Here is a 111,654-nt window from a genome sequence, read left to right on the forward strand (position 1 = left end):
CCGCGCGGGCGGCGGCGTCGTCGCGCCCGGCGGCTACCAGGGCGAGGACCTGGACGTCCTGGCCAAGGCGGTGCTGACCCGGCGGGACCCCGAGGTCTGCCAGAAGATCATCGACGGGATCGAGGCGGCGCAGGACCGCGAGACCGGCGACTACTCCGCGGTGTGGGCGGAGCGCGACTACGTGCGGCAGGCGCGGAAGGTGCGCGCCGCCGTGATGGTCGTGCACGGGCTCAACGACTGGAACGTCAAGATCAAGAACTCGGTGCAGTGGTGGAACGCCCTCAAGAAGACGGGCGTCCCGCTGAAGCTGTGGCTGCACCAGGGCAACCACTCGACGCCGTTCCGCTGGCGGGTCGAGGAGTGGCTGCGGCAGACGCTGCACTGGTTCGACCGGTACCTCTACGGCGTCCGCAACGGGATCGAGCACGAGCCGCGCGTCGACGTCCAGCACGCCGACGGGACGTGGGAGACCGCACGCGACTGGCCCGTCCCCGGCACCCGCACCGTCCCGGTCAGCCTGAACGCCGGGCCGTCCGGGCAGCCGGGCACCCTCGGCCTCCGGCCCCGGCCCGGTGCGCCGCAGTCGTTCACGGACGAGGGCAAGACCCGCACCGCCGAGCAGCTCCTCGCCGGCGAGGACCGGGCCGACCCGAACCGGCTCGCCTACCTGACCGGGCCGCTGCCCGGCGCGGTACGGATCGACGGCGTCCCGTCGGTGTCGCTGCGGGCCTCGCTCGACGGCCGTTCGCCGTACCTGACGGCGCTGCTCGTCGACTACGGCACCGACACCCGTCCCACGGGCGCCCGCGTGAACACGGCCGAGCAGGTCTGCTACGGGGAGAGCGTGCCGGGCGACTCCGGCTGCACGATCCGGCAGGAACTGCGCACCGAGACCGCCCCCTACAAGATCATCACGCGCGGGTGGCTGGACGTGCGGAACCGGCACAGTTTCAGCCGCACCGAGCCGATCAGGGCCGGGAAGGCCTACACGTTCCGGTGGGAGCTCGAACCCGCCGACTACACCGTGAAGGCCGGCCACCGGCTCGGCGTGATCCTGCTGTCGACCGACTACGACTACACGCTGCGCTACCCGGCCGGGACCGAGGTCGCGGTGCGGCCCGGCGTCAGCAGGGTGCTGCTGCCGCTGGCGCGCGGCGGCGGGGAGAACCTGAAGTAGCCCTCCGGGGGGCGGGCCTGAGCGGGCCCGCCCCCCGCGGGTCACTTGCCGAACATCTCGCGGAGGCGGCCGATCTGCTCGCGGCGCTCTGCGGCGCACTGCTGCTCCAGGGTGTTCTCGGCGGCCTCCCACAGCAGCCGCTTCGTCGCGACCGCGGCGCCGGGGTTCACCGCCAGCAGCGACGCCACCAGCTCCCGGACGGCGCCGTCCAGGCCGTCGCGGGGCACGACGATCTCGGCGAGGCCGAGCCGGGCCGCCTCGTCGGCGAGCACGGTCCGCGCCGTCAGGCACAGCTCCAGCGCGCGCCCGATGCCGACGATCTCCACCAGCGGCTTGGTGCCGGTCAGGTCGGGGACGAGCCCGAGCGCGGGCTCCTTCATGCAGAACCGGGCGTCGTCGGCCGCCACCCGGATGTCGCAGGCCAGCGCCAGCTGGAAGCCGCCGCCGATCGCGTGCCCGTGCACGGCGGCGACCGTGACGATGTCGGGGCGCCGCAGCCAGGTGTAGCCCTCCTGCAGCTCCGCGATGAAGCGGTCGGTGGCCTCGGCGTCCGAGCCGTCGGCGAAGCCCTCGCCCTCCCCGGAGAACATGCCGAGGTCGATGCCGGCGGAGAAGCACGGGCCCTCGCCGCGCAGGACGACGACGCGCACGTCCGCGGGCAGGGAGCGCCCGATGGCGGCGAGCCCGCGCCATGTGTCGAACGTCATGGCGTTGCGCCGCTCGGGCCGGTTCAGGGTGACGGTCGCGACCGCGCCGTCCACCGCCAGGCGCAGCCCGGCCTTCTCCAACTCGGGCATGGCCGCATCCGGCCGTCCCGTCGTCGTCGCGTCCCCCACTGGTCTTCCTCTCGATGAGCGTGGCGGGCCCGCCCCGCCGTCCACGGGGCGGGACCCGCTCGCCCGGTCCGCCGCCGCGACCGAACCCTACTCGGCCGGCCGCGGCGCCGGATCAGGCGGTGCGCTCATCCGGGGGCAGGGGTCCGGTCAGGACTTCTTGCCCCGGGTCGCGCCACCGCGACCGCGCAGGTTGACGCCGGACTCGGTCAGAATCCGGTGGATGAAACCGTACGAGCGGCCGGTGGCGGCTGCCAGGGCGCGGATGCTCTCGCCGGAGTCGTACCTCTTCTTCAGGTCCGCCGCCAGCTTGTCGCGCTCGGCACCGGTCACGCGGGTGCCCTTCTTAAGGGTCTCGGCCACGAGTACCTCCCGTAGTGATGTGGTGACCGCTGCGTTATCCCCCGCCATGATCAGTCATTCCCGGCTGTTCGGCTACCCACTCGGCCAGAAAAGATCTGCGGAAGTCACCTCGCAGGTCACGCGAGCGCCACCAGATCGGCAAACTCGTCACTCCAGATGTCTTCCACACCATCGGGCAGCAAAATCACTCTTTCCGGCGCGAGCGCGTCGACGGCGCCCTCGTCGTGGGTCACCAGGACGATGGCTCCGGCGAACGTCCGGAGGGCGCCGAGGATCTCCTCGCGGCTGGCCGGGTCGAGGTTGTTGGTGGGCTCGTCCAGCAGCAGCACGTTCGCGCTCGACACCACCAGCATCGCCAGCGCCAGCCGCGTCTTCTCGCCGCCGGACAGGACGCCGGCGGGCTTGTCGACGTCGTCGCCGGAGAACAGGAACGAGCCGAGGATCTTGCGGACCTCGACGGGCGCCATGCCGGGCGCGGCCGACTGCATGTTCTCCAGGACGGACCGCTCGACGTCGAGCATCTCGTGCTCCTGCGCGTAGTAGCCGAGCCGCAGCCCGTGGCCGGGCACCACCGACCCGGTGTCGGGCGCGTCGACGCCCGCCAGCAGGCGCAGCAGCGTGGTCTTGCCGGCGCCGTTCAGGCCGAGGACGACGACGCGGCTGCCCCGGTCGACGGCCAGGTCCACGTCGGTGAAAATCTCCAAAGATCCGTACGATTTCGACAAACCCTCCGCGGTGAGCGGGGTCTTGCCGCACGGCGCCGGCTCCGGGAAGCGGATCTTGGCGACCTTGTCGGCCTGCCGCTCGCCCTCCACACCCGCGAGCAGCTGCCGGGCGCGCCGGTCCATCTGCTGGGCCGCCTTGGCCTTGGTCGCCTTCGCGCGCATCTTGTCGGCCTGCGACAGCAGCGCCGACGCCTGCCGGTGCGCGTTGGCCGACTCGCGCTTGCGGCGCCGCTCGTCGGTCTCGCGCTGGTCGAGGTACTTCTTCCAGCCGACGTTGTAGACGTCGATCACGCAGCGGTTGGCGTCCAGGTGGAACACCCGGTTGACGACCGCGTCCAGCAGCTCCACGTCGTGGCTGATCACGACCAGGCCGCCCTGGTGGCCCTTGAGGAAGTCGCGGAGCCAGACGATCGAGTCGGCGTCCAGGTGGTTGGTCGGCTCGTCCAGCAGCAGGGTGTCGGCGCCGGAGAACAGGATGCGGGCCAGCTCGACGCGGCGCCGCTGGCCGCCCGACAGCGTCCCGAGCGGCTGGGTCATCACCCGGTCGGGCAGGCCGAGGCTGGAGGCGATCGACGCCGCCTCCGCCTCCGCGGAGTAGCCGCCGAGCACGTGCAGGCGCTCCTCCAGCCGCCCGTAGCGGCGGACGGCCTTGTCGCGCTCGGCGCCGGTCGCGGTCGCCATGGCGTCCTCGGCGGCGCGCAGCTTGCGGATCACCTCGTCCAGCCCGCGGGCCGACAGGATCCGGTCGCGGGCCAGCTCGTCCAGGTCGACGCCGCGCGGGTCCTGCGGCAGGTAGCCGATCGTGCCGGAGGACGTCACGGCGCCCTGCGCGGGCACCGCCTCCCCGGCCAGCACCTTGGTGAGGGTGGTCTTGCCGGCGCCGTTGCGCCCGACGAAGCCGACCCGGTCGCCGGGGTTGACCCGGAACGTGGCGGCCTCGATCAGCAGCCGGGACCCGGCGCGCAGCTCGATGTCTTTCGCGATGATCACAGTGACAGGGCTCCCCTGACGGACGGCTCGGTGGACAGGCGGCACGAAACGGCGCGCCGCGCGGCCTCGCAGACCGCCGGCGCGCCCTTGGCGCTCTGTCAGTTCGGGAGCTGAACCATCTGGCCATTGTACGTGAAGCGCCGTCCAGTCCCGGCCAGGCGGATTCGGTGCGGAAGGCATGTGTGAACGGCGCGCGGCGGGCCAGTATGAGGATGGCGGCGTGCGGCGGGGCGGCACCGGGACCGGCGTTCCCGGCGTGAAGGAGGGTGAGTCGGATGACCCGGGTCACGGGCAACGTGCCGGAGGGGACCCCGAACTGGCTCGACATCGGCGTCCCCGACCTGGAGCGGGCGAAGACGTTCTACGGGACGCTCCTCGGCTGGCAGTTCCAGGACACCGGCCCCGAAGGGGGCCACTACAACATGTGCATGCTGGGCGGTGAGCCCGTCGCCGGGATGATGCGCAATCCCGACGAGGCCCCCGACGAGTACTGGTGGACGGTCTACTTCGCCGCCGACGACTGCGACGGGCTGGCCAAGCGCGCCACCGACGCGGGCGGCGAGGTCGTCGTCCCGCCGATGGACGTGATGGACCAGGGCCGCCTGGCGGTCGTCAGGGACCCGCAGGGCGGCCAGTTCGGGCTGTGGCAGGGGCGGGCGCACCCCGGCTCCCGGATCGTCAACGACCCGGGATCGTTCACCTGGAACGACCTGTTCGCGCCCGACGCCGGGCCGGCCCGCGAGTTCTACACGGCGGTGTTCGGGTTCGAGCTGGAGGAGATGCCCGGCATGGACTACACGGTCGTGCGCCGCGCGGGCGACGGCCGCTACATCGGCGGGATCCTGGGCCGCGAGGGCCTCGTCCTCGGCGGCGGGTCGGCCCCGGTCGCGTCGTGGCTCACCTACTTCGCGGTGGACGACCCCGACGCGGCGGTCCGCAAGGTCCGCGCCGGCGGCGGCGCGGTCGACGAGGAGCCCGTCGACACCCCGTACGGCCGCATGGCCACCGTCCGCGACCCGTTCGGGGTGCCGTTCCGGGTCATGCGGCCGGCGCCCCAGCCCGAATCGTGACCGGTCTTCGCGGGCCCGGCCCTGCGCCGGGCCCACGGAGACCGGCCCCCGGGTCAGCCCTGCCGCTCGGCGGCCAGCCGCTGACCGATCGTCTGGTGCAGCCGCTGCAGACCGGACGTGCCGACCAGCCCGATCTGCCCTTCGAGGTCGCGGAGCAGGACGTCCTCGTTCATCACGACCTCCGACGACTGCATCAGCACGGTGCCCTCGCCGGTGAAGTCGAACTGGTGCTCCTCGCCGGACTGCCCGCCGATGCCGAACACCATCCGGGCGGCGCCGAACGCGCCGCGCATGTAGGAGTGGTCGTAGTGGTGGCAGGGCGAGGGGCAGTCGGCCCAGCCGAGCAGCGCCTGCGGGTCGACCCGGATCGGCGGCTCGACGAAGTGGACGGGCCCGTTGGAGGCCGCCACGAAGCGCCCGGTGCCGATCAGCGTCAGGAACCCGGGGATGATCGACTGCTTCAGCTCCAGGCCCGGCTCGAACGCCAGCAGGTTCCCGGCCCGGACGGTGAGGTTCCCGTTCTCCAGGTCGAAGGAGTTGACGTCGAACCCGCGGTCGGCGAGGACGAGCTTGCCCTGCCCCTGCGCGACGATCCAGTCCTGCGCGTAGAGCGGGGAGTTGAAGGTGTGCGCGACGAGGGAGTCCAGCGGCCCCGACGACAGCGCCTCGAACCTGATCTGCCCGTAGTAGGCGATCATCTTGCCCTTCTGCGCGAACCACTGGCCGTTGAGGTCGACGCTGAAGGCGTAGGGGTTGACGTTGTCGTTGGACGGGAGCGTGTGCGGGTTCCAGGTCCGCGTGCCGAACGTGCTCACGGGTCAGATCTTCCTCTCGCTGGCCTGGACGTAGACGACGCCGGAGCCGCTCAGCTCCAGCTGGAAGCCCTCGCCGGAGCCGCGTCCGATGATGTCGCGCAGCCCGACCGCCGTGGTGAGCTTGTTCTGCACCTGGCCGCGGTGGGCCACGTACGCCTGGGGGTCGACGTGGACGGGGCGCTGCGGGGTGATCGGCAGCTCCATCACGCCGCCGTGCGACAGCAGCGCGCACGAGCCGTGCCCGGTGAGCGTCGTGGTGAACAGGCCCTGCCCGGTGACCGCGCCGCGCACGATGCCGCGCACGCCGCCCTGCTCGCCCATGAACATCGTCCCGACCTGGAGCGTCGTGTCGTGGACGAGGAGCCGGTCGGCCTCGGCGTACAGGGTGTCGGCGCCGTTCAGGTCGATGACGGTGACCTCCAGCCCGCCGTGCCCGAACAGCACGCTGCCCTGGCCGGTCACGTGCATCATCGCGCTGCGCTCGCCGGCGACGGCGCGCCCGATCGTGCCGCCGATGCCCTGCCCTGCGGTGGCGGTCGGGGCGAACGACACGGGGCCGGTGTAGCCGAGCATCGCGCCGCGCTTGCTGTAGACCTCCTGCCCCGGCCCGATCGGCACCTGGAGCATCTTGGAGTTGATCGACTGGTATCCGGGCATCAGATCTCCAAGATTCCGCCGCGCTCGGCCGGCTGGACGTACACCAGCCCGTGCCCCTGGTACCGGAACTGCACGCTCTCCCCCGATCCCTGGCCGATCACCGTGCGCCAGTTGACGTCGGTGACCACGTCCTGCTGGAGCTGCCCGTGATGGCACACGTACGCGTGGGGGTCGACGCACAGCGGTGTCTGCGGCGTCACCTCCAGCGCGATGGCCGGCCCCTCGGAGAGGATCGCGACCGTGCCGTGCCCGTCCACCTTCGTGGTGGCGAGGCCCTGGCCGGTGCCCATGCCCCGCAGCCCGACGAACTGGACGCCGGTCTGCAGGTTCCCGTCGAGGGCCAGCAGGCTCTCCGACTCCACGAAGAGGGTGTCCCCGGTGAGCTGGACGAGCGTGACCTCCGTCGCCTCGCTCGCCAGGTACACCGTGCCCTGCCCGGTGACCTCCATGAGCGTCATGCCCTCGCCGGCGATGCGCCGCTTGAGGGCGCCGCGGAGCCCCTCGCCGCCCGTCATGCCCTGCCGCTTGAACGCCATCTGGCCCTCGTAGGCGACCATGGAGCCGTTCAGCGCCCTGATGGTCTCGCCGGCGAGGTCGACGGCGAGCATCTTCGAGCCGTTCATTCGAAATTGCGCCACGAAGCGAGAAGATACAGCCCGGCGCGTTGCCGGTCCCGCTCGCGCGCACATCGGGAAGGATGAGCACCATGTGGATCGCTCCCGAACGCCGCAGTCTCAGCCGGTGGGCCGTGCCAGGGCTCGTCCTGGCCGCCGGTGTGGTGGTCGGGGCCGTGCTGGCCGCCGACGGGCGGTCCGGGACGGCCCTCGTCGCGCTCTGCGCGCTCGCCGGGTACGCCCTGTACCTGGGCTACCGGCGCAACGAGCCGGCCCTGCCGATCAGCGACGGGTTCGGGTCCGGCACCCGGGCCCGCGCGCACCTGCGCGCCGCCGCGACGACGGGCGACGTGCTGACGGTCGCGGTGGTCGGCGGCCTCGTCGTCCAGGCGCTGCGCGGCTCCGACATCACCGCCTACGCCTGGCTCGCGGCGGTCGCGGGGGTCACCTACCTGCTCGCCGCCCTGGCCGGCACCCGCAGCCTCTGACCGCCGCCGAACGGCCCGCGGGACGGGCGCCGCGCCGCCGACCTGGGCGAACTCTGGGTTAACTTCTCCTGACACGGGTCGTTTCGGGGGCGGACGGACGGCATGATGCGGGGTGTGTCCGCCGTCGACGCACTCGATGCCCTCCCGGCCCGCGCGGTGTTCCACCCCGTGGTCGACCTCGGCACGGGCGCCGTCGTCGCCGTGGAGGCGCACGCCGGGCCGTCCGGCGCCCCGGCGCGGATCGACCCGGCCGCCGAGGACGTGCGGCGCGCCGTCGAGGCGGCCCGCGCGGCCCATGCCCTCGGAACCCGGCTGCCCCTGCAGCTCTCCCTGCGCGCGGAGACGCTCGCGAGCGGGGACGACCTGCTCCACGAGCTGCACGGCGGCCTCGGCGAGGCGGGGCGGCGGCCGCAGGAGGTCATCCTCTGCGTCACCGGCGGGTTCCCGCCGGCCCGGCGGCCGCCGCTCACCGCCGCGCTGGCGGCGCTGCGGCACGCCGGCTACCTCGTCGGCCTCGCCGGGCTCGGCTCCGCGCACGCGCCGCTGGACCTGCTGGTGGACGGCGCGCCCTACCTGCTGAGACTCGATCCGGAGCTGGCGCGCGCGGCGCACGCCGAGCCGCGGCGGTCGGCGCTGGTCGCGAGCCTGGTGGAGCTGGCGCACCGGCTGGAGACGCACGTCCAGGCGCCCGGCATGACCGGCCGCGAGCAGATCCTGCACCTGCGGGAGGCGGGGGTGCGGCTGGTCCAGGGGCCGGCGCTCGCGCCGCGGGAATGGGTCCCCGGCATGCCGGTCAGCATCCCGGTCGCGGCGGAGCGCCCGAAGCCGGCCCGGCCGGGCCCCGGGCTCGGGCCGCGGGTGTCGGAGTTCACGATCCCCGCGGTCACGCTGCCGCACACCGCCACCGCCGACGAGGTGCTCACCGTGCTGAACGCCGAGGCCGGCGTCACCAGCGTCATCCTGGTCGACGACCGGCAGCGGCCGCTGTGCACGGTGGACCGGACGCGGTTCCTGCTCCAGCTGTCGGGCGCCTACGGGCACGCGCTGCACGCGCGCAGGCCCGCCGCCCGGCTCGCCGATCCGCCGCGCCCGGTCCCGCGCACCGTCCCGGCGATCGCGGCGCTGCGCGCGGCCGGGGCGGAGGACGACCGCGTCTACGACGACCTGGTCGTGGTGGACGAGGTGGGGCGCTGCCTCGGCATCGTCCGCGTCGCCGACCTGATCCGCGCCATGTCGCGCTGAGAGCGCCGCGGCGCGATCAGCGCGCCTCCGGCGGCCCTTCGGCGGGATCGTGCCGGGAGAGTCCGGTGGCGACCGTTTCCCGGGCGAGGATGGCGGCCTGCACGCGGCTGGCCAGCCCCAGCTTGCCGAGGATGCGGCTGACGTGCGTCTTCGTCGTCGTCTCCGCCATGTCGAGCCGCACCGCGATCTGCCCGTTCGACAGGCCCTCGCCCAGGCAGGCGAACACCTCCCGCTCCCTCGGCGTCAGCTCGTCCAGGCCCGGGACGTCCGGCGCGGCCGCGGGCCGGGCCGCGAACGCGCCGATCAGCCGCCGGGTCACCCGCGGGGCGATGACGCCGTCGCCGGCGGCGACCGTCCGGACGGCCTCCACGAGCCGGTCGGCGTCCACGTCCTTGAGCAGGAAGCCGGCGGCGCCCGCGCGGAGCGCGCCGAACACGTACTCGTCCATGTCGAACGTGGTCAGCACCAGGACGTCGGTGAACCCGGCGATCTCCCGGGTCGCGCTGATGCCGTCCAGGCGGGGCATGCGGACGTCCATGAGCACCACGTCGGGGCGCAGCTCCCGGGCCAGCTCCACCGCGCGCAGCCCGTCCTCGGCCTCGCCGACCACCCGCACGTCGGGCGCGCCGCGCAGGATCAGCACCAGGCCGGCCCGCACCGCCGCCTGGTCGTCGGCGACCAGCACCTCGATCATGGCGTCCTCTCCAGCTCCACGGGCAGCTCGGCGTGCACCCGCCACCGGCCGCCGTCCGGCCCCGCGTCGAACTCCCCGGCCAGCATCACCGCGCGCTCGCGCATCCCGACCAGGCCGCTGCCGCTGCCCGGCAGCTGGGAGCCGTCCCGGCCGAGCGGGCTGGACACGTCGATCACGAGCCGCCGGCCGTACTCGACCCGGACCTCGGCGCGGCCCGGCCCGGCGTGCTTGAGCGCGTTCGTCAGGGACTCCTGGACGATCCGGTACGCGGCCAGCTCGACCGCCGCGGGCAGCTCCGCCGGCTCCCCCGCGACCTCCAGGCGCGCCGACAGATCGGATCGCGCGGTGTGCCGGACGAGCCGGTCCAGCTCGGCGAGCCGCGGCCGGGCGGCCGGATCGGCGTCGCCGCCGTCCCGCAGCAGCCCGATCATCCGGCGCATCTCGGCGAGCCCCTGCACGCTGTTCTCCCGGATGACCCGCAGGGACCGCTCGATCTCCTCGCGGTCCAGGTCGGGCACCCGCAGCACCGCCGAGGAGTGCAGCGCCACCGCGCTCAGATGGTTGGCGATCACGTCGTGCAGCTCGCGGGCCATCCGGGCCCGCTCGGCGGTCACCGCCGCGCGCCGGTCCAGCTCGGCCAGCCGCGCCACCTGCTCGGCCCGTTCGCGCTCGGCCTCCGCCCGCCGGCGCTCGGCCTCGGCCCGCCGCCGCTCCGCCTCCGCCCGGAACCGGTGCTCGCGGACCGCCATCGCGGTCAGCACCGGCGCCACCCACACCAGCCCGGCGACCGCGCCCGCCACCACGCCGACCGCGACGCCCCGCAGCGCGATCCCGACGCCGGCCGTCACCGCCAGCGACGCGGCCACGGTCGACCCGAGCAGCCACTCCGCCGTCCTCCGCCGCCCGTACAGGCTCGCCGCGTACAGCGCGTCCCCGTAGATCATCGCGGTGGCGATGCTCGGCCCGAACGCCACGTCGGCGACGTTGAACGGGGTCGCGAGGGCCAGCCCCGTCAGCGGCGCGGTCCGCCGCAGCAGCATCGCCGCGCACAGCCCGAGCAGCGGGATCAGGCGCACCCGGTGCGAGGGGTCCCAGCCCGGCGCCCACGTCGAGTAGCCGTGGGCCGCGAGCATCAGCAGCCCGCCCGCGAGCGCGGCCGCCGCGATCAGCGCGTCCTGGCGCGTGGTCAGCCGTCGGATCAGGTGCACGGGTACATCTCAGCATCCCGGCCGCCGTGCCTCGTCCGCCCGGGTGAGGAGCGGGCGTACATCCTTCGGACCACCCGGAGAACCTCACCGCGGACGACGATCCGGCGCCGCCCGGCGACGACGATGGAACCCGTGCTCATCGCCGTCATCGCCGCATGCGAGATCGGATTCTGGATCGTCCTCGCGGCCGGCCTCCTCGCCCGCTACCCGCTGCGGCTGCGCCGCACCGGCGCGGTGCTGCTGCTCTGCGTCCCGCTGCTGGACCTGGTCCTGCTGGCCGCCACCGCGATCGACCTGCGCAACGGGGCGACCGCCGGCACCGGCCACGGCCTCGCCGCCGCCTACCTCGGCTACTCGGTCGCCTTCGGGCACAGCATGGTCCGCTGGGCGGACGAGCGCTTCGCCCACCGCTTCGCCGGCGGTCCGCCGCCGCGCGGCAGGCCGAAGTACGGCGGCGCCCGCACCCGCTACGAGTGGCGCGAGTTCGGCAAGGCGGCCCTCGCGACCGCCATCGCCTGCGCCCTCCTCCTGGCCATGACCGCCCTCGTGGACGACCCCGACCGCACGGGGGCCCTCACGGCCTGGCTGGGCCGCCTGGGCACCGTCCTCGCGATCTGGGCCATCTGGCCGGTCAGCTACACGCTCTGGCCCGCTAAGCCGAAGGAGCGCGCCGACCGCGCACCGCGAGGGTGACGATCGGCAGCTCGAACGCGCCCCCGCTCGTCTCCGGCGCGCTCCTCAGGTAGTCCAGGACCCGCGCCATGACCTGCTCGCGCTCGGCCTCGCCGAGGACCAGCATGTGCGAGTGCGTCCCGATGGTCGCCGCCATCGACTCCGCCGTCCGCCGCTGGCCGTGCGGGAACTCCGCCCGCTCGAACGCCGGGAACCACGCCGTCTCCGGCAGCGACTTCGGCCGCCAGTTCGTGAACGACACGCTGCTCCGCGAGAGCCGCTTCATCTCCGCGACCCACGGCACCCGGTCGTCATCGGTGTTCCACAGGCCCGCGAGGACACCGCCCGCGGCCAGCACCCGGTGGATCTCCGGCAGCGCCCGGTCCAGGTCGAACCAGTGCATCGCCTGCCCGACCACGACGGCGTCGACGGCCCCGTCGTCCAGCGGGATGCGCTCGGCGCTCCCCTCGACCGCCCGCACCCCCGGCACCCGCCGCCGCAGTTCCGCCAGCATCGCCCCGTCGGGTTCGACGGCGACGAGCCGCTCCGCGTCCGCCCCGGCCCGCAGCAGCACCTGCGTCAGCTTGCCGGTCCCGGCCGCGAGATCCAGCACCCGCAGGCGCCCGCGCCCCGCGACCGGCGCCAGCGCCCACCGCACCGCCGCGTCCGGATAGTCGGGCCGCTCCTCCGCGTACGCCGCCGCGCGCGCCCCGAACGAGGCCGCCCGCCGCGCCACCAGCCCCGGCTCGCTCCCGGGAAACGCGTCCATCACACCCGCCACTGTAAGCAGCCGCCCGGAGCACCGACCCGGGGCGGCGCCGCGCGTTCGGAGGATCCGGGCACATGCGTGAAGGCCGCGGTCCCGGGCGGGGCGCGGCCTTCGTGCGGCGCGGTGCGGTCAGACGTTGAATCCGAGGGCGCGGAGCTGGTCGCGGCCGTCGTCGGTGATCTTGTCGGGACCCCACGGCGGGAGCCAGACCCAGTTGATCTTGACGTCCTTGACCAGGCCCTCCAGGGCGCTGTGGGCCTGGTCCTCGATCACGTCGGTGAGCGGGCAGGCGGCGCTGGTCAGCGTCATGTCGATGGTGGCCACCTCGTCGTCGAGGTTGATGCCGTAGATCAGGCCGAGGTCGACGACGTTGATGCCGAGCTCGGGGTCGACGACGTCCTTGAGCGCCTCCAGGACCTCTTCCTCCTGAGGGGCCGTGCCGGTCGCGGGCGTGTCGGTCATGATGCCTCTCCGAGTGCGCGTGCGGTCGCGTCCTTCCACGCCATCCAGGCGAGCAGGGCGCATTTGATCCTGGCGGGGTACCTGGAGACCCCGGCGAAGGCGATGGCGTCCTCCAGGACGTCCTCGTCGGGCTCGATGTCCCGGCCGCGGGACTGCATCAGGGCCAGGAACTCCTCCCCGACGGCCATCGCCTCCTTCACGGACTTTCCGATGATCAGGTCGGACATCACCGAGGCGCTGGCCTGGCTGATCGAGCAGCCCATGGCGTCGTAGGACACATCGGCGACCGTGGCGTCCTGGCCCTCGCCGTCCAGGTGGACGCGCAGCGTCACCTCGTCACCGCAGGTCGGATTGACGTGGTGCGCCTCGCCCTCGAACGGCTCCCGCAGCCCTTTGTGGTGGGGGTTGCGGTAGTGGTCCAGGATGACCTCCTGGTACATCGCCTCCAGCTGCATGTCGTCCCTTCCAAGCCTTTTTCGCTACAACCGGCCCGCGCGTCAGTGTGTTCCGAAGAACTTCTGAGCGTGCCGTACCCCGTCGGCGAGCGCGTCCACGTCGGCGAGGGTGTTGTAGAGGTAGAACGTCGCGCGGGTCGTCGCCGGGATGCCGAAGCGCCGGCAGATCGGCCACGCGCAGTGGTGGCCGACGCGGACCTCGACGCCCAGGTCGTCCAGGACCTGGCCGACGTCGTGGGGGTGGATGTCCTCCACGGTGAACGACACCGCGCCCCCGCGCGCCTCGGTGGTGCCGGGCCCGATGATGCGGACGCCGGGGATCTCGCCGAGCCGCTCGAGGGAGTACCCGACGAGCGCCTCCTCGTGGGCGTGGACGCGGTCCATGCCGAGGTCGGCGAGGTAGTCGCAGGCGACGCCGAGGCCGATGGCCTGCGCGGTCATCGGGACGCCGGCCTCGAACCGCTGCGGCGGCGGCATGAACGTGGTCTGCTCCATGTGGACGACCTCGATCATGGACCCGCCGGTGATGAACGGCGGCATCGCCTCCAGCAGCTCACCGCGGCCCCACAGCACGCCGATGCCGGTCGGGCCCAGCATCTTGTGGCCGGAGAACGCCAGGAAGTCGGCGCCGAGCCCGGTGACGTCGACCGGCTGGTGCGGGACGGACTGCGCGGCGTCCAGCAGGACGAGCGCGCCGACGGCGTGCGCCCGCTCGATGATCCGCTCCACCGGCGGGACGGTCCCGAGCACGTTCGACTGGTGCGTCAGCGCGACGATCTTGGTGCGCTCGTTGACCAGGCCGTCGAGGTCCTCCAGGTCCAGGCGGCCCTCGTCGGTGATGCCGAACCAGCGCAGCGTCGCCCCGGTGCGCCGGCACAGCTGCTGCCACGGCACGAGGTTCGCGTGGTGCTCCATCTCCGACACCACGACCTCGTCGCCGGGGCCGACCGCGAACCGCTCGGCCTCCGGGCCGGCGGTCGCGGCGTTGCTCATCGCGTACGCGACGAGGTTGATGCCCTCGGTGGCGTTCTTGGTGAACACGATCTCCGCGGGCGACGCGCCGATGAACCGGGCGATGGACGCGCGGGCGTTCTCGTACGCCTCCGTCGCCTCCTCGGCGAGCAGGTGCGCGCCCCGGTGCGGGGCCGCGTTGTGCCGCTCGTAGAACTCCCGCTCCGCGTCCAGCACCCGGACGGGCTTCTGCGAGGTCGCCCCCGAGTCGAGGTACACCAGAGGACGCCCGCCGCGGACCGTGCGCCCCAGCAGCGGGAAGTCCTTCTTCAGCTCCTCGGGCAGAAGGCTCATAGGGACGCGCCCGCCTTCACGTACTTCTCGTAGCCCTGCTCCTCCAGCTCGTCGGCCAGCTCCGGGCCGCCCTCGGCGACGACGCGGCCGGCCGCGAACACGTGCACGAAGTCGGGCTTCACGTACCGCAGGATGCGCGTGTAGTGCGTGATGAGCAGGACGCCGGTGTCGCCGGTGGCGAACCGGTTCACGCCCTCGGAGACGACCTTGAGGGCGTCGACGTCGAGGCCGGAGTCGGTCTCGTCCAGGATCGCGAACTTCGGCTTGAGCATCTCCAGCTGCAGGATCTCGTGCCGCTTCTTCTCACCGCCGGAGAAGCCCTCGTTGAGGCTGCGCTGCGCGAACGCCGGGTCGATGGACAGGTTGTCCATCGCCGTCTTCATCTCCTTGGAGAAGTCGCGGAGCTTCGGGGCCTCGCCGCGGACGGCGGTCACCGCCGAGCGCAGGAAGTTGGAGACGGACACGCCCGGCACCTCGACCGGGTACTGCATCGCCAGGAACAGCCCGGCGCGGGCGCGCTCGTCGACCGACATCGCGAGGACGTCCTCGCCGTCCAGCGTGACCGTCCCGGACGTCACCGTGTACTTGGGGTGCCCGGCGACGGCGTAGGCCAGGGTGGACTTGCCGGAGCCGTTCGGCCCCATGATCGCGTGGGTCTCGCCGGCCTGCACGGTCAGGTCGACCCCGCGGAGGATCTCCTTCGCCCCGTCGGAGCCGTCGCCGACGGAGACGTGGAGGTCGCGGATCTCTAGCGTGGCCATAGTGCGTGTGGTTCCTTCGTCGTGGGGTCAGTCGTCGCCGAGCGAGACGTAGACGTCCCCGCTCTCGACCTTGACCTTGTAGGTGGCGACCGGCTGCGTGGCCGGCGGATTGGTGGGCTTGCCGCTGCGCAGGTCGAAGCACGACCCGTGCAGCCAGCACTCGATGGTGCCGTTGTAGATCTCGCCCTCCGACAGCGAGACCTCGGCGTGCGAGCAGATGTCGTTCAGGGCGTACACCTCGTCGCCGCTGCGCGCGATGACGACGGGCGTGTCGTCGACCTCGACGCCGAGGGCCCCGTCGGCGGGGACCTCGTCCAGCGCGCACACCTTCACGTACGTCATCGCGCGGCCCCCAGGTCCAGCTCCTCTTCGATGGCCTCGCGCACCTTGTCGCGGACCTCGGCGACCTCGATGCGCTCGACCAGCTGGCCGAGGAAGCCCCGGACCACCATGCGGCGCGCCTCGTCGAAGGTGATGCCGCGCGCCTGCAGGTAGAACAGGTGCTCGTCGTCCAGGCGCCCCGACGCGGACGCGTGCCCCGCGCCGGCGACCTCGCCGGTGAGGATCTCCAGGTTCGGCACCGAGTCGACCCGCGTCCCGTCGGTGAGGACGAGGTTGCGGTTCAGCTCGTAGGTGTCGGTGCCCTCCGCCTCCGCGCGGATGATCACGTCGCCGATCCACACCGCGTGCGCGTCCCGGTCCTGCAGGGCGCCGCGGTAGTCGACGCGGCTGCGGCAGTGCGGGACGGTGTGGTCGACCAGGAGGCGGTGCTCCAGGTGCTGGCCGCCGTCGACGAAGTACACCCCGTACAGCTCGGCGTCGCCGCCCGGCGCCGCGTAGGCGATGGACGGCGAGATCCGCACGACGTCGCCGCCGAGCGAGATGTTGTGCGAGACGAACCGGGCGTCGCGGCCGAGCCGCGCGTGCTGGTGGGCGACGTGGACGGCGTCGTCCGCCCAGTCCTGCAGGCTGATGACCGACAGGCGGGCGCCGTCGCCGACGACGAACTCGATGTTCTCGGCGTAGGTCGCCGACCCGCGGTGGGTGAGCACCACGGTGGCCTCGGCGAACGGCTCCACCACGACGGTGGTGTGGCCGTAGGCGGCGGCCGAGGCGTCCTCGCCGCGCCGCCGCAGGACGGTCGGCGAGGAGGCGACGGCCTCCTTCGGTACGGTCACGACGGTCGCGTCGGTGAAGGAGTTCCACGCCTGCGCGCTGACCCGCTCGACGGGCACGTAGGCCTTGCCGAGGCGCGGGTCGTCGCGGCCGACGGTCTCGACGGTGACCTCGGGGGCCGCCTCGACCTCCAGCAGGACCTTGCCGCCCTCCTGCGCGGTGCCCTTGTGCAGGCCGCGGAGGCGGCGCAGCGGGGTGAACCGCCACTCCTCCTCGCGGCCCGTCGGGACCTCGAAGTCGGCGACGTCGTAGGACGCCTTCTCGTGCAGCGTCGAGAGAGGCTTGGTGTCGAGCCCCATCAGCCGACGGCTCCTTCCATCTGCAGCTCGATGAGCCGGTTCAGCTCAAGGGCGTACTCCATCGGCAGCTCCCGCGCGATGGGCTCGACGAACCCGCGCACGATCATCGCCATCGCCTCGTCCTCGGTGAGGCCGCGGCTCATCAGGTAGAACAGCTGCTTCTCCGACACCTTGGAGACGGTGGCCTCGTGGCCCATCTCCGCGTCGTCCTCGCGGACGTCGACGTAGGGGTAGGTGTCGGACCGGCTGATCTGGTCGATCAGCAGCGCGTCGCACTTGACCGTGGACTTGCTGTGCTCGGCGCCCTCCTGGATCTGCACCAGCCCGCGGTAGGACGTGCGGCCGCCGCCGCGCGCCACGGACTTGGAGATGATCGTGCTGGAGGTGTTGGGCGCGGCGTGCACCATCTTGGCGCCGGCGTCCTGGTGCTGGTCCTCGCCGGCGAAGGCGATCGACAGGGTCTCGCCCTTGGCGTGCTCGCCGAGCAGGTAGACCGCCGGGTACTTCATGGTGACCTTGGAGCCGATGTTGCCGTCGACCCACTCCATGGTGGCGCCCTCGTAGGCGACGGCGCGCTTGGTCACCAGGTTGTACACGTTGTTCGACCAGTTCTGGATGGTCGTGTAGCGGACGCGGGCGTCCTTCTTGACGATGATCTCCACGACCGCCGAGTGCAGCGAGTCCGACTTGTAGATCGGCGCGGTGCAGCCCTCGACGTAGTGGACGTAGGAGCCCTCGTCGGCGATGATCAGCGTCCGCTCGAACTGGCCCATGTTCTCGGTGTTGATCCGGAAGTAGGCCTGGAGCGGGATCTCCACGTGCACGCCCGGCGGGACGTAGACGAACGAGCCGCCCGACCACACCGTGGTGTTCAGCGCGGCGAACTTGTTGTCGCCGACCGGGATCACCGAGCCGAAGTACTCCTGGAAGATCTCCGGGTGCTCGCGCAGGCCGGTGTCGGTGTCGACGAAGATGACGCCCTTCTCCTCAAGGTCCTCGCGGATCTTGTGGTAGACGACCTCCGACTCGTACTGCGCGGCGACGCCGGCGATCAGGCGCTGCTTCTCGGCCTCGGGGATGCCGAGCTTGTCGTAGGTGTTCTTGATGTCGTCGGGGAGCTCCTCCCACGACGACGCCTGCTGCTCGGTGGAGCGCACGAAGTACTTGATGTTGTCGAAGTCGATGCCCGACAGGTCGGAGCCCCAGGTGGGCATCGGCTTCTTGTTGAACAGCCGCAGCCCCTTGAGGCGCAGGTCGAGCATCCACTCGGGCTCGTTCTTCTTGGCCGAGATGTCGCGGACGACGTCCTCGTTCAGGCCGCGGCGGGCCGCCGCGCCGGCTTCGTCCGAGTCGGCCCAGCCGAACTTGTACCTGTCGAGCCCCTCGAGTTCGGGGTGGGCTGCTGTAGTCATAGAACAACTCCAGAGAGTGATATGTTCGTCACGTCGCGATAGTCGAGCGACCGGCGGCGGGGCATGCCGTTGCAGGACGTGGAGACTTCGCCGCCGGGCGGTCTGTGAAGCGTCAACCTCCACCCCCCGTGTCGGCCCCCTCGGCCTCGGCCGCCGGGTGGAGGTCGATGGGACGTCCCTCCGGACCGTCACCTCGGGCCCGGTCGGCGCACAGGTCGACCGGGCTGACGTGGGTGGTGCAGATCCCGTCGCCGTGGGCGATCGTGGCCAGCCGCTGGACGGGGGTGCCGAGCAGCCTGCTGAACGCCTCGGTCTCGGCCTCGCACAGCTGCGGGAACTCCGCGGCGACGTGCGCGACCGGGCAGTGGTGCTGGCACAGCTGCTCGCCGCCGCCCGGCTGGGGCGCCTTGGCCGCGGCGGCCGCGTAGCCGTCGCCCGACAGGGCCTCGGCGAGCAGGCGGACCCGCTGCTGGGGCGGCGCGTCCTGCACGACCGGCCGGTACCGCTGCTCCAGGTCGGCGATCTGCCGCCGGGCGAACTCGGCGACCGCGTGGTCGCCGGCCTTGTCCGCGAGGAACCGCAGCGCGCTGGTCGCCAGGTCGTCGTAGGCGTGCACGAACGCGCTGCGCCCCGCGTCGGTGATGGCGAACCACTTGGCCGGGCGCCCCCGGCCGCGCCGGGTCTGCGGCACCCGCGCCTTGCGGACCTCGATCATGCCCTCGGCCAGCAGCGCGTCCAGGTGCCGGCGGATCGCGGCCGGCGTGAGGCCGACGCGTTCGCCCAGCGTGGACGCCGTGACCGGGCCGTGCTCGAGGATCAACCGGGCCACCCGCGCGCGCGTGTCGCGCTCGGTGTGGCCGGGGCCGGACGGCACGCCGGACGGCCGCGCGGCGGCGGCCCCGGTGGTCGTCTGATCCTCGCTCACGTATTTCACAACATCAGTGTGCCGTAATTCCTTCCCTGGAAACACCGGAACGCCGATGTCGTAGCTCACGCAGGCAAGGCTTACCTAACCTGGGCTTTCCGCCACGGTCGGCGCGGCGGCCCCGCGGGGCAGCAGCAGCACCGGGCACGGCGCGGCTCGGAGGATCTTGCCGGAGCTCTCCCCGAGGAAGACCTTGCGCAGCGGGCCGTCGTGCCCGGACAGGCAGGCCAGCACCTCGCCGTGCAGCATATCGACGGTGCCGAGCGTCTTGGCGATGTCGGTCCCGATCGCGGTGAGCCGCTCCACCGGCGTCCCGCCGCCGAGCAGCCCGGCGGCGTAGCGCAGGTCCTCCTCGGCCTGGGCGAGCTGGCGGTCCAGCACGCCGCCCGGGGCGCGGAACCGGGCCGCGAGGCCGGGCGGCCGGATGAGGAGGGTGAGCAGCCGCAGCTCGGCGCCGAGCCGGTCGGCGATCGCGGCGGCGGCCGTCAGCGGGCCGTCGGCGTCCCGGCGCCGCCAGTAGGCGAGGGTCATCCGCGCGATGCGGCGCGGCGGGTGCGCCGCGTAGCCGCGCGGGGCCAGCATGACCGGGACGGGCGAGCCGTGCAGCAGCTGGTCGGCGGTGCTGCCGACCGCGACCCGGCCGCGCCGCCCGCGCGGCGCCGAGCCCGCCACGATCAGGCCGGCGCCCACGTCCCCGGCGACCTGGATGAGGCCGCGCCCGCTGCTGCGGTGGGCGTGGACGCGCAGCTCGATGTCCCGCTTCGGCACGCCCATCGCGGCGAGGCGCGCGGCGGCCCGGTCCAGCGCCTCGTCCGACTGGCCCCTGAGCCAGGCGACCCACTCGGCGTCCACGGCGCCGGGGCCGGGGGTCGGCCACGGCGGCGGGTGGACGTGGACGGCCGTCAGCGGCGCGCGCGTCGTCCGGGCGAGCAGGGCGGCCAGCGCGAGCGCGTCGTCGCCGCGCTCGTCGGGCGAGTAGCCGACCAGCACCCGCGGTGCGTTGGTGTCGTTCTGCTTCGCGGCGTTCACGGGTTCCCCCTTCCCGCGGATCGCTCCGCCAGGCGTGAGTGCCGCCGGCCGTACAGGAAGTAGGCGGCCAGCCCGACGGCGCACCACAGCGCGAAGACCACCCATGTCACGCCGCCGAGCCCGACCATCAGGTACACGCAGAACCCGATGCCGAGCAGCGGCGTGACGGGGAACAGCGGGGTGCGGAAGCTGCGCGGCAGCTCGGGCCGGGTGCGGCGCAGGACGATGACGCCGACGCTGACCAGCGCGAACGCGAACAGCGTCCCGATGCTGGTGGCGTCGACGAGCCGGCCGAGCGGGATGACCGCGGCGAGGACCCCGATGAACACCGCCACGATGACGGTGTTGGCGACGGGGACCCGCCGGCCGGGGCTGACCTTCTGGAACACGTCCGGGACGAGCCCGTCGCGCGCCATGGCGAACAGGATGCGGGTCTGCCCGTACATGACGGTGAGGACGACGCTGGCGATGGCGACCACCGCGCCGAGCGCGAGGATCATCGACGGCCAGGACCGCCCGGTCGCCACGTCCAGCACCTCCGCCAGGGACGCCTCCGAGCCGCTCAGCGCGAACCTCTCCCAGTGCATCGCGCCGACGGCGGCCAGCCCGACCAGCACGTACAGGACGGTGACGATCGCCAGCGACAGCACGATCGCGAGCGGCAGGTCGCGGCGCGGGTTCTTCGCCTCCTCGCCGGCGGTGGAGGCGGCGTCGAAGCCGATGTAGGAGAAGAAGACCTTGCCGCCGGCGGCGCTGATCCCCGCCCAGCCCATCGGCGCGAACGCGCTCAGATTCCCCGCCTTGAACGCGGTGAAGGCGACCGCGCAGAAGAACAGCAGCACGGCGATCTTGAGGAAGACCATGACGGTGTTGGCGGCGGCGCTCTCGGACGTGCCGCGCAGCAGGAGCAGCGCGGCGATCAGCACCACGACCACGGCCGGGACGTTGACCAGGCCGCCGTCGCCGGGCGGGTTGGCGATCTCGGCCGGGATCGTGAAGCCGAGCGCCGCGTCGAAGAACGCGTTGAGGTAGGAGCCCCAGCCGACCGCGACGGCCGACACCGACACCGCGTACTCCAGCAGCAGGCACCACCCGCAGATCCAGGCGACCAGCTCGCCGAGCGTCGCGTAGGCGTAGGAGTAGGACGAGCCGGACACCGGGATCGTCCCGGCCAGCTCCGCGTACGACAGCGCCGAGAACAGCGCGGTGACGGCGGCGAGCACGAACGCCAGCACGACCGCCGGGCCGGCCAGCGGCACCGCCTCGCCGAGGACGACGAAGATGCCGGTGCCGAGGGTCGCGCCGACGCTGAAGAAGGTGAGCTGCAGCAGGCTCATCGAGCGCTTCAGCTCGCCGCCCTCGCCCTGCCCGCCCTCGGCGACGATCCGGTCGACCGGCTTGGTGCGCAGCAGGCTGCGCACGAACGATCCCGGCGCGGTCCCGGTGGTGGTCACAGGGTGCTCTCCAGCGGCCAGGTGGCGTTGGGCGTCACGATCGTCCCGGCGGTGCCGGCGAGGATCTCCACGCACTGGTCGAGGAGCCCGATCGCGGCCATGTCGCCGGTCCGCTCGACGAAGCTCACCGCCGCCTGGACCTTGGGGCCCATCGACCCGGCGGGGAAGTCCTCGGCGCGCAGCTCGTAGGGGGTCGTGTGGCCGATCTCCTCCTGCTCCGGCGTGCCGAAGTTCCGCATCACGCGGGGGACGTCGGTGAGGATGAGCAGCGCGTCCGCGTCCATGCTCTCGGCCAGGACGGCCGCGGTGAGGTCCTTGTCGATCACCGCCTCGACGCCCTCCAGCCGGCCGACGTCGTTGCGGAACACCGGGACTCCGCCGCCGCCCGCGCAGACCACGACCGTGCCGAGCCGGACCAGCTCGCGGATCAGCCGGGTCTCGATCACCCGCTGCGGGCGGGGGGACGGCACGACGCGGCGCCACCTGTCGCCGTCCTGGCGGACCGTCCAGCCGTACTCGCCGGCGAGCTTCTCCGCCTCCTCCCGGTCGTAGACCTGCCCGACGAACTTGGTCGGGTTCCCGAACGCCGGGTCCACCGCCGACACCAGCGTCTGGTTGATCATCGCCATCACCTGGCGGCCGGGCAGCGCGTTCTGCAGCGCCTGCAGCATCCAGTAGCCGATCATGCCCTGGGTCTCGGCGCCGATCGTGTCGAGGGGGTAGGGCCGGGTCAGGTTCGGGTCGTTGACGCTCTCCAGCGCCAGCACCCCGACCTGCGGCCCGTTCCCGTGCGTGATGATCAGCTCGTGCTTCTCGGCGAGCGGCGCGAGCGCCCGCACCGCCCGGTCGACGTTGGCGCGCTGCGGCCCGGCGTCGGCCAGGTCCCCCCGTTTGACCAGCGCGTTCCCTCCGAGCGCGACGACCACGCGCATCCGTTCCCCCCTCACCCGCCCGGCCGGCCGAGCGTCGCGACCATGACCGCCTTGATGGTGTGCATCCGGTTCTCGGCCTCGTCGAAGACGAGGGAGGCGCCCGACTCGAAGACCTCGTCGGTGACCTCCAGCGCGTCCAGGCCGGTCTTCCGGTAGATCTCCTCCCCCACCGCCGTCCCCCGGTCGTGGAAGGCGGGAAGGCAATGCATGAACTTGACCTCCGGGTTGCCGGTCGCCCGCATGACCTCGGTGTTCACCTGGTACGGTTTGAGCAGCGCTATGCGCTCGTCCCACACCTCTTTCGGCTCGCCCATCGAGACCCACACGTCGGTCATGACGAAGTCGGCGCCGCGTACGCCTTCGGACACGTCCTCGGTGAGGGTGATGTCCGCTCCGGTCCCGGCCGCCACCGCCCGGGACGGCTGGACGACCGTCTCCTCGTCCGGCCACAGGCTCTGCGGAGCGACGATGCGCACGTTCATGCCGAGCAGCGCGCCGGTGGCCACATAGGAGTGGCCCATGTTGTTGCGCGCGTCGCCCAGGTAGGCGTACGTGACGTCCCGCAGGGGCTTGCCGCCGTGCTCGCGCATGGTGAGCATGTCGGCGAGCATCTGCGTGGGGTGCCAGTCGTCGGTCAGCCCGTTCCACACGGGGACGCCCGCGTACTGGGCGAGTTCTTCCACGAGCCTTTGGCTCGACCCCCGGTACTCGATGCCGTCGTACATCCGTCCCAGGACGCGGGCGGTGTCCTTCATCGACTCCTTGTGGCCGATCTGCGTGCCGCCGGGGCTGAGGTAGGACACGTGGGCGCCCTGGTCGTGGGCGGCGACCTCGAACGCGCAGCGCGTCCGGGTGGACGTCTTCTCGAAGATCAGCGCGATGTTCCGGCCGGTCAGGGCCTGCCGCTCCGTCCCGGCGTACTTCGCGGCCTTCAGCTCGGCCGCGAGATCGAGCAGGTACCCGAACTCCTCCGGAGTGAAGTCGAGTTCCCTGAGCAGGCTGCGGCCGCGGAGGTCGAGCGCCATATCCGGTCTCCCGAGGGTCGTGGGTCGTCAGGCGTCCCGGACGAGCGGGCAGGTCATGCAGCGCGGGCCGCCGCGCCCGCGGCCCAGCTCGCTGCCGCGGATCGTGATGACCTCGATCCCGTTCCGGCTCAGATGGTTGTTGCTCGTCGCGTTGCGCTCGTAGGCGACGACGACGCCGGGCGAGACGGCCAGGACGTTCGCGCCGTCGTCCCACTGCTCGCGCTCGGCGGCGAACACGTCCTGCGTCGGGACGAGGACCTTGATGTCGTCCAGGCCGAGCGCCGCGGCGATCGCCCGGTGCATGTCCTCGGGCGGATGGTCGGTGATCTTCAGCTCCTTCTCGGTGTCGCCCGGCTCGACGGTGTGGGACGGCAGCATGCCGAGCCCCGCGTAGGCGGTGAACACGCCGTGGTCGACCATCGTCATGACCGTGTCCAGGTGCATGAACGCCCGCTTGTGCGGCATCCGCAGCGCGACGATCCGGGTGCACGACCCGGCGGCGAACAGCGACTGCGCGAGCATCTCCACGGCCTGCGGCTGCGTCCGCTCGCTCATCCCGACCAGCACGGCGCCGTTCCCGATGACCAGGACGTCGCCGCCCTCCAGGGTCGCGGGGGCCATCGCCGTCCCGCTGCTCCACACGTGGAAGCCGCCCTCGGCGGGCCGGCCGTACCCGGCGGCGAACAGCGGGTGCCAGCGGTAGACCGCCTCCATGTTCACCGTCTCGCGCAGCCGCGCCTTCTTGCGCATCGTGTTGATCGAGACGCCGTCGTAGATCCAGCACGATGGGTCGCGGGTGAACAGGTGGTTGGGCAGCGGAGGCAGCAGGAAGCCGTCCATGGGGATGGAGTGGAACGCGATCGACGCGGGCTCGGGGATGCGCTCCAGGATCTCCCGCTTGGTGATGCCGCCGATCAGGAACGAGGCGAGCTCCTGCACGTCCATGGAGTCCAGGCAGTTGCGGATCGCGTCGGTGGCGAGCGGGCCGAACCAGTGCGGGTCGACGACGGCGTCCATGATGTGCTTGCGCGCCTCGGGGATCCCGGCCGTCTCGGTGAGCAGGTCCATCAGCAGGTGCGTCCGGACGCCCTCGGCCCGCAGCACGTCCTCGAACTCCTCGTGCTCCTCCACCGCGCGCCTGACCCACAGCACGTCGTCGAACAGCAGCCCGGCCGCGTTGGACGGGGTGAGCCGCTTCAGCGACAGCTCCGGCCGGTGCAGCAGCACCTCCCGGAGCCGGCCGGCCTCCGAATCGACGTGGAACGGCATCCCCCACCTCCTCGGGGCCCGGCTGCGGCGCCGCATGACCCCAGGTCACCGGGCCCGGTCCGGCGACAGATCCGCAATTCCCGCGCTCGGGCGCCCGAAACTGGATCGGCGCGGCCGCGGGCTTTGCCCGACCTTCACCCGGACCGGCGGCGGGACCCGGCACGGAGCTGCCGCGTCCCGGACCTAAACTCGTCTGCATGACACCCCCCGGAGGCGGCGGCCGAGACAGCGCGGTCGAGCTGCACTCTCTCGTGAAGCGCTACGGCGCGGCCGCGGCCGTCGACGGCCTGTCCCTCAGCGCCGCCCGGGGCGCCGTCACCGCGCTGCTCGGCCCGAACGGCGCGGGCAAGACCACGACGATCGAGATCTGCGAGGGGTTCCGGCGGGCCGATTCCGGCACCGTCCGCGTCCTCGGCCTCGACCCGGTCGCGGACGGCCGGGCGCTGAAGCCGCGGGTCGGCGTGATGCCGCAGTCCGGCGGCGTGCCGGGCACCGCCCGCGCCGGCGAGTTCCTGACGCTCGTCGCCTCGTTCCACGCGGCGCCGCTCGACCCGGCGGCCCTGCTGGCGCGGCTCGGCCTCACCGAGCACGCCCGCACCCCGTTCCGCCGCATGTCCGGCGGGCAGCAGCAGCGCCTGTCCCTCGCCGTCGCCATCGTCGGGCGGCCCGAGCTGGTCTTCCTCGACGAGCCCACCACCGGCCTCGACCCGCAGGCCAGGCACGCCACCTGGGAGCTGATCGAGGAGCTGCGCGCCGCCGGGGTGTCGGTGGTCCTCACCACGCACAACATGGAGGAGGCCGAGCGCCTCTCCGACCGCGTCGTCATCGTCGACCGCGGCCGCGTCGTCGCCGAGGGCGCCCCCGAGGAGCTGACCGGCGCCGAGCGGCAGCTGCGGTTCCGCGCCCGGCCCGGCCTCGGCCTGGACGAGCTGCTCGCCGCGCTGCCCGCCGGCAGCGCGGCCAAGGAGTCGCCCGCCGGGCACTACCTGATCGAGGCGGACGTGCGCCCCGAGCTGCTCGCCACCGTCACCGCCTGGTGCGCCTCGCACGGCGTCCTGACCGAGGACCTGCGGATCGAGCGCCGCACGCTGGAGGACGTCTTCCTCGAACTCACCGGACGGGAGCTGCGGTCATGACCGCCCCACTGGACCTGTCCCCCGCGCCGGGGGCCGTGCCGCTGCCGCGGATGGTCGCGTCGCAGGCCCGCTACGAGTTCCGCACGGTGCTGCGCAACGGCGAGCAGCTGCTGCTGACGCTGATCATCCCGGTGGTGCTGCTCGTCCTGTTCAGCGCGACGTCCCTGCTCGACCTCGGCTCCGGCCGCCGCGTCGACTTCCTCGCGCCCGGCATCCTCGCGCTCGCGGTGATGTCCACGGCGTTCACCGGGCAGGCGATCGGGACCGGGTTCGAGCGGCGCTACGGCGTCCTCAAGCGGCTCGGCGCCACCCCGCTGCCGCGCGCCGGGCTGATCGGCGCCAAGACCGCCAGCGTGCTCGCGGTCGAGGCGGTGCAGGCCGCGGTGATCTGCGCGGTGGCGCTGGCGCTCGGCTGGGAGCCGCACGGCGACCCGGCGTCGGTGCTCGTCCTGCTGCTGCTCGGCACCGCCGCGTTCTCCGGGTTCGGGCTGCTCATGGCCGGGACGATGCGCGCCGAGGCGGCCCTCGCCGCCGCGAACCTCGTCTACATCCTGCTGCTGGCCGTCGGCGGCGTCGTGTTCCCGCTGGAGAAGTTCCCCGGCCCCGTCCGGGACGCCCTGGAGCTGCTGCCGATCTCGGCGCTGGCGGGCGGGCTGCGCGACGTCCTGCAGGACGGCGCCGCGTTCCCCGCGCAGCCGCTGCTCGTCCTCGCGGTGTGGGCGGTCGCCGGCCTCGCCCTCGCCGCCCGCTTCTTCCGGTGGGAGTGACCGTTGGCCCTCGCTGAAGCACCGGGCTCGCTCGGCGGCGCGACCCGCGCCCCCGGCCGCACGCGCGCGCTGTCGCTGGGCTCGGTCCCGCCGCCCGCGCTGATCTTCCTCGGCATCGTCTCGGTGCAGGTCGGCGCGGGCCTGGCCAAGCACCTGTTCGAGCGGCTGCCGCCGACGTCCGTCGTGTCGATCCGGCTGCTGGCCTCGGCGCTCGTGCTGGGCTTCCTGGCCCGCCGGGCGCTGCGGACCGTGCTGCGCGACCACTCCTGGACGAGCCTCGCCGTCGTCGCCGGGTACGGGATCTCGCTCGCCGCGATGAACTTCGCGTTCTACCAGGCGCTCGCGCGGATCCCGCTGGGCGTCGCGGTCACGATCGAGTTCCTCGGCCCGCTGTCGGTCGCGATCGTCGGCTCCCGCCGCCCGCGGGACGTCCTGTGGGTGCTGCTCGCGGGCGCGGGCGTGGTCATGCTCGCCCGGGGCGGCGGCGACGCCGACCTCCTCGGCATCGCGTTCGCGCTGCTCGCCGCGGTCGGCTGGGCGTCCTACATCCTGCTCACCGCGGCCACCGGGCGGCGCTTCCCCGGCACCACCGGGCTGGCGCTGGCCAGCATCATCGGCACGCTGGTCGTGCTGCCGGGCGGCATCGCGACCGGCGTCGCGGCGGGCGGCGGCGCGCTGCTCGACCCGGAGCTGCTGCTGATCGGGCTCGGCGTCGGCCTGCTGTCGTCGGTCATCCCGTACTCGCTGGAGCTGGAGGCGCTGCGCCGGGTGCCGGCCCGCGTCTTCGGGATCCTGATGAGCCTGGAGCCCGCCGTCGCCGCGCTCGTCGGCCTCGTGGTGCTCGGCGAGATCCTCACCGGACGCCAGTGGGTCGCGATCGCCTGCGTCATCATCGCCTGCGCGGGCGCCACGCGCGGGCAGAAGGAACCGACGGAGGCTCCCGAGGCGTGAGTGGCGGCCCGATGTGGCAGCGTGGAAGGATCGGCGTGCACGGATCAACGCACGGATCAACGCACGGGTCGTCCAGCGTGGGGAGAGGAGCCGCCGTGATCGGCCGGACCGAGGACCAGGGGATCCCGCCCGAGTTCTTCGAGGGAGGGTCGGCGTCGTTCGTCGACTTCCTGCGCCTGCACTCGCCCGAGCTGCTGCCGATCAACCGCGTCCCGGAGGGCGACGCGCCCGAGGTGCCGCACGGCACGACCGTCCTGGCGCTGGCGTTCCCCGGCGGCGTCATGATGGCCGGCGACCGCCGCGCCACCCAGGGCAACCGCATCGCCTACCGGGAGCTGGACAAGGTCCAGCGCGCCGACGAATACTCGGCGGTCGCGTTCGCGGGGACGGTCGGGCTGGCGCTGGAGATGGTCCGGCTGTTCCAGGTCGAGCTGGAGCACTACGAGAAGATGGAGACGGTACCGCTGTCGCTGCCGGGCAAGGCCCGCCGGCTGGGCGCCGTCATCCAGGCCAACCTCGCGCAGGCGCTGCAGGGCCTCGCGGTCGTCCCGCTGTTCACCGGCTACGACCCCGGCACGGGCGAGGGGCGGATCTACACCTACGACATCACCGGCGCGCCGCAGGAGGCCCGCGACTTCCACGCGGACGGGTCCGGCTCCCCCTACGCGCTGGGCGCGCTGAAGAAGCTCTACCGGCGCGACCTGTCGCTGGAGGACGCCGCCACCGTGTGCGTCCAGGCCCTGTTCGACGCGGCCGACGACGACACCGCCACCGGCGGGCCCGACCTGATGCGGCGCATCTACCCGACGATCGCGGTCGTCACCGGGGACGGCTACCGGCGCCTCCCCGAGGACCAGGTGTCCGCGATCGCCGAGGAGGTCGTGCGGGCCCGCATGGAGAACCCGGGCGGCCCCACCGCGCCCCTGCGCTGATCACCGGGAACGTCGGACCCGGCTTCTAGACTCGGCCGTATGGCACGCGCGAACGACGAGGCCGCAGCCCTCATCCGGGAACTGGCCGACCTGCTGTCCATCACCGGCGGCGACGCCTTCAAGATCCGGGCGTACGAGAAGGCCGCGCGGGCGATCGCCGGGTACCCCGACGACATCGCCGGCCTCGACCTGGCCGGGCTCCGCGCGATCCCGACCGTGGGCGAGGCGATCGCCAAGAAGGTCCTCGACTACACCACCACCGGCACGATCCGCCAGGTGGAGGAGCTGCGCACGCAGATACCGGCGGGCGTGCGCGCGCTCACCGCCATCCCCACGCTCGGCCCGAAGAAGGCCCTCGCCGTCTACGAGGAGCTCGGCATCTCCTCGGTGGACGAGCTGGCCGCCGCCATCGGGGAGGGCCGCCTGCGCGGCCTCAAGGGCTTCGGCGCCAAGACCGAGGAGAACATCCTCCGCGGCATCGAGCTGATGCGCAGCTCCGGTGAGCGCGTCCTGGTCGACGCCGCCGCGGGCGTCGCCGACGAGATCGTCGCCGCCCTCTCGGAGCTCCCGCAGGTGGAACGCTGCGAGCACGCCGGGTCGCTGCGCCGGATGCGCGAGACGATCGGCGACGTGGACGTCCTCGCCGCCTCCCGGGACCCGCGCCCGATCATGGAGGCGTTCACCGCGCTGCCGCTCGTCGCGGAAGTCGTCGTCGGCGGCGACAAGAAGACCTCGATCCGCACCGCCAAGGGCCTGCAGGTCGATCTGCGCGTCGTCCCGCCCGAGTCGTGGGGCGCGGCGCTGCAGTACTTCACCGGCTCGCAGGCCCACAACATCCGCACCCGCGAGATCGCGGTCAAGGCGGGCCTCAAGCTGTCGGAGTACGGCCTGTTCGACGCCGAGACGGACGAGCTGATCGTGTCGGAGACCGAGGAGGAGGTCTACGAGCGCCTGGGCCTGCCCTGGGTCCATCCGACCCTCCGGGAGGACACCGGCGAGATCGAGGCGGCCCTCAAGGACGCGCTGCCCCGCCTCGTCACCGTCGGCGACCTGCGCGGCGACCTGCACAGCCACACCGACCTGACCGACGGCGTCGCGTCCCTCGCGGACATGGCCGCCGCCGCGCGGGCCCGCGGCCTGGAGTACTACGCGATCACCGACCACGCGCCCGACCTGGTGATGCAGCGCATGACGGACGAGAAGATGCTCGCCCAGCGCGCCGAGGTCGCCGAGCTGCAGAAGCGGTATCCCGACCTCGTCCTGCTCCACGGCACCGAGCTCAACATCGACCCCGACGGCGGCGTCGACTGGGACGCCGACTTCCTCTCCGGCTTCGACGTCTGCGTCGCCTCCGTCCACTCCCACTTCACCCAGGACCAGGACGCGATGACCCGCCGCCTCGTCCGGGCCTGCGAGAACCCGCACGTCCACGTCATCGGCCACCCCACGGCCCGCAGCATCGGCCGCCGCGCGCCGGTGGACGCCGACTGGGACGAGGTCTTCCGCGCCGCCGCCCGCACCGGCACCGCCATGGAGATCGACTGCTTCCCCGACCGGCTCGACCTGCCCGCCGACCTGGTCCGCCGCGCGAAGCGGTTCGGCGTGAAGTTCTCCATCGACACCGACGCGCACTCGCTGAGCGACCACCGCAACGTCCGCTACGGCGTCGGCACCGCCCAGCGCGGCTGGCTGACCCCCGACGACGTCATCAACACCTGGCCCCTCCCCCGCCTGCGCGCGTTCCTCCGGAAGCGGTGAGCCGTCAGGCGGGCTGCGGGGCCTGCGCCTGCGGGACGGCGGCGGGCGCGGGCGCGGCGGCGGCGGGGACCGGGCCCCGGTCGCGGAGGGCGAAGAACAGGCGGAACGCCGCGATCCACATCAGCACCGAGCCGAGCATGTGCAGCAGCACCAGGCCCGCGGGGACGCCGAGGAAGTACTGGGTGTAGCCGATGGCGCCCTGGATCACGATGAGGCCCGCCAGCTCCAGCGCGCGGCGCCGCGCGGCGGCCGGGGCGCCCGTGCGGTAGAGGGCGACGATCACGGCCAGGGTCAGGCCGATGGTGAGCCAGGCCAGCTCGCCGTGGATGCGGGCGACGTCGGTGATGTTGAACCCGTAGCGGCGGGACTCGGCGTCCCCCGCGTGCGGGCCGGTGCCGGTGACGACGGTGCCCGCGACGAGGACGGCGGCGCAGGAGACCAGCAGCGCGGCGGCGAGGCGGCGCGTCCACGGCCCGGCGAGGCGGCGCGGCGGGGCGTCGCCCTCCCCGGCGCGGACCCACAGCGCCACGCAGAAGACGAGCAGCGCCGGCGAGACGAGGAAGTGCAGCGACACGGCCGCCGGGTGCAGCTTGGTGAGGACGACGATGCCGCCGATGACCGCCTGCGCGACCACGCTCATCGGCTGCGCCAGCGCCCACCACACGAGCTCCTTGCGGCGCGGCCGCAGCCGCAGCGCCGCGACGAACACCAGCACGCCGATGCCCAGCACCAGGAAGGTGACCATCCGGTTGCCGAACTCGATCGACATGTTCAGCAGGTGGTGCTCGGGGCTGTGCGTGGGGACGAGGCTGTCGCCGGTGCACCGCGGCCATTCGGGGCAGCCGAGCCCGGACTTGGTGACGCGGACGGCGCCGCCGCTGATGACGATGAGCACGTTGCCGATGACGCCGAGGAGCGCGAGCAGCCGCAGCGATCCGGGGGTCGGACGCCACACGGCGTTCCAGGTCCGGATCGCGGGATTCGACGACGGTCGCTCAGCCACGGCACCCATCGTATGGCCGGGTCGCCGTACCCCCGACCCGACCCCCGGTTACGTGCCGTAGGGGCCGGGCGGCCGCGGCGGCAGGAAGCCCGACGGGCCCTGACCCGCCCACGGCGGGCCGGCCGGCCAGGCCGCCCCGGGGCGCGGCGGCGTGCGCAGGAACGCCTGCCGGGCCAGCGACATCAGCTCCAGCAGCGAGTCGCGGCGGGTGACGAACCAGCGCTGCTCGGCCACCCCGCGGTCGGCGCGCTTGTGCAGCAGCGCCAGCTCGGTCGCGGCGAGCTGGTAGTCGGTCATGGCGCGGCCGGCCGGCGGCCCGCCGACCGACCGGGCCCAGCGGCGGGCGGCGCGGCGGGACGGGATGGAGCGCAGCATCCGCACGTCCTGCGGCGTCACCAGGCCCGTCCCGGCGTACATCGGCAGGTAGGCCTCGATGCGGCGGACGGTGCCGCGCCGCTCGACGAAGACGATCACGATCAGCGCGACGAGGACGCAGAAGTCCAGCAGGTAGACGATGCCGAGGCCGGCGAGGCCGAACGCGCCCGCGGACCCGTTCCACAGCCCGTGCAGGATCATCGCGCCGAGCAGCCCGGCGAGCGGCGCGAGGATCTGGCCGCGCCGGTGCGTGGCGGCGTAGGCGACGCCGAGCCCGGTCATGGACGTGAACAGGGGGTGGCTGAGCGGCGCGATGAGGCCGCGCAGGATGAACACCGCCTGGAGCTGCTGGGCGCCGCCGTCCTCGAACGCCCGCATGTAGTAGGTGATGTTCTCCATCATGGCGAAGCCGAGGCCGACCATCGCGGCGTAGATGATGCCGTCGGCGAAGCCGTCGATCTCGTTGCGCCGGAACCACAGCAGGCCGAACAGGACGGCGCCCTTCAGCGTCTCCTCGATGATCGGCGCGCCGAACGTGGCGCTGACGAAGTGGCCCTCGGTCTCCCCGAAGATGGGCACGGTCACGTACAGCAGCCCGGCGGTGTTGAGGACGAGCGCGCCGAGCACGGCGATGCCCGCCCCCCACATGAACGAGAACACCAGGGCGCGCGGCGGCTCCGGCTCCAGCCGGTCCAGCGTGAGCGCGAGCGCGACCAGGACCGGGATCGGGAGGATGGCGAGCAGCACCCCGACCCAGAAGCCGGCCCCGCCGAGCGCCGCGTCCGCGCCGAACGCGACCAGGATGCAGAGCCCGGACACGGTCATGCCGACGATGAGGCCGACCGGGGGCCTGCCCGGCACCCGGCCGTCCAGCACCGCTTTCGGATCCATGCTCGCCATGACGTGAGCGTAACCGAAGCCGGGTCCGGCGCCGGGCCGGCCGTTCACCGGCGGTGACCGGCCGGCCGCGCCGGCTCAGTGCAGCAGCGGGTCGACCGCCACGGCGGTGAACAGCAGCGCCAGGTACACGTTGGAGAGGTGGAAGAACCGCATCGGCCGCAGGTGGACGCCGGTCACCCCGGCGCGCACCGCCTTCAGCAGCCGGTGCCCCTCGGCGAGGAACACCAGGCCGAGCACGACCGCGACGGCCCCGTACACCGGGCTCATCCCGGCGACCGGCCACAGCGCCAGCGAGGCCGCGACGGTGGCGTAGGTGTAGGCGAGGCTCTCGGTGACGACGCGGCGCTCGGACGCGACGACCGGCAGCATCGGGACCTTGGCGACGGCGTAGTCCTCGCGGTAGCGCATCGCGAGCGTCCAGGTGTGCGGCGGCGTCCACAGGAACACCACCATGAACAGCACGAACGGCGTCCAGGCGACGGACCCGGTGATCGCGGCCCAGCCGATGAGGACGGGCATGCACCCGGCGATGCCGCCCCACACGACGTTCTGGGAGGTGCGCCGCTTGAGCAGCAGCGAGTACACGAAGACGTAGAACAGGATCGCGAACAGCGATCCGGCCGCGGCGACCGGGTTGACCGCCAGCAGGAACCCGGCCGTGGACAGCACGGCCAGCGTCACCCCGAAGATCAGGGCGCGGGCCGGGGTGACCTGGTGGCGGGCCAGCGGGCGGCGCCGGGTGCGGCGCATCTTGGCGTCGATGTCGCGGTCGATGTAGCAGTTGATCGCGTTGGCGGACCCGGCGGACATCGTCCCGAACGCCAGCGTGAGCAGCACCGTGGACAGGGGCGGGACGCCGTCGGCGGCCAGGAACATCACCGGGATGGTGGTGATCAGCAGCAGCTCGATGACGCGCGGCTTCGTGAGCGCCACATAGGCGCGCAGGCTCGCGCCCACCGTCCGGCGGGCGGCGCTTTCGGCGGGGTTGGGCACGAGGGCCGGTGCGAGCGCCCCCGGCACCCGCTCGTCGAGCTCGACCCCGCGCTTGTTACTGAGCACCGTCACAATCGGGTCCACGTCCAACTAGGGATGAGAAATCGGTCCACCTCGGCGGTGCCCCCGTGTTCCGGGCCGGCCTCGGGTTCATGCGACTTCGGCTTGGTCTTGTTGCCGCGGCCGCTTGCCGTCAGCCGCGCCATCACTGTAGTCCGACCCCTCCGGGAGTCGTGCACCGGGTCACCGGACGCGCCGCACGGTGACCGACGGGCCGGTCGGCCCCGTCCCGGAGCACGTTCCGGGGCTCGTCCGGGATCACCCGCCGGATCCCCCGTGCGGGGGGTTAGCGCGCGAGGCGTCCGGGCAAGGGTGCAGGGAGGTGCCGCTGGCGCCGCTCCCCCGGTGCGCGGCCCGGCACGCGGCACCACCCGGTACCGCACGGCATCGAACGACATCGAACGGCGGCGAACGGCACCGGATGCCATCGCGAGGCATCGTGCGGCTCCGCACGGCCGAGCCTGCGGCGGCCCTCCCGCGCGATAGGCTCGCCTGGGGCGCGGCATGATCTTCGCCCGCCGCGGACCGGGCGGCGGCACGGGGCAGGGGAAGCTGTGGCGCACAACGGTAAGAGTGGACTTGAAACACCGGTTCGAGAGGAGCCTGGCGTTCCGTGAGCAGGGACAACAGCACGTTTGAGTGGTCCGAGACGGACCGGCGCGCGGTGGACGTGATCCGCGCCCTCGCCATGGACGCGGTCGAGGAGGCGGGCTCCGGCCACCCCGGTACGGCGATGAGCCTCGCGCCCGCCGCCTACCTCCTCTTCCAGCGCTACCTCCGGCACGACCCGACCGACCCGCACTGGGCCGGGCGGGACAGGTTCGTGCTCTCCTGCGGGCACTCCAGCCTGACCCTGTACATCCAGCTGTACCTGTCGGGCTACCCGATGACGCTGGACGACCTGAAGGCGCTGCGCAAGTGGGGCAGCCTCACCCCGGGCCACCCCGAGCACGGGCACACGGCCGGGGTCGAGACGACCACGGGGCCGCTCGGGCAGGGCATCGCGAACGCGGTCGGGATGGCGATGGCGGCCCGCCGCGAGCGCGGCCTGTTCGACCCCGACGCGCCGCAGGGCGAGTCCCCCTTCGACCACATGATCTGGGCGTTCGCCTCCGACGGCGACATCGAGGAGGGCATCAGCCACGAGGCGAGCGCGCTGGCGGCCCACCAGCGGCTCGGCAACCTGGTGCTGCTCTACGACGACAACAAGATCTCCATCGAGGACGACACCGCGATCGCGATGTCGGAGGACGTGCGGGCCCGCTACGCGGCGTACGGCTGGGACGTCCACCACGTCGACTGGACCGAGAACGGCGACTACGAGGAGAACGTGGCCGCGCTCGCGGCGGCGTTCGACGCGGCCAAGGCCGAGACGGCCCGCCCGTCGTTCATCGCGCTGCGCACGATCATCGGCTGGCCGGCGCCGAACAAGAAGAACACCGGCAAGATCCACGGCTCGGCGCTCGGCGCCGACGAGGTCGCCGCGACCAAGCGGATCCTCGGCATGGACCCGGCCGAGACCTTCCAGGTCCCCGAGGACGTGCTGGCGCACGCCCGCGAGGTGTCCGCGCGGGGCCGCGCCGACCACGCCGCGTGGAACGAGGTCTTCGACGCGTGGCGGGCGGCCAACCCCGTCCGGGCCGCCGAGTACGACCGGATCTCCGAGCGCGCGCTGCCCCCCGGCTGGGACGAGGCGCTCCCCGCGTTCGAGGCCGGCAAGGAGATCGCCACCCGCGCGGCGTCCGGTGAGATCCTCGCCTCGCTCGCGCCGGTGCTGCCGGAGCTGTGGGGCGGCTCGGCCGACCTCGCCGACAGCAACAACACGACGATGAAGGGCGAGCCGTCCTTCATCCCCGAGGAGTTCCAGACCAAGGAGTTCCCCGGCCACCGCTACGGCCGCACGCTGCACTTCGGCGTCCGCGAGCACGCGATGGGCGCGATCTGCAACGGCATCGCGCTGCACGGCGGCACCCGCCCCTACGGCGGCACGTTCCTGATCTTCAGCGACTACATGCGCCCGGCGGTCCGGCTGGCGGCGCTGATGAAGCTGCCGGTCACCTACGTGTGGACGCACGACTCGATCGGCCTCGGCGAGGACGGCCCGACGCACCAGCCGGTCGAGCACCTGTGGGCGCTGCGGGCCATCCCGGGCCTGGACGTCGTCCGGCCGGCGGACGCCAACGAGACGGCGGTCGCGTGGCGGACCGTGCTGCGGCACACCGACCGCCCCGCGGGCCTCGCGCTGACCCGGCAGAAGCTGCCCACGCTGGAGCGCGGCGGCGAGATCGCGTCCGCGGAGGGCGTCGCCAAGGGCGGCTACGTGCTGGCCGACGCCGACGGCGGGCAGCCCGAGGTGATCATCATCGCGACCGGCAGCGAGGTCCAGCTCGCCCTGGAGGCGCGCACGGCGCTGCAGGCCGAGGGCACCCCGACCCGGGTCGTGTCGATGCCGTGCGTGGAGTGGTTCGAGGAGCAGACCGACGCCTACCGGCAGGAGGTCCTCCCGCCCGGGGTGAAGGCCCGCGTGTCGGTCGAGGCGGGCGTCGCGCTCGGCTGGCGCGGCTACGTCGGCGACGACGGCGAGTCGGTCAGCCTGGAGCACTTCGGCGCGTCCGCGGACTACAAGACGCTGTTCCTGCAGTTCGGGATCACCTCCGAGCGGGTCGTCGCGGCGGCGAAGGCGAGCCTGATCAAGGCCGGCGTGCACGGCGCCGGGCGCGGCGAGACCACCGGCAACTAGGGGACGGGCGGGGCCCCGCCGCCGAGCGCGGGCGCGGGCCCCGCCGCCGTCCGCCCCCCGGACACCGCTGACACGAAGACGAGGAGAAGAGCGATGAGCGACATTCTGAAGAAGCTCTCGGACGAGGGCGTCTCGATCTGGCTGGACGACATCAGCCGGGAGCGGCTGCGGACGGGCAACCTGGCGGAGCTCGTCAAGGACAAGCACGTCGTCGGCGTCACCTCCAACCCGACGATCTTCGCGAAGGCGCTGAGCAAGGGGAACGCCTACGACGACCAGGTCCGCGACCTGGCCCTGCTCGGCGTGGACGTCGAGGAGGCGTCCCGCGCGATCACCACCTACGACATCCGCTGGGGCTGCGACGTGCTGCGCCCGGTCTACGACCGGACCGACGGCGTTGACGGCCGGGTGTCGATCGAGGTCGACCCGCGCCTGGCGAAGGACACGGACAAGACGGTCGCCGAGGCGCGCATGCTCTGGTGGCTCGTCGACCGGCCGAACCTCTTCATCAAGATCCCGGCGACGCAGGAGGGCCTGTCGGCGATCACGCGGACGCTGGCCCAGGGCATCAGCGTGAACGTCACGCTGATCTTCTCGCTGGAGCGCTACGGCGCGGTCATCGACGCGTTCTTCGCCGGGCTGGAGCAGGCCCGCGAGAACGGCCACGACCTGTCGAAGATCGCCTCGGTGGCGTCGTTCTTCGTCAGCCGGGTCGACACCGAGATCGACAAGCGGCTCGACAAGATCGGCTCGGACGAGGCGAAGAAGCTGCGCTCCAAGGCGGGGCTCGCCAACGCCCGGCTCGCGTACGCGCTGTACGAGGAGAAGTTCGGCACCGGCCGGTGGAAGGCGCTGAAGGACGCCGGGGCCCGTCCCCAGCGGCCGCTGTGGGCCTCGACCGGGGTGAAGGACCCGAACCTCAACGACACCCTGTACGTGGACGAGCTGGTCGCGCCGGGCACCGTCAACACGATGCCGGAGGCGACGCTGGTGGCCGAGGCCGACCACGGCCAGGTCCGCGGCGACACCGTCCGCGCCTCCTATGACGACGCCCGCGCGCACATGGCGGCGCTGAAGGACGCCGGCGTCGACTACGACGACGTCGTGCGCGTCCTGGAGGACGAGGGCGTCGAGAAGTTCGCCGCCTCCTGGAAGGGCATGCTCGACTCCATCACCGGCGAGCTGGAGGCCAAGGCGGCCGGCGCGTGACCTCGGTGGTGACCGCCGGGGGGATCTCGGTCACCATCCGCGGCGCCGTCGTCGACGAGGGCGAGACGGTCCTGGACCGTCTCGTCTCCGACGGCGTGCCGGGCTCGCTGGCGTCCCGCAGCGCCAAGCTGTGGGGGCCGGACGCGGTCCCGCTCGCCGCCCGCCGGCTCGGCTGGCTCGACCTGCCGGAGACCTCGCGGTCGCTCCCGGACCGGCTCGCCGGCCCGCTGGGCGAGGCGCGCGGCACCGGCCTCGACCGGATCGTGCTGGCCGCCGCAGGGGGCGCGGCGCTCGCCGCCGAGGCGATCTGCCGGACGGCCGGCGCCGAGCTGACCGTCCTCGACACCACCGACCCGCACGAGGTGTCGGGCGTGCTGGCCGGAGACCTGGCCCGGACGCTCGTCGTCGTGGTGGGCGAGAGCATCGAGGCGGAGTCGCTGCGCCGGGTGTTCGGGCGCGCGTTCTCCGAGGCCGGGCTGGGCGGCGCCGAGCTGGCGCGCCGGTTCGTCGCGGTCGCCGAGGAGGGGTCCGGCCTCGCGCGCGCCGCGGAGGACGTCGGCCACCACCTCGTCCTGGCCGAACCCGACGCCGACGACCGGTTCGGCGCGCTCGGCGCCCGCTCCCTGGTGCCGGCGGTGCTCGCCGGCGTGGACGTGGCGGGCCTGCTGGACGAGGCGTCGCGGCTGTCCGCGGCGCTGCGGCAGCCCTACGACAACCCGGCGCTGGCGCTCGGCGCGGCGCTCGGCTCCTCGGCGCTCGGCGCCCGCGACAAGCTGGTGATCGCCGACCACGGCTCGGGCCTCGCGGGCGTGGGCCGCTGGGCGGAGCAGCTCGTCGCCGGGGCGCTCGGCAAGGACGGCAAGGGCCTGCTCCCGGTCGTGGTGGAGAGCGTCGACGCGCCCGGCTTCGAGCTGGCGGGCGACCTGCGGCGGGTCATCCTCGGCCGCCGCCCGGACGAGCCGGGCCCCGGCCGCGAGGCGGGGGTGAGCGTCGCCGGCCCGCTCGGCGCGCAGTTCCTGCTGTGGGAGTACGCGGTCGCGGTGGCGGCCCGGGTGATCGGCGTGAACCCGTTCGACGAGCCCGACACCGAGCAGTCGCGGGCGAGCACGGCCGCGCTGCTGCGGTCGGAGGAGGGCACGGCGCCGACGGTCGTCCGGCGGCCGCCGGAGCTGGTCGAGGGCGCGGTCGAGGTGCACGCGAAGGAGGACGCGCTGCGCGGCGCGCGGACGCTGACCGAGGCGCTGGAGGCGGTCCTCGCCGACGTCCCCGACTGCGGCTACCTCGCGGTGCTCGCCTACCTGGACCGCTCCGGGGACGCGGCGGCGGCCGGGCTGCGCCCGCTGCTGGCCGCGCGCGGCGCCGCGGTGCGCAGGAGCCCGGCCCCGGTCACGTTCGGGTGGGGGCCGCGCTACCTGCACACGGCCGGGCAGTACCACAAGGGCGGGCCGCTGAACGGGGCGTTCCTGCAGATCACCGGTGCCGTGACCGGCGACGTGCCGGTGCCGGGGCGGCCCTACAGCCTGGGCGAGCTGCAGCTCGCGCAGGCGTACGGCGACCTGCGGGTGCTGCGCGCGCTGGGCGGCCCCGCCGTCCGGCTGCACCTGCGCGACCGCGCCGAGGGGCTCGCGCAGCTCGCCGCGGCGCTCGCCTGACCGGCCTGCCCGGACGCACCGCGACCGGACGGATCCGGAACGCGACCCAAGAAGATCAATGGAGATGGTCGCGAATGCCCGTTCTCTCCTGAAACGATGGGGGGCAGGAGGGAACGGTGTCCGGATTCGACGTATTGACGCGCGGTGACGTGCTGGACTCGGCGCTGCAGGCGAGGGACTACCTCGTGAGCTGCGGCGTCCCCGGCGCCCTGGCCGCCAAGGACCCGCGGCTGTGGGGGCGGCGCGCGGTGGACCACAGCCGGCTCGGCTGGCTCGACCTGCCGTTCGCCTCCCGCGGGCTGCTGAACCAGGTGAACGGGTTGGTGTCGGAGGCGCGCTACTCGGGCCTCGACCACATCGTGCTGATCGGGGTCGGCGCGGAGAGCCTCGCCGCGCAGGCGATCATGGAGGCGCACGCGCCGGCGCTGGCCGGCGCCGGCGGCCCGGGCGCCGAGGCCGGCGGCGAGCGGACGGCCGGCGAGCTGACCGTGCTGGACGGCGGCGACACCGCCGCGCTGGCGTACGCGATGGAGCGGCTCGACCGGACCCTGGTGGTCCTCGCCAGCAAGGCGGGCGTGTCGCTGGAGGGCGACGCCTACCGGCGGATCTTCGCCGAGGCGTTCCGGGAGCGGGGCCTGTCGGAGCGGGAGATCGCGGGCCGGTTCCTGGTCATCACCGACCACGGCAGCCCCCTGCACGACTTCGCCCGGCAGTGCGGCTACCGGATCGGGCTGACCGACCCCTACCTGCCGGGGCACTACGGCGCGCTGTCGGCGTACGGGCTCGTCCCGGCGGTGCTGGCGGGCGCGGACGCCGACCGGCTGCTGGACGAGGCGGCGTCGCTGGTGCCGTCGCTGTCCAAGGACGAGGACAACCCCGGGCTGCTGCTCGGCGCGGTCATCGGCGGCTGCGCGCAGCAGGAGCCGGGCGGGCTCGCCCGCGACAAGGTGCTGCTGCGCGAGCCCGGCGGGCCGGGCGCGCTCAGCGCGTGGATCTCCCAGCTCCTCGCGGTCGGCACCGGCAAGCGGGGCCGCGGCGTGCTGGCGTTCGAGCCGCCCGGCGCGCGCGGCGGGTTCCCCGACGTGCACGGCGTGTCGATCAACCCGAAGTCGGCGGCGCAGGACGACTCCGACACCTCGGTGTGGGCGCCGCTCGGCGCGCAGTTCCTGCTGTGGGAGTACGCGACGGCGGTCGCCGGGTGGCTGCTCGGCGTGAACCCGTTCGAGGCGGGCAGCACGGTCGTGCAGGAGGCCGAGGACGACGCGGCGGCGCTGCTGCGCACCGCGTCCTCCGGCTCGCTGACGGCGGAGCGGCCGGTGTACGTCGAGGACGGCATCGAGGTGCACGCCGACTTCCCGTGGCCGCCCGGCGCCGAGCTGCAGACCGTCCTCGGCGGGCTGGTCGCCTCGGTCCCGAGCGACGGCTACCTGTCGGTGATGACGTACCTGTCGGGCGACTTCTCCGGCCGCTACCTGGCGCCGTCGCTGTCGCGCGGGTCGGGCCGCCCCGTCGCCTACGGGCCGGGGCCCGGCTACCCGCACGCGACCGGCCCGGTGCACAAGGACGGCCCCGGCAACGGCGCGTTCCTCATCATCACCGGCGACCCGGCGCCGGGCGACGCGCTCGCCGCCCATCCCGTCCCCGGCCGCCCCTACAGCCTGGCGCAACTGCGGCTGGCGCGGGCCCTCGGGGAGCTGCGGGCGCTGCGCGAGCGCCGACTGCCGGTGATCCGGCTGCACCTGCGCGACCCGATCGAGGGCGCGGGGAGACTGACCGAGGCGGTCCGCGCGGTGGCGGGGGCGCGCAGGCCGTGAGCTTCACCGCCGTCGTCTCGGGGGAGACGGCCATCACGGCCCGCGGGCCGCTCAAGGAGGCCGCGGAGCGCGTCCTCGGCCGGCTGTGGATCGACCAGGTCCCGGTCCGGCTCGCCTCCGAGGACCCCTCGCTGTGGCCCTCGGCCGCCACGGCGGAGGCGGAGGGCCGGCCGCTGTGCTGGCCCGGCCAGCCCGGCCCCGGCCGCGCCGTCCTGGACCGTGCCGAAGAGCTGCGCGGGCACGTCCGCGGCGGCGGCCCGGCGGAGGTCGTGCTGCTCGGCGGCGGGCCGGCCGCCCGCGCCGCCGCGCTGATCGCCGCCGCGGACGGCGTCCCGCTCACCGTCCTGGACGGGCCGGAGCCCGGCCCGCTGCTGCGCCTGCGCGACGACGAGGACCGGCTCGGCCGGACCGTGGTCGTGGCCGCCGGCGACGACCCGGGCACCGAGACGCTCCGCCGGGTGCTCGCCGGGATGCTCGCGGACGCCGGCCTCTCCCCCGCCGAGGCCGCCCGCCGGATCGTCGCTGTCGCCGAGCCGCGCGCCGCGGCGGCCAAGCACGCGGCCGAGGCGGGGCACCCGCTCGTCGAGGCCCCGGCCGCGACCGCGTTCGGGGCGCTGTCCCCCTACGCGCTGGTGCCCGCCGTCCTCGCCGGCGCCGACGTCCGGACGCTGCTGGGCGGGGCCGCCGCGGTGCTGCCCGCGCTGACCCGGCCGGAGAACAACCCCGGCCTCGTCCTCGGCGCGATCCTCGGCGGGGCCGCCCGCGCCGGGCGCCGGACGGTGGTGCTCGGCGGCCGCCCGCCGGGCCTGCCGGGCATCGCGCGCTGGGCGGCGGCGCTGCTGGAGGAGGCGACCGGCGGCCGGCTCGTCCCGGTCGTCCAGGACGGCGGCCTCCCCCTGACCCCGGCCGGCGACCTGTTCCTCGTGACGTTCGGCGGGCGCCCGCACCAGGACGACGCCACCGTCGCCGGGCCGCTCGCCGCCCAGCTGGTGGTGTGGGAGTACGCCGCCGCCGTCGCGGCCTACCTGCTGGAGGCCGACCCGCTCGCGCCCGCCGCCCGTCCCGCGCCGATGACGCTGGACGACGGCGCCGGCGAGCCGCTGTTCGCCGACGGCGACCACGGCCGGGCGGTCGAGGCGCACACGACCGTGCCGGAGTTGGCCGGCGCGTCCGGGCTGACCGCGCTGCTGGACGGGCTCACCCGCGGCATCGGCCCGGACGAGCACCTCGAGCTCGTCGCCTACCTGGATCCCGACGAGTCCCGCGGGCAGGGCGCGCAGGTGCGCCGGCTGGCCGCGCTGCTCGCCGCGCGCTGCGGCCGGCCGGTGCGCACCGGCTGGGGCGCCCGGCCCGCCGCGGCCGGGAATGATCGAACCGGCGGGTGCGTATACCTGTTGGTGACCGGGAACGCCGACCGCGACGTGCCGGTCCCGGGCCGGCACCACCGGCTGGGCATGCTGCAGCTCGCGCGGGCGCTCGGGGACGCCCGCGACGCGCGCGCGGCGGGCCGCCCGGTGGTGCGGCTGCACCTGCAGAACCGCTGGGCGGGGCTCGCCCGGCTGCTCGATGCGGCCAGAGGCGTGCGATGACGCGCGTGCCCGCGATTCGGGCCCGCGGGACGAGTTGGGGCAGGATGCTTGAAGCAGTGAGACGAGAAGGCGCAGTCCGACCAGAGGGGGCCACGTGACCAACCCAGCCAATCCGCTCCGCGATCCGCGGGACAAGCGCCTGCCGCGGGTGGCCGGGCCGTGCGTACTCGTGCTGTTCGGGGTCACCGGCGACCTGTCCCGCAAGAAGCTGCTCCCCGCGATCTACGACCTGGCGAACCGGGGGCTGCTGCCGCCGGGCTTCTCGCTGGTGGGCTTCGCCCGCCGCGACTGGGAGAACGAGGACTTCCGGCAGATCGCCTACGAGTCGGTCAAGGCGCACGCGCGCACCCCGTTCCGCGAGGACGTCTGGACGCACCTGTCGGAGGGCATGCACTTCGTCCCCGGCGAGTTCTCCGACCCGGGCGCGTTCGACGCGCTGTCGATGGCGGTCAAGGAGCTGGACGAGAGCCGCGGCACCGGCGGCAACTATGCCTTCTACCTGTCGATCCCGCCGAAGTTCTTCCCGCAGGTCGTCGAGCAGCTGCAGCGCAGCGGCCTCGCCGACCGCAAGGAGGGCGCCTGGCGCCGGGTCGTGATCGAGAAGCCGTTCGGCCGCGACCTGAGGACCGCGGTGGAGCTGAACGACACCGTGCACCGCGTCTTCCCCGAGGAGTCGATCTTCCGGATCGACCACTACCTCGGCAAGGAGACCGTGCAGAACATCCTGGCGCTGCGGTTCGCCAACACGATGTTCGAGCCCATCTGGAACCGCTCGTTCGTCGACCACGTGCAGATCACGATGGCCGAGGACATCGGGATCGGCGGCCGGGCCGGCTACTACGACGGCATAGGCGCCGCCCGCGACGTCATCCAGAACCACCTGCTGCAGCTGCTCGCGCTGACCGCGATGGAGGAGCCGACGTCGTTCCGCGCGGAGGCCGTCCGCGCCGAGAAGGCCAAGATCCTCTCGTCGGTGCGGGTGCCCGGCGACATCGCCCAGTCCACCGCGCGCGGGCAGTACGCCGCGGGCTGGCAGGGCGGCGTGAACGTCAAGGGCTACCTGGAGGAGGACGGCATCCCGGCCGACTCCCGCACCGAGACCTACGCCGCGATCAAGCTGGAGATCCAGAACCGCCGCTGGGCGGGCGTCCCGTTCTACCTGCGCACCGGCAAGCGGCTCAGCCGTCGCGTGACCGAGGTCGCGATGGTGTTCCAGAAGGCGCCGCACCTGCCGTTCTCGGAGACCGACACCGAGGAGCTCGGGCAGAACGCCCTGGTGATGCGGGTGCAGCCGGACGAGGGCATCACGGTCCGGTTCGGCTCGAAGGTGCCCGGCACCTCGATGGAGATCCGCGACGTCAACATGGACTTCGCCTACGGCGAGTCGTTCACCGAGACCTCCCCCGAGGCCTATGAGCGGCTGCTGCTGGACGTGCTGATCGGCGACCCCCCGCTGTTCCCCCGGCAGGAGGAGGTCGAGCTGTCCTGGCGGATCCTCGACCCGATCACCGAGTACTGGGCGTCCCGCAGCGGGCTCGACCAGTACAAGTCCGGCGGCTACGGGCCCGCCAGCGCCGACGAGCTGATGGCGCGGGACGGGCGCACCTGGAGGCGGCTCTAATGAACATCGATCTCACCGGAACCACCACCCGCAAGATCCAGGACGCGCTGACGCAGTCCCGGCATCTGATGGGCGGCCCGGCCGTCGGCATGGTGCTCACCCTGATCATCGTGACCGACGAGTCGGCGCAGTACGACGCGGTCCGCGCCGCGACCGAGGCGGCGCGCGAGCACCCGTGCCGGGTGCTGACCGTCATCTCCCGCGACCCGCGCGGCGGCTCGTCCCGGCTGGACGCCGAGATCCGGATGGGCGAGACCGGCCCCGGCGAGACGGTGCTGCTGCGCATGTACGGGCCGCTCGCCGAGCACGCCGACTCCGTCGTCGTCCCGCTCCTCATGCCGGACACGCCGGTCGTGACGTGGTGGCCGGGCGGCAAGGTGCCGAAGGTGCCGGCCGAGGACCCGCTGGGCGCGCTCGCGCAGCGCCGCGTCACCGACGCCTACGCGGCCCGCGACCGGCTCGGCACCCTCGCCCAGCTCGCGCGGGGCTACCGGCCGGGCGACACCGACTTCACCTGGACGCGGCTGACCTCGTGGCGGTCGCTGCTGGCCGCCGCGCTCGACCAGGACCACGACGACATCGTGTCCGGCGAGGTCGCCGCCGAGCCGGACAGCCCGAGCGCGGAGCTGCTGGCCGCGTGGCTGTCGATCCGGCTGGGCGTGCCGATGCAGCGGACCGTGTCGGAGGGGCCGGGCCTCACCGGCGTCCGGCTGACGACGACCAGCGGCGACATCCAGATCCACCGCCCGGACGGGCGGGTCGCGACGCTGTGCCGGCCGGGGCAGCCCGACCGGCAGGTGTCGCTGCTGCGCCGCCCGATGCCCGAGCTGCTGGCCGAGGAGCTGCGGCGCCTCGACCCCGACGAGGTCTACCGCGACGCCGCCGCCCGGTTCGCCAAGGACCTCGCGCACGGCACGGCGGCGCCCGGCGTCGCGAGCGAGCCGGTGTCGGCGACCGCCGAGGCGGCGGCGACCGAGCCCGCCGAGCAGCACGTCGACGAGCGGCGGGGGGACGCGTGAGCGCCCCCGAGGTCCTGATCCACCGCGACCAGGAGCTGCTCGCCGACGCCGCCGCCGCGCGGCTGGTGACCCGGCTCGCCGACGCGCAGGCGGCGCGCGGCTCCGCGTCGGTCGTGCTGACCGGCGGCGGCGTCGGCACGGCCGTGCTGGCCGCGCTCGCCGCCGCCGGCGCGCGCGACGCGATCGACTGGGGCCGCCTGGACGTGTGGTGGGGCGACGAGCGGTTCCTCCCCGCCGGCGACGCCGAGCGCAACGAGACCGGGGCGCGGGCGGCGCTGCTCGACCACGTCCCGGTCGACCCGGCGCGGGTGCACCCGATGGCCCCCTCGGACGGCCCGGACGGCGACGACCCGGAGGCGGCGGCGGAGCGGTACGCCGCCGAGCTGCGCGCCGCCGCGGGCCCGGACGGCGGCCCCGTCCCGGCGTTCGACGTGCTGATGCTCGGCATGGGCCCGGACGCGCACGTCGCGTCGCTGTTCCCGGGCCTGCCGGCGCTGCGCGACGAGCGCCCGGTGGCGGCGGTGCACGACTCCCCCAAGCCGCCGCCGACCCGGATCTCGCTGACGTTCCCGTCGCTGCGCGCGGCGCGCGAGGTGTGGGTGCTGGCCGCCGGCGGGTCGAAGGCGGACGCCGTCCGCCTCGGCCTGGGCGGCACGGACCCCGAGAAGGCCCCGGTCGCCGGTGCCCGCGGCCGCGAGCGCACCCTGTTCCTCCTGGACACCGCCGCCGCGTCCCAATTGCCCGGCTGAGAGAACACCGAAGAGTGGCCTTGGTTCCGCATGCCTCGCGCTGAACCGCGCATAACCTGAGCACGTGGATATCTTGTGCACCCCTTGATCGGGGCATGACCCGCCGGCGCGGGTCGAGCAGGCGAGCGTGAGGAGTTCTCCAGTGCTCAAGGGTCGGACCGGGACGGCGGGCGCGGCGCTCGCGGGGGCGGTGCTCATCGCCGCCGCGGGCTGCTCGTCCGGCGGCGACGGCGGCGGCAAGGGCGGGGACGGCGGCGCCAAGGCCGCGGACGCGGTGAAGCTGGCGATCACGCCGGCCACCGGGACGCGGCAGGCGGCGCCCGACAAGCCGGTCACCGTCACCGCCGACAACGGCAGGCTGACCAGCGTGACCCTCACCTACGGCACGAGGAACGCCGAGGCGGCGGGCACGCTGGCGGCCGACGGGAAGTCGTGGAAGTCGTCGTGGACGCTGCGTCCGTCGACGACGTACACGGTCACCGCGAAGGGCACCGGCGAGGGCGGCAAGGAGGTCACCGCGACCTCCACGTTCACGACGCTGAAGCCGGCGAAGAAGCTGACGTCCGGCATGTCGCCGCTGGACGGCGAGACCGTCGGCGTGGGCATGCCGGTGCAGCTGCTGCTGTCCCGGCCGGTGAGCACCAAGGCCGGGAAGATCGCGGTCGAGAAGGCCCTCGAGGTCCGCATGTCCAAGCCGGTCGAGGGCGCCTGGTACTGGATCAGCGACAAGGAGGTCGACTTCCGGCCCCGCGACTACTGGCCGTCCGGTCAGAAGGTGAAGGTCATCGCGCACCTGGCGGGGCTGAAGGTCGGCGAGGGCGTCTACGGGACGAAGGACCGCAGCGCGAGCTTCACCGTGGGCCCGCGGCACATCACCACGATCGACGCCAAGAGGCACCGGGCGACGGTGACCGACGGCGGCAGGACCGTGCGGACGATGAAGGTCAGCCTCGGCAAGCCCGGCCACGACAGCTACAGCGGAACCATGATCGCCCAGGAGAAGGCGAAGGACATCATCATGGACTCCGCGACCACCGGCGACCCCGGCGAGTACCGGATCCCGACCAAGTGGAACGTCCGCCTCACCTACAGCGGGACGTTCGTCCACTCGGCGCCGTGGTCGACCGACGCGCAGGGCAACGACAACGTCAGCCACGGGTGCGTGAACGCCTCCCCGTCGGACGCCAAGTGGTTCTTCGACTTCACCAACCGGGGCGACATCGTGAAGGTGACCGGGACGTCGCGCGAGCTTCAGTTCGGCAACGGCCCGACGCCGTGGGCGAAGTCGTGGGAGGGCTGGCTGGCGGGCAGCGCCACCGGCGAGCCGGTGACGGGACTGCCGCTGACGTGACCCGGCTCGCGCGCCCCGGGCCGTGTGCGGCGCGCGATCAAGGGCAGACTGGGAGCCATGCAGAAGCTCTCCTTGGACGCACTGGTACGGGACCATCTGAAGCGCGCGGCGGCCGGCTCGACGGGGCGCAGCGCCGACACCGTCTACGGCGGGCATGAGCACGTCCTGCGCCAGACGCTCGTGGCGCTGACGGCGGGCACGTCGCTGTCGGAGCACGAGAACCCCGGCGAGGCGACCATCCACGTCCTGCACGGCCGGGTCCGGCTGGTGGCCGGGGAGCACCACTGGGACGGGGTGTCGGGCGACCTGCTGATCGTCCCCGACGCGCGGCACAGCCTGGAGGCGCTGGAGGACGCGGCGGTCCTGCTCACCGTCGCCAAGGTCGGCTGAGCCGCGCGGCCGGGGAGGTCAGTCGTGCCGCAGGTGCGCGTGGCAGGCGCCGGGTTCGGCGAACGGCTCCAGCCGGTCGGCCTCTACCGGGGCGTCCAGCTCCTTCAGCGCGCCCTGCATGAGGCCGAGGTGGACGTCGCACACCAGCGGCCCGTACTCCTCGGCGAGCTCCAGGAACGGGCAGTGCCGCAGCCGGATGAGGTCGCCGTCGGGCCGGGGGGCGAAGTCCAGGTCGTCGAGCAGGGCGGTGAGCCGGTCGGTCGCCTCCGCGCCGGTCAGCCGCTGGAACGGCGGCGGCCGGTCGACGAGGAAGCGGCCCCACTCGCGGCCCGCCTGCGCGGCGCTCTCGCGGGCGGTGGGCCCCTCCGAGGCCAGCCGGCTGAGCAGGATCTGCGCGAGCAGCCGGTAGCCGCGGGCGCCGCCGCGGTCCATGCCGGGGCGCGGGGTGTAGACGGTGCGGGGGCGGCCGGGGCCGGTCGGCCGCTCGGCCGTCCGCTCGACGGTGCCCTCGGCGGTCAGGGCGTCCAGGTGGAACCGGGCGGTGTTGGCGTGCACGCCGAGCCGCTCGGCGACCTCGGCGACGCCGAGCGGGCCGCCGGCGTCGCGCAGGATGTCGAGGACCTCCTGGCGGCGGGAACGTTCGGTGGACATGCCGCTCATCCCTCCCCCGCCGGCGGCTGGGCCGCGATCAGCGGATGGTCGCGGTCCTGCGCGCCCAGCTTGGACGCCCCGCCCGGCGAGCCGAGGTCGTCGAAGAACTCAGCGTTCGCCTTGGTGTAGGCGGTCCAGCGCTCCGGCAGGTCGTCCTCGAAGTAGATCGCCTCGACGGGGCACACCGGCTCGCAGGCGCCGCAGTCGACGCACTCGTCCGGGTGGATGTAGAGGGCGCGGGGGCCCTCGTAGATGCAGTCGACCGGGCACTCGTCGACGCAGGCGAGGTCCTTGACGTCGACGCAGGGCTCGGCGATCACGTAGGTCACGGGCGCTCCTCCTGGCCGGCCATGTTTCTAACAGTGTCACATGTAATAATAATTGAACAGGGACAGGAAGGGGTGACCATGCCAGACGTCTTCATCCAGGCGACCGAGACCGACCCCGCCGTCCGGGCCGCGGCCGTCGTCCGCCACATCCACGACCGGCTGCGCAACCGGCTGGCCTCACTGGCCGACCACGAGCCCGGCATCGTGGCCGGGTTCTGCGCCGGCGAGCTGCGCCGTCACCTCGCCGCCGCCGACGAGGCACTCTACGCCCCGGCGGCGGGCGCCCCCGAGACCCGGCTGCTCATCCGGGCGATGCGCACCACCGCCGCCGAGATCGAGCGGCGCATCGGCGTGCTCGACCCGTCCGGCGACCCGGCCGCGTTCGCCCGCAACATCGGGTCGGTGCTCGCCGTCCACCTCGCCGTGGAGGAGACCGTCCTGCTGCCGGCCCTCGCCGAGCTGCCCGGCGCCGACCTCGGCCTGCTGGTCGCCGACCTGCAGACGCTGCTGGACGGCGGGCGCCTGGAGCGTCCCGACGTCATCGACGTGCGCGAGATCCCGCGCGGGCAGAAGCACCCGCGCATCTTCGCACGGTTCTCCCGGCTGGCGCCCGGCGAGTCGTTCGCGCTGGTCAACAACCACGACCCGAAGCACCTGCGGCGCGAGTTCGAGGCCGCCCACCCCGGCGCGTTCACCTGGGAGTACGAGGAGACCGGCCCGGAGGTCTGGCGCCTGCGCATCGGCCGCCCCGCCTGACTCCCCCGAGTCGGGCCGCGGGAGCGGCCGGCCCGCCGTCGCCGTCGGCGCGCCGGCGTTCCGGCACCTGCCAGGCCGCCGCTGAAGGTCCTCCGGCATGCCGACCAAAGTCGACGGCTCCGATACCTGCGGCCACTGGCCCGGGCGGACGGCGCGGCTACCGTTGGACGCGTGGACCTCTTCCGGCGATCTCGGCGCGAATGGCTCGGCGACCTCGGCGCCACCGGCGCCGCGCTGCTGCTCGGCTGGGTGCTGCTCCAGGGGACCGTGGAGGACCTGCCCGCCGGCGAGACGATCTCGATCCCCCGGGACATGATGATCGGCGGGATCACCTGCGTCCTCCTCCTGCTGTTCCGGCGCCGGTACCCGGTGGGCCTCGCGGTGGTGATGATCTTCGCGCAGTGGGCGGCGACGTCGGCGCTCGGCACGGCCGCGATCGCGATGTACTCGCTGGCGATGCTGCGCCCCTGGCGGATCGCGGTGCCGGTCGCCGGGGCGAGCCTGGCGCTGATCATCGCGCTGTTCTGGGTGCTGTCGGCCGAGCCGGACTTCCGCGAGGGCACCGTCGTCTTCGCGCTGCTCTACGCGGTGCTGATCACGACGGGCATGCTCGTCCGGTCGCAGCGGCAGCTCATCGCGTCGCTGCGGGAGCGGGCCCGCGCCGCCGAGACCGAGCAGCGGCTGCGGGTCGAGGAGGCGCGGCTGCTGGAGCGCGAGCGGATCGCGCGGGAGATGCACGACGTCCTCGCGCACCGGATCTCACTGCTGACCGTGCACGCGGGCGCGCTGGAGTTCCGCCCGGACGCGCCCGCCGACCAGCGCGAGGCCGCCGGGATCATCCGGCAGAGCGCCTACGAGGCCATGGAGGACCTGCGCGAGGTGATCGGCGTGCTGCGGGCCGACGCGCCGGGCACCGACCCGGAGCGCCCGCAGCCCACGCTCGCGGACGTGCCTGCGCTGGTCCGGGAGTCGCGGCGGGCCGGCGGGCGGATCACGCTGGAGGAGGACGTCCCCGACCCCGGCCGCATCCCGGCCCGCGTCGGCCGGCACGCGTACCGGATCGTCCAGGAGGGGCTGACGAACGCGCGCAAGCACGCGCCCGGCGCGGACGTGCGGGTCGCCGTCCGCGCGGGGGACGACCTGGACATCGAGATCGTCAACCGGCTGCCGCCCGGCCCGCCCGCCGCGCCGCTGCCCGGCTCCGGCTCCGGGCTCGTCGGGCTCGCCGAGCGGGTCGCGCTGGTCGGCGGGACCCTGGAGCACGGCCGCACCGCCGGGGGGCGCTTCCGGCTGCGCGCCCGGCTGCCGCTCGGCGCCGCGCATGCCGCCGGGAGCGGCGGGAAGGGTGAGGTGCATGGCGAACTCCTCTGACCGGCCCCACCTCGAAGAACTCGACCGCGCCGAGTGCCTGCGCCTGATCTCCGGCGGCAGTGTCGGCCGGGTCGCGTTCGACGACGGGGAGGGGCCCACGGTCATCCCGGTGAACTACGCCCTGGACGGCGACGCCGTGATCTTCCGGACGTCGTCGTCCGGCCGGATGAACCGCAGCCTGCTGACGTCGGTGGTCGGCGGGGAGGTCCGGGCGGCGTTCCAGGTGGACCGGTTCGACGAGGCCGACCGCATGGGGTGGAGCGTGCTGCTGCGCGGCGGGGTGCACCCGCTGTCGGACGAGGAGATCGCGAAGGCCGCCCAGGTCGAGCCGTGGCCGGGCGACAACCGCGACGAGTGGTTCCGGCTGGCGGCGCACGAGGTCAGCGGCCGCCGCCTGCGCCGGCCCTGACCGGCCGTAGGGTGGCGGGATGGACTCACCTCCCGTCCGGGTGCTGATCGTGGACGACGACGCGCTCGTCCGCGCCGGCCTGTCGATGATGCTGGCGAACGCCGGCGACCTGGAGGTGGTCGCGGACGTGGCCGACGGCGCCGAGGTGGTCTCGGCCGTCAACCGGCACGGCCCGGACGTCGTCCTGATGGACATCCGGATGCCCCGGCTGGACGGGCTCGCGGCCACCGAGCTGCTGCGCGCCCGCCGCGACCCGCCCGAGGTCATCGTCCTGACGACGTTCGACACCGACGACCACATCCTGCGGGCGATGCGGGCGGGCGCGAGCGGCTTCCTGCTGAAGCACACCCCGCCGCCGGAGATCATCCGCGCGATCCGGCAGGTCGCGGCGGGCGAGCCGATGATGTCACCGGCGGTGCTGCGCAGGATGATGGCCTACGTGGCCGAGAGCGGCGCCGACCCGCGCCGCGACCGCGCCCGCGAGCTGCTGGCCCGGCTGAGCGACGGGGAGCGCGCCGTCGCCGCCCTCGTCGGCCGCGGCCGGACCAACGGCGAGATCGGCCGCGAGCTGTCGCTCAGCGTCGCCACCGTGAAGGCGTACGTGTCGCGCCTGCTGGCGAAGCTGGACCTGAACAACCGGGTGCAGATCGCGCTGCTCGTCCACGACGCCGCCCTCGACGACTAGCGGCCCGGGGCGCCAGCGGGACGTCCCGGAGCAGCAGCGCCGCCGCGAGGCCGAGCAGCAGCACCGGCAGCGCGGCGGTGAACACGCCGGAGAACGCGTCCGCGAAGGCGGCGGCGACGCCGTCCCGGACGGGTCCGGGCAGGGTGGCGAGGACCTCCGGGCGGACGGCGTCGGCGAACGCGGGCGCCCGCCCGTCCGGGACGCGCCGGACGACCTCCTCGGCGAACCGGTTCGTCATGATCGCGCCGAAGACGGCCATCCCGGCGGCGGTGCCGAGCATCCGGGTCGCGAACACCCCGGAGCTCGCGGCGCCCAGGTCGCGCTGCGGCGCGGCGTTCTGCGCGATCAGCACCACGACCTGCTGGGACAGCCCCGCGCCGAACCCGAGGACCGCCATGTAGCACCCGGCGGTGAGCAGGCTCGTGCCGGCGTCCATCGTCGCCAGCAGCGCGATGCCGGCCAGGCTGACCGCCATGCTCGCGGCCGGGAGCCGGTGGTAGCGGCCGGTGCGGTGGATGCGGCGTCCCGCGCCCATGGAGGCGGCGAGCAGGGCGAGCATCATCGGCAGCAGGAGCAGGCCGGACCTGGTGGCGTCCACTCCCCCGACGACCTGGAAGAACATCGGCAGGTACGTCGCGAGGCCGAAGCCGGTGGCGCCACCGGCGGCCGCGACGACGCAGGCGACGCCGAACGACCGGTCGAGGAACAGCGCCGGCGGGATGACGGGTTCGGCGGCCCTCCGCTCGGCGAGCACCCACACCGCGAACAGGACCGCCGCGCCCGCCGCGAGCGCGAGGACGACCGGCGAGCCCCACGCGTAGCGCGTCCCGGCCCAGCTGGTGAGCAGCGTGAAGCAGGTGACCGCCGCGCCGAGCAGGACGATGCCGGGGTAGTCGATCCGGGGCCGTCCCGCCGGCTCCGGCAGGCGCAGGAACAGCAGGGTCGCCGCGGTGGCCGCGATGCCGAGCGGCATGTTGGCGTAGAACACCCACCGCCAGGACGCGTGGTCGGTGAGGAACCCGCCGACCAGCGGCCCGGCGATGCTGGACACCGCGAAGATCAGCGCGGAGTACCCCTGGTACTTCGCGCGCTCGCGGGGCTCGAACAGGTCGCCGGTGACCGCGAACATCGAGCTCATCAGGCAGCCGGCGGCGGCGCCCTGCACCACCCGGAACGCGATCAGCCAGTCCATGCCCGGCGCCGCGCCGCACGCCGCCGACCCGGCGAGGAACCCGATCAGCCCGGTCAGCAGGACCGGCCGGCGGCCGAACAGGTCGCCGAGGCGGCCCGACAGCGGGACGGTGACGCTGGTGGCCAGCACGTACGCGGTCGACACCCAGGCGATGCGGTCGAGGCCGCCGAGGTCCCCGACGATCGCGGGCAGCGCGGTGCCGAGCACCGTCGCGTCCAGCGAGGACATGAGCCCGGCCAGCATCAGCCCGCCGAACGCCCAGAGCCGCGCGCGGCGGCCCATCGGAACGGTCGCAACCATGTGCACCTCACATTCATATGCCTTAGACAGCTAAATGCTAAGAGCATGCATATGAGATGCGCAAGGCAACTAGACTGGGCGCCATGGGCGAGGAGGCACTCGACTCGGTCGAGCGGAGCATGGTCCGGCTGCGCCGCGGCATGTCCCGGCAGCGGCTCGGCAAGGCCGCGATCCGGGACCACAACCTCCCCGTGGACGTGCAGGTCCTGCACGTCGTGGACGTGGTCGACGAGGGCCCCGACCGCCCCGGCGAGGAGATGAGCGTCGGCCTGGTCGCCGCCCGCCTCGGCGTGGACGCCTCGCGCGGCAGCCGGATCGTCGCCGAGGCGGTCAAGTCCGGCTACGTCCGGCGGGTCGCGTCCCAGGAGGACGGCCGCCGCATCCACCTCGAACTCACCGACGCCGGCCGCCGCGTCGTCGAGGCCACCCGGCGCACCCGCCAGGAGCACTTCGCCAAGGCCATGGGCGACTGGACCCCCGCCGAGCGCGCCGAGTTCGCCCGTCTCCTCGCCCGCTTCGTCCACACCTACGAGGGCTGACGCACGGCCCTGCCGCTCTCCGGCACCTTCGCGGCCATACCGCACGCCGTGGTCGCGGCCCCGTCCCGCGCCCGCCGGGAGTGCGCGCGGCCTCCCGTCCGGGGCTCGGGGCCCGGCGCGCGTCATCCCGTGGTTGCAGGCGGAGGGCGTCCGGATACACCCGGAGTTGCAGGTCGGGGGCGCCAGGCCGGGACGCGCGGCGGACGGTGCGGGGCGGGGCGTCCGTCTAGGCTGGCCGCATGGGTGTCCACCGCGGTCTCGGGGTACCGCACGGCCGGTTCCGGGACGCGGCGCTGGCCGGCGGCGTCCTGCTGGTGGTGGCCGTCAGCAGCCTGAACTCGTTCATCGGCGCGGCCGAGGAGCCGCCGGCGCGGAAGGCCGCCGGCTGGGCGCTGATCGTCCTCACCTGCGGGGCGCTGTACTTCTCCCGCCGGTTCCCGGTCGCCGTCGCGGCCCTCAGCCTCGCGGCCACCGGCGCCTACTACGTCGTCAGCGTCAACGACGGCGGCCTGATGATCGCGCACATCGTCGCGCTGTCCATGGTCGCGGCGCGCGGGCGGCTCCAGGCGGCCGTCGTCCTCGGCGCCCTCACCCTGATCGGGACGGGCGCCGGGACGCTGGCCGGGAACGGCGACGTCAACGCGGTCGCCCTGTTCATGCTGACCGGCTGGGTGGTGGCCGTGGTCGCGCTGGGCGGGGTCTGGCACGGCCGCCTCGCCTACCTGCGGGAGGCCGAGCACCGCGCCGCCGGCGAGGAGCGGCTGCGCATCGCCCGCGAGCTGCACGACGTCGTCGGCCACCACCTGTCGCTCATCAACGTCCAGGCGGGGACGTCGCTGCACCGCTTCCACCGGGACCCGGCGCAGGGCGAGGCGGCCCTCGCGGCGATCAAGGAGTCGAGCCGGGACGCGCTGCGCGACCTGCGCGCGACGCTCGGGATCCTGCGGCGGGCCGGCGAGGAGGCGCCGACCGCGCCCGCGCCCGGCCTGGACGGGATCGGCGAGCTGATCGGGTCCGCGCGGGCGGCGGGGCTGACGGTGCACGGCCGCGTCGCCCGCGCGGCGGACCCGCCGACCGAGGTCGGGCTCGCCGCCTACCGGATCGTCCAGGAGTCGCTGACCAACGTGTCGCGGCACGCGCCCGCCGCGCAGGTCACCGTCAGCGTCGAGGACGGGCCGGGCGAGCTGCGCATCGAGGTGGCCGACAACGGCCCCGGGCAGGGCGCGGGCGCGCCCGGCCACGGCGTAAGGGGCATGCGGCAGCGGGCCCGCGCGCTCGGCGGGGAGCTGACCGCCGGGCCCGGGCCGGACGGCGGCTTCCTCGTCCGGGCGCGGCTGCCGTACCGGGACGGGGCGTCCGGCCGATGATCGAGGTGCTGCTGGCCGACGACCAGGGCCTGGTCCGGGCCGGGTTCCGCTCCATCCTCGACGACGAGGACGACATCACGGTCACCGGCGAGGCCGCCGACGGCGAGCAGGCCGTGGCCGCCTGCCGCGAGCTGCGTCCCGACGTGGCGCTGCTCGACGTGCGGATGCCCCGGATGGACGGCCTGGAGGCCGCCCGGCGCATCACCGCCGACCCGCGCCTGGACGGCGTCCGGGTCGTCATCCTCACCACCTTCGACCTGGACGAGTACGTCTACGGCGCGCTGCGCGCCGGCGCGACCGGCTTCCTGCTGAAGGACACCGAGCCGGCCGAGCTGATCCACGCCGTGCGGGTCGCGGCGCGCGGCGACGCGCTGATCACCCCGTCGGTCACCCGGCGGCTCATCGGCGAGTTCGCCGGACGCGTCGACGTGCCCACCCCCGGGCCCCGGCTGAAGTCCCTGACCGAGCGGGAACGCGAGGTCATGCTCCTCGTCGCCGCCGGGCAGAGCAACGACGAGATCGCCGCCCGGCTGGTGCTGAGCCCGGCCACCGTGAAGTCGCACGTGAGCCGCGTCATGGCGAAGGCGGGCGTCCGCGACCGCGCCCAGCTGGTCGTCCTGGCCTACGAGTCGGGCATGGTCAACCCCCGCTGGATGCGACCGGGGCTGTAGCCGGCGGGCCCCGCCCGCAACTTCCGGGGCGGCCCGGATGCCGACCGCGGGCCGATGCCGGGCGGCATGCCGCGTCCCGACGCTGGAGGCATGAACCTTTCCGGCGCCTTCATCGGGTTCGCCGTCGGCGGGGCCGCGGGCTTCCTGCTGACCGAGACGGTGGGCGCGTTCTTCACCTTCGTGATCGACCGGACGCTCGACGTCGACGGCACCCCCGTGCTGCTCGCCGCGTTCATCGCCGTGCCGATCCTGACCGCCGCCGCCGGCGCCGCGATCGGCGCCCGCTTCACGAACCGAGGTTGACGTGCCCACTCCACCCGCCCCGCCCGCCGGCCGGTTCGGCCGCCTGGCCACCTGGTCGCAGCGCCGCCGCTGGGCCGCGCTCGTCCTGTGGGTCGCGGTCGTCGCCGCGATCACCGTCGGCTCGCAGGCCGCCGGCAGCGCCTACCACAACGACTTCTCGCTGCCCGGGACCGAGTCGCAGGCCGCCGCCGACCTGATGACCGAGCACGGCTCCCGCCAGGCGGGCGCCACCGTCCAGATCGTCGCCGCGGACGAGCACGGACTGGCCGGCGACCGCGACGACATCGGGCGGATGCTCGACCGGGTCCGCGGCCTGCCCGGCGTGACCGGCGTCGGCGAGCTGTCGGTCTCCAAGCCCGGGACCATCGGCTACGCGACCGTCACCCTGGACGGCACGGCCGAGGACGTCCCCAAGGAGCAGGTCACCGAGATCATCGAGACCGCCCGGGGCGCCGCCGGGGACGGGCTGCGCATCGAACTCGGCGGCGACCCGGTGCGCGGCGCCGAGGAGGGCGGGGGCGGCGCGGCCGAGGGCGCGGGGATGCTCGCGGCCCTGGTCGTCCTCGTCCTGCTGTTCGGCTCCCTCGTCGCCGCCGCGCTCCCCCTCGTCACCGCCCTGTTCGCGGTCGGCGGCGCGGTCGGCCTGATCGCGCTCGCCTCGCACGTCTTCACCGTCGCCGACTTCACCCCGCCGATCATGATGCTGATCGGGCTCGGCGTCGGCGTCGACTACGCGCTGCTGATCTTCTACCGGTACCGGCAGGAGCTCCGCGACGGCGCCGGCCCGGCCGCCGCGACCCGCCGCGCGCTGGACGCCGCCGGACGCACCGTCTTCTTCGCCGGCTGCACCGTCATCATCGCCCTGCTCGGCCTCATCGCGCTCGGGCTCGGCTCGCTGCAGGGCGTCGCGCTGGCCGTGGCCCTGACGGTGCTGGTCACGATGGCGGCGTCGCTGACCCTGCTGCCCGCGCTGCTCGGCGTGTTCGGCGGGCGCATCGAGCGCCAGGTCCGCAGGCGGGCGGCGAAGGCGCGGCCCGGCGAGAGCCGCTGGCACCGGCTGGCGTCGGCCGTCCAGCGCCGTCCCGTCGCGGCGCTGCTGGCGGCCGTCGTCGCGCTGCTCGCGCTGTCGGCGCCCGCGCTCCACATGCGCCTGGGCTTCGCGGACGCCGGCAACGACGCGCCGTCCAGCACCAGCCGCCAGGCGTACGACCTGCTCGCCGAGGGGTTCGGTCCCGGCTTCAACGGCCCGCTCGTCATCGTCGCGAAGGGCGACGCCGGCCCGCTCCAGTCGGCCCTGACCCGGACGAAGGGCATCGCCGCCGCGACTCCCCCGATCCCGTCCGAGGACGGCGCGGTCTCCGCCGTGATCGCCTACCCGGCCACGGCGCCGCAGGACGAGGCGACCACCGCCCTCGTCCACGAGCTGCGCGACGAGGTGCTCCCGTCGCTGTCGGCCCGGACCGGCGTCGACTACCTGGTCGGCGGCCCGACCGCGGCGACCCAGGACTTCTCGGACGCCGTGTCGGCGCGCATGCCGCTGTTCGTCGCCGTCGTCGTGGGACTGTCGGCCCTGCTGCTGATGGTGGTGTTCCGGTCGGTGCTGATCCCGGTCAAGGCCGCGCTGCTGAACCTGCTGTCGATCTCCGCCGCCCTCGGCGCGATCACCCTGGTGTTCCAGGACGGCCGGTTCGGCGCGCAGAGCGGCCCCATCGAGGCGTTCATCCCCGTGATGATCTTCGCGATCGTGTTCGGGCTCTCCATGGACTACGAGGTCTTCCTGGTCTCCCGCATCCACGAGGAATGGGAGCGCACGCGGGACCCGTCCCACGCCGTCCGCGAGGGCCTCGCCGCGACCGGCAAGGTCATCACGGCCGCCGCCGCCATCATGATCGTCGTGTTCGCGGCGTTCATCCTGAGCCCGGACCGGATGCTCCAGCAGTTCGGCCTGGGCCTCGCCGTGGCCGTCCTGCTGGACGCGGTGATCATCCGCTGCCTGATCGTCCCGGCCGTCATGCAGCTCCTCGGCAGGCACGCCTGGTGGCTCCCCGCGCCCCTGGCCAGACGGCTCCCGAAGGTCGCCCTGGAACACCCGTGACCGGTGGCCGGGGCCGGTCCACCCGGCCCCGGCCGCCCGCTCGCCGAAGTCGCGCTCAGGCCAGGCGGGAGCGGAGGAGGCAGAACTCGTTGCCCTCCGGGTCCTGCAGGACGACCCAGCTCTCCTCGCCCGTCTGCCCGACGTCCGCGTGCCGCGCCCCCGCGGCCAGCAGCCGCTCGAGCTCGGCGTCCTGGTCGCGGTCGGTCGCGTTGACGTCGAAATGCAGCCGCAGCTTGCCGGCTTTCGGCTCGTCGGTGCGGTCGAACACGAGCGTCGGCTGGAGCCCGCCGCCCCCTTCCGGCGGCCCGATCTCGACCGCCTCCCCGTCGCGGTCGAGCACCTTGAACCCCAAGACCTCGCACCAGAACGCCGCAAGCGCCTCCGGATCCCGGCAGTCAACGACCAGTTCACTGATCCGACAGGCCATTCCCGTTCTCTCCTCCATGCCCCGCCTCGCGGGACGTTCCGTGGGGCCTCATCGCGGACATGCCGCACCCGCCCGGCGGGACGTCCAGGAGCGTGGCCAGACCTGCGAGCCGTTCCGCCGTCGACGGCACCAGCCCCCGATGCGATTTGCACCCAGTGCCGGTGCCGGGAAATTCATCACTCCATGCTAGGCACCGGCACCCGGGACGGCACCGGATGGGGATTGATGTCGAGCCGGTTCTGGTTCACCCTGCGGATATGCGCGGCTCACGGCGGTCGGATGAGGTGGCCGGCTCCTCGCTTTGCTATGAGGCTTCGCCGCCTGTGGGGGTCGCGATCCTCTTCCTGCTTCTGGTGATCGGGGCGCTGGTCACGCTTGCCTCGCCTGCTCTGGACGCGGGGATGCCGCCGTTCTGGCTGAATCTGGCCGCGGCCCTCACCGGCACGCTCGTCATGTCCGTGCCGGGACGGCGGGTCGTGCTGACGGACGGCGGCCGGCTGCTGATCACCGGGTTCGGGCAGCATGTCGACGTCCATGCGAGCCGCATCGTCGCGGTCACCCTTCCGCGAAGGGCGCGCCTCGGGTTCGGGTTCGCGGTGCTCCAGTGGGACGGCGGGAAGGTCCAGGTCTGGCAGACCGTCAAGTACGTGCCCGAACCGCGCTCCAGGTGGTCCTTCAAGCATGTCTCCGGGCGCGGCGGCAAGGACTTCGGTGACCTGGTGTACCGCCTCCGCGTGCACAACCCGGCGCTGGTCATCGAGGGCGTCGAGCCTCCGCCCTGGGCCGTCCCGCCGCCCATACCCCCGTACCCGCCCTGGAGATAGGCCGCGCCGCAGGTGTTCGGCGAGGTCGTGGGCGAGATGGCCGGGCTCCTGTCGACCGGGGTGCTCGGCCCCGGCCAGCCGGCGCGCTACGGGTCGGCCGAGGGGCCGAAGGCACTCGCGGAACCGGGGGCACGGGCCCCGTGGGCACGCTCGCGCTCCCGCTCTGAAGCCCGGCGGTCACCGCCGGGTGAGGCGGATGACCGGGTACTGCCGCTCGGACTTGCTCTGGTACTTGGCGATGCGGGGCTGCGCCTCGGCGATCCGCTGCCACGCCTCTTCGCGCTCGGGGCCGTCGAGCCGCTGCGGCGTCACCGGCACGGCCCCCTCGCCGGGCAGCTCGATCGTCGCCCGGTCGGGGTGGGCCATCAGGTTGTCGAACCAGTCCGGGTTGCGGGTGCCGCCGCCCGAGGCGATGATCAGCCGCGAGTCGTCCTGGTCGGGGAACCACGCCACGGGCGTCTCGCGCGGCTGCCCGCTCCGGCAGCCGACCGTGTTGAGGATCAGCACGTCCATGCCCATGAACGTGCCCCGCCCGTTGCGGACCTTGCGGTTCATGCGGGCGTTCATCCGGTGCTGCATCCACCGCGAGAACGCGCCCGGCGTCCCGGGCCTCCGCCCGCTCTTCTGCCCGTCCTGTGCCATCGGACTACCCCCGGAACTCGTTGACGCGGATCATGTTGCCCGCCGGATCGCGGAACGCGCAGTCGCGGATGCCGTACGGCTGCTCGGTCGGCTCCTGGACGACCTCGGCGCCGCCGCCCTGCAGCCGCTTGAACACGTCGTCGAGGTCGGGGGTCGCCAGGACGATGATGCCGTAGGTGCCCTTGGCCATCATCTCGGCGATGGTGCGGCGCTCGTCGTCGGTGATGCCGGGGTCGGCGGCCGGCGGGGTCAGCACGATGGACGTGCCGGGCTGCCCGGCGGGGCCGACGGTGATCCAGCGCATCGTGCCCTTGCCGACGTCGTTGCGGACCTCGAACCCGAGCGTGTCGCGGTAGAAGGCCAGCGACGCCTCCGGATCGGTGTGCGGGAGAAAGGCCGTGTGAATCGTGAGTTCCATGCCCATCACGCTAGGCGCGGCGCACTGGGCGGCGCTTCTTGATTCCTGACCGGTTCGGCCACCTTTTCCCCAGGGACGCACGGCCCGCACATCACCCGACCACGTCCTCGGGACTGCCCGAGGCCGGGAACCCCTCGCCGGCGCCCCTCGGCGCGGTCTCCTCTGCTCGGGAGGCTGAGCGGCCGGAATGTCCGGCCAGCCTCATCAGCCGCCGCCGGCACGCGGGAACGACCGCGGGCTGCGCGCCGACGCGCGCCGCAACCGTGAGCGCGTGCTGCGGACGGCCCAGCGGCTCTTCGCGAGCGAGGGCTTCGCCGTTCCCCTCGACGCGATCGCCCGCGCGCGGGCGTCGGCCCCGGCACCGTCCACCGCCGCTCCCCCACCAAGGACGCGCTCTACCTGGCCGTCGCGATCGACATGCCGCGGGGGCTGATCGCGGAGGCGGAGGGGCTCGCCGCCGGCGAACTCAGGGGCGTACGCGAATGACGGTCTTGCCCTTGCGACGCTGGGCCGGGTTGAGCGCGGGGACGGCGTCATCGAGGGTCGCGACGGTTCCGATGTGCGTGCGGAGCCGCCCGTCCCGTACCCGTTCGACGATCTCCACCAGCTGGCTCGGAACGGACTCGACGACGAAGTCGACGGCGAGACCGTCGGCAGGGCGGGTCTCCACAGGCCCGACCACCGACACCAGCGTCCCGCCGGGCCGGACGACGGCCGCCGAGCGCCTCTGGACGTCACCGCCGATGACATCGAAGACGACGTCGACCCCTCCGATGTCTTCGATGTCATCGCCGTCGAGGGCGAGGAACTCGTTCGCGCCGAAGTCGAGCGCCGCCTGGCGGTCCGCCGCCCGCCCGGTACCGATGACGTAGGCGCCGAACTCCCGCGCGAGCTGCGTCACCATGGATCCGACCGCGCCGGCGGCGCCGTGCGCGAGGACGCTCTGCCCCGCCTGAAGGCGACCGTGCTGCAACAGGCCCTGCCATGCGGTCAGGCCGGAGATCGGCAAGCTCGCACCCACCGTGAAGTCGACGGCCCCGGGCAGCGGTGCCAGGTTGCGCGCCTCCACGGCCGCGTACTCGGCGAGGGTTCCATCGCGGTGCCAGTCCGTGATCCCGAACACCCGCCTGCCCGGCGAGAGCCCCGTCGTCCCGTAGCCGAGGGAGGCGACCACTCCGGCGAACTCGTGGCCGATGATCGCCGGCACTCGATCGTGCCCGGAGCGATCGACCCACGTCGATGGCCACTCCCACTCCGCCGGGACGAACCCTGACGCATGGACCTCAACAATGACGTCGTTGATCGCCGGCGTCGGCTCAGGCCGCTCCGCCAACTCGATCCCGGCCGCTTCCGCGCCCTGGTCAGTCGCGACTATCGCCTTCATTTCCGCCCCCGTACCCTCATGCCCGCCGGTCTCCGCGCGGGTCTGCGACTCTGTGTTCCCCACTCCAGCGAAACCCGACATGTTTCAGTGATCGGTTCGCCGGACCTTGCGGAACCGGCGGCGCGGCCGCTCGACCTCGGGGAACACCTCCCCCAGCGCGTCCCGGGACTCCAGCCCACGTCCCCGACCGCCTGCGCAGCGCCCGGCGCGTCAGGCGAGGTCGAACGCGCCGCGCTTGGCCTCGTCCAGAAAGGCGTCCCACGACGCCGGCGCGAAGCTCAGCACTGCCCCTGCCGGATTCTTCGAGTCCCTCGCAAGGATCCTGCTGTCCCCCACCAGCGGCGCCACTTCTACACAGTCAGTTCCGTGCGTGGTGCTGTAGCTGCTCTTGCGCCATTGCACACTCGCAACTTGCGGCATGTTCATAGCTCGCACGCTATCCGTTCGAGGAGTGCTCGCGAGTCCCCTTTCGAAAGGGCGAGAGCGGCCAACGCATCATGGACCTGCTCGTAGTAGGAGACGTCTGCGGAGTCATCGATGAACCAGCTGCGCACGAGGCTGTGGACGGCGACGACTTTCATGGGCTCTTCCGAGCCGAGGTCCAGGATTGAGAATGCTCCGTCCAGTCCGGGGTGGCCACCGACGGCGGTGGGCAGGACCCGTAGATCCAGGTGCGCCGCCCTGGTCACGTCCAGCATCTTGGTGAACTGCTCTTCCATGACCCTTGGGCCGCCGATCGGCGTCCGGAGAACGGACTCGCTGATCACCCACGTCACGGGGCGCCCGGAGTTCGCAAGGATGCGTTGCCTCGCGGCCCGGAATTCGAGCGCTCCCGCCTGAATCGGTCCTTCCATGACCGGGGCATAGGCTGAGAAGACAGCCTGCGTATACGCCTTCGTCTGAAGGAGCCCCGGTATCACCTGCGCCTCGTATGCGCGGATACGGGAGGAGTCTCCTTCCAGGGAGGCGTAATCCACGATGAACGGGTCCGTCCGCTCCTGGTAGTCGAGCCACCAGCCGTCCTTGCGGCCCTGGGCGGCGAGGTCGAGGAGGCGGGCGCGTTCGCGGGCGTCGGTGATGCCGTAGTGGTCGAGGATCTGGCCCAGGTCGCGGGGGCGGACGGCGCGGTGGCCGTTCTCGTAGGCGCTGAGGGTGGCCGGCGAGCGCTCGACCAGGCGGGCCGCCGCGTCCTGCGTCAGGTTGCGTTCTTCGCGGTACCGGCGGAGCGCCTGGCCGATCTTGCGGCGCCGATACGACGACCGGTCGTCTGACGTCATGCACTCATCGTGTCACCGTGTGTGATGAAGCGGGTCAGAATCCGCGAACTTCGATACACCCGGACTTCAATACTTCAGCTTTTCGACGGGCCCGCGACGGATGCCTCTTACCTCGCGGGAATGTGTTGATGCGGTGACGGAGTGCGATCAGCCTGTGCGGGTGACATTCGGAGGAGGAATCACGATGAGCACCCGTGAGGCGGGAGAACTGCGGCTGCTGGCCGTCCTGACATTGCCCGGTGTGGCACGATCCGTCCGGCATGCCCGGCTTTTTCTGCGGGACACGCTCGTCCCGGAGCATGTGGCGCCCGGCGACGAACTGCTGGACGACATGGCGCTCGTCGTGGACGAGTTCGCCGGGAACGGCATCAGGCACACCGCGTCCGGGCGGGGCGGGAAGATCGACATCGCGCTGTGGGCGGGAGACGGGGTGCTGCGGGCCGAGGTCACCGACGACGGGGCCGGCGGGGCGCGGCCGGTCATGCGGGACGCGGCGGACGGCGAGAGCGGGCGCGGGCTGCACATCGTCGCCGCGCTCGCGGAGCGGTGGGGGCACCGCGCCAGCGGGGCGCGCACCACCGTGTGGGCCGACTTCCCGGCCGTCCGGGCCCCTCGCGGCTGACCGGCGCGCGAGTGGGAAGATCCGTCTCATGCGCATCGATCTCACCGGACGTACCGCCTTCGTGAGCGGCTCCACCCAGGGCATCGGCCGTGCCATCGCCGCGGGGCTGGCGCGGTCCGGCGCCACCACAGTGATCAACGGCCGCTCGGCCGGCGGCGTCGAGGAGGCGCTGCGGGCCCTGCGGAACGAACTGCCGGGCGCCTCGCTCAAGGGCGTCGCCGCGGACGTCGCCACCGCCGAGGGGGCGGAGGCGCTCGCGGCCGCGGTGCCGGACGTCGACATCCTGGTCAACAACCTCGGCATCTTCGAGGCGCGTCCGGTCCTGGAGATCGACGACGCCGAGTGGCGGCGGTACTTCGAGGTCAACGTCCTGTCCGGGGTGCGCCTCGCCCGCCTGTACCTGCCCGGCATGATCGACCGGGGCTGGGGGCGGGTGCAGTTCATCGCCAGCGACTCGGCCGTGGTGATCCCCGAGGAGATGGTGCACTACGGCGTGTCGAAGACCGCGCTGCTCGCCGTGTCGCGGGGGTACGCCAAGGCGGCCGCCGGGACGGGCGTCACGGTCAACACGGTGATCGCGGGCCCCACGCACACCGGCGGCGTCGAGGACTTCGTCGCGGGCCTCGTCGACGCGGAACTCCCCTGGGACGAGGCGCAGCGCCGCTTCATGGCCGAGCACCGCCCCAACTCGCTGCTCCAGCGGCTGATCGAGCCGGAGGAGATCGCGAACATGGTCGTCTACCTCAGTTCCGAGCACGCGTCCGCCACGACGGGCGGCGCGCTGCGGGTGGACGGCGGGTACGTCGACGCGATCCTGCCCTGAGACGGCGAGAACTCCGATCTACCTGGGCTTTAAACCCGGCGGTTGACACACCCGCCGGGCACGCCTAGGCTCTCTTTCAACCTCGAAGTTGAAAGTAGGGAGCATGACCGCGGACGACCTGTCGCGGGTCTTCGCCGCACTGGCGGACCCGACCCGGCGCGACATGGTGGCCCGGCTCGCGGAGGGCGACGCGACCGCGGGCCGGCTGGCCGAGCCGTACCGGATGTCGCTGCAGGCCGTCTACAAGCACCTGCGGGTACTCGAGGACGCCGGGCTCGTCAGCCGGCCGCCGGGGCCGCAGCCCCGGACGGTGCGCCTGGAGGCCCGCGCCTTCGACCTGATGGACACCTGGATCGAGCGCCACCGGCGCCGCGCCGAGGAGCGCTACCGCCGCCTCGACGCCGTCCTGGCGCGAATGGAGGAGGACGAGCATGGACAGGATCAAGGAGACGGTGATCGAGGCCGACCCGAAGGTGCCGGTCATCGTGATGACCCGTGACTTCGCGGCGACGCCCGAGCAGCTGCTGCGCGCCCACACCGACCCGGAGCTGTTCGCCCGGTGGGTCGGCCCGGACGCCATCACCACCCGGATCGAGCACTGGGACGCGCGCACCGGCGGCAGCTGGCGGTACGTCTCGGTGAGCGGCGGCACCGAGCACCGGTTCCACGGCTGCTTCCACGAGGTGCGGCCGGACCGCATCGTGCAGACCTTCACCTACGAGGGCGCGCCCGACAGCGTCGCGCTGGAGACGCTGTCGTTCGAGGACCTGGGCGGCGGCCGCACGCGGCTGCGCGCTCAGTCGCTGGTGGACAGCTTCGAAGACCGCGACGCGTGGCTGCGCAGCGGCATGGAGACCGGGGTCAACGAGGGGTACGCCAAGCTGGAGAGGATGATCGCGGATGGCGCTGTCTGAGCTTCCGGCCGAGCGGCACCGGCAGGTCGCCGGGCTGTTCACCGACCGGGTCCGCGGCACCGCGTCGTGGGACGCGCCGTCCCCGGTCGACGGCTGGGCCGCCCGCGACGTCGTGCGCCACCTGACCGAGTGGTTCCCGGCGTTCCTGGCGTCCGGCGCCGGCATCGAGCTCCGCCGCGGGCCGTCCGCGGACGACGATCCGGTGGCCGCGTGGCAGGTCCACCGCGACGCCGTCCAAGCGGTGCTGGACGATCCCGCGACCGCGGACCGCAAGCTGGCGAACCCGCACATCGGCACCCTGCCGCTGGCGGCGGCGATCGACCAGTTCTACACGGCCGACGTGTTCATGCACACCTGGGACCTCGCCCGGGCCACCGGCCAGGACGACCGCCTCGACGCCGACTTCTGCGCCCGGCTCCTCGCCGGGATGGAGGAGATCGAGGAGGTGCTCCGCTCGTCCGGCCAGTACGGGCCCCGCGTCGAGGTGCCCGCCGGCGCGGACGTCCAGACGAGGATGCTCGGCTTCATCGGCCGGGACCCGTTCTGGTCGGCGCGCTGAGGGTCGGCCGAGCACCGGGCGATGGGGCCCCTGGGCGCTGCGACGAAAAGCTCAGGTCGGCGTTCGGAGGACGGTGCACAGCGCGTCGACGGCCGGGCGGTAGGCGGCGGCGAGCGGGGTGCTGTACCCGATGATGAGGCCCTGCGGGCGTCCGGCCGGGTCCTGCCAGTGGTCGCGCAGCGGCATGAGGGCGAGGCGGGCGGACGCGGCGCGCCTCATGACCTCGTCCTCGTCCGGGCCTTCGGGCGGGAGCAGGACCAGCACGTGCAGGCCGGCGGCGATGCCCCGCACCCGCACCTGCGGGACGCGGGCGCGCAGCGTCTCGACCAGGAGGTCGCGGCGGCGCCGGTACCGGAGCCGCGAGGCGCGGACGTGCCGGTCGAAGGCGTGGCTCTCGATGAGGTCGGCGAGGACGAGCTGCGCCAGCGACTGCGTATGGGCGTCGGCGAGCCGTTTGGCCTCGGTGACGGGCTCGACCAGGCGCGCGGGAAGGACCAGCCAGCCCAGGCGCAGCGCCGGCGCCAGGGTCTTGGACGTCGTACCCCCGTAGACGACGTGCTCCGGGGCGGTCCCCTGGAGGGCGCCGACGGGCTGCCGGTCGTAGCGGAACTCGCCGTCGTAGTCGTCCTCGACGATGACCGCGCCGGTCTCGTGCGCCCAGGCGGTGAACGCGCGGCGCCGCTCCGGGTGGAGGGTCGCGCCGGACGGGTACTGGTGCGCCGGGGTCAGCACGGCGGCGCCCGCACCGCCGAGCGCGTCGGGGCGGGCGCCCAGGTCGTCCACCGGCAGCGGGACGGTGCCGAGCCCGGCGCGGCCGACGATGGCGCGGTGGTAGAAGTGCCCCGGCTCCTCCATCGCGAACGGCCCCGGCAGCACGGAGGCGAGCAGGCCGAGGGACTGCGCGTACCCGGACGTGACGACCATCCGCGCGGGGTCGGCGTGGACGCCCCGCGCCCGCCCGAGATAGCCGGCGAGCGCCTCCCGCAGCTCGGGGCGCCCGCGCGGGTCGCCGAGCGCGTGCGCCTCGGGCGGCGCGGACGCCAGGACGCGGCGGGTCGAGCGCAGCCACGCCGCCGACGGGAACATCCCCAGGTCGGACCGCCCCGGCCGCAGGTCGTGCACCGGTTCAGCGGGGCTGCGGGAAACCTCCGGCCCGGCCGCCGGCACGCGGGGGGCGGCGGTCGGTGCGACGCGCGTCCCGGAGCCGGGGACGGTGACGAGGTGGCCCTCGGCGATCAGCTGGTCGTAGGCGGCGGTCACGGTCCCGCGCGAGAAGCCGAGTTCCGCGGCGAGCGCCCGCGTCGAGGGCACGGCGGCACCGGGCGCCAGGCGCCCCGCCGCGATCGCGGTGCGCAGCGCGTGCTCCAGACCCGCCCTGCGGCCGCCGGCCGTGTCGACGTCCAGCTGCAGATCGACGTAACCGGACCAGTCTTTCGGCACGGAACCGGATCTTAATCCTGGTCCGGTCCCGGCCTAGATTCGCGGTCATGATTGTCTTCGCGCAGCTCAGCGACACCCACCTCGACCAGAGCGAACTCAGGGCCGACCGCATGGTCCGGGTCATGGAGCATCTCAACGCGCTGCCGCTCGACGCCGTCCTCGTCACCGGGGACATCGCCGACCACGGCGATCCCGCCGAGTACGCGCAGGCCCGCAAGCTGCTGCTGGGGTCGCCGCACCCGGTCCTGCTCTGCCCCGGCAACCACGACGTGCGCGGCCCCTACCGGGAGGGCCTGCTGGACGAGCCGCCCATCGACGGCCCGGTCAACCGCCTCCACAGGATCGCGGGCGCGGCGTTCGCGATGTGCGATTCGACCGTCCCCGGTGAGGACCACGGGTTCCTGGACGACGACACGCTCGCCTGGCTCGACCGGCAGCTCGCCGGCGACCCCGACGCGCCGGCGTTCGTCTGCTTCCACCACCCGCCCGTGCCGCAGGGCATCCCGTACGTGGACGAGATCCGCCAGTTCGGCGCGGACCGCCTGGCCGCGGTCATCGAGAGGCATCCGCAGGTCGTGGCCGTGCTGTGCGGGCACAACCACACGGCGGCGGCCACGACCTTCGCCGGGCGGCCCCTGCTCGTCTCCCCCGGCGTCGTCTCCACGCTGGTCTTCCCCTGGCAGGGAGGCGACGTGGCCGACTACGACGCGCCGCCCGGCGTGGCGTTCCACCTCCTGGACGACGAGGGCCGCCTGACCACGCACTACCGCACGGTCTAGCGGTGCGTCGTCCAGGTGCGGGTGATCTCCTCCGCCGCGTCGCGGACGAGCGCCCGGTACCGGTCGACCGCCTCGGGGGTGAAGCGGTGCCCGGGGCCGCAGACGCTGATCGAGCCGTGCACCTCGCCGTCCGGGCCGAACAGCGGCGCGGCGACCGAGCCCGCGTCGGCCTGCCGCTCGCCGAACGACACGGCGACGCCGTCCCGGGCGGTCTCGGCGAGCCGGTCGCGGAGCGCCGCCTCGTCGACGACGGTCCGGTCGGTGAGCGCCGCGAGCGGGCGGGCGAGCAGGGCCTCGCGCCGCGCCTCGGGCAGGAACGCCAGAATGACGCGCCCGGACGAGCCCGCGTGCAGCGGGAACCGCCGCCCGACCTCGACCGTCATCTTCACCTCGCGGGGGCTCTCGAACTGGTCGAGGTAGACCCGCTCGTCGCCGGCCAGCCCGGACAGCGTCGTCGTCTCGCCGGTCTCGTCCCGCAGCCGCCGCAGCACGGGCGCGGCGGCGCTGCGGACGTTGAACCGGCGCAGCGCGCTGACGCCGAGCGCGACGGCGGCCGGGCCGAGCCGGTAGCCGGACGTGCCCGCCTCCAGCATCTCCCGCGACACCAGCGACTGCAGGATCCGGTACACGACGGCCTTGGAGATGCCGAGCTCGCGGCTGATCGCGGTGACGCCGAGGTGCTCGGGCCCGCCGGCGAACAGCAGCAGCACGTCGGCGACGCGCCCGGCGACCTCGGTGCCCCCCGAGGGCGGGGCGGCGGTCTGGTTGGTCACGCTGAGATCCTAGGGTTCACCGGCCGCGGCGCAGGTAGCGGCCGACGGGGTCGCCGGAGATCGCGCCGTCCTTGTAGACGTGGTTCCCGCGCACGAAGGTGTCGGTGACCCGCGCGGTCATCGCGAAACCCTCGAACGGCGTGTACTCCTGCGTCGACTCGGAGTCGGCGGCGCGGACCGTCCAGGACACGTCGGGGTCGACCAGGGCGATGTCGGCGTCGTAGCCCTCGGCGATCGTGCCCTTGGTGAGCAGCCCGTAGCGGCGGGCCGGGTTCCAGGACGTCAGCTGCGCGACGCGCTGCAGCGGCAGCCCGCGCTTGATCCCCTCGCCGACCAGGCCGGGCAGCAGGTACTCGGCGCCGCCGAACCCGGACTTGGCGAGGAAGACGTCGTCGCGGTCGGCGCCGAACTTCATCTCGTCGCGGCAGCAGGCGTGGTCGCTGACGACCCAGTCGACCTCGCCGGCGAGGACGTGCCGCCACAGCGCCTCGACGTCGGAGCGGTCGCGCAGCGGCGGGTTGACCTTGCCGCCGAGGCCGTGCGCGGTGTCGACGTCGGCGAGCAGGTGCCCGATGGTGACCTCGCGGCGGAAGTCGATGTGCGGGAACGCGCCCGCCATGGTGAGCGCGGCCGACAGCGCCTTCTCCGACGACAGGTGCAGCAGGTTGATGTTCGGCAGTCCGGTCTCGTGCGCCAGGTAGGACGCGATCGTGACGGCGAGGCCCTCCGAGTGCGGCGGGCGGGACGCGCTGTAGGCGCGCAGCCCGGTGAGCGTGCCCTCCCGCTCGACCATCCTGGTGTAGGCGGTCATGATCTCGGCGGTCTCGCAGTGCAGGGACAGCGAGATGTGCGGCGCGTAGTCGGCGAGCCGCTCGCGGGCCTTCTGGATCCCCCGCATGACGAACTCGAAGTGCGCGATGTCGTAGCGCTCGTCCGGCGGGGTCATGAGGAAGTCGCTCTGGCTGGACGAGCGCCCGTGCAGCCCGTGGCTCCCGTAGAACATGAAGATCTTGAACGAGGTGACGCCGTGCTCCTCGACGAGGTAGGGGATCTCGTCGATGTGCCGCGCCATCATCGGCGCGAGGTGGAAGGCGTAGTCGACGTAGGCGTTGCCCTGCGCGGTGCTCAGCACCTCGGGGAAGAACTCCCGGTACGGCCCGCCCTTGTTCAGGTAGTACTGGCCGGTCCGCATGTAGGTCAGGGAGGTGGTGACGCCGCCCTGGGCGCTGGCGCGGCTCTCGGTGCGGGTGTCGGCGGCCAGCTCGTTGTAGATGCCCCAGTGCTGGTGGGCGTCCACGACGCCGGGGAACGCGAGCCGGCCGCGGCCGTCGACGACGGTGGCGGCGTCGTCGTCCGGCAGATCGGGGGCCACCCGCACGATGGTGCCGTCGTCGACGGCGATGTCGGCGCGTTCCGGCTCGGTGCCCTCGGGGGCGTCGGGCCGGACCACCCGCACGTTCTTCAGCAGCAGCTCAGTGGTCGCCATGGAACATCTCCTCAGTTCTCGCGGGGGTCGTGGGGTGGGGGCCCGTGCGCCGGGCGACGGCGCCGGCCGCCAGGTAGGCGAGCCCGAAGGCGGGCAGCAGGCCGTTGCCGGGCAGGTAGCCGCCGGCGCCGTGGCCGGAGATCCCGGCGGCGGCGCCGCCCGCCGCGTACAGGCCGGGGATCGGCCGGTCGGCGGGGTCGACGACGGCGGCGTCCCCGTCGACGATCAGGCCGCCCTGCGTGTGGAACAGGGCAGGGACGACGCGGACGGCGGCGTACGGCGCGGCGAGCGGCCGCTCCCAGTGGGTGCGGCCGTGCGCGTCGGGGCGTTCGCCGCGCGCGGCGGCGGCGCTCGCGGCCAGCTCGTCGGCGAGGGCGTCCGGCGGGAGGCCGGTGGCCTTGGCCAGCTCCTCGGCGTCGCCGGCCCGGACGAGGACGCCCGACTCGACGGTGTCGCGGAAGTCCTTGAACCGCCGGCACTGCGTGGCGATCGTCTCGTCCAGGACGATCCAGCCGGTGGCGCCGGGGCGGGCGGCCAGCTCGGCGGCGTACTCGGAGTAGCCGCGGGTCTCGTCGCCGAACCGGCGCCCGCCGAGGTCCACCATGATCCCGCCGTGGATGACCGTGGCCCAGCCGACGAGGGTGCCCGCTCCGGCGGCGACGGCGCCGTGGCCCTGGTAGGCGTCCAGGCAGCCGGTCGCGGCGCCGAGGCCGCCGCCGATGCGCAGCGCGTCGCCGAGCGAGTGGTCGCCGCCCTGGTAGAGCGCGTCGGCGATCTCCGGGAGGTGGCGCCGGACGAGGGCGCGGTCGGCGCCGAAGCCGTTGGTGGCGAGCAGCACCGCGCCGGTCGGGATCTCCTCCCGCGTCCCGTCCGGGTACTGGACGACGGCGGCCCGCACGGCGCCGTCCGGGCCGGTCGCCACGTCCGCGAGCTTCGCCGGGACGAGCAGGTCGATGCCGGGGTGCTCCCGGACGCGCCGGGCCAGGTGGTCGATCACGCTGGACCCGTGCCGCCCGGGGACGGAGTGGCAGCGCGGGACGGAGTGCCCCGGGTAGTTGAAGTCGGTCACCAGCGACAGCGGCAGCCCGGCCGAGTCGGCGAGCCATTCCACGAGCGGCGCGCTGACCCGCGCGAGCGTCCGGGCGAGGCGGGCGTCGGCGCGTCCCTTGGTCTTGGCCATGATGTCGGCGACGAACCGGTCCGGGGAGTCGTCGACGTCCTCCTCCGCCTGCCAGCGGGACCCGGCACCGGGGAACATCGCGGTCGACATCGAGGTGTTGTTGCCGCGCCGGAAGTGCTCGGTGGCCTCGACGACGACCACGCTGAGGCCGAGTTCGGCGGCGCGCAGCGCCCCCGCGAGGCCGCCGCCGGCGCCCGCGACGACGAGGTCGGGTCCGTCGGTCACGCGCTTCCCCCGATCGTCATGAGCCGCAGGGCCAGTGCGGTCGGGTCGATGACGCGGGCCTTGAGGCGGTCCTCCTCGACGTCGACGGCCGAGCATCCGTTGATCACGGCGGCGGCGCCGGCGGCGGCGAGCGCGTCCACGGCCGCGCCGAGGGCGGCGTTCCAGGCGGCGGTGTCGGCGATGGCGCCGAACGGCAGCTCCAGCACCGCGATGCCGGCGACGTACCCGTCCAGGCCGTAGGCCTTGAGGCGGCGGCCGAGCTCCGCGCCGATCGCCTCGTTCCGCACCACCGCACCGAACCGAATATTCTTCGCAGAAAGGTGCATACTACTCAGCTTCAGCAGGCCGTTCACCGGGACGCCCCGGCCGGCGGCGGGCCCGTCGGGCACGGCCGGGTCGAGGACGCAGTCGGGGAAGGCGAGGTCGAAGCCGTCCCCGGCCCGTGCCAGCGCGGCGGCGACCTCCCGCTCGGACGCGCGGATCGACGCCTCGTCGTCCAGCGCTCCGGGTGCGGCCGGGCCCACGTCGCGCAGCTCGACCGACAGGCCCGGCGGCGCGAGCCGGTCGTAGCGGGCCTGCCGGCGCCGGATCTCCTCCGCCGGCAGGTGGATCGGCGTCACGGCCAGGGCGCGGGTCATCGCTCCTCCTTCGTCTCGTCGCCGACGAGGCCGCGCAGGCGCTCACCGACGTGGTCCAGGGCGGGCAGGTCGCGGGCGAAGGCCGCCGCCCGGCCGGCCAGGTGCTCCCGGCCGGGCAGCCATCCCCGCAGCAGCGCGAGGACGTCCGCCTCGCCGAGCGGGCGGTGGTCGGCGTCGCCGACCGGGTTCGGGACCTCGCGGGTGCGGGCCGTCCCGTCGTCCAGCTCGACGGTGACGCGGGCGGCGCGCTCGTCCGGGAGCCGCGCGGTCAGGTCGCCCGCCTCCGCCACCCGGACGCGCCGGGCCAGCGCCCGCAGCGCCGGGTCGCCGAGGTCCGCGCGGGGCCCGACCTCGCCGTGCAGCAGGGCGGCGGCGACGGCGAACGGGGTGGAGAACATCGCCGACAGCCGGTTGTGCCACTCCGGCGACGCCAGCCCGGCGCCGAGCGCGTGCGTCTCGACCAGGACGCCGGTGATCCGCGCCGGGTCGAGGCCGCCGCGCAGGTCGAGGACGGCGTCGGCGGCGGGGTGGGTGAACGAGCAGGACGCGTGCCGCTTGAAGTAGCCGCGCGTGACGTCCCAGCGCTCGCCGAGCCCGCCGGTCAGCTCGGCCGAGTCGAACCCGCCGAGCAGGGTGCCCAGCGAGAGCGCGGCCGTGCCGGTGTTGCGGGCGGCGCCGGCCGCCGCCATCCGCGCCGCCGCCAGCCCGGACGTGTTGGACGCGCCCATCCACGCGTCCCGCACCGGGTTCCCGCCGGTCGCGGACGCGAAGTGGCCGGCGACCGGCAGCCCCGCCCCGGTGTCGATCGCGGCGGCCACCGCGTCCGGGCCGAGGCCGAGCAGCCGGGCGCACCCGGCCGCCGCGCCCGCGACGCCCCAGCTGCCGTGCGGGTGCGCGCCCGGCCGGAGCCGGGACGCCCGCCCGAACCGGGACGCGACCTCGTAGGCGGCGAGCAGGGCGGCGGCCGTGTCCGCGCCGGAGGCGTCCCGCTCGGCCGCGAGCGCCAGCACGGCCGGGAAGCCGTGCGCCGCCGGATGCCCCTTCGCGTACTTGTTCCCCTCGTCCAGCTCCAGGCAGACGAGCGCGACGGCGTTCAGCCAGGCGGCGGCGTCCACCGAGGCGCACCGCCCGGCGCCGATCAGCGGCGCGGGACCGGCCGGCGCGTTCCAGGCCGACCGCAGCGCGGCCGTCTCGTCCAGCCCGGCGCCCAGCGCGGTCACGCCGACCGCGTCGAGCAGGACCAGGGAGAGCCGGTCGAGCACCGGGCCCGGCACGTCCGCGATGTCCAGGTCCGCGACCCACTCCCCCAGCCGGGCCGTCGCCTTCTCCGCATCCATCAAAGCCCCAGGTACGCCTTCCTGACCGCGGCGGACCCCGCCAGCTCGGCGCCGGTCCCGTGCAGGACGGTCGAGCCGCTCTCCAGCACGTAGGCGCGGTCGGCGATGCCGAGGGCCTGCTTGGCGTTCTGCTCGACCAGCAGCACCGCGACGCCGGTGTCGCGGATCCGCTTGACCGCGTCGAGGACCGCCCACGTCAGCTTGGGCGACAGGCCAGTGGACGGCTCGTCCAGCATGAGCAGCTTCGGCCGGGCCATCAGCGCGCGGCCGATCGCGAGCATCTGCTGCTGCCCGCCGCTGAAGGTCTGCGCGACCTGCGCGCGGCGCTCGGCGAGGACGGGGAACAGCTCGAACACCTCGCGCAGCCCCGCCTCGGCCTCGGCGTGCGGGCGGGTCCAGGCGCCCATCCGCAGGTTCTCCTCGACGGTGAGCGTGCCGAACAGCGCCCGGTCCTCCGGGACGTGCACGAGCCCGTCGCGGACGAGCTGGTCGGGGCGGCGCCCGGCGGTGGACGACCCCGCGAACGTGATCGTCCCGGACGTCGCCCGCAGCTGCCCGCACACCGCCCGCAGCGTCGTGGTCTTGCCGGCGCCGTTCGCGCCGACGAGCGCGACGATCTCGCCCTCGCCGAGCCGCAGGTCGATGCCGTGCAGGATCTGCATGCGGCCGTATCCGGCGCACAGCCCGTCAATCTTCAGCATCGGCCGGCTCCTCTCCGAGGTACGCCTCGATCACGCGCGGGTCGGAGGTGACCTCCTCCGCCGAGCCGGTGGCCAGCACCCGGCCCTGGTCCAGGACGAGGACCCGGTCCGACAGCCGCATCACGGCGGCCATGATGTGCTCGATGAACAGCAGGGTCGTGCCGTCCTCGTCGCGGAGCACGGCGAGCAGGTCCAGGACGGGCTCGCGCTCGGACGGGACGAGCCCGGCGAGCACCTCGTCCAGCAGCAGGACCTTCGGCCGCATCGCGAGCGCGCGGGCCAGCTCCAGCCGCTTCAGCCCGGCCGTGGGCAGCTCGGTGGCGTTGCGGTGCGCCCAGTCGCCGAGGCCGACGCGCTCCACGACGTCCAGCGACCGCCTCCGCAGCCGGGACGGCGACGCGCGCCGGTGCTGGGCGGCGAGGCCGACGTTCTCCAGCACGGTCATGCTGCCGAACGGCCGCATGAGCTGGAACGTCCGGACCAGCCCGGCGCGGGCAATGCGGTCGGGCGGGGCGCCGGTGACGTCCCGGCCGCCGAACACGACCCGCCCGCCGTCGGGGGCGAGGGCGCCGCAGATGACGTTGAACAGCGTCGTCTTCCCGGCGCCGTTCGGGCCGATGATGCCGAGGATCTCGCCCTCCCCGACCTCGAACCCGACGTCCGACAGGGCCCGCAGGCCGCGGAAGTCCTTCCCGACGCCGGAGACGTTGAGGATGCTCATCTGCGCCACCTCGCGGCGATCGTGCCGACGATGCCCTTCGGCAGCAGCCGGACGATCAGGATCAGCAGGACCGCGTAGAGCGCGACGTCCAGCCCGCTGCGCCCCTGCAGGACGTTCAGGAAGTCGGGCGGGGTCCGCAGCAGCGTCGCGGTGACGTCCGACAGCGCCCCGAGGATGATCGCGCCGACGACCGGGCCCCAGATCGTGCCGATGCCGCCGATGACCACGGTCGCGATCGCCTGGATCGACACCGACGCGCCGAACGCCAGGTCCGGGTTCACGAACAGGTAGTACTGCGTGTAGAAGGCGCCGGCGACCGCGGTGATCGCGGCCGACAGCGCGACCGTGACCAGCTTGTACCGCAGGACCGGGGTGCCGAGGGACGCGGCGGCGAGCTCGTCGTCGCGGATGGCGGTGACGTAGCGGCCCGTCCGCGAGTGCAGGAACAGGATGCTCGCGAGGGCCGCGAGGCCGGCGAGGCCGAGCGCGATCCAGAAGTAGGCGGGCGAGTCCGCCGCGAACTGGATCTTCCAGAACGACGAGCCCTGGATCAGCGGGACGGTGAACCCGACCGCCTTGTTGGTGACGTCGGTCGTCGTGACGATCAGCCGCAGCATCTCGGCGAACGCGAACGTCGCGAGCGCGAAGTAGGCGCCCTGCAGCTTGTAGCGGAACGCGAAGTAGCCGATGACCACGGCGACCGCGGCGGCGACCGCCATCCCGGCGAGCATCCCGATCCACGGTGACACGCCGTGCTCGACGAGCAGGTAGGCGCTGGTGTAGGCGCCGAGGCCGAAGAACGCGGCGTGCCCGAAGCTGAACATCCCGCCGAACCCGCTCATCACGTTCCAGCCGATGGCCATCAGCGCGAAGATCAGGATGCGGACGGCGACGGCGCCCTGCGCGGGCGGCAGCACCAGCGGCAGCGGGACCGCGACGAGCAGCAGCACCGCGAGGACGGCGAGCTGCCGGTTCTGCGGCCGCAGCGGCGGCGCCTTCACCGGGCGGGCGGCGGCGCCGGGCCGGCCGGTGAGCGTGATGCCGGTCATGCGCGCCTCCCGAAGAGCCCCTGCGGCCGGAGGAACAGCACGACCACGAAGACGGCGAACACGCCGAGCAGCGAGCTCTGCCCGTCCATGTAGATCGTGGTGAGCTGCTCGACCAGCCCGATCAGCAGCCCGCCGACGAGCGCGCCGGCGACGTTGCCCATGCCGCCGAGGACCACGACGACGAACGCGGTGATGTTGAACTGCTCGCCGAGCGTGGGCGTGACCGTGACCAGCGGCGCGGCCAGCACCGCGGCGGCGCCCGCGCAGGCCGTCCCGATCGCGAACGTCAGCGTGTGGACGCGCCGGACGTTCACGCCGACCAGCTCCGCGCCCTGCCCGTTGGCGGCGACCGCGCGGATCGCCGTCCCGAACCGGGTGCGGCGCAGCAGCCAGAACAGCACCGCGCCGACCAGCAGCGCGCCGGTGAACGCGTACAGCCGGGCGCCGGACACGACGGCGCCGAACAGCGAGAACTGGAAGTCGCCGGGCAGCGCGACGTTCTTCGGCTCGGCGCCGAAGAACATCAGCAGGCCGTTCTCCAGCAGCAGCGACAGGCCGAGCGTGATCAGCAGCTGGTTCTCCAGCGACGCGCCGCCCGTCCCGCCGAGCAGGCCGCGGTGCACGGCGGCGCCGAGCAGGAACAGGGCGGGCACCGCGACGAGCAGCGCCAGATAGGGGTGGACGCCGGTGCCCCGCACGACGCCGAACGCGATGAACATCGCGATGGCGAGCAGCGCGCCGTGCGCGAAGTTGACGATGTCCAGCACGCCGAAGATCAGCGTGAGGCCCATCGCGATGAGCCCGTAGAGGCCGCCCATCAGCAGGCCGGTGACCACCGACTGCCAGACGACCAGGCCGCTGCCGGACTTGACCAGGGCGACCGCGATCGCGACCGCCACGAGGCCGCCGGTGACGGCGGCGCGCTTGAGGAGGGGCCCCGTCCCGTCGCCGCCGAGCAGCGGGCGGCGCCGGACGGCGGGGACGGGTGGGGACTGCGCCTTGGTTCCGATGTTGCTCATGACCGCCACGTCACCGAGTAGTTGGGCTGGGATTCGGCCTTCTCCGGCGGATAGACCTGCTTGACCTCGCCGCCCTGCACCTGCATGAGGACGGGCAGGGCGGTCTCGTTGTCTCCGTTGGGGGCGAAGGAGATCGGGCCGGTGCCGACCGTGAGGGGCTCGACCTTCGAGGCCGCGATCGCGTCGCGCACCTTCTCCGCGTCGGTGGTGCCCGCGCGCTCCACCGCCTGCGCGATCACCTGGACCGCGTCGTAGGCGAGGACCGCGCCCGTGCGCATGGGGGCGCCGTAGCGGCGCTGGTATTCGGCCCGCAGCCTCGCGGTCTGCGGGTCCTTGGCGTCGAAGTGGTAGTTGGTGCTGAAGATCCGCTCGGCGACGGGCCCGGCGTCGCTGACGAACTTCGGCTGGTCGTAGGCGCCGTTGGACACGCCCCAGACCGCGTTCAGGTCCGGTTTCACCGTGGCGACCGCCTTGGCGGCGAGCAGGCTGTCGCGGTAGTAGCCGGCGACGGCGAGGACGTCCGCGCCGGACGCCTTCACCTGCGTGACCTGCGCGGTGAGGTCGGAGACGGTGAGCGCGTCGTAGCTGATGTCCGGGCCGACCTCGATGCCGAGCTTCTCCGCCGCCTTCGCGAACGCCTCGGCGGCGCCGCTGCCGAAGTCGGTCTGCTCGTGCAGGAACGCGACCTTCCGGACGGGCTTGCCCGCCTGCTCGGACACCTCCTTGAGGTAGCGGGCGGCGGCGCCGGCGATCGCGGCGCTGCCCGGCTGGACCCGGAACGCGTACCGGTAGCCGTGCGCGAAGATCGCGTCGGAGGCGGTGACGTCCATGACGAACGGCACCCGGTTGCGCTCGGCGACGACCGCGACGTTCGTGCTGACGGCGCTCTGGTAGGTGCCGACGAGCCCGACCGCGCCCGCGGAGATGAGCCGCTGGGCCTCGCTCTGGCCGACCTCCGCCTTGCCCTGGGTGTCGCCCGTTTCGAGCTCGACCCTGCGTCCGCCCAGGGACGTGATGCCGCCCGCGGCGTTGATCGCCTCCACGGCCATCCGGGCGCCGCGCCGCATCTGCTGGCCGTCCACCGCGTTGGCGCCGCTGACCGGATGCAGCGCGCCGATCTTGACCGGGCCCCGGTCGCGTCCGGCCGCCACCCCGACCGCGCCGGACGGCGCCGAGCCGCCGCAGCCGGCCGCGGCCAGCAGCACCGCGCACGCGCCGAGCCCGGCGGCGAGCTTTCGAGCCGACATTCACCTCTCCCGCCCGGTATTGTTCCGCTTAGAGGAACACCCTGCTTGTGATGCGTCATGGTGGCATCCGCCACGTCACCCGGTCAATATCTGGGCGAAACTTGACTTGACTCGACAAGCAGTGCCAACTTGTGAAGCCCGGGGCGCCTCCGCGAACCGGCCGACGTGCTGATTCTCGTTTCTCTAAGCGGAACGATCTGTCGATGAAGGCGGTACCGTCCATGACCGACGCTCTGTCCGGGGTCCGGGTGCTCGACGCGGCCACGCTGTTCGCCGGGCCGCTCGCCGCGACGCTGCTGGGCGACTTCGGCGCCGAGGTCGTCAAGATCGAGCACCCGAAGGGCGACCCGGTGCGCAGCCACGGCGCGCAGCGCGACGGCGTCGGGCTCTGGTGGAAGATGCTCGGCCGCAACAAGAAGGCGATGACGCTCTACCTCGGCTCCCCCGAGGGGCAGGAGCTGTTCCGCCGCCTGGTCGCCGACGCCGACGTCGTGATCGAGAACTTCCGGCCCGGCACGCTGGAGCGCTGGGGGCTCGGCTACGACGAGCTGAGGGAGATCAACCCGCGGCTCGTCCTCGCGCGCGTCACCGGGTTCGGGCAGACCGGCCCGTACGCGGCGCGGCCGGGGTTCGGCACGCTCGCCGAGGCCATGAGCGGGTTCGCCGCGATCACCGGCGAGCCGGACGGCCCGCCGACGCTGCCGCCGTTCGGCCTCGCCGACGGGATCGCCGCGCTCACCACCGCGTTCGCGGTGATGACGGCGCTGCGGGCGCGGGAGGCGACCGGCGAGGGGCAGGTCGTCGACCTCGCGATCATCGAGCCGATCCTGACGCTGCTCGGCCCGCAGATCATCACCTACGACCAGCTCGGCGAGCTGCAGGCGCGCACCGGCAACCGGTCGCACAACAACGCGCCGCGCAACACCTACCGCACCCGCGACGGCGGCTGGGTCGCGGTCTCCACCAGCGCCCAGTCGATCGCCGAGCGGGTGATGCGGCTGGTCGGGCGCCCGGAGCTGATCGACGAGCCGTGGTTCGCGACCGGCGCGGAGCGCGCGAAGCACGCCGACCTGCTGGACGAGGCCGTCGGCTCGTGGATCGCCGAGCGCGGCCGCGACGAGGTCGTCAAGGCGTTCGAGGAGGCGCAGGCCGCCGTCGCGCCGATCTATACCGCCGCCGACGTCATGGCCGACCCGCAGTTCGAGGCGCTCGGCACCATCGCGACCGTCCCCGATGACGAGCTGGGCCCGGTGAGGATGCAGAACGTCCTGTTCCGGCTGTCGCGGACCCCCGGCCGGATCGAGTCGGCCGGGCCGCCGCTCGGCGCGCACACCGCCGAGATCCTCGCCCGCTACGGGGTGGACGAGGCCGGGCTCGCCGGCCTGCGCGCCAAGGGCGTGATCGGGTGACGCCCCGGTCCTGGCTGTACGTGCCGGGCGACCGGCCCGACCGGATCGGCAAGGCGCTCGCCTCCGGCGCCGACGCGGTGATCCTCGACCTGGAGGACGCGGTCGCGCCCGGCGCCAAGCGGGACGCCCGCCGCACCGTCCTGGAGACCCTCGCCGCCGGGCACGCCGCGTACGTGCGGATCAACGCGCCCGGCACCCCGGACGGCGCCGACGACCTCGCCCTCCTCGCGACCGCGCCGGCCGCGCCCGCCGGGGTACGGGTGCCCAAGTGCGAGCACCCCGACGACCTGCGCCGCGCCGCCGACGCCCTCGGCGTGCCGGTGTTCCCGGTCCTGGAGTCGGCGCTCGGCGTCGAGAACGCGCTGCTCCTCGCGACCGCGCACCCGCTGGTCGCCGGGATCTCGCTCGGCGAGGCCGACCTCGCCGCCGACCTGCGGGTCGCCGGCGGCGACGCGCTGGCTTGGCCGCGCTCCCGCGTGGTCGTGGCCGCCCGCGCCGCCGGGCTCCCGTCCCCGCCGCAGAGCGTGTGGACGGCCGTCCGCGACCTGGAGGGGCTGCGCGCCGACACCCTCGCCGGCCGCCGCGCCGGGTTCTTCGGCCGGTCGGTGATCCACCCCGCGCAGCTCCCCGCCGTCCACGAGGCGTGCGTCCCCGACCCGGACGAGGTCGCGTGGGCGCGCGGCCTCATGGACCGGCTCGCCGACCGCGGCGGCGTCGAAGGGGACGGCGCCGCGTGGATCGACTCCTCAGGACGCTTCGTGGACAAGGCCGTCGTCGAGCGCGCCGCCTGGCTGCTCGACGCCGCCGCGTCCGCCGAGTCCGCCGCCCGCCCCGTCAAGGAAGGCCAGAAATGACCACGCAGGATCCGCTGCTCGCGGCCGTCGCCGGCGGCGTCCGGCTGATCGAGCTGGGCCAGCCGTTCTTCACCGGCATGCCCTGCTCCCCGAACCACCCCGGGTTCCGGATGACGCTGATCCGGCGGCACGGCGACATGGAGCGCCTGGACGGCGGGTCCGCCGCCAACGAGATCATCGTGACCGGCGGGCACGTCGGCACGCACATCGACGCGCTCTCCCACGTCAGCCACGACGGCGAGCTGCACGGCGGGGTCTCCGCCGCCGACGCCCAGCGCGGCGGCGCCTTCACCAGCCACGGGGCCGAGAACCTGCCCGGCCTGCTGCGCCGGGGCGTCCTGCTGGACGTGGCGGCCGTCCACGAGGTGGCGACGCTGCCGCCCGGCCGCGGCATCACCGCCGAGGACCTGGAGCTGGCCGCGAAGCGCGCCGGCACCGAGCCCGGCGAGGGCGACGTGGCGCTGATCCGCACCGGCTGGGCCCGGAACTTCGGCGACGCCACCGCCTACCTCGGCAAGGAGACCGGCGTGCCGGGCGCGACCCCGGACGCCGCGCGCTGGCTGGCCGAGCGGGGCGTCGCCGCGACGGGCGCCGACACGACCGCCTACGAGCAGATCCCGGAGGGCGCGGGCCACGCCGTGCTGCCCGTGCACCGGATCCTGCTGGTCGAGTCGGGGATCTTCATCCTGGAGCACCTGAACCTGGAGGCCCTCGCCGAGGCCGGGCTGCACGAGTTCGTGTTCGTGCTGGCCCCGCTGCGGATCAAGGGCGGCACCGGCTCCCCCGTCCGCCCCCTCGCGGCGGTGTCGGCATGACCGCCGCCACGCCCGTCCAGCGGTTCGCCGAGCTCGCCGCCTCCGCCGCCGCCCGGGGCCTGCCGCCGGAGCTGCGCGCCGACGCCGCGCGCCGCGTCCTGGACGTCCTCGGCAACAGCCTGGCCGCGACGGGGGAACCGCCCGCGAAGGCCGTCGGGGCGCTCACCGCCGAGTGGGGCGGTGAGGGCCGCGCGACCGCGATCGGCACCGGGGCCCGCCTGCCCGAGCCGAGCGCCGCGCTGCTGAACGGGACGCTCGCGCACTCGCTCGACTTCGACGACACGCACCTGCCGTCCGTCCTGCACCCGTCGGCGTCGGTCGTGCCCGCCGCCCTCGCCGTCGCGGAGGCCCGGGGCGCGACCGGCGCCGCGCTGCTGGACGCGGTCGGGGTGGGCGTCGAGATCACCGTGCGGCTCGGCATGGCCGGCTACGACCGCGAGCTCGGCAACTCGGTGTTCTTCGAGCGCGGGCAGCACGCCACCGCGATCTGCGGGACGGTCGGCGCCGCCGCGTCCGCCGCGATGCTGTCCGGCCTGGACGCCGCCGGCGTCGCGGACGCGATGGGCATCGCCGCCAGCATGGGCTCCGGCATCCTGGAGGCCAACCGCACCGGGGGCACCGTCAAGCGGATCCACTGCGGCTGGGCCGCGCACGCCGCCGTCACCGCCGCCGGGCTCGCTCGGACGGGCATCACCGGGCCGCCGACCGTCCTGGAGGGGCGCTTCGGGCTGCTCCAGGCGTTCTGCGGCGACCAGGCCGACCCGGACGCCCTCACCGCGGGCCTGGGCGAGCACTGGGAGCTGCCCGGCATCTTCTTCAAGCCCTACCCGTGCAACCACTTCACGCACGCCGGGATCGACGCGGCGCTCCGCCTGCGCGCCGCCGGACTCGACCCGGCCGACGTCGAGTCGATCGAGCTGGGCGCGCCGACGCCCGTCCTGCGGACCATCGCCGAGCCGCACGAGGACAAGATCCGCCCCAAGTCGGGGTACCACGCCGCGTTCTCCGGCCCCTACACGGTCGCGGCGGCGCTGCTCGGCGGCGGCGGCCTCGGCGTCTTCCACGAGGACTTCACCGACGCGGCCGCCGCGGACCCCGGCCGGCTGGCGCTCGCGGCGAAGGTCCGCTGCGTGCCCGACGCCCGCTGCGACGAGATCTTCCCGCACCAGTTCCCCGCCGTCCTGCGCGTCCGCACCCGGGGCGGCGCCGTCCTGGAGGAGCGCGTGGACGCCAACCGCGGCGGCCCCGGCAACCCGCTCTCGGCGGACGAGCTGGCGACGAAGTTCCGCCTCAACGCCGTCCGGCGCGTCCCGGAGGAGCGGGCCGAGCAGATCACCGGCCTCGCCTACGGCCTCGCCGACCTGGAGGATGTGAGCCGCCTGACGTCCCTGCTGGAATGATCGTTTCCGGAAGATCACAGTAATGTCGGTGCCATGAGGCATCTCGGCATCCTGGCCCACAGCGCGGAGGGCGCCGCGCTGTGCTTCCGCACCTTCTGCCAGGAGGGGTTCCGCGAACTGGGCCCGGACGACCACCCGGACGTGACGCTCGACCTGATCGCGCTGGCCCGCAGCATGCCCGCCTGGGAGGCCGGCGACCACGACGCGGTCCGGGCGGTCCTGGCCGAGAGCGTCCGGCGGCTCGCGGCGGCGGGCGCCGACTTCTTCGTCTGCCCCGACAACACCGCCCACCTGGCGCTCGAACGCCCCGGCGACGACCTGGCGCTCCCGGGCCTGCACATCGCGCGGGTCGTCGCCGACCGGGCCGCCCGCGAGGGCCGCACCCGCGTCGGCGTCCTCGGCACCCGCTACACGATGGACGGCCCCGTCCACCCGCGCGAACTGGCCGCGCGGGGCATCGCCGCCGAGGTCCCGGACGCCGCCGACCGGGAGACCGTCAACCGGATCATCTTCGACGAGCTGGTCAACGGCGTCGTCACCGAGGAGTCGCGCCGCGCGTACGTGAAGATCATCAGCCGGCTCGCCGAGCGCGGCTGCGACGCCGTCGCGCTCGTGTGCACCGAGATCCCGCTGCTGGTGACGCCCGACGTGTCGCCGCTGCCCACGCTCGACTCCACCCGCCTGCTGGCCCGCGCCGCCTTCGACGCGGCCGTGGGCCGCCGTCCCCTGCCCACCTGGCGCGGCGGACATTTCGACCAGGGGTGAAACGGGGCAGACCTAGAGTGACCGCCGAGAAGGGGGACGACGATGGACTTCCGGGAACTGCACCGCGGTGACCGCCCGCTGGTGCTGCCGAACGCGTGGGACTTCGCGAGCGGCGCGGCGCTGGTGCAGGCGGGGTTCCCCGCGGTCGGGACGACGAGCCTCGGCGTCGCGGCGGCGGCCGGCAAACCCGACGCCACCGGCGACACGCGCGCCGAGACCCTCGCCCTGGCCCGCGCGCTGTCGCGGCTGCCCGTGCCGGTCACCGTCGACATCGAGGGCGGGTTCTCCGACCGGGCCGCCGACGTCGCCGAGCTCGTCACCGAGCTGGCCTCCTTCGGCATCGCCGGGATCAACCTGGAGGACGGCCGCTCCGACGGGACGCTCGCGCCGCTCGACCACCAGCTGACCGTCATCGGCGCCGTGAAGCGGGCCGCGCCGCAGGTGTTCCTCAACGCCCGCACCGACACGTTCTGGCTCGGCGACCCCGACCGCGACGAGACGCTGCGGCGGGCGAGCGCCTACGCGGCGGCGGGCGCGGACGGGGTCTTCGTCCCGGGGATCGTGGACGACGCCGACATCCGGGCCGTGCTGGAGGCGGCGGACGTGCCGCTGAACGTCCTGTACCTGCCGGGCAAGACCGAGTACGAGCGGCTCGCGCGGCTCGGCGTGCACCGGGTCAGCACCGGGTCGCTGCCGTTCCGCAAGGCGCTGCAGGCCGCCGTCGCGGCGGCCCTCGGCGTCACCGGCGCGGACGCCGACCGCCCCGCGCCCTCGTACGGGGACGTCCAGCGGCTGGTCAGTGACCGGTGATCCGGTCGGCGAGGCGGGCCAGGGCGGACGTCGCCGCCGACGATGAGGCCGACTCGCGGGCGTCGGCGGCCCGGTAGAGCGCGTACATCGCGTGGACGCCGAGCCAGCGCAGCGGCTCGGGCTCCCAGCGGCGGACGCGGCGGTCCACCCACGGCAGCGCGGTCAGCGCGGTGTCCTCGCGCAGGACGAGGTCGCGCAGGGTGCGGCCCGCGAGGTTCGCGGTCGCGACGCCGTGCCCGGTGTACCCGCCCGCGTGCCCGAGCCCGGTCGCGTGGTCGAGGACGACGGTCGAGCACCGGTCGCGCGGCACGCCGAGGACGCCCGACCAGGCGTGGTCGACCCGCCCCTCGCCGGCGGCCGGGAACATCGCGGTCAGCATCGCCCAGAGGGCGTCGACCGTGGCGGGGTCGGTGCGGCCGCCGTCGTCGATTCGGGACCCGTACCGGTAGGGGCGGCCCCTGCCGCCGAACGCGATGCGGTCGTCGGCGGTGCACTGCGCGTACATGTAATAGTGCGCCATGTCGCCGAGCAGCTCGCGGCGCTCCCAGCCGATCTCCTTCCAGGCCGCGGCCGGCAGCGGCGTCGTGACGATCATGGAGCTGTTCATCGGGAGCCAGTCGCGGCGGTGGCCGGGCAGCCCGGCGGTGAAGCCCTCGGTGGCGCGCAGCACGTAGTCGGCGGTGACGGTGCCGCAGGGGGTGACGGCGGAGGCGGCGCCGCCGCGCCGCGGGTTGATCCGGACGACCGGCGTCCCCTCGTAGATCTCCACGCCGAGCCCCCGGACCACCGAGGCGAGGCCGCGGGCGAGGGCGGCGGGCTGGACGCGGGCGCAGTGCGGGCTCCACGCCGCGCCGGTCGCGCCCTCGACGCGGAGCCGGTCGTCGCGTTCGGCGGCGGGCAGCGGGACGAGGTCGCCGTCCGTCCAGCCCCAGGCGCGGGCCTCGTCGACCATGGCGGCGAGCCGGGCGCGCTGGGCGGCGTTGCGGGCGACGTGCAGCACGCCGCCCTTCACCAGGTCGGCGTCGATGCCCTCCGCGGCGGTGACCCGGACGACCTCGTCCACCGCCTCGAACATGGCGCGCTGCAGCGCGATCGCGGCGGGGCGGCCGTGCCGGGCCGCGTAGCGCTCCCGCGACCCGGCGATCTCCCCCAGCACCCAGCCGCCGTTGCGGCCGGACGCGCCGAACCCCGCGAACTCGCGCTCCAGCACGATGATCCGCAGGTCCGGGCGGGCGCGCTTGAGGTAGTAGGCGGTCCAGAGGCCGGTGTACCCGGCACCGACGACGCAGACGTCCGCCGTGCGCGGCCCGGGGAGCCGGGGGCCCGGCTCGGGACGCCCGGCCGCCCGGTACCAGAACGAGACGCCGCCGTTAGCGAAGCCGTCCGCGAGGGGCGCCCGGCCAGAGGAGGAGCTCATGCGCACATACTGCTGTATTCCGTAGCGAAATCAACAGATGGCGACGGATTCTATGGGACGGCGTCGATGATTCGACGGGATCCGATCCAGCGGGAGCGGTCCGCGGCGTAGTAGGCGGCGCCGTCGGGGCCGGACGGGCCGTCCCGCCACCGCCGCATCCCGAGCTGGAGCGCGATCTCCGCCGACGCCGTGTTGGCCATGTCGATCTCGGCGGTGATCCGGTGCACGCCGACCACCCCGAACGCGTAGTCGAGCACCGCGCGGGACGCCTCCGCGGCGAGGCCCTGCCCCCAGTGGTCCGGCTCCAGGCTGTAGAGGATCTCGACGTCCGCGCCCCGGCCGAGCGGCCCCTCGTGGTGGCCGAGCCCGGCGACGCCGATCAGCGGATCGCCGGACGCGGCGCCCGCCGCGTCGATCCCGGCGGACCAGCGGGCCGGGCGCAGCCCCCACAGCCCGTAGCCCTCGGTGGCGAAGTCCCGCTCGCTCGCCTCGATGATCTCGCTGACCTGGACGGGGGTGACCATCCGGTCGTCGAAGAGGTGGCGGCGGACGAGCGGGCCCGTCCAGTGGGTCAGCAGCGCGCGGTGGTCGCGCATCGAGACCGGGTGCAGCGCGAGCCGCACCGTCCGCAGCACCTCACTCATCCGCGTCCTCCGGCGGCCACCCGGGCGCGTCCTCGCCGTCGGGGAGGCCGACCCGGAACACCCGCAGCTGCAGCGCCAGCGCCTGGTAGTAGCCGACGAGCGTGACCAACTCGACGACGGCGGCCCGGCCGAGCGTCGCGACCGCCTCGGTGAACACGGCGTCGGCGAGGTCGCCCTCGGTGGCGAGCTGCCGCGCCGCCTCGTGGACGACGCGCTCGCGGACGTCGCCGAGCAGCGGCGCGCGGCCGTCGCGCAGCGCGTCGATCTCCGCGTCGGTGAGGCCGTGCCGGCGGCCGATCCGCTCGTGCGCGTACCACTCGTAGTCGGACCGGGCGTGCGCGGCGACGACCAGCGTGGCGATCTCCCGCTCCCGCTTGGTGAACGCGGTCCGGAACCGCAGCGCGGCCCCGAGGTCCTGCAGCGGCAGGCCCACGGACGGGCTGTAGAGCATGGCGTTGAAGGGGCCGTGCAGCCGTCCGATGTCGTCGGCCATGCCGAACGGCGGGGTGCGGCCCTCGGCGCGGGGGCCGCCGGTCACCGCCTCGTACACGGCGCGCTGCTCGTCGCTCAGCGAACCGGGCAGCAGCAGCGGCAGCCGGGTCGGGGACGGGCCGCGCCGAGGTCGGTCGTTGACGTGCTCACCGCTCACGGGGTCGATCACTTACCGAACGCTAGGCGGTCGGCGCGGGCGGCTCAACCCCCGGTCCGGAATGTGAAACCGCGGGCACAGGGTGACGTGGCGGTCGCGTGACACGCGGCCGCTGGCAGGATGGCCGGGTGAGCGGCATCTACGACGACCCCTGGGCATACGAGCTGGCGTGCTCGTTCCGCGACGTGCCCGCGGAGGTGGACGCGCTCCTCGGCTGGTGCGCCGGGCTGGACGCGAAGCCCGCGACCGTGCTGGAGCTGGCCGCCGGGCCGGCCGAGCACGCCCGCGAGTTCGCGCGGCGCGGGCTGGCCGCGACGGCGCTCGACCTGAACCCGGAGATGTGCGCCCACGCCGCCCGCGAGGCCGGGCGCGCCGGCGTCGAGGTGGAGATCGTCCAGGACGACATGACCCGGTTCGACCTGGGCCGCCGGTTCGACCTCGTCGTGACCATGCTCGACTCGACGTCCCACCTCATGACGCTCGACGCGTTCGTGGCGCACCTGCGCCGCGTCGCCGCGCACCTGTCGCCGGGCGGCCTCTACGTCGTGGAGATGTCGCACCCCCGCGACCGGCTCGGCGACGACCCGAGCGTCAGCACCGGCTGGACGGTCGAGCGCGGCGGCGTCCGGGCGAGCGTGCGGTGGGGCGAGCCGTCCGACCGGCTCGACCCCGTCACCCAGATCGCCGACGACCACGTCACGATGACGATCACGGACGGGGACGGCACGCGGGTGATCCGCGACGTCGTCCCCTACCGCTTCTGGACCGCCACCGAGCTGGACGCCGCGATCCACCTCGCCGGCGGCCTCGGCACCGTCGCCCAGTACGGCGACTTCGGGGTCGGCGAGGACACGGTGGCCCTCACCGACCCCGAAGCCTGGCGCATGATCACGATCCTGCGGCCCGCCTAGGGCGCGGGCGCCCAGCCCGGCATCGGGTAGGACGCGAGCAGTTCCCGGATCTTCCCGGCGACGCGGCCGGCGACCTCCTCGTCCTGCTTGGCGGTGCCCTGCACGACCTCGTCGATCCACTCCGCGATCTGCGGCATGTGCTCCTCGCCGAGCCCGCGGGTGGTGATCGCGGCGGTGCCGAGCCGCAGCCCGGACGGGTCGAACGGCTTGCGCGGGTCGAACGGCACCGCGTTGTAGTTCAGCTCGATCCCGGCGCGGTCGAGGGCCTGCGCCGCGGGCTTGCCGGCGACCCCCTTGCTGGTCAGGTCGATCAGGATGAGGTGGTTGTCGGTGCCGCCGGAGACCAGGTCGTAGCCGCGGTCGACCAGCGCGGCGGCCAGGACCTGCGCGTTCGCGACGATCTGCCGCGCGTACCGGGCGAAGTCCGGCTGCGCCGCCTCCTTCAGCGCGACGGCGATCGCGGCGGTCGTGTGGTCGTGCGGGCCGCCCTGCAGGCCGGGGAAGACCGCCTTGTCGACCGCCTTCGCGTGCTCGGCCGTCGACAGGATCATCGCGCCGCGCGGGCCGCGCAGCGTCTTGTGCGTGGTCGTGGTGACCACGTCCGCGTGCCCGATCGGGGACGGGTGGGCGCCGCCCGCGATCAGCCCGGCGATGTGCGCGATGTCGGCGGCGAGCACCGCGCCGGCCTCGCGGGCGATCTCCGCGAACGCGGGGAAGTCGATCGTCCGGGGGATCGCGGTGCCGCCGCACCAGATCAGCTTCGGCCGCTCCTTCAGCGCCAGGTCGCGGACCTGGTCCAGGTCGACCCGCCCGGTGTCGGCGCGCACGTCGTAGCGGACGGGCCGGAACCACTTGCCGGTGGCCGACACCGACCAGCCGTGCGTGAGGTGCCCGCCCATCGGCAGCGACAGCCCCATCACCGGGTCGCCTGGCTCCAGGAACGCCATGTAGACGGCGAGGTTCGCGGGCGACCCCGAGTACGGCTGGACGTTGGCGTGCTCGGCCCCGAACACCTCCTTCGCCCGCTCGATCGCCAGCAGCTCGATCGGGTCGATGTTCTGCTGGCCCTCGTAGTACCGCCTGCCGGCGTAGCCCTCGGAGTACTTGTTCGTCAGGACCGACCCGGTGGCCTCCAGCACCGCCGGCGAGACGTAGTTCTCGGACGCGATCAGCCGGAGCTTCTCGTACTGGCGGCGGGCCTCGGCCTCGACCAGCCCGGCGATCTCGGGATCCCGGTCCTGCAGATGGGGGACGGGCGGTTGGTGCATCGTGAGCCTCCGCGCTGCTCGCGCCGGGACTTTCGGGCGCCCCGGCGAAGGGGACCCGTACACCCAGGCGCGCGGCGTGCGGACTAGTTTCGCTCCCCGGTGGTCGTCTCCACCTTGACTGCGCCAGTCACGTGCGCGCCATCATATCGGGCCGTCCGCGCCCGCGCCGGGGCGGAGACGACGAACAGCCCGCCCAGCAGGAGCAGCGACCCGGCCGCGACCGGCGCCGACATCCGCTCGCCGAGGACGGCGATCGCGAGCGCCGCCGCGACCAGCGGCTCGGCGAGGCTGAGTGTCCCGGCGGTCGCGGCCGCCACCCCGCCGAGCCCGGTGACGAAGAACATGTACGCGGCCGCCGTCGCGGCGATCCCGAGCCAGGCGACCAGCACCGCCGACCGCGGCTCCGCGAGGGCCGGCAGTTCCGCGACCGTCCAGGGCAGCAGGGCCGCTCCCCCGGCGAGCAGCGTGACCGACACGGCGGCGGCCATGCCCGCGTTCCGTCCTGTGAGGACCTTGGCGGACACGGTGTAGACGCCGAAGCACGTCCCGCCCACGAGGCTCAGCCCGATGCCCGCCGGGTCGACGTGGACGGCCGACCCCGGCACCATCAGCAGCGCGACGCCGCCGACGGCGCACGCCGTCCCGGCCCACCACCGGCGGCCGAGCCGCGTGCCGAGGACGAGCCGCTCGCACAGCCCCGTCGAGACGGGCGCCAGCCCGAACACCACGGCCGTCGCGACGGCGGCCCCGGTGCGGTCGACCGCGCTGAAGAACGCCGCCTGGAAGACCCCCGTGGCCGCGGAGGCCGCCGCGACCGGACCCCGGGCCCGCCGCCCCAGCGAGAGAAACGCGCGCCGGTCCGCCGCGAGCACCAGCGCGGCGAGGACGACCCCGCCCGAGAGGATCCGGGCCCCGCCGACCGCCACCGGACCGGCGTCCGGCCCGGCGAGGACCTGCGCGGGCCCGACCGTCCCCCAGAGCACCCCGGCCGCGAGCACGAGCAGCGACCCGGACAGATTGCTTCGTCGATCCATACGACCGAAGCTAGAAGGATCTGCGGATTCGTTCTCGTTCAGCCGTGGTTCGTTCGGTCGTGGGAAGCAGCGGCGTCAGTTGTTCGGCTGCGCCATGCCATCTGAGCGATGCACTGCCGGACGTTCGGCGTCAGCGCCGGTCAGGCGTCGGAAGTTCGGCCTGCTCCACCGGCTGGACGTAGTCGTAGACGACGGTCGTCCGCACGTCCACGAACTCCTTGCGCCGCGCGAGCCGGTCGAGCACGAAGTCGCGCAGGTACGCGGTGCTCGGGACGGCCACGTGCACCAGCAGGTCCTCGTTGCCCGTGACGACGAAGACCCCGACGGCCTCGGGCATCGCGGCCATGCCGTCCCGCGCCGACTCGATCGCCTCCCGCGACTGCGGCCGGATCCGGATCGAGATCAGCGCCTGCACCCCGCGCCCGAGCCGCTCGAAGTCGACCGCCGCGTGGAACCCGGTGATGACACCCCTGGCCCGCAGCGCCCGCGTCCGCTCCAGGGCCGTGGACGGCGCGATCCCCACCGCCTCGGCCAGCTCCCGGTTGGTCTGCCGCCCGTCCCGCTGCAACCGCCGCAGGATCGCCTGATCGACCGCGTCCACCGGTACCCCTCCCGAACCGACCGCCCGAAGCCGAACTCCCGCACGCGAACCACGCCCGAAAGCCCCTCACCCCGAACATTATTCGTCCCTCACCGAACAAGTCCCGAAGACACAACCGACCCCCGAAAACGGCTGAGGCCCAGCCCTCTTGGACTGGACCTCGACCACGGGACCACGGGCAGGCACGCGGAGCGAGCCCTGCGAGCGCAGCGGGCATGCCCGGCGACGCGGGCGGCCGCAGCGACGCCGCGCCGCCGTCACGGGCACGAGGACCGCAACGGCGGCGTGAGGATCGCCTGCGTCGCTGACGGGGGTTCCAGGGGGTCGCCCCCCGGAAGTCACCTCGCAGCGGCCTGCATGGCCTGCTTCACCGCGGCGCGCTTCTCGCGGAGCTTGGCGAGGGCCTCCTCCAGGATGGCCTCGCCGTCCTCGTCGCTGCGGCGCTCCTTCACGTACGCGAGGTGCGTCTTGTAGGGCTCGGTCTTCGGCGGCGCCGGGGGGTTCTCCGAATCCTGGCCGGCGGGGAACCCGCAGCGGGGGCAGTCCCACGTCTCGGGGACCGCGACGTCCGTCGCGAAGCTGGGGCGGGTCTCGTGCCGGTTGGCGCAGTAGAAGGTCACCCAGACGCGGGGGGCGGCGTCGCCGCGCTCCGCCTCTCCCATCGGACCGGCCCCGACACGGCTGCCCCGAATCGCGTTGCCACTACCCACGGATAACTCCTCGCTCGGTGTTCCGCGGCCGTCCGTGACCTCCTGGGACGGCGCGGTGATCGCATGTGTCAGACGGGTCGGTCAGCCGACGCCCTTGTGCTTGAACAGCAGCCCCAGCACGACGATCGAGGCGAACCACAGCACCCCGACGCCGACCGTCAGCCGGTCGAGGTTGCGCTCGACCACGGACGACCCGCCCAGGGACGACGACACGCCGCCGCCGAACATGTCCGACAGTCCGCCGCCCTTGCCCTTGTGCATCAGGACGAGGACCACCATCAGCAGGCTCGTGACGATGAGCACGATGGACGATGCGATGATCATTCTTCAACGCCTTTGTCTGTAGGTCGGGGACGGAGGGTCGGCCGGGCGGGTTTACCCGTCAGCTACGAAGGGTACGACGAACAACCCGCTGGTTCGGCAAGAACCCCCAGTTCACGCAGAATTGATCAGTTTTGATCAGACGGGGAGATCCCGGTACCGGCAGATCTTGACGAACTCTCCCGGATCCAGGCTGGCACCGCCCACCAGGGCGCCGTCCACGTCGTCCTGCGCCATGAGCTTGGCGACGTTGCCGCCCTTGACCGAACCGCCGTACAGGATACGCACTTCGTCGGCCACTCCGCCGTCGTACAGCTCGGCGAGCCGCGTCCGGATCTCGGCGCAGACCTCCTGCGCATCCTGCGGGGTGGCGACCTCGCCGGTGCCGATGGCCCAGACGGGCTCGTAGGCGATCACCGTGCGGCGCGCCTGGGCGGCGGGGATCTTCTCCAGCCCGCCGTCGAGCTGGCCGAGGCAGTGCCGGACGTGCTCGCCCGCCTTGCGCACCTCCAGGCCCTCGCCCACGCACAGGATCGGGGTGATGTCGGCGGCGAGCGCGGCCTTGGCCTTGGCGTTGACGACCGCGTCGTCCTCGCCGTGGTACTGGCGGCGTTCGGAGTGCCCGACGGCGACGTAGCGGCACGCGAGCTTGGCGAGCATGGCCGCGGAGACCTCGCCGGTGTAGGCGCCCGAGGCGTGCTGGGAGACGTCCTGCGCGCCGTACTCGAGCCGGAGCTTGTCGGCGTCCACGAGCGTCTGCACGGAGCGGAGCGCGGTGAACGGCGGCAGCACGGCGATGTCGACGGCGTCGTAGTCGGCGTCCTTGAACGTGAACGCCAGCTTCTGGACGAGCCGGATCGCCTCGAGATGGTCGTTGTTCATCTTCCAGTTGCCGGCCATCAGCGGCTTGCGGCCGCTCTGCTTACCGGAAGAAGGGGTCGCGGGGGCCATCGGTCAGTCCTCCAGGGCCTGCAGGCCGGGCAGCGTCTTGCCCTCGAGGTATTCGAGGCTGGCGCCGCCGCCGGTCGAGATGTGGGAGAAGGCGGCCTCGTCGAAGCCGAGTTGCCGGACGGCCGCGGCCGAGTCGCCGCCGCCGACCACGGTGAACGCGCCGGAGTCGATCAGGCCCTGCGCGACGGCGCGGGTGCCGTGCGAGTACGGCTCCATCTCGAACACGCCCATGGGGCCGTTCCAGAAGACCGTCCGGGCGTCGGCGAGGCGCGAGGCGAACAGCTTGCCGGACTCGGGGCCGATGTCGAGGCCGAGCCGGTCGGCCGGGATCGCGTCGGCGGCGACGACCCCGTGGTCGGCGTCCGCCGCGAACGCGGCGGCCGCGACGATGTCGACCGGCAGCACGAACTCGACGCCCGACTCCTCGGCGCGCCGCAGGTAGCCGCGGACGGTGTCGAGCTGGTCCTCTTCGAGGAGGCTCTTGCCGACCTCGTGGCCCTGCGCCTTCAGGAAGGTGAACACCATGCCGCCGCCGATGAGGATGCGGTCGGCCTTGCCGAGCAGGTTGTCGATCACACCGAGCTTGTCGGACACCTTGGAGCCGCCGAGCGCGACCGCGTAGGGGCGCTCGACGTCCTCGGTGAGCTTCTTCAGCACCGCGACCTCGGCGGTGATCAGCCCGCCCGCGGCGTGCGGGAGCCGCTGCGGCACGTCGTACACCGAGGCGTGCTTGCGGTGCACGGCCCCGAACCCGTCCCCGACATAGACCTCGGCGAGCGCGGCCAGCCGGTCGGCGAGCGCGCCCCGCTCGGCGTCGTCCTTGCTGGTCTCGCCCGGCTCGAAGCGCAGGTTCTCCAGCAGCGCGACGCCGCCGTCGGCGAGGCCCTCGGCGGCGGCGCGGGCGGAGTCGCCGACGACGTCGGAGGCGAACGCCACGTCCGTGCCGAGCAGCTCGCCGAGCCGGCGCGCGACCGGGGCCAGCGAGAACTCGGGCTTGACCTGGCCCTTGGGACGGCCGAGGTGGGCGCAGACGATGACCTTGGCGCCCTTGGCCCGCAGCGCCTCGATCGTCGGGAGGCTGGCCCGGATCCGCCCGTCGTCGGTGATGGCGCCGTCCTGCAGCGGGACGTTGAGGTCCGCGCGGACGAGCACCCGCTTTCCGGCGACGTCGAGATCGTCAATGGTGCGCATCGGGATGCGATGTCCTTCCGTACACGGCCGAGCCGTGGCCGCGCGCCCCGCCCGGGGCGCCGCGGCCACGGCGGCGACGGCTTCGGTTACAGCTGCGAGCCGACGAGCTTGACGAGGTCGACGAGGCGGTTGGAGTAGCCCCACTCGTTGTCGTACCAGCCGACGACCTTGACCTGGTCGCCGATGACCTTGGTCAGCCCGGAGTCGAAGATGCAGGACGCCGGGTCGGTGACGATGTCGCTGGAGACGATCGGGTCCTCGGTGTAGGTGAGGTAGCCCTTCAGCGCGCCCTCGGCGGCGACCCTGAACGCGTCGTTGACCTCGTCGACCGTGACCTCGCGGGACACGTTGACGGTGAGGTCGGTGGCGGAGCCCGTCGGCACCGGGACGCGCAGCGCGTAGCCGTCCAGCTTGCCCTTGAGCTCGGGCAGCACGAGGCCGATCGCCTTGGCGGCACCGGTGGAGGTCGGCACGACGTTCAGCGCGGCGGCGCGGGCGCGGCGCAGGTCCTTGTGCGGCGCGTCCTGGAGGTTCTGGTCCTGGGTGTAGGCGTGCACCGTCGTCATCAGGCCCTTCTCGATGACGAAGTTGTCGTGCAGGACCTTCGCCAGCGGGGCCAGGCAGTTGGTGGTGCAGGAGGCGTTGGAGATCACCGTGTGCTGCGCCGGGTCGTACTTGTCGTCGTTGACGCCGAGCACGAGGGTGACGTCCTCGTTCTTGGCCGGCGCCGAGATGATCACCTTCTTGGCGCCGTTGTCGGCGTGCACCTTGGCCTTGGTGGCGTCGGTGAAGAAGCCGGTGGACTCCACGACGATGTCGGCGCCGACGTCGCTCCACTTCAGGTTGGCCGGGTCGCGCTCGGCGAACGCCTTGATCGCCTTGCCGCCCACCACGATCTCGTCGGCCGTGGCGCGCACGTCCTCGGGGAAGCGGCCGAGGATGCTGTCGTACTTGAGCAACTGGGCGAGCGTGGCGTTGTCGGTCAGGTCGTTGACCGCCACGATCTCGATGTCGGCTCCGCTGGCCTTCACCGCGCGGTAGAAGTTGCGGCCGATCCTGCCGAAACCGTTGATGCCTACTCGGATGGTCACGGAACGGCTCTCCCTCACGTCGTATCGCCCGGCGCGGGCCGGACTGTTAACTGCGGTGGATCCGGGGTTCTCCCCCGCCTTCGACCCTATCCAATGACCCGCGAGTAGCCCGACACCGGTCGCGTGGGTTTTCACGGGGGAACCCCGCCTCCCCCCGCCGGGGGATTCCCCGCGCTCGGCCCCCGGTCACGGCGCCGGCCGATCATCACTACACTCCCCCACCATGTGGCGCGGGTGGTTTGTCCTGATGGTCGGCGCGCTGCTCGCATGCCTGCCGCCGCCCGCCGCGGCCGCCGCGGCGGCGGCGCCGGAACGTGCCAAGCCGGTGGGCCGCGTGGACCACCTCGCCGCCGAACTCCGCCGCGACCCCGTCTACGTCACCGACCACGCGCCGCGGGCGCTGCCGGAGGACGCGGCCGACCGGATCCGGAAGGCGGTCGCCCGGCTGGGCGTGCCCGTCTACGTCGCGGTGACACCGGCCATGCTCGTGGAGAGGTACTCCACCGAGGATCTGGTCCCGCTGATCCATGACAGCCTGAACCGCCCCGGCCTCTACATCGTGGCCGACCCGACGAGCACGGGGTTCTCCGCCGTCCAGTACGGCGCCACGACACTGCCGGTGAAGGACGCGATGTACGCCGCGTCCTCGGAGCTGCCCACCGACGCCGGCGCGGTCGCCACGATCGAGCGGTTCGTCGAGATCGCCCTGTCCGGGCACGCCGCGGAGCGGCGGGAGAACGCGGGCCCGCGGCCGAAGTCGAAGGTCCGCATCGCGCTGGACGCCCGCGACCGCTCGGAGCGCGAGGCGAGCCGCAAGGAATGGAGCATGTTCGCCGCCGGCACGGCGCTGGGCGGCGTCACGGTCCTGCTCCTGCTGATGGGTCTGCGGCGGAGATCGGCGACCCGCGCGGAGCGGGCCCGTGCCAAGCGCATGGAGACGGCGCGGGCGAAGAACGCACGGGCCAAGAAGCGGGAGAAGCGCCGGTGAACATCACCCGGATCCTGGTCATCACGGCCCTCTCGCTCGTCGCGCCGCTGCTCGCAGCCGTCCCGGCGGCCGCGAAGGAGCCGATCCCCGTCCCGTCCTACGCGCAGCACCGGCTGGACAGAGTGGCGGCGGCGCTCGCCGAGGACCCCCTGTTCGTCGACCCCGACATGTCCGCCGCGCTGGACGAGCCCGGACGCGCCCGCGTCCGGGCGGCGATCGACTCGGCGGCCGCCGCGCTCGGCACGCCCGTCTACGTGGTGGTCATTCCGAACAAGACCGGCTCGGAGAGCGACGGCAGGGACAACGTCTTCCTGCATTGGCTCCATGACAGGCTCGGCCGCAACGGCCTCTACCTGATGGTCGGCTCCTCGGCCTGGTTCGAGGAGGAGGGGTTCAACGTGCCGCGGCGGCTGTGGGACCTCGATGACGAGAGCACCGAGCGGCCCGCCGACAGCGAGCGCCGGTTCGACGACCTGGCCGGCCGGCTGACCAGGCGCCTGGGGCTCATCGCCGCCGCACCGTCCACGTCCCCGCGCAGCCCGAGACTGTACAGCTCGCCCGACCCGTGGGGGGCCGAGCACGAGCTGCGGCTCGACGAGCCGGAGACCAAGGCGCCCTTCCTCACCGGACTGCTGCTCGCCGGCCCGTTCGCCGGCGCGACCCTGTACGGGCTCGGCCTGGGCGCCGCCGCGTACCGGCGCCGCACGCCCCGTCCCCGCCCTGCGAGCAGAGCGGTCGAGACGGACTCCGGCGCCCCCGCCGAACCCTCGGTGAAATGGCTGCGCCGCACGGGCCGCAAGGAACTGGACCGGCTGCGCGACCTGCTGCCCGAGGCCGCGGACAACCCCGGCCGCGCCTACGCGGTGTCCGCCTACGACGTCGCCCAGATCCTCTACGACGACGCCGGCGAGGACCCCGACCGGGCGCTCGACCTCGCCGGGACGATCGTCCTGGCCAGGCTGGGCCGGGCGGCGCTCGCCGGGAAGACCGCGCAACCGCCCCCTCCGTGCTTCGTCAACCCGCTGCACGGCCCCTCGGCGCAGCGCCGGAAGATGCAGCTCGGCGGCACCCGCTCCAAGCGCCGCCCGGTCTGCTCCGCGTGCGCCGGCCGCCCCCCGGGGGCGCTGGACGAGCGGACGCTGAAGGTCCCGGGCCCGGACGGGCCGCTCCCGCACTACGCCGTCCCCGGGGTCTGGAAGGACACCGGATTCGGGGCCGACGGCGACCCGATCCCACGCATCCAGGAGTACCTCGGTGTCGAGTGAACCGTCGCCCGGCGCGCGGCTGGCCGCGGAGCTGCGGCGTTCCCCCTTCTACGTCGACCCGTCGCTGGCCTCCGCGGTGCCGGAGGCCGAGCGCAAGCGCCTGATCGCCAAGTTCGCCAAGCTCCCCGTGCCCGTGTTCGTCGTCCTCGTCCCGCTGGTCAAGGGCGGGACGTGGAGCGACGACGACCAACTGGTCACGGTCGTGCACGCGAACCTCGGCCGGGACGGCGTCTACATCACGTTCGGCACCATCGGCGACGACCTGCGCGCGAAAGAGTTCGGCGGCGACCACGACGCGCGCAAGGCCGCCTGGGCCGTCTCCTTCGACCGCGCCTACCGGGACGCGTCGGTCACGAGCCGCCTGGACCGCATCGCCGACCTGATGCTGTCCGGCAACGCCAAGAAGGAGTACGACCGCCAGACGGCGGCGATCGACAAGCGCGCCAAAGAGCGCGGCCTCGAAAACCCGGGCACACGGGACGACGACGGCTCCCCCGTCCTGCCGATCGCGCTGGGCGCCGCGGGCATCACCGTGGCCGGGATCGGGGGACTCCTCCTGTGGCGGCGCCGCCGCATGGCGTCCGTCCGCCGCGAGGGCAGCGCGCTGCTGCTGCCCCGCACGGTCTTCTCGACGGCCAAGCGCGCCAGCGAGGACCAGCTCCGCGAGCAGGCGTCCCACGAGGTCATCGTGTTCGGCGAGCTCCTGGACGGCACGGACGTCCCCGCGTCCGGCGAACGCGCCGGCGAGCTGATGACCAGGGCGCTGGACGCCTACCAGGCGGCCGGCAAGACCCTCGACCGGGCGCGGGGCATCCCCGACCTGGCGGGCGTCCTGGTCCTGCTCGACCAGGGCCGCGACGCGCTCGCCTCGGCCCGCGCCCTCGCCTCCGGCGCCCCGGAGATCCCGCCGAGCCCGCTCTGCTTCTTCAACCCGCTGCACGGCGACGCGGCCACCGAGATCGACTGGCGCCCCATCGGCTCCCGCCGGCGCCTGCGCGTCCACGCCTGCCGCGACTGCGCCCGCTCCGCCCGCGCGAAGGAGACCCCCGACATCCTCATGGACCGCCGCGACGGCCGCGACGTCCCCTACTTCGAGGTGGACCCGTCCCAAAGCGTCTGGGCCGAAACCGGCTACGGCCAACTACGCGACGACCTGGTCCACAGGATCCTCAGAGGCGACCTGAACCCCAAGTAACCCAGCGGACAAGACCAGGCCCCGGGCCACAGACCCGACGACAACCAGCGGGCACGCAACACCAGCCATCTGGGAAGGCAACCGGAACCCAGACGGCCCCCTGCGAAACCCTCTTGGACCAGACCCGAACTGCGACACGGACAGGCGCCGCACCCACGAGCAGGCACGCAACACCAGGCATCTGGGAAGGCAACCGGAACCCAGACGGCCCCCTGCGAAACCCTCTTGGACCAGACCCGAACTGCGACACGGACAGGCGCGGCGCCCACGGGCAGGCACGCGGAGGGCGCTCTAGCGCCCGGAGCGGGCCTGCCCGCCGACGCAGGCGACCGCAGCGACGCCGCACACGCCAGAACAGGCACGACAGACCGCAACGGCGGCGTGAGGATCGCCTGCGTCGTGACGGGGGTTCCAGGGGGTCGCCCCCCTGGGTCAACCCAGCATGTCGGCCGTCAGGTTCGCCTCGGTGCCGGGGATGCCCTGGTCGGTGGCGCGTTTGTCGGCCATGGCGAGGAGGCGGCGGATGCGGCCGGCGATGGCGTCCTTGGTGAGGGGCGGGTCGGCGAGCTGGCCGAGTTCCTCCAGGGACGCCTGCTTGTGCTCCAGGCGGAGGCGGCCGGCGTTGACGAGGTGCTCGGGGGCGTCGTCGCCGAGGATCTCCAGGGCGCGGGCGACGCGGGCGCCGGCGGCGACGGCGGCGCGGGCGGAGCGGCGCAGGTTGGCGTCGTCGAAGTTGGCGAGCCGGTTGGCGGTGGCGCGGACCTCGCGGCGCATCCGGCGCTCCTCCCAGGCGAGGACGCTGTCGTGGGCGCCGAGCCGGGTGAGGAGGGCGCTGATGGCGTCGCCGTCGCGGACGACGACGCGGTCGACGCCGCGGACCTCGCGGGCCTTGGCGTGGATCTTCAGGCGGCGGGCGGCGCCGACGAGGGCGAGCGCGGCCTCGGGGCCGGGGCAGGTCACCTCCAGCGACATGGACCGGCCGGGTTCGGTGAGCGAGCCGTGCGCGAGGAACGCGCCGCGCCAGGCGGACTCGGCGTCGCAGGCCGCCCCCGCGACCACGTGCCGGGGCAGGCCGCGGACGGGCCGGCCGTTGTTGTCGATGAGCCCGGTCTGGCGGGCGAGCGACTCGCCGTCCCGGAAGACGCGGACGACGTACCGGTTGCCCTTGCGCAGGCCGCTCGGCGCGAGCACGACCACCTCGGAGGTGTGCCCGAACACCTCCGCGATGTCCTTGATGAGGCGCCGCGCCGCCACGCCGGTGTCGATCTCGGCCTCGATCACGATCCGCCCGCTGACCAGGTGCAGGCCGCCCGCGAACCGCAGCAGCGTCGAGACCTCGGCCTTGCGGCAGCACGGTTTCATGACCGTGAGCCTGCTCAGCTCGTCCTTGACCACACCGGTCATCGCCATCTGATGAACCCTCCCCCTATCGGACTCCCAGCAGTGTGGCCGATGCCGACCACGCGGGATGTCACTCGCTGAAAATCTGTACCAAGGCTTGGGCCAGCCGGGCGGGTTCATGACGCGGCGACCCGTCGTCGGCGGCGACGTCGGCGAGGACGAGCCGCCCGCCGAGGGCCTGCGCGGCCTTCTCGAGCGCGGCCGGGTCGTCCACCACCGCGCGGTCGGCGATGACGACGTCCACGCGCAGGTCCGGGGCGTGGGCCTGCAGGACCTCCAGGTGGGTCTGCGGCGAGAAGTCGTCGGTCTCGCCGGGCTGCGGCGCGAGGTTGAGCGCGACGGCGCGGCGGGCGCGGGCCGTGGTGAGGGCGCGGGCCAGCGCGGGCACTTTGAGGTGCGGCAGGACGCTGGTGAACCAGGAGCCGGGGCCGAACAGGATCCAGTCGGCGTCCTCGACGGCGTCGAGGGCCTCCTGGCAGGCGGGCGGGTCGGCGGGGACGAGCGACACGCCGAGCACGCTGCCGGGCGTCTTCGCGCACGCCGCCTGCCCTTTGACGTGGGTGATCTCGTCGGGCCGGGACGGGTCGGCGCCGCGCACCTCGGCGACGATGTCCATCGGGACGGCCGCCATCGGCAGGACGCGGCCGTGCGCGCCGAGGAGCCGCCCGACCCAGTCGAGCCCGGCGACGGTGGATCCGGCGGCGTCCGCGCCGCCGAGCAGCTCCCACAGCGCGACGATGAGGAGGTTGCCGACGGCGTGGTCCTTCAGGTCGCCCTCGCTGCGGAAGCGGTGCTGGACGACGTCCCGCCAGGTCTGCCCCCATTCGTCGTCGCCGCAGAGGGCGGCGAGCGCCATCCGCAGGTCGCCGGGCGGCAGCACGCCGAGTTCGCGGCGGAGCCGGCCGCTGGAGCCGCCGTCGTCGGCGACGGTGACGATCGCGGTCAGCCGGTCGGTGACGCGGCGCAGCGCCGACAGCGAGGCGTAGAGGCCGTGGCCGCCGCCGAGCGCGACGACCTTCGGGCCCGCCGTTGGGCCAGGGTCCTTCACCGTGCCGTTACTCTCCTCGTCCGGGGACCGCGGGCGGTCATTCGCGGCCGAGGTCACGGTGGGCGACCTGCACCTCGATGCCCTCGTCCCGCAGCCGGGCGGCGATCTGTTCCGCCATGGCCACACTACGGTGTTTTCCGCCGGTACATCCCACGGCGAGCGTCACGTAGTGCTTGCCCTCCCGCTCGTAGCCGCCGGCGAGCAGCCGCAGGACCTCCGAGTAGGCGTCCAGGAACTCCTTGGCGCCGCGCTGGCTGAGGACGTAGTCGCGGACGGCGGTGTCGCGGCCCGTCTTCGGCCGCAGCTCCGGCACCCAGTGCGGGTTCGGCAGGAACCGGCAGTCGACGACGAGGTCGGCGTCGACCGGCAGGCCGTACTTGTAGCCGAACGACACGACGGTCGCGCGCAGGCTGGACTCGCCGGTGTCGTTGCCGAAGAACCCGATGATCTTGTTGCGCAGCTCGTGCACGTTCAGGCCGCTGGTGTCGATCACCAGGTCGGCCTCGGCCCGGACCTCGCGGACGAGCTCGCGCTCGCGGGCGATGCCGTCCACCAGGCGGCCGTCGCCCTGCAGCGGGTGGGGCCGGCGGACGCTCTCGAAGCGGCGCACCAGGTCGGCGTCGTTCGCCTCCAGGAACACCACCCGCGGGTGGACGCCGCGCGCCTCCAGCTCGGCGATCGAGGAGTGCAGGTCCTCGGTGAAGGCGCGGCTGCGGACGTCCACGACGACGGCGATGCGCGGCACCGCGTCCTTCACCCGGCCGCCGAGGTCGGCCATCGTGGCGAGCAGCCCCGGCGGCAGGTTGTCGACCACGAACCAGTCGAGGTCCTCCAGGGACTTGGCCGCGGTGCTGCGGCCCGCCCCCGACATGCCGGTGACGATCACGATGTCCGGTATCTTGGTCTCGCTGGTCATGCCCGTCTCCCCCTGTGCTCCCCGTCGCCCGTGCCCCCGGCCGCGCCCTCGCGCGCCGGAGCGGTACCGCCGTGCAGCGCCGCGACGATCCCCTCGGCGCTGCGCATGCCGATCCCCGGGACCTCGGCGACCTGCTCGGGCGTCGCGTCCCGCAGCCGCTTCAGCGAGCCGAAGTGCTTCAGCAGCGCCGCCCGCCGCGCCGGGCCCAGACCCGGAACGTTATCGAGTTCGCTGGCCGTCATGGACTTGGACCGCCGCTGCCGGTGGAAGGTGATGGCGAAACGATGCGCTTCGTCGCGTACCCGCTGGACGAGGAACATGCCCTCGCTGTTGCGCGGCAGGATGACCGGATCGCCCTCGCCGGGGAGCCAGAGCTCCTCCAGCCGCTTGGCGATGCCGCAGACCGCGATGTCGTCGACGCCGAGCTCGTCGAGGGCGCGCTGCGCGGCGGCGACCTGCGGCGGGCCGCCGTCGACGATCACCAGGTTCGGCGGGTAGGCGAACTTGCGCGGCCGGCCGGTCTCCGGGTCGATCGGCTGGTGCGCGCCCTCCTCCGTCTCGTTCCGGGGGGACGACCCCCCGGCCACCGCCTCATGGGGATCGCCGAGATGGTCGAGCTCGCCCATCTTCTCGCTCTCGGCGAGGTAGCGGCGGAACCGGCGGGTGATCACCTCGTGGATGGAGCGGACGTCGTCCTGCCCCTCGACGGCCTTGATCGTGAAGCGGCGGTACTCGCTCTTGCGGGCCAGTCCGTCCTCGAACACGACCATGGACGCGACCACGTTCGTGCCCTGCAGGTTCGACACGTCGTAGCACTCGATGCGCAGCGGCGCCTCGTCCAGCTCCAGGGCGTCCTGGATCTCCTGGAGAGCGCGGCTGCGGGTGGTGAGGTCGGACGCGCGGCGCGTCTTGTGCTGCTTGAGCGCCTCGTGGGCGTTGCGCGCGACCGTCTCCAGCAGGGCCTTCTTGTCGCCGCGCCGCGGGACGCGCAGCCGGACCGGCCCGCCGCGCCGCTCCGACAGCAGCTCGGTCATCGCGTCCTCCTCGGGCGGCAGCGCCGGGACGAGCACCTCCCGCGGCACCGACTCGCTCTCGCCGTAGATCTGGATGAGGAAGTTCTCGACGAGGTCGGCGGTGGTGACCTCCTCGACCTTGTCGACGACCCAGCCGCGCTGGCCGCGGATGCGGCCGCCGCGCACGTAGAACACCTGGACGGCCGCCTCCAGCTCGTCCTCGGCGAAGGCGATCATGTCGCAGTCGGTGCTGTCGGGCAGGACGACGGCCTGCTTCTCCAGGGCGCGCTCCAGGGCGCGGATGTCGTCGCGGAGCCGGGCCGCGCGCTCGTACTCCTGGGACGCGGCGGCCTCGCGCATGTCGCGTTCGAGGCGCTTGATGAACCGGGTCGTGTTGCCCGCCATGAAGTCGCAGAAGTCCTCGGCGAGGAGGCGGTGCTCCTCCGGCGAGACGCGGCCGACGCACGGCGCCGAGCACTTGCCGATGTAGCCGAGCAGGCAGGGGCGGTCGAGCTGGTGCTGGCGCTTGAACACGCCGGCGCTGCACGTCCGGACGGGGAACACGCGCAGCAGCTGGTCGACCGTCTCGCGGATCGCCCACGCGTGCGAGTACGGCCCGAAGTAGCGCACGCCCCTGCGCTTCGCGCCCCGCATCACCATCACCCTCGGGAAGTCCTCGTTCAGGGTGACGGCGAGGTACGGATAGGACTTGTCGTCGCGGTAGCGGACGTTGAACCGGGGGTCGAACTCCTTGATCCAGGAGTACTCGAGCTGGAGGGCCTCGACCTCGGTGCCGACGACCGTCCAGTCGACCCGGGCGGCGGTCTGCACCATCGTCTGCGTGCGGGGGTGCAGCGAGGAGTAGTCGGCGAAGTAGGAGCCCAGGCGCGAGCGCAGGCTCTTGGCCTTGCCCACGTAGATGACCCGGCCGTGCTCGTCGCGGAAGCGGTACACCCCGGGGGATTCGGGGATCGAGCCCGGTGCGGGTCGGTAGGTCGCCGGATCTGCCACGCTCAGAAGCCTAGTGGGCGGCACCGACACGCCGGGCTTCCACGCGGCCCGTCCCGGTGCGACGATCGGTGCAAGGTGATATAGATCTCCCTTTTCATGTCGGATGACGGCAAAGCGACGGGAAAGGGATGGTCGGACCGAGGTTTCCGATCAGCCGAGGAGGTCGTTGCGCACGTGTCCGCGCTCTGGGCCTGGATCTTCCTCGCCGGCGTCGTCGCCACGTCCGTGATCGTCGTGGAGGCGGTCCGCCGGCTGCTCGCCGGGCGGCTGTCGCACCGCTGGCCGGGCGCCGGCCGGGCCGCCCGCCGCGTCGCCGCGCCCGCCTTCGCGTTCGCCGCGGTGGTCAGCGCCAACGCGGCGATGCCCTACCACCTGCTGCACGGGTCGCCCGACGGCGCCGTCCGGCACGCGCTGCGCATCGCCGCCATCGGCGCCACGACCTGGCTGGTGCTGCGGATCGCCTACGCGCTCAGCGACCCGCCGCTGGAACGGCTGATGCACATCGAGGGCGAGCGCAACCGGCGGGCCCGCCGCGCCCGCACCCAGATGCTGCTGCTGCGCCGGATCGCGGCCGTGGTGATCACGATCGTCGCGGTCGGCGCCGTGCTGTTCACCTTCCCGAGCGTGCGGGCGATCGGCGCCGGGGTGCTCGCCTCGGCGGGCGTCGCCGGGCTGGTCGTCGGCATCGCGGCCCGGCCCACGCTCGGCAACCTGCTCGCCGGGCTGCAGCTGGCGTTCAGCGACGCGCTGCGCCTGGACGACATCGTCGTCACCCAGGGCACCTGGGGGCGGGTCGAGGAGCTGACGCTGTCCTACGTGGTGCTGCGGCTCTGGGACGACCGCCGGATGATCTTCCCGGTGTCGCACTTCACCGAGCAGCCGTTCGAGAACTGGACCCGGCACTCCAGCCGGCTGCTCGGCTCGGTGGAGCTGCACGTGGACTGGACGGTGCCGGTCGAGGAGCTGCGGGCCGAGCTGTACTCGGCGCTCCGGGACAACCCGCTGTGGGACCGGCGCGAGTGGGTGCTGCAGGTCGTCGAGACCCTGCCGAACGGCCTGCTCAAGCTGCGCGCGCTGATGAGCGCCGCCGACTCGGCGAGCACCTGGGACCTGCGCTGCGACGTGCGCGAGCACCTCGTGGTCTACATCCGCGAGAACCACCCGGAGGCGCTCCCCCGCTTCCGCGTGGGCGCCGAGCCCGTCGCCGACGGCGCGGACCTCTCCCCCGCCGGCGGCACGGACTCGCCACAGGACGGCACGCGGCCGGCCGCGGACGGCACCGGCTCGCCTCCGGACGGTTCGACGGCGTCCGCGAAGGACGCGGGCCGGCCCGCAGGGGGCGGGGCCGCGGCGCCCGCCCCGCGGACGGAGGGCGGCGCCTCGTCCGGGGTGAACGCGCCGGAGGACCCCGACGGGGCGCCGGACGACTCCGGCGGCCGGACCGCCCCGCAGGGGGGCGGCCCGGCACCGCGCACGTCGCTCAGGCGAGCATGATCTTCCCGTTCTGGACGGTGACGGTCTTCTTCTCCAGCGGCTTGTCCGCGGGCGGGTTCACTACCGACCCGTCGCTGATCTTGAACTTGCTGCCGTGGCAGGGGCAGTTGATCGTGCCGCCCGACACCGACCCGACGCTGCAGCCGCGATGGGTGCAGGACGCGGAGAACGCCGTGAACTGACCCTGCTGCGGCTGGCACACGACGACCTCGGCGTCCTCGAACACCTTGCCGCCGCCGACCGGGATCTCGTCGGCCGACGCCAGGGCGCCGCCCGACCCGGCGTCCCCGCCGGCGTCCCCGCCCGCGTCCCCGCCGCCGGACCCGCTGGAGCCGCCGGACCCCGCATCGCCGCCCGATCCCCCGCACGCGGCCGCCAGCCCGGCCACGCCCGCGAGACCCGCGCCGATGAGCAGGCCCCGGCGGCTCCTCGCGTTCCCCGGTTCCCGCTCCGTCCCGTCCGCCTGCGCGTCGGACCCCTGTGCCGTCTCGGACCCCTGTGGCATGCTCGCCCCTCCGGTGACATGTCTCGGTCGTTTCCGTCACCTGAGAACACGAACGAGCGGGCGAGATGGTTCAAAGCCGAACCAATTTTCAGGCCGGCCGGACGTCACCTCAGGTGACGACGATGCCGCCGTCCTTCACCTGGATCGGGTACTCCTGCAGCGGCGTGTCCGCCGGGCCCTTCGCCACCGACCCGTCCGTGATCTTGAACTCGCTGCCGTGGCACGGGCAGTGGATGATCCCGTTCCGGACGCTGCCGACCGTGCAGCCCTGGTGGGTGCACACCGCGGTGAACGCCTTGAACTCGCCCTGGGCGGGCTGGGTCACCACGACCTTCTCGTCCCCGTAGACCTTGCCGCCGCCGACGGGCACGTCCGCGGTCTTCGCGATCTGCTTGCCCTTGAGGTCCTGGGCGGACTTCGCCCCGCCGCTCCCGCCGCATCCGGCGATCACGGTGGCGCCGACGGCCCCGGCGCCGCCGCACAGCACGGCGCGCCGCCCGATCCCCCCGTCCCCGGCCGCCCGGGGCATCACGTTCTCTCCCATGGACTCCATCTTGGTGGACGGCCCCGGGCGCCGCGCACCGGCCCCTCGGCGGCTAGCCGAGGATCCGCTTGAGGAACTGGCCGGTGTGGCTGGCCTCGACCCCGGCGACGTCCTCGGGCGTGCCGGTCGCGACGACCGTGCCGCCGCGCGAGCCGCCCTCGGGGCCCATGTCGATGATCCAGTCGGCGGTCTTGATGACGTCGAGGTTGTGCTCGATGACGAGGACCGTGTTGCCCTTGTCGACCAGCCCGTTCAGGACGCCGAGGAGCTTGCGGATGTCCTCGAAGTGCAGGCCGGTGGTCGGCTCGTCCAGCACGTAGATGGTGCGGCCGGTGGAGCGCTTCTGCAGCTCCGAGGCCAGCTTGACGCGCTGCGCCTCGCCGCCGGACAGCGTCGGGGCGGGCTGGCCCAGCCGGACGTAGCCGAGGCCGACGTCGTTGAGCGTCTTCAGGTGCCGGTGGATCGCCTTGATCGGCTCGAAGAACTCGGTGGCCTGCTCGATCGGCATGTCGAGCACCTCGGAGATCGTCTTGCCCTTGTAGTGGACCTCCAGGGTCTCCCGGTTGTAGCGGGCGCCGTGGCAGACCTCGCACGGGACGTAGACGTCCGGCAGGAAGTTCATCTCGATCTTGATGGTGCCGTCGCCGGAGCAGTTCTCGCAGCGGCCGCCCTTGACGTTGAAGGAGAACCGGCCCGGCTGGTAGCCGCGGACCTTCGCCTCGGTGGTCTGCGCGAACAGCTTGCGGATGTGGTCGAACACGCCGGTGTAGGTCGCCGGGTTGGAGCGCGGCGTGCGCCCGATCGGCGACTGGTCGACGTGGACGACCTTGTCGAGCTGGTCGACGCCGTTGACCCGCTTGTGCTTGCCGGGGACGGTCTTCGCCCCGTTCAGCTTCTTGGCGAGGGAGTTGTACAGGATGTCGTTGACCAGCGTCGACTTGCCCGACCCCGACACGCCGGTCACGGCGGTGAGGACGCCGAGCGGGAACGCCACGTCGACGTTCCGCAGGTTGTTCTGCTGGGCGCCCTTGACGGTGATCTCGCGGCCCTTCGTGCGCGGCCGGCGGATCTGCGGGACGGCGATCTCGCGCCGCCCGTCCAGGTAGGCGCCGGTCAGCGACCGCTCGGACTTCTTCAGGTCCTCGACGGTGCCGGACACGACGATCTCGCCGCCGTGCTCGCCCGCGCGGGGGCCGATGTCGACGATCCAGTCGGCGGCGGCGATGGTGTCCTCGTCGTGCTCGACGACGATCAGCGTGTTGCCCATGTCGCGGAGCCGGATCAGCGTCTCCAGCAGCCGGTGGTTGTCGCGCTGGTGCAGGCCGATGGACGGCTCGTCCAGCACGTACAGGACGCCGACCAGGCCGGAGCCGATCTGCGTCGCGAGCCGGATGCGCTGCGCCTCCCCGCCCGCGAGCGTCGCGGACGCCCGGTCGAGCGTGAGGTAGTCGAGGCCGACGTCCAGCAGGAACCCGAGCCGGGCGTTGATCTCCTTGAGGACGCGCTCGGCGATGTGGGTCTCGCGCTCGTTCAGCTCCATCGCGAGGAGGAACTTGGCGGCCTCGCCGATCGGCATGGCGGCGACCTCGGCGATCGACCTGCCGCCCATGGTGACGGCCAGCACGACCGGCTTGAGCCGGGCGCCCTCGCAGGTCGGGCACGGGATCTCCCGCATGTAGCCCTCGAACCGCTCCCGGCTGGAGTCGCTCTCGGACTCGGCGTGCCGCCGCTGGATGTAGGGGATCACGCCCTCGTAGGCGGTGTAGTACGACCTCGTCCGGCCGTAGCGGTTCTTGTACCGCACGTGGACCTGGGTCTCGTGCCCGTTCAGGACGGCCTTGCGCGCCTTGGCGGGCAGCTTGTGCCACGGGGTGTTGAGGTCGAACCCCATGGCGTCGCCCAGCGCGGACAGCAGCCGCAGGAAGTAGTCGCTGACGTGCCCGTTCGACCACGGCTGGATCGCGCCCTCGCCGAGCGTGAGCTCCTCGTCCGGGACAACGAGCTCGGGGTCGACCTCCATGCGCGTCCCCAGCCCGGTGCAGTCGGGGCAGGCGCCATAAGGCGAGTTGAACGAGAACGACCGGGGCTCCAGCTCCTCGAACGACAGGTCGTCGTAGGGGCAGTACAGATGCTCGGAGTACATCCGAGTGCGGTTCTCGTCATCCTCGTCGAGGTCGACGAAGTCGAGGACGATCGTGCCGCCCGCGAGACCCAGCGCGGTCTCCACCGAGTCGGCGAGCCGCTGCCGCGCGGAGTCCTTCACCGAGAGCCGGTCGACCACGACGGAGATGTCGTGCTTCTCCTGCTTCTTGAGCTTGGGCGGCTCGTCCAGCCGGATCATCTGGCCGTCGACGAGGGCCCGCGAGTACCCCTTGGACTGCAGCTCGCGGAACAGCTCCAGGTACTCGCCCTTGCGCCCGCGGATGACGGGCGCGAGCACCTGGAACCGCGTGCCGGGCTCCAGCTCCAGCACCCGGTCGACGATCTGCTGCGGCGCCTGCCGGCTGATCGGCCGGCCGCACTCGGGGCAGTGCGGGTGCCCGATGCGCGCGTACAGCAGCCGCAGGTAGTCGTACACCTCGGTGATCGTCCCGACCGTCGACCGCGGGTTCTTGCTGGTCGACTTCTGGTCGATCGACACCGCCGGGGACAGGCCCTCGATGAAGTCGACGTCGGGCTTGTCCATCTGGCCGAGGAACTGCCGGGCGTACGCCGACAGCGACTCCACGTACCGGCGCTGGCCCTCCGCGAAGATCGTGTCGAACGCCAGGCTGGACTTGCCGGACCCCGACAGACCGGTGAACACGATCATGGAGTCCCGCGGGAGGTCGAGCGAGACGTCCTTCAGGTTGTGCTCGCGTGCTCCACGCACGATGAGTCGGTCATGCACGGTGGTGATCCGGTTCCTCTTCTGGGGCGCGGCGGTGGGGAGAGACACGTCGGTCTCAGGCTAGCCACGGGGTACGACAGAATCCCCCGACTCCATAACGGCGACGGCCGCCGCCGCATTTCATGAAGCCACCCGCCCGTCCCGACCGGTCCGGGCGGCACCCTCGCACCGTACACGTGTTCGAACACCCCCCGCCACCGCAACACCCTCACTCGTCGTCGAGGGCGCGGGTCAGGTAGCGGGCGGCGGAGCGGCGGACGGCGTTCTTGCCGTCGGTGTAGACGATCTTTCGCCACCAGGCGCCGTAGACGCGGTCGAAGTCGTAGGGCTCCAGGAGGCGCAGGGCGCGGCGGACGATGCGGGGGCGTTCCGGGATGTGGTTCGGGTAGCTGTACATGAAGCTCACCCAGTCGCGGTCTTGGACAACCGTCAGGATGTCGCCGGAGAACAGGGCGCGGGCGTCGCGCCAGTGCAGGACCTGGCCGCCGTCGAAGTGGACGCCCGCGTTGATCAGCGTGAGGCCGTCCGCGAGTTCGTGGGTGTCCCCCTCCCAGAAGACGACGGAGTCGTCGGGGCGGGCCACCCACTTGCGGTCGGCCGCGTGGATGTAGACCGGGGCGTCGAAGGCGTGCGCCCACTCGATCATCGAGCCGTAGAAGTGCGGGTGGCTGATCGCGATCGCGGAGACGCCGCCGAGGTCGTTGACCTGGCGGATCAGGTCGTCGTCGATGTGCGTGACCATGTCCCAGAGGACGTTGCCGGACGGGGCGCGCAGCAGCAGGGCGCGCTGGCCGATGGCGGTGGACGGCTCGGTGCCGATCCCGACGACGTCCGGGCCCTCCTCGGCGATCCGGCCGCGGTGGCCGACGCGCAGTTCCTCCAGGGTCGTCCATTTCTGGCCGTCCCAGCCGACGTACTGGCGCTCGTCCTCGCAGATGGGGCAGTCGGGGCGGGGCCCGCCGTACTGGACGCCGCAGGTCGCGCAGATCGGAAAGTCCATGATCACATTGTCTGGCAGCGGACCGGCCGGTGCGACAGGATGGAGGCGCTTTTTCGGCCGAGGAGGGGTCATGGACTGGCGCGACGTGATCGACGAGCTGGACGCGGGCACCGAGCGGATCATCGTGACGCTCGGCAAGCTCACCGAGCAGGACCTGCGCGGCCCGTCGGCGCTGCCGGGATGGAGCCGCGGGCATGTCGCCACCCATGTCGCCCGCAACGCCGACTCCCTCTGGAACCTGCTCGAATGGGCCCGGACCGGGGTGGAGATCCCGCAGTACCCGAGCCTGGAGCGGCGCAACGCCGACCTCGACGCGGGCGCCGGGCGCGACGGCGCCGCGCTGATCGCGGACGTCCGCGCCACGGCCGCGCGGTTCGCCGAGCAGGCCCGCGTCCTGCCGGAGGACGCCTGGAACGCGTCCGTGCGCTCGATGCCCGGCTGGGCGCACCCCGCCTGGTTCACGGTGTTCCGCCGGTGGAACGAGGTGGAGGCGCACCACGTCGACCTCGCCGCCGGGTACGGGCCCGCCGACTGGCCCGAGTCCTACGTCCGGTGGGCGT

General features: G+C 73.5%; 111 protein-coding genes, 1 pseudogene and 1 riboswitch (2 of these 113 only partly in view). Of the genes and pseudogenes, 48 read left to right on the plus strand and 64 right to left on the minus strand.

All coding sequences use genetic code 11. The features are described from left to right. Positions 1–1,177 carry the 3' portion of a Xaa-Pro dipeptidyl-peptidase gene (locus tag ABFX46_RS27970; protein WP_346046626.1) on the plus strand. Its footprint begins 737 nt before the window's first position, so only the last 1,177 of its 1,914 coding nucleotides appear in the window; its start codon lies off the left edge, out of view; the stop codon is at positions 1,175–1,177. A 41-nt stretch (positions 1,178–1,218) separates the two neighbouring features. Here ABFX46_RS27970 and ABFX46_RS27975 read toward each other — a convergent pair whose 3' ends face one another. From ABFX46_RS27975 to ABFX46_RS27985, 3 genes are all read right to left on the minus strand, one after another. Further along, a complete protein-coding gene (locus ABFX46_RS27975; protein WP_163056981.1) occupies positions 1,219–1,974 on the minus strand; it encodes an enoyl-CoA hydratase/isomerase family protein in 756 nt (251 codons plus the stop codon). A 186-nt stretch (positions 1,975–2,160) separates the two neighbouring features. Continuing rightward, entirely contained in the window at positions 2,161–2,373 is a 213-nt protein-coding gene (locus tag ABFX46_RS27980; RefSeq protein ID WP_021596738.1) for a helix-turn-helix domain-containing protein, read from the minus strand. A 116-nt stretch (positions 2,374–2,489) separates the two neighbouring features. Next, a complete protein-coding gene (locus ABFX46_RS27985; protein WP_346046629.1) occupies positions 2,490–4,088 on the minus strand; it encodes an ABC-F family ATP-binding cassette domain-containing protein in 1,599 nt (532 codons plus the stop codon). Positions 4,089–4,363: 275 nt separating this feature from the next. Between ABFX46_RS27985 and ABFX46_RS27990 the strand changes: the two genes are divergently transcribed. After that, the gene (locus ABFX46_RS27990; RefSeq protein ID WP_346046631.1) at positions 4,364–5,158 is read left to right on the plus strand and encodes a VOC family protein; all 795 of its coding nucleotides are present in this window, start codon (positions 4,364–4,366) and stop codon (positions 5,156–5,158) included. Positions 5,159–5,211: 53 nt separating this feature from the next. Here the strand turns inward: ABFX46_RS27990 and ABFX46_RS27995 are convergent, their stop codons facing one another. Genes ABFX46_RS27995 through ABFX46_RS28005 form a run of 3 tightly spaced genes read right to left on the minus strand, consistent with a single transcriptional unit; the run spans position 5,212 to position 7,268 of the window. Continuing rightward, positions 5,212–5,973, minus strand: coding sequence for an AIM24 family protein (locus ABFX46_RS27995; protein ID WP_131939273.1), 762 nt, complete (start codon positions 5,971–5,973; stop codon positions 5,212–5,214). A 3-nt stretch (positions 5,974–5,976) separates the two neighbouring features. Further along, the gene (locus tag ABFX46_RS28000; RefSeq protein ID WP_346046633.1) at positions 5,977–6,630 is read right to left on the minus strand and encodes an AIM24 family protein; all 654 of its coding nucleotides are present in this window, start codon (positions 6,628–6,630) and stop codon (positions 5,977–5,979) included. Next, on the minus strand, positions 6,630–7,268 hold the full coding sequence (locus tag ABFX46_RS28005) for an AIM24 family protein (protein WP_346046635.1): 639 nt from the start codon (positions 7,266–7,268) through the stop codon (positions 6,630–6,632). The genes ABFX46_RS28000 and ABFX46_RS28005 overlap by 1 nt, the downstream gene beginning before the upstream one ends. A gap of 68 nt (positions 7,269–7,336) precedes the next feature. Here ABFX46_RS28005 and ABFX46_RS28010 point away from each other — a divergent pair, with 68 nt between their 5' ends. Further along, positions 7,337–7,732 carry an ABC transporter permease gene (locus ABFX46_RS28010; RefSeq protein ID WP_346046637.1) on the plus strand — a complete coding sequence of 132 codons (396 nt, stop codon included), beginning with the start codon at positions 7,337–7,339 and terminating at the stop codon, positions 7,730–7,732. Between the two features lie 114 nt (positions 7,733–7,846). Beyond that, a complete protein-coding gene (locus tag ABFX46_RS28015) occupies positions 7,847–8,974 on the plus strand; it encodes an EAL domain-containing protein (RefSeq protein ID WP_346046639.1) in 1,128 nt (375 codons plus the stop codon). Between the two features lie 16 nt (positions 8,975–8,990). Here ABFX46_RS28015 and ABFX46_RS28020 read toward each other — a convergent pair whose 3' ends face one another. Together ABFX46_RS28020 and ABFX46_RS28025 are read right to left on the minus strand one after the other, a co-directional pair. After that, positions 8,991–9,668 (minus strand): response regulator, encoded by a 678-nt coding sequence (locus tag ABFX46_RS28020; RefSeq protein WP_346046641.1) that lies wholly within the window; start codon positions 9,666–9,668, stop codon positions 8,991–8,993. After that, positions 9,665–10,876, minus strand: a complete 1,212-nt coding sequence (locus ABFX46_RS28025; protein WP_346046643.1) for a sensor histidine kinase — start codon at positions 10,874–10,876, stop codon at positions 9,665–9,667. Before ABFX46_RS28025 ends, ABFX46_RS28020 begins: the two co-directional genes overlap by 4 nt. 132 nt (positions 10,877–11,008) lie before the next feature. On the opposite strand from ABFX46_RS28025, the gene ABFX46_RS28030 reads away from it, so the two are divergent. Continuing rightward, complete coding sequence (locus ABFX46_RS28030) at positions 11,009–11,569, plus strand: hypothetical protein (protein ID WP_428831319.1); 561 nt, start codon at positions 11,009–11,011, stop codon at positions 11,567–11,569. Here ABFX46_RS28030 and ABFX46_RS28035 read toward each other — a convergent pair. From ABFX46_RS28035 to ABFX46_RS28100, 14 genes are all read right to left on the minus strand, one after another. Continuing rightward, the gene (locus ABFX46_RS28035; protein ID WP_346046872.1) at positions 11,529–12,317 is read right to left on the minus strand and encodes a class I SAM-dependent methyltransferase; all 789 of its coding nucleotides are present in this window, start codon (positions 12,315–12,317) and stop codon (positions 11,529–11,531) included. The genes ABFX46_RS28030 and ABFX46_RS28035 overlap by 41 nt on opposite strands. 129 nt (positions 12,318–12,446) lie before the next feature. Then, a complete protein-coding gene (locus tag ABFX46_RS28040; RefSeq protein WP_131939267.1) occupies positions 12,447–12,779 on the minus strand; it encodes a metal-sulfur cluster assembly factor in 333 nt (110 codons plus the stop codon). Beyond that, a complete protein-coding gene (gene sufU, locus ABFX46_RS28045; protein WP_346046647.1) occupies positions 12,776–13,234 on the minus strand; it encodes a Fe-S cluster assembly sulfur transfer protein SufU in 459 nt (152 codons plus the stop codon). The genes ABFX46_RS28040 and sufU overlap by 4 nt, the downstream gene beginning before the upstream one ends. A gap of 42 nt (positions 13,235–13,276) precedes the next feature. After that, positions 13,277–14,539, minus strand: coding sequence for a cysteine desulfurase (locus tag ABFX46_RS28050; RefSeq protein WP_346046649.1), 1,263 nt, complete (start codon positions 14,537–14,539; stop codon positions 13,277–13,279). Next, complete coding sequence (sufC, locus tag ABFX46_RS28055; protein WP_346046651.1) at positions 14,536–15,300, minus strand: Fe-S cluster assembly ATPase SufC; 765 nt, start codon at positions 15,298–15,300, stop codon at positions 14,536–14,538. The genes ABFX46_RS28050 and sufC overlap by 4 nt, the downstream gene beginning before the upstream one ends. Positions 15,301–15,327: 27 nt before the next feature. Beyond that, positions 15,328–15,642, minus strand: coding sequence for a non-heme iron oxygenase ferredoxin subunit (locus ABFX46_RS28060; protein ID WP_346046653.1), 315 nt, complete (start codon positions 15,640–15,642; stop codon positions 15,328–15,330). Further along, on the minus strand, positions 15,639–16,775 hold the full coding sequence (gene sufD / locus ABFX46_RS28065; protein WP_346046655.1) for a Fe-S cluster assembly protein SufD: 1,137 nt from the start codon (positions 16,773–16,775) through the stop codon (positions 15,639–15,641). The genes ABFX46_RS28060 and sufD overlap by 4 nt, the downstream gene beginning before the upstream one ends. Further along, positions 16,775–18,187 (minus strand): Fe-S cluster assembly protein SufB, encoded by a 1,413-nt coding sequence (gene sufB / locus ABFX46_RS28070; protein ID WP_346046656.1) that lies wholly within the window; start codon positions 18,185–18,187, stop codon positions 16,775–16,777. Before sufB ends, sufD begins: the two co-directional genes overlap by 1 nt. A gap of 112 nt (positions 18,188–18,299) precedes the next feature. Further along, a complete protein-coding gene (locus tag ABFX46_RS28075; protein ID WP_428831320.1) occupies positions 18,300–19,112 on the minus strand; it encodes a helix-turn-helix transcriptional regulator in 813 nt (270 codons plus the stop codon). 84 nt (positions 19,113–19,196) lie between these two features. After that, positions 19,197–20,141, minus strand: coding sequence for a universal stress protein (locus tag ABFX46_RS28080; RefSeq protein ID WP_346046658.1), 945 nt, complete (start codon positions 20,139–20,141; stop codon positions 19,197–19,199). Further along, complete coding sequence (locus tag ABFX46_RS28085; RefSeq protein WP_346046660.1) at positions 20,138–21,595, minus strand: amino acid permease; 1,458 nt, start codon at positions 21,593–21,595, stop codon at positions 20,138–20,140. The genes ABFX46_RS28080 and ABFX46_RS28085 overlap by 4 nt, the downstream gene beginning before the upstream one ends. Next, positions 21,592–22,527, minus strand: coding sequence for a carbamate kinase (arcC, locus tag ABFX46_RS28090; protein ID WP_346046662.1), 936 nt, complete (start codon positions 22,525–22,527; stop codon positions 21,592–21,594). Before arcC ends, ABFX46_RS28085 begins: the two co-directional genes overlap by 4 nt. A gap of 11 nt (positions 22,528–22,538) precedes the next feature. Next, entirely contained in the window at positions 22,539–23,552 is a 1,014-nt protein-coding gene (gene argF, locus ABFX46_RS28095) for an ornithine carbamoyltransferase (protein ID WP_346046664.1), read from the minus strand. A gap of 27 nt (positions 23,553–23,579) precedes the next feature. Next, positions 23,580–24,821, minus strand: a complete 1,242-nt coding sequence (locus ABFX46_RS28100) for an arginine deiminase (protein WP_346046665.1) — start codon at positions 24,819–24,821, stop codon at positions 23,580–23,582. 197 nt (positions 24,822–25,018) lie between these two features. Here ABFX46_RS28100 and ABFX46_RS28105 point away from each other — a divergent pair, with 197 nt between their 5' ends. From ABFX46_RS28105 to polX, 5 genes are all read left to right on the plus strand, one after another. Then, positions 25,019–25,957, plus strand: a complete 939-nt coding sequence (locus ABFX46_RS28105; protein ID WP_346046666.1) for an ABC transporter ATP-binding protein — start codon at positions 25,019–25,021, stop codon at positions 25,955–25,957. Then, positions 25,954–26,724, plus strand: a complete 771-nt coding sequence (locus ABFX46_RS28110) for an ABC transporter permease (RefSeq protein ID WP_131939255.1) — start codon at positions 25,954–25,956, stop codon at positions 26,722–26,724. Before ABFX46_RS28105 ends, ABFX46_RS28110 begins: the two co-directional genes overlap by 4 nt. Before the next feature lie 3 nt (positions 26,725–26,727). Next, positions 26,728–27,675, plus strand: coding sequence for an EamA family transporter (locus ABFX46_RS28115; RefSeq protein ID WP_346046668.1), 948 nt, complete (start codon positions 26,728–26,730; stop codon positions 27,673–27,675). Between the two features lie 95 nt (positions 27,676–27,770). Continuing rightward, entirely contained in the window at positions 27,771–28,607 is an 837-nt protein-coding gene (gene prcB / locus ABFX46_RS28120; RefSeq protein ID WP_346046670.1) for a proteasome subunit beta, read from the plus strand. A gap of 39 nt (positions 28,608–28,646) precedes the next feature. Further along, positions 28,647–30,365 (plus strand): DNA polymerase/3'-5' exonuclease PolX, encoded by a 1,719-nt coding sequence (gene polX / locus ABFX46_RS28125; RefSeq protein WP_346046672.1) that lies wholly within the window; start codon positions 28,647–28,649, stop codon positions 30,363–30,365. A gap of 4 nt (positions 30,366–30,369) precedes the next feature. Here polX and ABFX46_RS28130 read toward each other — a convergent pair whose 3' ends face one another. The 3 genes from ABFX46_RS28130 to ABFX46_RS28140 form a co-directional block, all read right to left on the minus strand. Further along, positions 30,370–31,368, minus strand: coding sequence for a COX15/CtaA family protein (locus tag ABFX46_RS28130; RefSeq protein WP_346046674.1), 999 nt, complete (start codon positions 31,366–31,368; stop codon positions 30,370–30,372). Between the two features lie 48 nt (positions 31,369–31,416). Next, the gene (locus ABFX46_RS28135) at positions 31,417–32,643 is read right to left on the minus strand and encodes a PrsW family intramembrane metalloprotease (RefSeq protein WP_346046676.1); all 1,227 of its coding nucleotides are present in this window, start codon (positions 32,641–32,643) and stop codon (positions 31,417–31,419) included. 75 nt (positions 32,644–32,718) lie between these two features. Then, entirely contained in the window at positions 32,719–33,708 is a 990-nt protein-coding gene (locus ABFX46_RS28140; RefSeq protein ID WP_420867462.1) for a heme o synthase, read from the minus strand. A gap of 676 nt (positions 33,709–34,384) precedes the next feature. Here ABFX46_RS28140 and tkt point away from each other — a divergent pair. From tkt to ABFX46_RS28190, 10 genes are all read left to right on the plus strand, one after another. Then, positions 34,385–36,436, plus strand: a complete 2,052-nt coding sequence (gene tkt / locus ABFX46_RS28145; RefSeq protein WP_346046874.1) for a transketolase — start codon at positions 34,385–34,387, stop codon at positions 36,434–36,436. 93 nt (positions 36,437–36,529) lie between these two features. Then, positions 36,530–37,645 carry a transaldolase gene (gene tal / locus ABFX46_RS28150; RefSeq protein WP_346046678.1) on the plus strand — a complete coding sequence of 372 codons (1,116 nt, stop codon included), beginning with the start codon at positions 36,530–36,532 and terminating at the stop codon, positions 37,643–37,645. Then, on the plus strand, positions 37,642–39,297 hold the full coding sequence (locus ABFX46_RS28155; protein WP_346046680.1) for a glucose-6-phosphate isomerase: 1,656 nt from the start codon (positions 37,642–37,644) through the stop codon (positions 39,295–39,297). The genes tal and ABFX46_RS28155 overlap by 4 nt, the downstream gene beginning before the upstream one ends. A gap of 116 nt (positions 39,298–39,413) precedes the next feature. After that, a complete protein-coding gene (locus tag ABFX46_RS28160) occupies positions 39,414–41,111 on the plus strand; it encodes a phosphoheptose isomerase (RefSeq protein ID WP_346046682.1) in 1,698 nt (565 codons plus the stop codon). Next, on the plus strand, positions 41,108–42,700 hold the full coding sequence (locus ABFX46_RS28165; RefSeq protein ID WP_346046684.1) for a glucose-6-phosphate isomerase: 1,593 nt from the start codon (positions 41,108–41,110) through the stop codon (positions 42,698–42,700). Before ABFX46_RS28160 ends, ABFX46_RS28165 begins: the two co-directional genes overlap by 4 nt. Positions 42,701–42,794: 94 nt before the next feature. Beyond that, entirely contained in the window at positions 42,795–44,321 is a 1,527-nt protein-coding gene (gene zwf, locus ABFX46_RS28170) for a glucose-6-phosphate dehydrogenase (protein WP_346046686.1), read from the plus strand. Next, on the plus strand, positions 44,321–45,340 hold the full coding sequence (locus ABFX46_RS28175; protein ID WP_346046688.1) for a glucose-6-phosphate dehydrogenase assembly protein OpcA: 1,020 nt from the start codon (positions 44,321–44,323) through the stop codon (positions 45,338–45,340). The genes zwf and ABFX46_RS28175 overlap by 1 nt, the downstream gene beginning before the upstream one ends. Further along, a complete protein-coding gene (gene pgl / locus ABFX46_RS28180; protein WP_346046690.1) occupies positions 45,337–46,089 on the plus strand; it encodes a 6-phosphogluconolactonase in 753 nt (250 codons plus the stop codon). Before ABFX46_RS28175 ends, pgl begins: the two co-directional genes overlap by 4 nt. A 142-nt stretch (positions 46,090–46,231) precedes the next feature. Continuing rightward, complete coding sequence (locus tag ABFX46_RS28185) at positions 46,232–47,440, plus strand: L,D-transpeptidase (RefSeq protein WP_346046692.1); 1,209 nt, start codon at positions 46,232–46,234, stop codon at positions 47,438–47,440. A gap of 57 nt (positions 47,441–47,497) precedes the next feature. Further along, entirely contained in the window at positions 47,498–47,830 is a 333-nt protein-coding gene (locus ABFX46_RS28190; protein ID WP_346046693.1) for a cupin domain-containing protein, read from the plus strand. An 18-nt stretch (positions 47,831–47,848) separates the two neighbouring features. Here the strand turns inward: ABFX46_RS28190 and ABFX46_RS28195 are convergent, their stop codons facing one another. Further along, positions 47,849–48,481: a helix-turn-helix transcriptional regulator gene (locus tag ABFX46_RS28195; RefSeq protein WP_131937459.1), complete on the minus strand. Its 633-nt coding sequence runs from the start codon at positions 48,479–48,481 to the stop codon at positions 47,849–47,851. 5 nt (positions 48,482–48,486) lie between these two features. After that, positions 48,487–48,810: a ferredoxin gene (gene fdxA, locus ABFX46_RS28200; protein ID WP_346046695.1), complete on the minus strand. Its 324-nt coding sequence runs from the start codon at positions 48,808–48,810 to the stop codon at positions 48,487–48,489. Positions 48,811–48,888: 78 nt separating this feature from the next. On the opposite strand from fdxA, the gene ABFX46_RS28205 reads away from it, so the two are divergent. The 4 genes from ABFX46_RS28205 to ABFX46_RS28220 all read left to right on the plus strand — a co-directional run bounded on the left by ABFX46_RS28205 (position 48,889) and on the right by ABFX46_RS28220 (position 52,031). Beyond that, on the plus strand, positions 48,889–49,566 hold the full coding sequence (locus ABFX46_RS28205) for a DUF2249 domain-containing protein (protein ID WP_346046697.1): 678 nt from the start codon (positions 48,889–48,891) through the stop codon (positions 49,564–49,566). A gap of 171 nt (positions 49,567–49,737) precedes the next feature. Further along, positions 49,738–50,937 carry a sensor histidine kinase gene (locus tag ABFX46_RS28210; protein WP_346046699.1) on the plus strand — a complete coding sequence of 400 codons (1,200 nt, stop codon included), beginning with the start codon at positions 49,738–49,740 and terminating at the stop codon, positions 50,935–50,937. Beyond that, positions 50,921–51,346, plus strand: a complete 426-nt coding sequence (locus ABFX46_RS28215; RefSeq protein ID WP_346046701.1) for a pyridoxamine 5'-phosphate oxidase family protein — start codon at positions 50,921–50,923, stop codon at positions 51,344–51,346. Before ABFX46_RS28210 ends, ABFX46_RS28215 begins: the two co-directional genes overlap by 17 nt. 19 nt (positions 51,347–51,365) lie before the next feature. Further along, the gene (locus ABFX46_RS28220; protein ID WP_346046703.1) at positions 51,366–52,031 is read left to right on the plus strand and encodes a response regulator transcription factor; all 666 of its coding nucleotides are present in this window, start codon (positions 51,366–51,368) and stop codon (positions 52,029–52,031) included. On the opposite strand, the gene ABFX46_RS28225 is transcribed toward ABFX46_RS28220, so the two are convergent. Continuing rightward, positions 51,922–53,523, minus strand: a complete 1,602-nt coding sequence (locus ABFX46_RS28225) for an MDR family MFS transporter (RefSeq protein WP_346046705.1) — start codon at positions 53,521–53,523, stop codon at positions 51,922–51,924. The genes ABFX46_RS28220 and ABFX46_RS28225 overlap by 110 nt on opposite strands. An 83-nt stretch (positions 53,524–53,606) precedes the next feature. Between ABFX46_RS28225 and ABFX46_RS28230 the strand changes: the two genes are divergently transcribed. The 5 genes from ABFX46_RS28230 to ABFX46_RS28250 all read left to right on the plus strand — a co-directional run bounded on the left by ABFX46_RS28230 (position 53,607) and on the right by ABFX46_RS28250 (position 58,498). Then, complete coding sequence (locus ABFX46_RS28230) at positions 53,607–54,062, plus strand: MarR family winged helix-turn-helix transcriptional regulator (RefSeq protein ID WP_203596262.1); 456 nt, start codon at positions 53,607–53,609, stop codon at positions 54,060–54,062. Between the two features lie 239 nt (positions 54,063–54,301). Beyond that, positions 54,302–55,429 (plus strand): sensor histidine kinase, encoded by a 1,128-nt coding sequence (locus tag ABFX46_RS28235; RefSeq protein ID WP_346046707.1) that lies wholly within the window; start codon positions 54,302–54,304, stop codon positions 55,427–55,429. After that, the gene (locus ABFX46_RS28240) at positions 55,426–56,100 is read left to right on the plus strand and encodes a response regulator (protein WP_346046709.1); all 675 of its coding nucleotides are present in this window, start codon (positions 55,426–55,428) and stop codon (positions 56,098–56,100) included. Before ABFX46_RS28235 ends, ABFX46_RS28240 begins: the two co-directional genes overlap by 4 nt. A 90-nt stretch (positions 56,101–56,190) precedes the next feature. Beyond that, on the plus strand, positions 56,191–56,403 hold the full coding sequence (locus tag ABFX46_RS28245) for a hypothetical protein (protein WP_346046711.1): 213 nt from the start codon (positions 56,191–56,193) through the stop codon (positions 56,401–56,403). 1 nt (position 56,404) lies between these two features. Further along, positions 56,405–58,498 (plus strand): MMPL family transporter, encoded by a 2,094-nt coding sequence (locus ABFX46_RS28250; protein ID WP_346046713.1) that lies wholly within the window; start codon positions 56,405–56,407, stop codon positions 58,496–58,498. A gap of 55 nt (positions 58,499–58,553) precedes the next feature. On the opposite strand, the gene ABFX46_RS28255 is transcribed toward ABFX46_RS28250, so the two are convergent. Next, positions 58,554–58,925: a VOC family protein gene (locus ABFX46_RS28255; protein ID WP_346046715.1), complete on the minus strand. Its 372-nt coding sequence runs from the start codon at positions 58,923–58,925 to the stop codon at positions 58,554–58,556. A gap of 323 nt (positions 58,926–59,248) precedes the next feature. On the opposite strand from ABFX46_RS28255, the gene ABFX46_RS28260 reads away from it, so the two are divergent. Further along, positions 59,249–59,749, plus strand: a complete 501-nt coding sequence (locus ABFX46_RS28260) for a hypothetical protein (RefSeq protein WP_346046717.1) — start codon at positions 59,249–59,251, stop codon at positions 59,747–59,749. Between the two features lie 177 nt (positions 59,750–59,926). On the opposite strand, the gene ABFX46_RS28265 is transcribed toward ABFX46_RS28260, so the two are convergent. From ABFX46_RS28265 to ABFX46_RS28285, 5 genes are all read right to left on the minus strand, one after another. Continuing rightward, a complete protein-coding gene (locus ABFX46_RS28265; protein WP_346046719.1) occupies positions 59,927–60,391 on the minus strand; it encodes a nitroreductase family deazaflavin-dependent oxidoreductase in 465 nt (154 codons plus the stop codon). Positions 60,392–60,395: 4 nt separating this feature from the next. Next, complete coding sequence (locus ABFX46_RS28270) at positions 60,396–60,809, minus strand: VOC family protein (RefSeq protein WP_346046721.1); 414 nt, start codon at positions 60,807–60,809, stop codon at positions 60,396–60,398. Positions 60,810–61,275: 466 nt separating this feature from the next. Next, on the minus strand, positions 61,276–62,193 hold the full coding sequence (locus ABFX46_RS28275; protein WP_346046723.1) for an NADP-dependent oxidoreductase: 918 nt from the start codon (positions 62,191–62,193) through the stop codon (positions 61,276–61,278). Between the two features lie 210 nt (positions 62,194–62,403). Beyond that, the gene (locus tag ABFX46_RS28280; protein WP_346046724.1) at positions 62,404–62,619 is read right to left on the minus strand and encodes a DUF397 domain-containing protein; all 216 of its coding nucleotides are present in this window, start codon (positions 62,617–62,619) and stop codon (positions 62,404–62,406) included. Continuing rightward, a complete protein-coding gene (locus ABFX46_RS28285; RefSeq protein ID WP_346046726.1) occupies positions 62,616–63,470 on the minus strand; it encodes a helix-turn-helix domain-containing protein in 855 nt (284 codons plus the stop codon). Before ABFX46_RS28285 ends, ABFX46_RS28280 begins: the two co-directional genes overlap by 4 nt. Positions 63,471–63,654: 184 nt before the next feature. Here ABFX46_RS28285 and ABFX46_RS28290 point away from each other — a divergent pair, with 184 nt between their 5' ends. The 5 genes from ABFX46_RS28290 to ABFX46_RS28310 all read left to right on the plus strand — a co-directional run bounded on the left by ABFX46_RS28290 (position 63,655) and on the right by ABFX46_RS28310 (position 66,388). Then, positions 63,655–64,092, plus strand: coding sequence for an ATP-binding protein (locus tag ABFX46_RS28290; RefSeq protein ID WP_346046728.1), 438 nt, complete (start codon positions 63,655–63,657; stop codon positions 64,090–64,092). A gap of 28 nt (positions 64,093–64,120) precedes the next feature. Further along, complete coding sequence (locus ABFX46_RS28295; RefSeq protein WP_346046729.1) at positions 64,121–64,915, plus strand: SDR family NAD(P)-dependent oxidoreductase; 795 nt, start codon at positions 64,121–64,123, stop codon at positions 64,913–64,915. Between the two features lie 103 nt (positions 64,916–65,018). Further along, positions 65,019–65,414, plus strand: a complete 396-nt coding sequence (locus ABFX46_RS28300; RefSeq protein WP_346046731.1) for an ArsR/SmtB family transcription factor — start codon at positions 65,019–65,021, stop codon at positions 65,412–65,414. Then, positions 65,347–65,829: an SRPBCC family protein gene (locus ABFX46_RS28305; protein ID WP_346046733.1), complete on the plus strand. Its 483-nt coding sequence runs from the start codon at positions 65,347–65,349 to the stop codon at positions 65,827–65,829. Before ABFX46_RS28300 ends, ABFX46_RS28305 begins: the two co-directional genes overlap by 68 nt. Further along, positions 65,816–66,388 carry a TIGR03086 family metal-binding protein gene (locus ABFX46_RS28310; protein ID WP_346046735.1) on the plus strand — a complete coding sequence of 191 codons (573 nt, stop codon included), beginning with the start codon at positions 65,816–65,818 and terminating at the stop codon, positions 66,386–66,388. The genes ABFX46_RS28305 and ABFX46_RS28310 overlap by 14 nt, the downstream gene beginning before the upstream one ends. A 51-nt stretch (positions 66,389–66,439) precedes the next feature. Here the strand turns inward: ABFX46_RS28310 and pdxR are convergent, their stop codons facing one another. Then, positions 66,440–67,828, minus strand: coding sequence for a MocR-like pyridoxine biosynthesis transcription factor PdxR (gene pdxR / locus ABFX46_RS28315; RefSeq protein WP_346046737.1), 1,389 nt, complete (start codon positions 67,826–67,828; stop codon positions 66,440–66,442). A 47-nt stretch (positions 67,829–67,875) separates the two neighbouring features. Here pdxR and ABFX46_RS28320 point away from each other — a divergent pair, with 47 nt between their 5' ends. Further along, positions 67,876–68,607 (plus strand): phosphodiesterase, encoded by a 732-nt coding sequence (locus tag ABFX46_RS28320; protein ID WP_346046739.1) that lies wholly within the window; start codon positions 67,876–67,878, stop codon positions 68,605–68,607. Here ABFX46_RS28320 and ABFX46_RS28325 read toward each other — a convergent pair. From ABFX46_RS28325 to ABFX46_RS28370, 10 genes are read right to left on the minus strand one after another with little or no spacing between them, the layout of a single operon-like run. Next, complete coding sequence (locus ABFX46_RS28325) at positions 68,604–69,380, minus strand: IclR family transcriptional regulator (RefSeq protein WP_346046741.1); 777 nt, start codon at positions 69,378–69,380, stop codon at positions 68,604–68,606. The genes ABFX46_RS28320 and ABFX46_RS28325 overlap by 4 nt on opposite strands. A gap of 16 nt (positions 69,381–69,396) precedes the next feature. Next, positions 69,397–70,866: a dihydroorotase gene (locus tag ABFX46_RS28330; RefSeq protein WP_346046743.1), complete on the minus strand. Its 1,470-nt coding sequence runs from the start codon at positions 70,864–70,866 to the stop codon at positions 69,397–69,399. Next, on the minus strand, positions 70,853–72,271 hold the full coding sequence (locus ABFX46_RS28335; RefSeq protein WP_346046745.1) for an FAD-dependent oxidoreductase: 1,419 nt from the start codon (positions 72,269–72,271) through the stop codon (positions 70,853–70,855). Before ABFX46_RS28335 ends, ABFX46_RS28330 begins: the two co-directional genes overlap by 14 nt. Beyond that, positions 72,268–72,909: an aspartate/glutamate racemase family protein gene (locus ABFX46_RS28340; RefSeq protein ID WP_346046746.1), complete on the minus strand. Its 642-nt coding sequence runs from the start codon at positions 72,907–72,909 to the stop codon at positions 72,268–72,270. Before ABFX46_RS28340 ends, ABFX46_RS28335 begins: the two co-directional genes overlap by 4 nt. Beyond that, a complete protein-coding gene (locus tag ABFX46_RS28345) occupies positions 72,906–74,246 on the minus strand; it encodes an MmgE/PrpD family protein (protein WP_346046748.1) in 1,341 nt (446 codons plus the stop codon). Before ABFX46_RS28345 ends, ABFX46_RS28340 begins: the two co-directional genes overlap by 4 nt. Then, positions 74,246–74,947, minus strand: coding sequence for an ABC transporter ATP-binding protein (locus tag ABFX46_RS28350; RefSeq protein WP_346046750.1), 702 nt, complete (start codon positions 74,945–74,947; stop codon positions 74,246–74,248). The genes ABFX46_RS28345 and ABFX46_RS28350 overlap by 1 nt, the downstream gene beginning before the upstream one ends. Continuing rightward, complete coding sequence (locus tag ABFX46_RS28355; RefSeq protein WP_346046752.1) at positions 74,934–75,668, minus strand: ABC transporter ATP-binding protein; 735 nt, start codon at positions 75,666–75,668, stop codon at positions 74,934–74,936. Before ABFX46_RS28355 ends, ABFX46_RS28350 begins: the two co-directional genes overlap by 14 nt. After that, on the minus strand, positions 75,665–76,717 hold the full coding sequence (locus ABFX46_RS28360; protein WP_346046754.1) for a branched-chain amino acid ABC transporter permease: 1,053 nt from the start codon (positions 76,715–76,717) through the stop codon (positions 75,665–75,667). Before ABFX46_RS28360 ends, ABFX46_RS28355 begins: the two co-directional genes overlap by 4 nt. Then, on the minus strand, positions 76,714–77,736 hold the full coding sequence (locus tag ABFX46_RS28365; RefSeq protein WP_346046756.1) for a branched-chain amino acid ABC transporter permease: 1,023 nt from the start codon (positions 77,734–77,736) through the stop codon (positions 76,714–76,716). The genes ABFX46_RS28360 and ABFX46_RS28365 overlap by 4 nt, the downstream gene beginning before the upstream one ends. Next, complete coding sequence (locus ABFX46_RS28370) at positions 77,733–78,983, minus strand: ABC transporter substrate-binding protein (RefSeq protein ID WP_346046758.1); 1,251 nt, start codon at positions 78,981–78,983, stop codon at positions 77,733–77,735. The genes ABFX46_RS28365 and ABFX46_RS28370 overlap by 4 nt, the downstream gene beginning before the upstream one ends. A 221-nt stretch (positions 78,984–79,204) precedes the next feature. Here ABFX46_RS28370 and ABFX46_RS28375 point away from each other — a divergent pair, with 221 nt between their 5' ends. From ABFX46_RS28375 to ABFX46_RS28400, 6 genes are read left to right on the plus strand one after another with little or no spacing between them, the layout of a single operon-like run. Then, positions 79,205–80,392 (plus strand): CaiB/BaiF CoA transferase family protein, encoded by a 1,188-nt coding sequence (locus tag ABFX46_RS28375; RefSeq protein WP_346046760.1) that lies wholly within the window; start codon positions 79,205–79,207, stop codon positions 80,390–80,392. Continuing rightward, a complete protein-coding gene (locus ABFX46_RS28380) occupies positions 80,389–81,246 on the plus strand; it encodes an HpcH/HpaI aldolase/citrate lyase family protein (RefSeq protein ID WP_346046762.1) in 858 nt (285 codons plus the stop codon). Before ABFX46_RS28375 ends, ABFX46_RS28380 begins: the two co-directional genes overlap by 4 nt. Beyond that, positions 81,243–82,061: a cyclase family protein gene (locus tag ABFX46_RS28385; RefSeq protein WP_346046764.1), complete on the plus strand. Its 819-nt coding sequence runs from the start codon at positions 81,243–81,245 to the stop codon at positions 82,059–82,061. The genes ABFX46_RS28380 and ABFX46_RS28385 overlap by 4 nt, the downstream gene beginning before the upstream one ends. Then, positions 82,058–83,461 carry an MmgE/PrpD family protein gene (locus ABFX46_RS28390; RefSeq protein ID WP_346046766.1) on the plus strand — a complete coding sequence of 468 codons (1,404 nt, stop codon included), beginning with the start codon at positions 82,058–82,060 and terminating at the stop codon, positions 83,459–83,461. The genes ABFX46_RS28385 and ABFX46_RS28390 overlap by 4 nt, the downstream gene beginning before the upstream one ends. A gap of 33 nt (positions 83,462–83,494) precedes the next feature. After that, complete coding sequence (locus ABFX46_RS28395; RefSeq protein ID WP_346046768.1) at positions 83,495–84,226, plus strand: aspartate/glutamate racemase family protein; 732 nt, start codon at positions 83,495–83,497, stop codon at positions 84,224–84,226. A gap of 42 nt (positions 84,227–84,268) precedes the next feature. Further along, entirely contained in the window at positions 84,269–85,036 is a 768-nt protein-coding gene (locus ABFX46_RS28400) for an isocitrate lyase/PEP mutase family protein (protein ID WP_346046770.1), read from the plus strand. Here the strand turns inward: ABFX46_RS28400 and ABFX46_RS28405 are convergent. The 3 genes from ABFX46_RS28405 to ABFX46_RS28415 are packed head-to-tail and all read right to left on the minus strand — an operon-like array spanning position 85,023 to position 87,758. Further along, positions 85,023–86,453 carry an NAD(P)/FAD-dependent oxidoreductase gene (locus tag ABFX46_RS28405; protein ID WP_346046772.1) on the minus strand — a complete coding sequence of 477 codons (1,431 nt, stop codon included), beginning with the start codon at positions 86,451–86,453 and terminating at the stop codon, positions 85,023–85,025. The genes ABFX46_RS28400 and ABFX46_RS28405 overlap by 14 nt on opposite strands. Positions 86,454–86,503: 50 nt before the next feature. Beyond that, entirely contained in the window at positions 86,504–87,097 is a 594-nt protein-coding gene (locus ABFX46_RS28410; RefSeq protein WP_346046773.1) for a GNAT family N-acetyltransferase, read from the minus strand. Next, positions 87,090–87,758 carry a carboxymuconolactone decarboxylase family protein gene (locus ABFX46_RS28415; protein ID WP_163063507.1) on the minus strand — a complete coding sequence of 223 codons (669 nt, stop codon included), beginning with the start codon at positions 87,756–87,758 and terminating at the stop codon, positions 87,090–87,092. Before ABFX46_RS28415 ends, ABFX46_RS28410 begins: the two co-directional genes overlap by 8 nt. 116 nt (positions 87,759–87,874) lie before the next feature. Between ABFX46_RS28415 and ABFX46_RS28420 the strand changes: the two genes are divergently transcribed. Continuing rightward, positions 87,875–88,657: a class I SAM-dependent methyltransferase gene (locus tag ABFX46_RS28420; protein WP_346046776.1), complete on the plus strand. Its 783-nt coding sequence runs from the start codon at positions 87,875–87,877 to the stop codon at positions 88,655–88,657. On the opposite strand, the gene ABFX46_RS28425 is transcribed toward ABFX46_RS28420, so the two are convergent. The 8 genes and pseudogenes from ABFX46_RS28425 to gap form a co-directional block, all read right to left on the minus strand. Continuing rightward, positions 88,654–89,925, minus strand: coding sequence for a serine hydroxymethyltransferase (locus ABFX46_RS28425; RefSeq protein ID WP_163063511.1), 1,272 nt, complete (start codon positions 89,923–89,925; stop codon positions 88,654–88,656). The genes ABFX46_RS28420 and ABFX46_RS28425 overlap by 4 nt on opposite strands. A gap of 54 nt (positions 89,926–89,979) precedes the next feature. Next, positions 89,980–90,066, minus strand: a riboswitch (ZMP/ZTP riboswitch). Between the two features lie 92 nt (positions 90,067–90,158). Beyond that, positions 90,159–90,959 (minus strand): annotated as a pseudogene (locus tag ABFX46_RS28430) (DMT family transporter); the annotation flags it as partial. Between the two features lie 130 nt (positions 90,960–91,089). Continuing rightward, positions 91,090–91,560 carry an Lrp/AsnC family transcriptional regulator gene (locus ABFX46_RS28435; RefSeq protein WP_346046779.1) on the minus strand — a complete coding sequence of 157 codons (471 nt, stop codon included), beginning with the start codon at positions 91,558–91,560 and terminating at the stop codon, positions 91,090–91,092. A 338-nt stretch (positions 91,561–91,898) separates the two neighbouring features. Next, positions 91,899–92,270: an RNA polymerase-binding protein RbpA gene (locus ABFX46_RS28440; protein WP_346046781.1), complete on the minus strand. Its 372-nt coding sequence runs from the start codon at positions 92,268–92,270 to the stop codon at positions 91,899–91,901. Between the two features lie 81 nt (positions 92,271–92,351). Continuing rightward, the gene (gene secG / locus ABFX46_RS28445) at positions 92,352–92,594 is read right to left on the minus strand and encodes a preprotein translocase subunit SecG (protein ID WP_346046783.1); all 243 of its coding nucleotides are present in this window, start codon (positions 92,592–92,594) and stop codon (positions 92,352–92,354) included. 135 nt (positions 92,595–92,729) lie between these two features. Beyond that, a complete protein-coding gene (gene tpiA, locus ABFX46_RS28450) occupies positions 92,730–93,542 on the minus strand; it encodes a triose-phosphate isomerase (RefSeq protein WP_346046785.1) in 813 nt (270 codons plus the stop codon). A 3-nt stretch (positions 93,543–93,545) separates the two neighbouring features. After that, positions 93,546–94,733 carry a phosphoglycerate kinase gene (locus ABFX46_RS28455; protein WP_346046787.1) on the minus strand — a complete coding sequence of 396 codons (1,188 nt, stop codon included), beginning with the start codon at positions 94,731–94,733 and terminating at the stop codon, positions 93,546–93,548. An 86-nt stretch (positions 94,734–94,819) separates the two neighbouring features. Continuing rightward, entirely contained in the window at positions 94,820–95,824 is a 1,005-nt protein-coding gene (gene gap / locus ABFX46_RS28460; protein ID WP_346046789.1) for a type I glyceraldehyde-3-phosphate dehydrogenase, read from the minus strand. 223 nt (positions 95,825–96,047) lie between these two features. Here gap and ABFX46_RS28465 point away from each other — a divergent pair, with 223 nt between their 5' ends. From ABFX46_RS28465 to ABFX46_RS28475, 3 genes are read left to right on the plus strand one after another with little or no spacing between them, the layout of a single operon-like run. Then, a complete protein-coding gene (locus ABFX46_RS28465; protein WP_346046791.1) occupies positions 96,048–96,812 on the plus strand; it encodes a P-loop NTPase family protein in 765 nt (254 codons plus the stop codon). After that, positions 96,809–98,077, plus strand: coding sequence for a hypothetical protein (locus ABFX46_RS28470; protein ID WP_346046793.1), 1,269 nt, complete (start codon positions 96,809–96,811; stop codon positions 98,075–98,077). Before ABFX46_RS28465 ends, ABFX46_RS28470 begins: the two co-directional genes overlap by 4 nt. Then, on the plus strand, positions 98,067–99,272 hold the full coding sequence (locus ABFX46_RS28475) for a hypothetical protein (protein WP_346046795.1): 1,206 nt from the start codon (positions 98,067–98,069) through the stop codon (positions 99,270–99,272). Before ABFX46_RS28470 ends, ABFX46_RS28475 begins: the two co-directional genes overlap by 11 nt. 432 nt (positions 99,273–99,704) lie before the next feature. Here ABFX46_RS28475 and whiA read toward each other — a convergent pair whose 3' ends face one another. The 4 genes from whiA to uvrC all read right to left on the minus strand — a co-directional run bounded on the left by whiA (position 99,705) and on the right by uvrC (position 104,661). Next, positions 99,705–100,682 carry a DNA-binding protein WhiA gene (gene whiA, locus ABFX46_RS28480; RefSeq protein ID WP_163063532.1) on the minus strand — a complete coding sequence of 326 codons (978 nt, stop codon included), beginning with the start codon at positions 100,680–100,682 and terminating at the stop codon, positions 99,705–99,707. A gap of 61 nt (positions 100,683–100,743) precedes the next feature. Continuing rightward, positions 100,744–101,721: a gluconeogenesis factor YvcK family protein gene (locus ABFX46_RS28485; protein WP_346046797.1), complete on the minus strand. Its 978-nt coding sequence runs from the start codon at positions 101,719–101,721 to the stop codon at positions 100,744–100,746. 37 nt (positions 101,722–101,758) lie between these two features. Beyond that, positions 101,759–102,637: an RNase adapter RapZ gene (gene rapZ / locus ABFX46_RS28490; RefSeq protein WP_346046799.1), complete on the minus strand. Its 879-nt coding sequence runs from the start codon at positions 102,635–102,637 to the stop codon at positions 101,759–101,761. Then, positions 102,634–104,661 carry an excinuclease ABC subunit UvrC gene (uvrC, locus tag ABFX46_RS28495; protein WP_346046801.1) on the minus strand — a complete coding sequence of 676 codons (2,028 nt, stop codon included), beginning with the start codon at positions 104,659–104,661 and terminating at the stop codon, positions 102,634–102,636. The genes rapZ and uvrC overlap by 4 nt, the downstream gene beginning before the upstream one ends. A 174-nt stretch (positions 104,662–104,835) precedes the next feature. On the opposite strand from uvrC, the gene ABFX46_RS28500 reads away from it, so the two are divergent. Continuing rightward, positions 104,836–106,155 (plus strand): mechanosensitive ion channel family protein, encoded by a 1,320-nt coding sequence (locus ABFX46_RS28500; RefSeq protein WP_346046803.1) that lies wholly within the window; start codon positions 104,836–104,838, stop codon positions 106,153–106,155. Here ABFX46_RS28500 and ABFX46_RS28505 read toward each other — a convergent pair. The 4 genes from ABFX46_RS28505 to ABFX46_RS28520 form a co-directional block, all read right to left on the minus strand. Continuing rightward, positions 106,142–106,660 carry a Rieske (2Fe-2S) protein gene (locus tag ABFX46_RS28505; RefSeq protein ID WP_346046805.1) on the minus strand — a complete coding sequence of 173 codons (519 nt, stop codon included), beginning with the start codon at positions 106,658–106,660 and terminating at the stop codon, positions 106,142–106,144. The two genes, ABFX46_RS28500 and ABFX46_RS28505, sit on opposite strands and share 14 nt — an antisense overlap. A gap of 109 nt (positions 106,661–106,769) precedes the next feature. Then, positions 106,770–107,204: a Rieske (2Fe-2S) protein gene (locus ABFX46_RS28510; RefSeq protein ID WP_346046807.1), complete on the minus strand. Its 435-nt coding sequence runs from the start codon at positions 107,202–107,204 to the stop codon at positions 106,770–106,772. A 52-nt stretch (positions 107,205–107,256) separates the two neighbouring features. Continuing rightward, positions 107,257–110,094, minus strand: coding sequence for an excinuclease ABC subunit UvrA (gene uvrA, locus ABFX46_RS28515; RefSeq protein WP_346046809.1), 2,838 nt, complete (start codon positions 110,092–110,094; stop codon positions 107,257–107,259). Between the two features lie 208 nt (positions 110,095–110,302). Further along, entirely contained in the window at positions 110,303–111,094 is a 792-nt protein-coding gene (locus ABFX46_RS28520; protein WP_346046810.1) for an MBL fold metallo-hydrolase, read from the minus strand. A 70-nt stretch (positions 111,095–111,164) separates the two neighbouring features. Between ABFX46_RS28520 and ABFX46_RS28525 the strand changes: the two genes are divergently transcribed. Further along, on the plus strand, positions 111,165–111,654 hold the 5' portion of the coding sequence (locus tag ABFX46_RS28525; RefSeq protein ID WP_346046812.1) for a maleylpyruvate isomerase family mycothiol-dependent enzyme. It continues 257 nt past the right edge of the window; the window shows 490 of its 747 coding nt (coding positions 1–490); the start codon lies at positions 111,165–111,167; its stop codon lies off the right edge, out of view.

Source organism: Actinomadura chokoriensis (assembly GCF_039529475.1).
Taxonomy (GTDB): domain Bacteria; phylum Actinomycetota; class Actinomycetes; order Streptosporangiales; family Streptosporangiaceae; genus Spirillospora; species Spirillospora bangladeshensis.

Coding starts and splice junctions, on each gene's coding strand:
- argF (WP_346046664.1), bottom strand. CDS start 23,552: ATGGCGCTCGACCTCCGCGGCCGCAGCCTGCTCAGGGAACTCGACTTC.
- sufU (WP_346046647.1), bottom strand. CDS start 13,234: ATGCAGCTGGAGGCGATGTACCAGGAGGTCATCCTGGACCACTACCGC.
- ABFX46_RS28175 (WP_346046688.1), top strand. CDS start 44,321: ATGAACATCGATCTCACCGGAACCACCACCCGCAAGATCCAGGACGCG.
- tpiA (WP_346046785.1), bottom strand. CDS start 93,542: ATGGCCCCCGCGACCCCTTCTTCCGGTAAGCAGAGCGGCCGCAAGCCG.
- polX (WP_346046672.1), top strand. CDS start 28,647: ATGGCACGCGCGAACGACGAGGCCGCAGCCCTCATCCGGGAACTGGCC.
- ABFX46_RS28280 (WP_346046724.1), bottom strand. CDS start 62,619: ATGAACATGCCGCAAGTTGCGAGTGTGCAATGGCGCAAGAGCAGCTAC.
- ABFX46_RS28330 (WP_346046743.1), bottom strand. CDS start 70,866: ATGGCGACCACTGAGCTGCTGCTGAAGAACGTGCGGGTGGTCCGGCCC.
- sufD (WP_346046655.1), bottom strand. CDS start 16,775: ATGGGGCTCGACACCAAGCCTCTCTCGACGCTGCACGAGAAGGCGTCC.
- ABFX46_RS28455 (WP_346046787.1), bottom strand. CDS start 94,733: ATGCGCACCATTGACGATCTCGACGTCGCCGGAAAGCGGGTGCTCGTC.
- ABFX46_RS27975 (WP_163056981.1), bottom strand. CDS start 1,974: ATGCCCGAGTTGGAGAAGGCCGGGCTGCGCCTGGCGGTGGACGGCGCG.
- ABFX46_RS28035 (WP_346046872.1), bottom strand. CDS start 12,317: ATGGACGCGTTTCCCGGGAGCGAGCCGGGGCTGGTGGCGCGGCGGGCG.
- ABFX46_RS28370 (WP_346046758.1), bottom strand. CDS start 78,983: ATGTCGGCTCGAAAGCTCGCCGCCGGGCTCGGCGCGTGCGCGGTGCTG.
- ABFX46_RS28465 (WP_346046791.1), top strand. CDS start 96,048: ATGTGGCGCGGGTGGTTTGTCCTGATGGTCGGCGCGCTGCTCGCATGC.
- ABFX46_RS28395 (WP_346046768.1), top strand. CDS start 83,495: ATGAGGCATCTCGGCATCCTGGCCCACAGCGCGGAGGGCGCCGCGCTG.
- ABFX46_RS28105 (WP_346046666.1), top strand. CDS start 25,019: ATGACACCCCCCGGAGGCGGCGGCCGAGACAGCGCGGTCGAGCTGCAC.
- ABFX46_RS28240 (WP_346046709.1), top strand. CDS start 55,426: ATGATCGAGGTGCTGCTGGCCGACGACCAGGGCCTGGTCCGGGCCGGG.
- ABFX46_RS28195 (WP_131937459.1), bottom strand. CDS start 48,481: ATGTCCACCGAACGTTCCCGCCGCCAGGAGGTCCTCGACATCCTGCGC.
- ABFX46_RS28230 (WP_203596262.1), top strand. CDS start 53,607: ATGGGCGAGGAGGCACTCGACTCGGTCGAGCGGAGCATGGTCCGGCTG.
- ABFX46_RS28220 (WP_346046703.1), top strand. CDS start 51,366: ATGGACTCACCTCCCGTCCGGGTGCTGATCGTGGACGACGACGCGCTC.
- ABFX46_RS28010 (WP_346046637.1), top strand. CDS start 7,337: ATGTGGATCGCTCCCGAACGCCGCAGTCTCAGCCGGTGGGCCGTGCCA.
- tal (WP_346046678.1), top strand. CDS start 36,530: ATGAGCGACATTCTGAAGAAGCTCTCGGACGAGGGCGTCTCGATCTGG.
- ABFX46_RS28135 (WP_346046676.1), bottom strand. CDS start 32,643: ATGGCGAGCATGGATCCGAAAGCGGTGCTGGACGGCCGGGTGCCGGGC.
- ABFX46_RS28060 (WP_346046653.1), bottom strand. CDS start 15,642: ATGACGTACGTGAAGGTGTGCGCGCTGGACGAGGTCCCCGCCGACGGG.
- ABFX46_RS28275 (WP_346046723.1), bottom strand. CDS start 62,193: ATGAAGGCGATAGTCGCGACTGACCAGGGCGCGGAAGCGGCCGGGATC.
- sufB (WP_346046656.1), bottom strand. CDS start 18,187: ATGACTACAGCAGCCCACCCCGAACTCGAGGGGCTCGACAGGTACAAG.
- ABFX46_RS28300 (WP_346046731.1), top strand. CDS start 65,019: ATGACCGCGGACGACCTGTCGCGGGTCTTCGCCGCACTGGCGGACCCG.
- ABFX46_RS28355 (WP_346046752.1), bottom strand. CDS start 75,668: ATGAGCATCCTCAACGTCTCCGGCGTCGGGAAGGACTTCCGCGGCCTG.
- ABFX46_RS28270 (WP_346046721.1), bottom strand. CDS start 60,809: ATGGAACTCACGATTCACACGGCCTTTCTCCCGCACACCGATCCGGAG.
- ABFX46_RS28520 (WP_346046810.1), bottom strand. CDS start 111,094: ATGGACTTTCCGATCTGCGCGACCTGCGGCGTCCAGTACGGCGGGCCC.
- ABFX46_RS28205 (WP_346046697.1), top strand. CDS start 48,889: ATGCCAGACGTCTTCATCCAGGCGACCGAGACCGACCCCGCCGTCCGG.
- ABFX46_RS28360 (WP_346046754.1), bottom strand. CDS start 76,717: ATGACCGGCATCACGCTCACCGGCCGGCCCGGCGCCGCCGCCCGCCCG.
- ABFX46_RS28110 (WP_131939255.1), top strand. CDS start 25,954: ATGACCGCCCCACTGGACCTGTCCCCCGCGCCGGGGGCCGTGCCGCTG.
- rapZ (WP_346046799.1), bottom strand. CDS start 102,637: ATGACCAGCGAGACCAAGATACCGGACATCGTGATCGTCACCGGCATG.
- ABFX46_RS28375 (WP_346046760.1), top strand. CDS start 79,205: ATGACCGACGCTCTGTCCGGGGTCCGGGTGCTCGACGCGGCCACGCTG.
- ABFX46_RS28245 (WP_346046711.1), top strand. CDS start 56,191: ATGAACCTTTCCGGCGCCTTCATCGGGTTCGCCGTCGGCGGGGCCGCG.
- ABFX46_RS28040 (WP_131939267.1), bottom strand. CDS start 12,779: ATGACCGACACGCCCGCGACCGGCACGGCCCCTCAGGAGGAAGAGGTC.
- ABFX46_RS28100 (WP_346046665.1), bottom strand. CDS start 24,821: ATGCCGTTCCACGTCGATTCGGAGGCCGGCCGGCTCCGGGAGGTGCTG.
- ABFX46_RS28285 (WP_346046726.1), bottom strand. CDS start 63,470: ATGACGTCAGACGACCGGTCGTCGTATCGGCGCCGCAAGATCGGCCAG.
- ABFX46_RS28425 (WP_163063511.1), bottom strand. CDS start 89,925: ATGCACCAACCGCCCGTCCCCCATCTGCAGGACCGGGATCCCGAGATC.
- arcC (WP_346046662.1), bottom strand. CDS start 22,527: ATGCGCGTGGTCGTCGCGCTCGGAGGGAACGCGCTGGTCAAACGGGGG.
- ABFX46_RS28265 (WP_346046719.1), bottom strand. CDS start 60,391: ATGGCACAGGACGGGCAGAAGAGCGGGCGGAGGCCCGGGACGCCGGGC.
- ABFX46_RS28295 (WP_346046729.1), top strand. CDS start 64,121: ATGCGCATCGATCTCACCGGACGTACCGCCTTCGTGAGCGGCTCCACC.
- ABFX46_RS28390 (WP_346046766.1), top strand. CDS start 82,058: ATGACCGCCGCCACGCCCGTCCAGCGGTTCGCCGAGCTCGCCGCCTCC.
- ABFX46_RS28405 (WP_346046772.1), bottom strand. CDS start 86,453: ATGAGCTCCTCCTCTGGCCGGGCGCCCCTCGCGGACGGCTTCGCTAAC.
- ABFX46_RS28340 (WP_346046746.1), bottom strand. CDS start 72,909: ATGACCCGCGCCCTGGCCGTGACGCCGATCCACCTGCCGGCGGAGGAG.
- ABFX46_RS28345 (WP_346046748.1), bottom strand. CDS start 74,246: ATGGATGCGGAGAAGGCGACGGCCCGGCTGGGGGAGTGGGTCGCGGAC.
- ABFX46_RS27990 (WP_346046631.1), top strand. CDS start 4,364: ATGACCCGGGTCACGGGCAACGTGCCGGAGGGGACCCCGAACTGGCTC.
- ABFX46_RS28020 (WP_346046641.1), bottom strand. CDS start 9,668: ATGATCGAGGTGCTGGTCGCCGACGACCAGGCGGCGGTGCGGGCCGGC.
- ABFX46_RS28050 (WP_346046649.1), bottom strand. CDS start 14,539: ATGAGCCTTCTGCCCGAGGAGCTGAAGAAGGACTTCCCGCTGCTGGGG.
- whiA (WP_163063532.1), bottom strand. CDS start 100,682: ATGGCGATGACCGGTGTGGTCAAGGACGAGCTGAGCAGGCTCACGGTC.
- ABFX46_RS28350 (WP_346046750.1), bottom strand. CDS start 74,947: ATGCTGAAGATTGACGGGCTGTGCGCCGGATACGGCCGCATGCAGATC.
- ABFX46_RS28365 (WP_346046756.1), bottom strand. CDS start 77,736: ATGAGCAACATCGGAACCAAGGCGCAGTCCCCACCCGTCCCCGCCGTC.
- ABFX46_RS28510 (WP_346046807.1), bottom strand. CDS start 107,204: ATGGGAGAGAACGTGATGCCCCGGGCGGCCGGGGACGGGGGGATCGGG.
- secG (WP_346046783.1), bottom strand. CDS start 92,594: ATGATCATCGCATCGTCCATCGTGCTCATCGTCACGAGCCTGCTGATG.
- ABFX46_RS28410 (WP_346046773.1), bottom strand. CDS start 87,097: ATGAGTGAGGTGCTGCGGACGGTGCGGCTCGCGCTGCACCCGGTCTCG.
- ABFX46_RS28320 (WP_346046739.1), top strand. CDS start 67,876: ATGATTGTCTTCGCGCAGCTCAGCGACACCCACCTCGACCAGAGCGAA.
- ABFX46_RS28000 (WP_346046633.1), bottom strand. CDS start 6,630: ATGCCCGGATACCAGTCGATCAACTCCAAGATGCTCCAGGTGCCGATC.
- ABFX46_RS28505 (WP_346046805.1), bottom strand. CDS start 106,660: ATGCCACAGGGGTCCGAGACGGCACAGGGGTCCGACGCGCAGGCGGAC.
- ABFX46_RS28385 (WP_346046764.1), top strand. CDS start 81,243: ATGACCACGCAGGATCCGCTGCTCGCGGCCGTCGCCGGCGGCGTCCGG.
- ABFX46_RS28215 (WP_346046701.1), top strand. CDS start 50,921: ATGGCGAACTCCTCTGACCGGCCCCACCTCGAAGAACTCGACCGCGCC.
- ABFX46_RS28255 (WP_346046715.1), bottom strand. CDS start 58,925: ATGGCCTGTCGGATCAGTGAACTGGTCGTTGACTGCCGGGATCCGGAG.
- tkt (WP_346046874.1), top strand. CDS start 34,385: ATGGACGCGGTCGAGGAGGCGGGCTCCGGCCACCCCGGTACGGCGATG.
- ABFX46_RS28310 (WP_346046735.1), top strand. CDS start 65,816: ATGGCGCTGTCTGAGCTTCCGGCCGAGCGGCACCGGCAGGTCGCCGGG.
- ABFX46_RS28305 (WP_346046733.1), top strand. CDS start 65,347: ATGGACAGGATCAAGGAGACGGTGATCGAGGCCGACCCGAAGGTGCCG.
- ABFX46_RS28400 (WP_346046770.1), top strand. CDS start 84,269: ATGGACTTCCGGGAACTGCACCGCGGTGACCGCCCGCTGGTGCTGCCG.
- ABFX46_RS28290 (WP_346046728.1), top strand. CDS start 63,655: ATGAGCACCCGTGAGGCGGGAGAACTGCGGCTGCTGGCCGTCCTGACA.
- ABFX46_RS28235 (WP_346046707.1), top strand. CDS start 54,302: ATGGGTGTCCACCGCGGTCTCGGGGTACCGCACGGCCGGTTCCGGGAC.
- sufC (WP_346046651.1), bottom strand. CDS start 15,300: ATGGCCACGCTAGAGATCCGCGACCTCCACGTCTCCGTCGGCGACGGC.
- ABFX46_RS28225 (WP_346046705.1), bottom strand. CDS start 53,523: ATGGTTGCGACCGTTCCGATGGGCCGCCGCGCGCGGCTCTGGGCGTTC.
- ABFX46_RS28190 (WP_346046693.1), top strand. CDS start 47,498: ATGCAGAAGCTCTCCTTGGACGCACTGGTACGGGACCATCTGAAGCGC.